This is a genomic window from Streptomyces sp. NPDC020489 (assembly GCF_044386545.1).
Taxonomy (GTDB): Bacteria; Actinomycetota; Actinomycetes; order Streptomycetales; family Streptomycetaceae; genus Streptomyces.
The window spans coordinates 772,601-887,372 of record NZ_JBIRUZ010000001.1; the positions used below are offsets into that span (position 1 = coordinate 772,601).

At 71.1% G+C, this 114,772-nt stretch carries 99 protein-coding genes, 1 tRNA gene and 1 pseudogene (2 of these 101 cut by a window edge); 52 read left to right on the forward strand and 49 right to left on the reverse strand.

Translation table 11 applies throughout. The annotated features are described in order from the left end of the window. Both ACH41F_RS03465 and ACH41F_RS03470 read left to right on the forward strand, forming a co-directional pair. On the forward strand, nt 1–1,282 hold the 3' portion of the coding sequence (locus tag ACH41F_RS03465; protein ID WP_398832583.1) for a pyridoxal phosphate-dependent decarboxylase family protein. Its footprint begins 164 nt before the window's first position; the window shows 1,282 of its 1,446 coding nt (coding positions 165–1,446); its start codon lies off the left edge, out of view; its stop codon occupies nt 1,280–1,282. Then, a complete protein-coding gene (locus tag ACH41F_RS03470) occupies nt 1,279–2,691 on the forward strand; it encodes a lysine N(6)-hydroxylase/L-ornithine N(5)-oxygenase family protein (protein WP_398832585.1) in 1,413 nt (470 codons plus the stop codon). Before ACH41F_RS03465 ends, ACH41F_RS03470 begins: the two co-directional genes overlap by 4 nt. A gap of 61 nt (nt 2,692–2,752) precedes the next feature. On the opposite strand, the gene ACH41F_RS03475 is transcribed toward ACH41F_RS03470, so the two are convergent. After that, on the reverse strand, nt 2,753–4,564 hold the full coding sequence (locus ACH41F_RS03475) for a 5'-nucleotidase C-terminal domain-containing protein (protein WP_391230164.1): 1,812 nt from the start codon (nt 4,562–4,564) through the stop codon (nt 2,753–2,755). A gap of 150 nt (nt 4,565–4,714) precedes the next feature. Between ACH41F_RS03475 and ACH41F_RS03480 the strand changes: the two genes are divergently transcribed. Beyond that, entirely contained in the window at nt 4,715–5,431 is a 717-nt protein-coding gene (locus tag ACH41F_RS03480; protein ID WP_398832589.1) for an SIMPL domain-containing protein, read from the forward strand. 180 nt (nt 5,432–5,611) lie between these two features. Beyond that, the gene (gene pyk, locus ACH41F_RS03485) at nt 5,612–7,048 is read left to right on the forward strand and encodes a pyruvate kinase (RefSeq protein ID WP_391230168.1); all 1,437 of its coding nucleotides are present in this window, start codon (nt 5,612–5,614) and stop codon (nt 7,046–7,048) included. Here pyk and ACH41F_RS03490 read toward each other — a convergent pair whose 3' ends face one another. Beyond that, nucleotides 7,049–7,807 carry a transcriptional regulator gene (locus tag ACH41F_RS03490; RefSeq protein ID WP_398832591.1) on the reverse strand — a complete coding sequence of 253 codons (759 nt, stop codon included), beginning with the start codon at nt 7,805–7,807 and terminating at the stop codon, nt 7,049–7,051. Between the two features lie 106 nt (nt 7,808–7,913). Continuing rightward, nucleotides 7,914–7,986: transfer RNA gene (locus tag ACH41F_RS03495), tRNA-Leu, on the reverse strand. 103 nt (nt 7,987–8,089) lie between these two features. Here ACH41F_RS03495 and ACH41F_RS03500 point away from each other — a divergent pair. Then, nucleotides 8,090–8,746: a response regulator gene (locus ACH41F_RS03500; protein ID WP_391230172.1), complete on the forward strand. Its 657-nt coding sequence runs from the start codon at nt 8,090–8,092 to the stop codon at nt 8,744–8,746. Nucleotides 8,747–8,828: 82 nt separating this feature from the next. Here the strand turns inward: ACH41F_RS03500 and ACH41F_RS03505 are convergent, their stop codons facing one another. From ACH41F_RS03505 to ACH41F_RS03540, 8 genes are all read right to left on the reverse strand, one after another. Then, on the reverse strand, nt 8,829–9,545 hold the full coding sequence (locus ACH41F_RS03505) for an ATP-binding cassette domain-containing protein (RefSeq protein WP_391230174.1): 717 nt from the start codon (nt 9,543–9,545) through the stop codon (nt 8,829–8,831). Beyond that, nucleotides 9,542–10,423, reverse strand: a complete 882-nt coding sequence (locus tag ACH41F_RS03510; protein ID WP_391230176.1) for an ATP-binding cassette domain-containing protein — start codon at nt 10,421–10,423, stop codon at nt 9,542–9,544. Before ACH41F_RS03510 ends, ACH41F_RS03505 begins: the two co-directional genes overlap by 4 nt. Nucleotides 10,424–10,426: 3 nt before the next feature. Next, nucleotides 10,427–12,250, reverse strand: a complete 1,824-nt coding sequence (locus ACH41F_RS03515) for a branched-chain amino acid ABC transporter permease (protein WP_391230178.1) — start codon at nt 12,248–12,250, stop codon at nt 10,427–10,429. A gap of 5 nt (nt 12,251–12,255) precedes the next feature. Continuing rightward, entirely contained in the window at nt 12,256–13,188 is a 933-nt protein-coding gene (locus ACH41F_RS03520; RefSeq protein WP_398832595.1) for a branched-chain amino acid ABC transporter permease, read from the reverse strand. Nucleotides 13,189–13,328: 140 nt separating this feature from the next. Then, the gene (locus ACH41F_RS03525) at nt 13,329–14,558 is read right to left on the reverse strand and encodes an ABC transporter substrate-binding protein (RefSeq protein WP_391230182.1); all 1,230 of its coding nucleotides are present in this window, start codon (nt 14,556–14,558) and stop codon (nt 13,329–13,331) included. A 289-nt stretch (nt 14,559–14,847) separates the two neighbouring features. Further along, on the reverse strand, nt 14,848–15,462 hold the full coding sequence (locus ACH41F_RS03530) for a Tat pathway signal sequence domain protein (RefSeq protein ID WP_398832597.1): 615 nt from the start codon (nt 15,460–15,462) through the stop codon (nt 14,848–14,850). 532 nt (nt 15,463–15,994) lie between these two features. Next, a complete protein-coding gene (locus ACH41F_RS03535; RefSeq protein ID WP_391230186.1) occupies nt 15,995–16,489 on the reverse strand; it encodes a hotdog fold thioesterase in 495 nt (164 codons plus the stop codon). A gap of 49 nt (nt 16,490–16,538) precedes the next feature. After that, nucleotides 16,539–18,815, reverse strand: coding sequence for an FdhF/YdeP family oxidoreductase (locus ACH41F_RS03540; protein WP_398832600.1), 2,277 nt, complete (start codon nt 18,813–18,815; stop codon nt 16,539–16,541). Nucleotides 18,816–18,970: 155 nt separating this feature from the next. Here ACH41F_RS03540 and polA point away from each other — a divergent pair, with 155 nt between their 5' ends. Together polA and ACH41F_RS03550 are read left to right on the forward strand one after the other, a co-directional pair. Continuing rightward, on the forward strand, nt 18,971–21,697 hold the full coding sequence (gene polA / locus ACH41F_RS03545; protein WP_391230190.1) for a DNA polymerase I: 2,727 nt from the start codon (nt 18,971–18,973) through the stop codon (nt 21,695–21,697). A 410-nt stretch (nt 21,698–22,107) separates the two neighbouring features. After that, complete coding sequence (locus ACH41F_RS03550; protein ID WP_398832603.1) at nt 22,108–22,548, forward strand: hypothetical protein; 441 nt, start codon at nt 22,108–22,110, stop codon at nt 22,546–22,548. Here ACH41F_RS03550 and ACH41F_RS03555 read toward each other — a convergent pair. Next, nucleotides 22,481–23,323, reverse strand: a complete 843-nt coding sequence (locus ACH41F_RS03555) for a DUF4184 family protein (RefSeq protein ID WP_391230194.1) — start codon at nt 23,321–23,323, stop codon at nt 22,481–22,483. The two genes, ACH41F_RS03550 and ACH41F_RS03555, sit on opposite strands and share 68 nt — an antisense overlap. Before the next feature lie 267 nt (nt 23,324–23,590). On the opposite strand from ACH41F_RS03555, the gene ACH41F_RS03560 reads away from it, so the two are divergent. From ACH41F_RS03560 to ACH41F_RS03570, 3 genes are all read left to right on the forward strand, one after another. Beyond that, a complete protein-coding gene (locus tag ACH41F_RS03560) occupies nt 23,591–25,321 on the forward strand; it encodes a lytic transglycosylase domain-containing protein (RefSeq protein WP_398832605.1) in 1,731 nt (576 codons plus the stop codon). 138 nt (nt 25,322–25,459) lie between these two features. Further along, complete coding sequence (locus tag ACH41F_RS03565) at nt 25,460–25,594, forward strand: SPW_0924 family protein (RefSeq protein ID WP_391230198.1); 135 nt, start codon at nt 25,460–25,462, stop codon at nt 25,592–25,594. Nucleotides 25,595–25,616: 22 nt separating this feature from the next. Continuing rightward, nucleotides 25,617–26,606, forward strand: coding sequence for a DUF3068 domain-containing protein (locus ACH41F_RS03570; protein ID WP_398832607.1), 990 nt, complete (start codon nt 25,617–25,619; stop codon nt 26,604–26,606). On the opposite strand, the gene hrpB is transcribed toward ACH41F_RS03570, so the two are convergent. Both hrpB and ACH41F_RS03580 read right to left on the reverse strand, forming a co-directional pair. Beyond that, nucleotides 26,596–29,088, reverse strand: coding sequence for an ATP-dependent helicase HrpB (gene hrpB, locus ACH41F_RS03575; protein ID WP_398832609.1), 2,493 nt, complete (start codon nt 29,086–29,088; stop codon nt 26,596–26,598). The two genes, ACH41F_RS03570 and hrpB, sit on opposite strands and share 11 nt — an antisense overlap. Before the next feature lie 4 nt (nt 29,089–29,092). Then, nucleotides 29,093–30,070, reverse strand: a complete 978-nt coding sequence (locus ACH41F_RS03580) for a class I SAM-dependent methyltransferase (RefSeq protein ID WP_398832611.1) — start codon at nt 30,068–30,070, stop codon at nt 29,093–29,095. Between the two features lie 228 nt (nt 30,071–30,298). On the opposite strand from ACH41F_RS03580, the gene rpsA reads away from it, so the two are divergent. The 4 genes from rpsA (at nt 30,299) to ACH41F_RS03600 (ending at nt 34,542) form a co-directional block, all read left to right on the forward strand. Further along, entirely contained in the window at nt 30,299–31,801 is a 1,503-nt protein-coding gene (gene rpsA / locus ACH41F_RS03585) for a 30S ribosomal protein S1 (protein WP_391230207.1), read from the forward strand. Nucleotides 31,802–32,222: 421 nt separating this feature from the next. Beyond that, a complete protein-coding gene (locus tag ACH41F_RS03590) occupies nt 32,223–33,161 on the forward strand; it encodes a PAC2 family protein (protein ID WP_391230209.1) in 939 nt (312 codons plus the stop codon). Nucleotides 33,162–33,481: 320 nt separating this feature from the next. After that, on the forward strand, nt 33,482–34,111 hold the full coding sequence (gene coaE / locus ACH41F_RS03595) for a dephospho-CoA kinase (protein WP_391230211.1): 630 nt from the start codon (nt 33,482–33,484) through the stop codon (nt 34,109–34,111). Nucleotides 34,112–34,161: 50 nt separating this feature from the next. Next, a complete protein-coding gene (locus ACH41F_RS03600) occupies nt 34,162–34,542 on the forward strand; it encodes a tetratricopeptide repeat protein (protein ID WP_398832614.1) in 381 nt (126 codons plus the stop codon). A 97-nt stretch (nt 34,543–34,639) separates the two neighbouring features. Here ACH41F_RS03600 and ACH41F_RS03605 read toward each other — a convergent pair whose 3' ends face one another. Further along, entirely contained in the window at nt 34,640–34,909 is a 270-nt protein-coding gene (locus ACH41F_RS03605) for a DUF6343 family protein (protein WP_391230215.1), read from the reverse strand. A gap of 300 nt (nt 34,910–35,209) precedes the next feature. On the opposite strand from ACH41F_RS03605, the gene ACH41F_RS03610 reads away from it, so the two are divergent. Beyond that, nucleotides 35,210–35,896, forward strand: coding sequence for a methyltransferase domain-containing protein (locus ACH41F_RS03610; protein ID WP_391230217.1), 687 nt, complete (start codon nt 35,210–35,212; stop codon nt 35,894–35,896). Nucleotides 35,897–35,986: 90 nt separating this feature from the next. Beyond that, complete coding sequence (locus ACH41F_RS03615; protein ID WP_398832617.1) at nt 35,987–36,457, forward strand: DoxX family protein; 471 nt, start codon at nt 35,987–35,989, stop codon at nt 36,455–36,457. Nucleotides 36,458–36,670: 213 nt separating this feature from the next. On the opposite strand, the gene ACH41F_RS03620 is transcribed toward ACH41F_RS03615, so the two are convergent. Next, the gene (locus ACH41F_RS03620; RefSeq protein ID WP_398832620.1) at nt 36,671–37,213 is read right to left on the reverse strand and encodes an RNA-binding S4 domain-containing protein; all 543 of its coding nucleotides are present in this window, start codon (nt 37,211–37,213) and stop codon (nt 36,671–36,673) included. A gap of 118 nt (nt 37,214–37,331) precedes the next feature. Between ACH41F_RS03620 and ACH41F_RS03625 the strand changes: the two genes are divergently transcribed. After that, entirely contained in the window at nt 37,332–38,018 is a 687-nt protein-coding gene (locus ACH41F_RS03625) for a uracil-DNA glycosylase (protein WP_398832623.1), read from the forward strand. A gap of 131 nt (nt 38,019–38,149) precedes the next feature. Here ACH41F_RS03625 and ACH41F_RS03630 read toward each other — a convergent pair whose 3' ends face one another. From ACH41F_RS03630 to ACH41F_RS03640, 3 genes are all read right to left on the reverse strand, one after another. Further along, a complete protein-coding gene (locus ACH41F_RS03630) occupies nt 38,150–38,608 on the reverse strand; it encodes a GNAT family N-acetyltransferase (protein ID WP_398832626.1) in 459 nt (152 codons plus the stop codon). A 105-nt stretch (nt 38,609–38,713) separates the two neighbouring features. Beyond that, a complete protein-coding gene (locus tag ACH41F_RS03635; protein ID WP_391230227.1) occupies nt 38,714–39,112 on the reverse strand; it encodes a Rid family hydrolase in 399 nt (132 codons plus the stop codon). Nucleotides 39,113–39,830: 718 nt separating this feature from the next. After that, nucleotides 39,831–40,433 (reverse strand): hypothetical protein, encoded by a 603-nt coding sequence (locus ACH41F_RS03640; protein ID WP_391230229.1) that lies wholly within the window; start codon nt 40,431–40,433, stop codon nt 39,831–39,833. A gap of 219 nt (nt 40,434–40,652) precedes the next feature. Between ACH41F_RS03640 and ACH41F_RS03645 the strand changes: the two genes are divergently transcribed. The 5 genes from ACH41F_RS03645 to ACH41F_RS03665 all read left to right on the forward strand — a co-directional run bounded on the left by ACH41F_RS03645 (nt 40,653) and on the right by ACH41F_RS03665 (nt 46,519). Continuing rightward, entirely contained in the window at nt 40,653–41,384 is a 732-nt protein-coding gene (locus tag ACH41F_RS03645) for a hypothetical protein (RefSeq protein ID WP_391230230.1), read from the forward strand. Between the two features lie 652 nt (nt 41,385–42,036). Further along, on the forward strand, nt 42,037–43,911 hold the full coding sequence (locus ACH41F_RS03650; protein ID WP_398832629.1) for an FUSC family protein: 1,875 nt from the start codon (nt 42,037–42,039) through the stop codon (nt 43,909–43,911). Nucleotides 43,912–44,001: 90 nt separating this feature from the next. Beyond that, the gene (locus ACH41F_RS03655; protein ID WP_391230233.1) at nt 44,002–45,348 is read left to right on the forward strand and encodes an amidohydrolase family protein; all 1,347 of its coding nucleotides are present in this window, start codon (nt 44,002–44,004) and stop codon (nt 45,346–45,348) included. Nucleotides 45,349–45,490: 142 nt separating this feature from the next. Then, nucleotides 45,491–46,180 carry a DUF899 family protein gene (locus ACH41F_RS03660; protein ID WP_391230235.1) on the forward strand — a complete coding sequence of 230 codons (690 nt, stop codon included), beginning with the start codon at nt 45,491–45,493 and terminating at the stop codon, nt 46,178–46,180. 153 nt (nt 46,181–46,333) lie between these two features. Next, nucleotides 46,334–46,519 (forward strand): hypothetical protein, encoded by a 186-nt coding sequence (locus ACH41F_RS03665; protein ID WP_391230236.1) that lies wholly within the window; start codon nt 46,334–46,336, stop codon nt 46,517–46,519. An 11-nt stretch (nt 46,520–46,530) separates the two neighbouring features. Here ACH41F_RS03665 and ACH41F_RS03670 read toward each other — a convergent pair whose 3' ends face one another. The 3 genes and pseudogenes from ACH41F_RS03670 to ACH41F_RS03680 form a co-directional block, all read right to left on the reverse strand. After that, nucleotides 46,531–48,462, reverse strand: a complete 1,932-nt coding sequence (locus ACH41F_RS03670) for an ABC transporter ATP-binding protein (RefSeq protein ID WP_398832634.1) — start codon at nt 48,460–48,462, stop codon at nt 46,531–46,533. Nucleotides 48,463–48,811: 349 nt separating this feature from the next. Then, nucleotides 48,812–49,252 carry a hypothetical protein gene (locus ACH41F_RS03675; protein WP_391230238.1) on the reverse strand — a complete coding sequence of 147 codons (441 nt, stop codon included), beginning with the start codon at nt 49,250–49,252 and terminating at the stop codon, nt 48,812–48,814. A 221-nt stretch (nt 49,253–49,473) separates the two neighbouring features. Next, nucleotides 49,474–50,082 (reverse strand): annotated as a pseudogene (locus ACH41F_RS03680) (ATP-binding protein); the annotation flags it as partial. Between the two features lie 239 nt (nt 50,083–50,321). Between ACH41F_RS03680 and ACH41F_RS03685 the strand changes: the two are divergent. Together ACH41F_RS03685 and ACH41F_RS03690 are read left to right on the forward strand one after the other, a co-directional pair. Continuing rightward, the gene (locus tag ACH41F_RS03685; protein WP_391230239.1) at nt 50,322–51,182 is read left to right on the forward strand and encodes a Scr1 family TA system antitoxin-like transcriptional regulator; all 861 of its coding nucleotides are present in this window, start codon (nt 50,322–50,324) and stop codon (nt 51,180–51,182) included. Next, a complete protein-coding gene (locus tag ACH41F_RS03690; protein ID WP_059197394.1) occupies nt 51,183–51,437 on the forward strand; it encodes a DUF397 domain-containing protein in 255 nt (84 codons plus the stop codon). A gap of 123 nt (nt 51,438–51,560) precedes the next feature. Here the strand turns inward: ACH41F_RS03690 and ACH41F_RS03695 are convergent, their stop codons facing one another. From ACH41F_RS03695 to ACH41F_RS03710, 4 genes are all read right to left on the reverse strand, one after another. Continuing rightward, complete coding sequence (locus ACH41F_RS03695; protein ID WP_398832638.1) at nt 51,561–52,265, reverse strand: dual specificity protein phosphatase family protein; 705 nt, start codon at nt 52,263–52,265, stop codon at nt 51,561–51,563. Nucleotides 52,266–52,413: 148 nt separating this feature from the next. Beyond that, entirely contained in the window at nt 52,414–53,358 is a 945-nt protein-coding gene (locus tag ACH41F_RS03700) for a hypothetical protein (RefSeq protein WP_398832640.1), read from the reverse strand. Beyond that, nucleotides 53,355–55,625 (reverse strand): PEP/pyruvate-binding domain-containing protein, encoded by a 2,271-nt coding sequence (locus ACH41F_RS03705; RefSeq protein ID WP_398832642.1) that lies wholly within the window; start codon nt 55,623–55,625, stop codon nt 53,355–53,357. Before ACH41F_RS03705 ends, ACH41F_RS03700 begins: the two co-directional genes overlap by 4 nt. A gap of 304 nt (nt 55,626–55,929) precedes the next feature. Further along, nucleotides 55,930–57,372 (reverse strand): PLP-dependent aminotransferase family protein, encoded by a 1,443-nt coding sequence (locus ACH41F_RS03710; protein ID WP_398832644.1) that lies wholly within the window; start codon nt 57,370–57,372, stop codon nt 55,930–55,932. A 47-nt stretch (nt 57,373–57,419) separates the two neighbouring features. Here ACH41F_RS03710 and ACH41F_RS03715 point away from each other — a divergent pair, with 47 nt between their 5' ends. Next, entirely contained in the window at nt 57,420–57,914 is a 495-nt protein-coding gene (locus ACH41F_RS03715; RefSeq protein WP_391230247.1) for a carboxymuconolactone decarboxylase family protein, read from the forward strand. A gap of 153 nt (nt 57,915–58,067) precedes the next feature. Here the strand turns inward: ACH41F_RS03715 and ACH41F_RS03720 are convergent, their stop codons facing one another. The 3 genes from ACH41F_RS03720 to ACH41F_RS03730 all read right to left on the reverse strand — a co-directional run bounded on the left by ACH41F_RS03720 (nt 58,068) and on the right by ACH41F_RS03730 (nt 61,265). Continuing rightward, nucleotides 58,068–59,555 carry a glutamate synthase subunit beta gene (locus ACH41F_RS03720; protein WP_398832646.1) on the reverse strand — a complete coding sequence of 496 codons (1,488 nt, stop codon included), beginning with the start codon at nt 59,553–59,555 and terminating at the stop codon, nt 58,068–58,070. Nucleotides 59,556–59,735: 180 nt separating this feature from the next. Then, the gene (locus tag ACH41F_RS03725) at nt 59,736–60,215 is read right to left on the reverse strand and encodes an anthrone oxygenase family protein (protein ID WP_391230249.1); all 480 of its coding nucleotides are present in this window, start codon (nt 60,213–60,215) and stop codon (nt 59,736–59,738) included. A 354-nt stretch (nt 60,216–60,569) separates the two neighbouring features. After that, the gene (locus ACH41F_RS03730) at nt 60,570–61,265 is read right to left on the reverse strand and encodes a DUF2293 domain-containing protein (RefSeq protein WP_398832649.1); all 696 of its coding nucleotides are present in this window, start codon (nt 61,263–61,265) and stop codon (nt 60,570–60,572) included. 137 nt (nt 61,266–61,402) lie between these two features. On the opposite strand from ACH41F_RS03730, the gene ACH41F_RS03735 reads away from it, so the two are divergent. The 3 genes from ACH41F_RS03735 to ACH41F_RS03745 all read left to right on the forward strand — a co-directional run bounded on the left by ACH41F_RS03735 (nt 61,403) and on the right by ACH41F_RS03745 (nt 63,149). Next, nucleotides 61,403–62,044, forward strand: a complete 642-nt coding sequence (locus tag ACH41F_RS03735) for a uridine kinase (RefSeq protein ID WP_391230253.1) — start codon at nt 61,403–61,405, stop codon at nt 62,042–62,044. Between the two features lie 148 nt (nt 62,045–62,192). After that, a complete protein-coding gene (locus tag ACH41F_RS03740) occupies nt 62,193–62,606 on the forward strand; it encodes a PPOX class F420-dependent oxidoreductase (protein ID WP_398832652.1) in 414 nt (137 codons plus the stop codon). A gap of 114 nt (nt 62,607–62,720) precedes the next feature. Next, nucleotides 62,721–63,149 (forward strand): CBS domain-containing protein, encoded by a 429-nt coding sequence (locus ACH41F_RS03745; RefSeq protein WP_391230256.1) that lies wholly within the window; start codon nt 62,721–62,723, stop codon nt 63,147–63,149. Between the two features lie 219 nt (nt 63,150–63,368). Here the strand turns inward: ACH41F_RS03745 and ACH41F_RS03750 are convergent, their stop codons facing one another. Then, nucleotides 63,369–64,496, reverse strand: coding sequence for a CorA family divalent cation transporter (locus tag ACH41F_RS03750; RefSeq protein ID WP_391230258.1), 1,128 nt, complete (start codon nt 64,494–64,496; stop codon nt 63,369–63,371). A gap of 377 nt (nt 64,497–64,873) precedes the next feature. On the opposite strand from ACH41F_RS03750, the gene ACH41F_RS03755 reads away from it, so the two are divergent. After that, nucleotides 64,874–65,668, forward strand: coding sequence for a methyltransferase (locus tag ACH41F_RS03755; protein WP_391230586.1), 795 nt, complete (start codon nt 64,874–64,876; stop codon nt 65,666–65,668). Nucleotides 65,669–65,828: 160 nt separating this feature from the next. On the opposite strand, the gene ACH41F_RS03760 is transcribed toward ACH41F_RS03755, so the two are convergent. Together ACH41F_RS03760 and ACH41F_RS03765 are read right to left on the reverse strand one after the other, a co-directional pair. Further along, complete coding sequence (locus ACH41F_RS03760; protein WP_398832655.1) at nt 65,829–66,854, reverse strand: carbohydrate kinase family protein; 1,026 nt, start codon at nt 66,852–66,854, stop codon at nt 65,829–65,831. Between the two features lie 86 nt (nt 66,855–66,940). Continuing rightward, nucleotides 66,941–67,849: a pseudouridine-5'-phosphate glycosidase gene (locus ACH41F_RS03765; protein WP_398832658.1), complete on the reverse strand. Its 909-nt coding sequence runs from the start codon at nt 67,847–67,849 to the stop codon at nt 66,941–66,943. Between the two features lie 99 nt (nt 67,850–67,948). Here ACH41F_RS03765 and ACH41F_RS03770 point away from each other — a divergent pair, with 99 nt between their 5' ends. Then, nucleotides 67,949–68,377, forward strand: coding sequence for a VOC family protein (locus tag ACH41F_RS03770; RefSeq protein ID WP_398832660.1), 429 nt, complete (start codon nt 67,949–67,951; stop codon nt 68,375–68,377). A gap of 105 nt (nt 68,378–68,482) precedes the next feature. Here the strand turns inward: ACH41F_RS03770 and ACH41F_RS03775 are convergent, their stop codons facing one another. Both ACH41F_RS03775 and ACH41F_RS03780 read right to left on the reverse strand, forming a co-directional pair. Beyond that, nucleotides 68,483–69,037: a methylated-DNA--[protein]-cysteine S-methyltransferase gene (locus ACH41F_RS03775; RefSeq protein WP_398832663.1), complete on the reverse strand. Its 555-nt coding sequence runs from the start codon at nt 69,035–69,037 to the stop codon at nt 68,483–68,485. An 81-nt stretch (nt 69,038–69,118) separates the two neighbouring features. Further along, nucleotides 69,119–69,991 (reverse strand): glycerophosphodiester phosphodiesterase, encoded by an 873-nt coding sequence (locus ACH41F_RS03780; protein WP_398832666.1) that lies wholly within the window; start codon nt 69,989–69,991, stop codon nt 69,119–69,121. Nucleotides 69,992–70,271: 280 nt separating this feature from the next. Here ACH41F_RS03780 and ACH41F_RS03785 point away from each other — a divergent pair, with 280 nt between their 5' ends. The 7 genes from ACH41F_RS03785 to ACH41F_RS03815 all read left to right on the forward strand — a co-directional run bounded on the left by ACH41F_RS03785 (nt 70,272) and on the right by ACH41F_RS03815 (nt 78,960). Next, entirely contained in the window at nt 70,272–71,141 is an 870-nt protein-coding gene (locus ACH41F_RS03785; RefSeq protein WP_391230269.1) for an MHYT domain-containing protein, read from the forward strand. A gap of 40 nt (nt 71,142–71,181) precedes the next feature. Next, complete coding sequence (gene uvrB, locus ACH41F_RS03790; RefSeq protein WP_391230271.1) at nt 71,182–73,311, forward strand: excinuclease ABC subunit UvrB; 2,130 nt, start codon at nt 71,182–71,184, stop codon at nt 73,309–73,311. Nucleotides 73,312–73,462: 151 nt separating this feature from the next. Beyond that, nucleotides 73,463–74,041 (forward strand): TerD family protein, encoded by a 579-nt coding sequence (locus tag ACH41F_RS03795; RefSeq protein ID WP_391230272.1) that lies wholly within the window; start codon nt 73,463–73,465, stop codon nt 74,039–74,041. Nucleotides 74,042–74,089: 48 nt separating this feature from the next. Then, nucleotides 74,090–76,111 (forward strand): TerD family protein, encoded by a 2,022-nt coding sequence (locus ACH41F_RS03800; RefSeq protein ID WP_391230274.1) that lies wholly within the window; start codon nt 74,090–74,092, stop codon nt 76,109–76,111. Between the two features lie 243 nt (nt 76,112–76,354). After that, nucleotides 76,355–77,356 (forward strand): TerC/Alx family metal homeostasis membrane protein, encoded by a 1,002-nt coding sequence (locus ACH41F_RS03805; RefSeq protein WP_391230276.1) that lies wholly within the window; start codon nt 76,355–76,357, stop codon nt 77,354–77,356. A gap of 128 nt (nt 77,357–77,484) precedes the next feature. Continuing rightward, nucleotides 77,485–77,799, forward strand: coding sequence for a hypothetical protein (locus ACH41F_RS03810; protein ID WP_391230278.1), 315 nt, complete (start codon nt 77,485–77,487; stop codon nt 77,797–77,799). A gap of 60 nt (nt 77,800–77,859) precedes the next feature. Next, nucleotides 77,860–78,960: a calcium:proton antiporter gene (locus ACH41F_RS03815; protein WP_391230280.1), complete on the forward strand. Its 1,101-nt coding sequence runs from the start codon at nt 77,860–77,862 to the stop codon at nt 78,958–78,960. A gap of 205 nt (nt 78,961–79,165) precedes the next feature. Here the strand turns inward: ACH41F_RS03815 and ACH41F_RS03820 are convergent, their stop codons facing one another. Further along, on the reverse strand, nt 79,166–80,479 hold the full coding sequence (locus ACH41F_RS03820) for an MFS transporter (protein ID WP_398832671.1): 1,314 nt from the start codon (nt 80,477–80,479) through the stop codon (nt 79,166–79,168). 60 nt (nt 80,480–80,539) lie between these two features. Further along, nucleotides 80,540–81,586 carry a S66 peptidase family protein gene (locus ACH41F_RS03825; protein WP_398832673.1) on the reverse strand — a complete coding sequence of 349 codons (1,047 nt, stop codon included), beginning with the start codon at nt 81,584–81,586 and terminating at the stop codon, nt 80,540–80,542. Between the two features lie 103 nt (nt 81,587–81,689). Here ACH41F_RS03825 and aroQ point away from each other — a divergent pair, with 103 nt between their 5' ends. Then, entirely contained in the window at nt 81,690–82,163 is a 474-nt protein-coding gene (gene aroQ, locus ACH41F_RS03830) for a type II 3-dehydroquinate dehydratase (RefSeq protein WP_391230284.1), read from the forward strand. A 45-nt stretch (nt 82,164–82,208) separates the two neighbouring features. On the opposite strand, the gene ACH41F_RS03835 is transcribed toward aroQ, so the two are convergent. The 5 genes from ACH41F_RS03835 to ACH41F_RS03855 form a co-directional block, all read right to left on the reverse strand. Beyond that, nucleotides 82,209–82,967, reverse strand: a complete 759-nt coding sequence (locus ACH41F_RS03835; protein WP_391230286.1) for an ATP-binding cassette domain-containing protein — start codon at nt 82,965–82,967, stop codon at nt 82,209–82,211. Then, complete coding sequence (locus ACH41F_RS03840) at nt 82,964–83,860, reverse strand: amino acid ABC transporter permease (RefSeq protein WP_398832675.1); 897 nt, start codon at nt 83,858–83,860, stop codon at nt 82,964–82,966. The genes ACH41F_RS03835 and ACH41F_RS03840 overlap by 4 nt, the downstream gene beginning before the upstream one ends. Then, on the reverse strand, nt 83,857–84,744 hold the full coding sequence (locus tag ACH41F_RS03845; protein ID WP_391230289.1) for a transporter substrate-binding domain-containing protein: 888 nt from the start codon (nt 84,742–84,744) through the stop codon (nt 83,857–83,859). Before ACH41F_RS03845 ends, ACH41F_RS03840 begins: the two co-directional genes overlap by 4 nt. Nucleotides 84,745–85,318: 574 nt before the next feature. After that, complete coding sequence (locus tag ACH41F_RS03850; RefSeq protein WP_391230291.1) at nt 85,319–85,975, reverse strand: MBL fold metallo-hydrolase; 657 nt, start codon at nt 85,973–85,975, stop codon at nt 85,319–85,321. A 76-nt stretch (nt 85,976–86,051) separates the two neighbouring features. After that, on the reverse strand, nt 86,052–86,738 hold the full coding sequence (locus ACH41F_RS03855) for a maleylpyruvate isomerase family mycothiol-dependent enzyme (protein WP_398832679.1): 687 nt from the start codon (nt 86,736–86,738) through the stop codon (nt 86,052–86,054). A 224-nt stretch (nt 86,739–86,962) separates the two neighbouring features. Between ACH41F_RS03855 and uvrA the strand changes: the two genes are divergently transcribed. Next, on the forward strand, nt 86,963–90,040 hold the full coding sequence (gene uvrA, locus ACH41F_RS03860; RefSeq protein ID WP_391230294.1) for an excinuclease ABC subunit UvrA: 3,078 nt from the start codon (nt 86,963–86,965) through the stop codon (nt 90,038–90,040). A gap of 160 nt (nt 90,041–90,200) precedes the next feature. Here uvrA and ACH41F_RS03865 read toward each other — a convergent pair whose 3' ends face one another. The 3 genes from ACH41F_RS03865 to ACH41F_RS03875 all read right to left on the reverse strand — a co-directional run bounded on the left by ACH41F_RS03865 (nt 90,201) and on the right by ACH41F_RS03875 (nt 93,481). Further along, the gene (locus ACH41F_RS03865) at nt 90,201–91,112 is read right to left on the reverse strand and encodes a carbohydrate kinase (protein ID WP_398832682.1); all 912 of its coding nucleotides are present in this window, start codon (nt 91,110–91,112) and stop codon (nt 90,201–90,203) included. After that, nucleotides 91,093–92,340 (reverse strand): LacI family DNA-binding transcriptional regulator, encoded by a 1,248-nt coding sequence (locus ACH41F_RS03870; RefSeq protein WP_398832684.1) that lies wholly within the window; start codon nt 92,338–92,340, stop codon nt 91,093–91,095. Before ACH41F_RS03870 ends, ACH41F_RS03865 begins: the two co-directional genes overlap by 20 nt. A 184-nt stretch (nt 92,341–92,524) precedes the next feature. Continuing rightward, complete coding sequence (locus tag ACH41F_RS03875) at nt 92,525–93,481, reverse strand: hypothetical protein (RefSeq protein WP_391230299.1); 957 nt, start codon at nt 93,479–93,481, stop codon at nt 92,525–92,527. A 546-nt stretch (nt 93,482–94,027) separates the two neighbouring features. On the opposite strand from ACH41F_RS03875, the gene uvrC reads away from it, so the two are divergent. The 13 genes from uvrC (at nt 94,028) to ACH41F_RS03940 (ending at nt 109,203) form a co-directional block, all read left to right on the forward strand. Continuing rightward, the gene (uvrC, locus tag ACH41F_RS03880) at nt 94,028–96,214 is read left to right on the forward strand and encodes an excinuclease ABC subunit UvrC (RefSeq protein ID WP_398832688.1); all 2,187 of its coding nucleotides are present in this window, start codon (nt 94,028–94,030) and stop codon (nt 96,212–96,214) included. After that, nucleotides 96,211–97,170, forward strand: coding sequence for an RNase adapter RapZ (gene rapZ, locus ACH41F_RS03885; protein WP_391230303.1), 960 nt, complete (start codon nt 96,211–96,213; stop codon nt 97,168–97,170). Before uvrC ends, rapZ begins: the two co-directional genes overlap by 4 nt. After that, the gene (yvcK, locus tag ACH41F_RS03890; protein ID WP_391230305.1) at nt 97,167–98,234 is read left to right on the forward strand and encodes a uridine diphosphate-N-acetylglucosamine-binding protein YvcK; all 1,068 of its coding nucleotides are present in this window, start codon (nt 97,167–97,169) and stop codon (nt 98,232–98,234) included. Before rapZ ends, yvcK begins: the two co-directional genes overlap by 4 nt. After that, nucleotides 98,225–99,214, forward strand: coding sequence for a DNA-binding protein WhiA (gene whiA / locus ACH41F_RS03895; protein ID WP_362261733.1), 990 nt, complete (start codon nt 98,225–98,227; stop codon nt 99,212–99,214). Before yvcK ends, whiA begins: the two co-directional genes overlap by 10 nt. A gap of 145 nt (nt 99,215–99,359) precedes the next feature. Continuing rightward, nucleotides 99,360–102,311, forward strand: a complete 2,952-nt coding sequence (locus tag ACH41F_RS03900; RefSeq protein ID WP_398832693.1) for a M14 family zinc carboxypeptidase — start codon at nt 99,360–99,362, stop codon at nt 102,309–102,311. A gap of 227 nt (nt 102,312–102,538) precedes the next feature. After that, on the forward strand, nt 102,539–103,549 hold the full coding sequence (gene gap, locus ACH41F_RS03905) for a type I glyceraldehyde-3-phosphate dehydrogenase (RefSeq protein WP_398832696.1): 1,011 nt from the start codon (nt 102,539–102,541) through the stop codon (nt 103,547–103,549). 140 nt (nt 103,550–103,689) lie between these two features. Continuing rightward, the gene (locus tag ACH41F_RS03910; RefSeq protein WP_391230309.1) at nt 103,690–104,901 is read left to right on the forward strand and encodes a phosphoglycerate kinase; all 1,212 of its coding nucleotides are present in this window, start codon (nt 103,690–103,692) and stop codon (nt 104,899–104,901) included. A gap of 6 nt (nt 104,902–104,907) precedes the next feature. Beyond that, nucleotides 104,908–105,684, forward strand: coding sequence for a triose-phosphate isomerase (tpiA, locus tag ACH41F_RS03915; protein ID WP_391230310.1), 777 nt, complete (start codon nt 104,908–104,910; stop codon nt 105,682–105,684). A gap of 102 nt (nt 105,685–105,786) precedes the next feature. Further along, on the forward strand, nt 105,787–106,017 hold the full coding sequence (gene secG / locus ACH41F_RS03920; RefSeq protein ID WP_194080280.1) for a preprotein translocase subunit SecG: 231 nt from the start codon (nt 105,787–105,789) through the stop codon (nt 106,015–106,017). Between the two features lie 199 nt (nt 106,018–106,216). Beyond that, nucleotides 106,217–106,552: an RNA polymerase-binding protein RbpA gene (locus ACH41F_RS03925; protein ID WP_003957010.1), complete on the forward strand. Its 336-nt coding sequence runs from the start codon at nt 106,217–106,219 to the stop codon at nt 106,550–106,552. 137 nt (nt 106,553–106,689) lie between these two features. After that, entirely contained in the window at nt 106,690–107,958 is a 1,269-nt protein-coding gene (locus ACH41F_RS03930; protein WP_398832699.1) for an MFS transporter, read from the forward strand. A gap of 60 nt (nt 107,959–108,018) precedes the next feature. Continuing rightward, nucleotides 108,019–108,141 carry a hypothetical protein gene (locus tag ACH41F_RS03935; RefSeq protein WP_398832790.1) on the forward strand — a complete coding sequence of 41 codons (123 nt, stop codon included), beginning with the start codon at nt 108,019–108,021 and terminating at the stop codon, nt 108,139–108,141. A 96-nt stretch (nt 108,142–108,237) separates the two neighbouring features. Next, nucleotides 108,238–109,203 carry a hypothetical protein gene (locus ACH41F_RS03940; protein ID WP_398832701.1) on the forward strand — a complete coding sequence of 322 codons (966 nt, stop codon included), beginning with the start codon at nt 108,238–108,240 and terminating at the stop codon, nt 109,201–109,203. 143 nt (nt 109,204–109,346) lie between these two features. Here the strand turns inward: ACH41F_RS03940 and pgl are convergent, their stop codons facing one another. The 5 genes in view from pgl to tkt are tightly spaced (at most 33 nt apart) and all read right to left on the reverse strand, a layout consistent with a single transcriptional unit that may run on beyond the window. Then, nucleotides 109,347–110,129 carry a 6-phosphogluconolactonase gene (gene pgl, locus ACH41F_RS03945; RefSeq protein WP_398832704.1) on the reverse strand — a complete coding sequence of 261 codons (783 nt, stop codon included), beginning with the start codon at nt 110,127–110,129 and terminating at the stop codon, nt 109,347–109,349. Then, nucleotides 110,126–111,193: a glucose-6-phosphate dehydrogenase assembly protein OpcA gene (gene opcA / locus ACH41F_RS03950; protein WP_398832707.1), complete on the reverse strand. Its 1,068-nt coding sequence runs from the start codon at nt 111,191–111,193 to the stop codon at nt 110,126–110,128. Before opcA ends, pgl begins: the two co-directional genes overlap by 4 nt. Continuing rightward, entirely contained in the window at nt 111,190–112,728 is a 1,539-nt protein-coding gene (gene zwf / locus ACH41F_RS03955; protein ID WP_391230316.1) for a glucose-6-phosphate dehydrogenase, read from the reverse strand. The genes opcA and zwf overlap by 4 nt, the downstream gene beginning before the upstream one ends. A 4-nt stretch (nt 112,729–112,732) precedes the next feature. Then, the gene (tal, locus tag ACH41F_RS03960) at nt 112,733–113,851 is read right to left on the reverse strand and encodes a transaldolase (protein ID WP_391230317.1); all 1,119 of its coding nucleotides are present in this window, start codon (nt 113,849–113,851) and stop codon (nt 112,733–112,735) included. A gap of 33 nt (nt 113,852–113,884) precedes the next feature. Next, nucleotides 113,885–114,772: the 3' end of a transketolase gene (gene tkt, locus ACH41F_RS03965; RefSeq protein ID WP_391230318.1), read on the reverse strand. Its footprint extends 1,200 nt past the window's final position; the window shows 888 of its 2,088 coding nt (coding positions 1,201–2,088); its start codon lies beyond the right edge, outside the window; its stop codon occupies nt 113,885–113,887.

Below are 114,772 nucleotides of genomic sequence, written 5' to 3' on the forward strand. Positions count from 1 at the left end.
CGACCTCCTCCCGGACGAAGGCGACCCGGAAGCCCTACGGCACCTGGTGCGGACCCTGGCGGAAGGCGCAGCAGACCCGGCAGACCCCCTGTGCGCCGCCCACCTGCACTGCCCACCCCTCGCCGTAGCGGCAGCGGCAGACCTCGCCGCATCCGTCCTCAACCCGTCCCTCGACTCCTGGGACCAGGCACCGGCAGCGTCAGAGCTGGAGAGACTGCTCACCCGGGTACTCGCGAACGAGGTCTACGGGCACCCACGCAGGGACGCGGGGCCGCATCGGCATGCGGCTCCTCCGCAGGGCGCGACAAGCCCCCACCGGCCCGCAGCCGACAACACGCCCGACGCCCTCGTCACCACGGGCGGCACCGAATCAAACCAACTGGCCCTGCTCCTGGCCCGAGAAGCCCTCGGCGCAGACGTCCGCCTGGTCTGCGGCACCAACGCCCACCACTCCCTGCCCCGCGCCACCTGGCTCCTCGGCACACCCCAACCGGTCCTCGTGCCCACCCCCGCAGGCACCCTCGACCCCGCCGCCCTGAACACCGCCCTCACCGACCACCCCGGCCCCCACCTCGTCGCCGCCACCGCGGGAACCACCGACGCCGGCCTCATCGACCCCCTCCCCGACATCGCCGCCGTCTGCCGCACCCACGGCGCCCGCCTCCACATCGACGCGGCCTACGGCGCAGGACTCCTCTTCAGCACCCGGCACCGGGACAAACTCACCGGCCTCGACACCGCCGACACCGTCACACTCGACCTGCACAAACTCGGCTGGCAACCCGCCGCCGCCGGAATCCTCGCCGTCCACGACGCCCGCGACCTCACCCCACTGCGGCAACGCGCCGACTACCTCAACGCCGACGACGACACCGACGCCGGCCTGCCCGACCTCCTCGGCCGCTCCCTGCGCACCACCCGCCGCCCCGACATCCTCAAGATCGCCGCCACCCTCCAGACCCTCGGACGCACAGGCCTCGGCCACCTGGTCGACCAAGTCTGCGCACGAGCCGCCGAGTTCGCCGACCTCGTCCACACCCACCCCGGCTTCGAACTCCACGACCGGCCCACCATCAGCACCGTCCTGTTCCGACCCGTCCACACCACCGACGACGACCTCGCCGCCACCCGCCGACACCTCCTCACCCACGGCCGCGCCGTCCTCGGCCGCGCCCGCCTCGACGGCCGGCTCTGGCTCAAAGCCACCCTCCTCAACCCCCACACCCGGCCCGACGACCTGGCCGCACTCCTGAAGACCGTGGAAGGAACCCCCCACCGATGACCCCCACCCCTCCCCACCACGAGCCCGACGCACCCCGCGACCTGGTCGGCATCGGCATCGGCCCCTTCAACCTCTCCCTCGCCGCCCTCGCCCACCCCCTCCCCGAACTCGACACCGTCTTCTACGAACAGCGCCCCGGCTTCGACTGGCACCCGGGCCTCCTCATCGACGGCGCCCGCATCCAAGTCCCCTTCCTCGCCGACCTGGTCACCCTCGTCGACCCCACCAGCCCCTGGACCTTCCTCAACTACCTCAAAAGCCGCGAGAGACTCTTCCCCTTCTACTTCGCCGAGCGCTTCCACATCCAACGCGCCGAATACGACGCCTACTGCCGCTGGGTCGCCGAGAACCTGCCCGGCCTCCACTTCGGACACCAGGTCGACGCCGTCCGCTGGAACCCCGAACGCGACCTGTTCGAAGTCGACTTCACCCAACTCGACCCCGACGGCGAAGCCGAGGCCCTCGGACGGACCTACACCCGCAACATCGTCCTCGGCGTAGGCACCGAGCCCCACCTCCCCGAACCCCTCAAACCCCTCGTCGAAGCCACCGGCGTACCCGTCATCCACGCCGCCGACTACCTCGCCCACCGCGACGCCTTCCAACGCGCCGAACACGTCACCGTCGTCGGCACCGGACAATCAGGCGCCGAGATCTTCCTCGACCTGCTGCGCACCCGCCCCCCGGGCCGCGAAGGCCTGCACTGGCTCGGCCGCACCGAGGCCTTCGCCCCCATGGAGTACTCCAAGCTCGGCCTCGAACACTTCACACCCGACTACGCGCACTACTTCCACGCCCTGCCCGAAGCCGAACGCGACCGGCTCGTCACCTCCCAATGGCAACTCCACAAAGGCATCGACGCCGACACCATCGCCGCCATCCACGACGAGCTCTACCAGCGCACCCTGCACGGCGGCTGGCCCGACGCCGTCCTCACCCCCGGCGTCCGCGTCCGCACCGCCGGCCGCGTCGCCACCACCAAGGTCGAACTCCACCTCGAACACATCGAGCAGAACACCCGCTCCCGCCTCACCACCGACGCCGTCATCCTCGCCACCGGCTACCGGGAACGCCCCCTCGACCGCATCCTCGCCGGCCTCGACCCCTACCTCCGCCGCGACAGCCGCGAACGCCCCCGCATCGACGAACAGTTCAGACTCGTCCTCGACCCCTCCGTCACCGGCACCCTCTACGTCCAGAACGCCGAACGCCACACCCACGGCGTCGGGACCCCCGACCTCGGCCTCGCCGCCTGGCGCAGCGCCACCATCCTCAACACCCTCACCCAGAAAGACCCGTACCCGCTGCCCCCGCGAACGGCCTTCACCACCTTCGGACTCGACCCGCGCCCCCAGATCCCCGCCGCCCGCCAAGCCCCCACGCTCACCCCCCTGACCGAAGGCCGCTGAACGCGCGCGACGCCGGCGCGAAAGTCCGCGCCGGCGCCGCATACGGAACGCTGCCGAAGCCTCAGAAGACCGGCGTCCCGTTGCGGGTGAGCCTCCAGTCCACCGACGCGAAGTCCGCCGGGTCCAGCACACCCTTCGCCGTCACCCACTCCGCGATCCGAGTACGGATCTCCGTCGACTCCGCCCACACCTCGGGCGCCGACGCCACATGCGGGAACGCGCCACCACCGTTGGCACGGTAGTTGTTCACCGCGAACACGAACTTCTGCGTCTCGTCCAACGCGGCACCGTTGTACGTCAGGTTCTTGATCCGCGAACCCGCCGCCTGCGCGATGTCGATCTCGTACGCCAGACCCGACACATAGTCGTAGTTGTAGTCCGGGCGGTTGTTCGCGTTCGTCAGCTTCTCCACGTCCACCGCGGCACCGGCCGGGGTCTGCACGAAATACTCCGCCGAATACTCCAGGTACGCCTTGAGCTGCGCACCCGTCATCACCTTCGCGACCAGCGTGTTGTCGTACACGTACAGGCTCGACAGGTCCCGGATCGTCACCTCGCCCGCCGGGATCTCCGAGGTGCGGGAGAACGGCGAAGCCTGCGCGATGACCGGCAGCGAGGCGTACTCGGTGCCCGCCAGAGCCGCCTTCACCACATCCTCCTGAACCTTCGTGATCAGGTCGATGATCGGAGCGTCCTTGTACCGCGCCTCGACCGTCGTCAGCGTCGCGGTGGCCGTACCGACGACCTGGTTCACATACTCCACGACGATGTCATGGTCGTCCCTCAGCAACTTGGTGATCTTCGGGTCGTCCGCGACCGTCCTGGAGTCACGCACCGTCGCCTTCACCGACTCCACCGTCCAACGCCCCTTGGCGAAGACCAGCTCGAAGTCGAACAACGACAACCGCTGCGCATAGCAGAGCGGCTCCGACAACACGACCGTCCTGCCCGTCTTGTCGTTGGTGACCAGCAGCTCCGCGATCTCGGTGTGCGCGTGACCGACCAGGATCGCGTCGATGCCCGGCACCTGCTGCGCGACCAGCGCCGCGGAGTTCTCGATGTATGGCAACTGGTCACCGTAGGAGGAGGTGCCAGAAGAACCCGAGTGCGCCGAGACGACCACCACGTCCGCACCCATCGACCGCAGCTTCGGCACCCACTTCGCCGCCTGCTCCTCCAGACCCGGGAACACCAGCTTGCCGTCGACATACGCCTTGTCCCAGATCGCGATACCCGGGTTGGTCAGACCAAGGACGGCGACCTTGACCGGCGGCAGACCCGGCGGACAGAACGTCTTCATGAAATAGGGCGGGAAGGCCGGCCTCAGCGTCTTGGCGTCCAACGCGTTCGCGCCCAGCAGCGGAAAGTCACACTGGTCCTCGAACTTCCGCAACGTCTCGATGCCGTAGTTGAACTCGTGATTGCCGAGCGCCACAGCGTCATAGCCGATCGCGTTCATCGCCGCCGCCATCGGGTGGACCGGGCCACCGGGAGCGGTGATCGGATCGACCTTCGCGTAGTAGTACGTCAGCGGCGTCCCCTGAATGGTGTCGCCCGCGTCGATGAGCAGCGTGTTGCGCCGGCCCTTCTCCGCACGGACCTGGTTCACCAGCGTCGAGACCCGGGCCAGCCCCTTGGCATTGCCCTTGGCGTCCGTGTACTCCGCGTCCTTGAAATAGTCCCAGTTGAAGATGTTGCCGTGCAGGTCCGTGGTCCCCATCACCGTCAGGGAGTACCGCTTCGCCGGCTTCGGCCGCTTCACACCCGACGCCTCCGCGGCCTCGGCAGCAGGAGCCCCCACGGCACCAGCCAGCGCGACACCCGCCCCGGTCACGGCGGACTTCTCCAGGAACTTCCTGCGGTTCAACGGCATGTCTTGATCTCCTCCAGGAACGGCCAATGACGCGCGTAGATTCTGACCCGGCCACCCCGAGCGGCAACACCCCCTCCAGGTTTCGATCTGGTGACCCAACCTGTGACATCCGCCGCCACCCACCGGCCAAGCAGTGACACAGTGGGTCGTATGACCACACCCACCACCGACAACCCCCACCCCCACCAGCCCTACGGCACCCCCGACGCACCCCGCATCGCCGTCCGCGGCGAAGCGCAACTCGAAGTCGACCCCGAGATCGCCCGCCTCGGCATCAGCGTCACCGCCCGCGGCAAAGACCGCCGCACCGCCCTCGACGACCTCACCCGCCGCAACGCCACCGTCCTCGACCTGATCAAGTCCTACGGCGACGCCGTCGATCGACTCGAAACCGGCACCTTCTCCCTCACCCCCCAACTCAAGGACAAAGGCCGCGGCGAACGCGTCCACGCCTACCACGGCCACGTACACATCACCGCCGAACTCACCGACTTCACCACCCTCGGCGAACTCGCCACCCGCCTCGCCGACCTCGAACTCACCCACGTCGACGGCCCCTCATGGGCCCTGCGTCCCGACTCCCCAGCCCACCGCCAAGCCCGCCAGCAGGCAGTGAAAGAAGCCGTCCAACGCGCCCGGGAGTACGCGGAAGCACTCGGCACCACCCTGGCCGCCCTCGTGGAACTCGCCGACATCGGCGCCGAGAACACCCAACCCCTCGCCCCCACCGGCAGCAGACGCATGCGCTCCATGTCCTACGCCGCCGACGAGGACACCGCCGCCGCCCCCCTCGACCTCGAACCCCAGCGCCAGCACGTCCACGCCCAGGTCAACGCCCGCTTCACCATGGCCCCGCCACAACTGTGACCGCACACAGACGCGAACCCGAGTGCACGCCCGAATTCCTGCCCGAATTCACGAACGGGAACGCTCATCGGAGCACCCCGCCGCACAATTCAACACTTGTCAAAAGCCTTTCACCCAAAGGTTGTTGAGTAGTCACCCCACGCCAAATCCCTACCCGCCGGTAAGGCCTAGGCTCGCACCATGCGCCGAGCAAAGATCGTCTGCACCCTGGGCCCCGCCACCCACTCGTACGACCAGATCAAGGCACTGGTCGAGGCCGGAATGGACGTAGCCCGCTTCAACCTCAGCCACGGCTCCTACGCCGAACACGAGGAGCGCTACCAGCGCGTCCGCAAGGCCGCCGACGAGACCGGCCACAGCGTCGGCACCCTCGCCGACCTTCAGGGCCCGAAGATCCGACTCGGCCGCTTCACCGAAGGACCCGTACTCCTTGAACGCGGCGACACCTTCACCATCACCGTGGAAGAAGACGCCGAAGGCGACCAACGCCAATGCGGCACCACCTACACCGGACTCGCCACCGACGTGACCACCGGCGAACGCATCCTCGTCGACGACGGCAAAGTCTGCCTCGAGGTCACCGCCGTCGACGGACCCCGAGTCCACACCACCGTCATCGAAGGCGGCATGGTCTCCGACAACAAAGGCCTCAACCTCCCCGGCGTAGCCGTATCCGTGCCGGCCCTGTCCGAAAAGGACGAAGCGGACCTGCGCTGGGCCCTGCGCACCGGCTTCGACGTGATCGCCCTGTCCTTCGTACGCAGCGGCCGCGACATCGAGGACGTCCACCGCATCATGGACGAGGAAGGCCGCCGCCTCCCCGTCATCGCCAAAGTGGAAAAACCCCAGGCCGTCGACGCCATCGACGACATCGTCGACGCCTTCGACGGCATCATGGTCGCCCGCGGCGACCTCGGCGTCGAAATGCCCCTCGAACAAGTCCCGATCGTCCAGAAGCGCGCGATCAAACTCGCCAAACGCAACGCCAAACCCGTCATCGTCGCGACCCAGATGCTCGACTCGATGATCGACAACTCCCGCCCGACCAGAGCCGAGGCCAGCGACGTCGCCAACGCCGTCATCGACGGCACGGACGCGGTCATGCTCTCCGGCGAGACCAGCGTCGGCAAATACGCGATCGAGACGGTACGGACCATGGCGAGGATCGTCACGGCCGCCGAGGAAGACATCCTCGCCAAGGGCCTCCCGCCCCTGACCGAACGCAACAAACCCCGCACCCAGGGCGGCGCGGTCGCCCGAGCCGCCGCGGAGATGGGCGACTTCCTCGGCGCGAAGTTCCTGGTCGCCTTCACCCAGTCCGGAGACACCGTGCGCCGCCTGTCCCGCTACCGCTCCCCGATCCCGCTGCTCGCCTTCACCCCCGAACCGGCGATTCGGTCCCAGCTCAGCCTGACGTGGGGCGTGGAGACGTTCCTGGGCCCCCAGGTCGACTCCACGGACGCGATGGTCGACCAGGTGGACGAGCTGCTGCTCAAGTACGGCCGCTGCGAGAAGGGCGACGTGGTCGTGATCACGGCCGGCTCACCCCCCGGGGTCTCCGGGACGACGAACCTCGTCCGGGTCCACCACATCGGCGAGGACGACAGTCCCAAGTAGTCAGTGTTTCGGGCCTACGTGGATGTCCATGAGGGCGACGGAGGCTTTGCGGGCGATGGAGATGTTGAGAGGGTCGCTGCCGCGAGCGAGGCTGGTCCATTCGACGCCGACCAGGTCGAGCGTGTTGGTGAAGAGCTTCCTGATGTCGTCGGACTTGTTGGTGAAGAAGTACCGGGGGTATTCATAGCGCTTGCGCTCACCGGCGACCATGCGGGTCGTCCAGTTGGTGATGCGGCAGCCGTCGGAGTGGATGAGGCCGCGGATGAACTCCCAGGGGTGGGCGTCGACGATTTCCTGTTGCCAGGGTTCGAGGGCGATGAGGCGCTCGTGCTTCTTGCCGGGGCCGTGTTGAGGGAAGAGGTGGGGCCAGTGTGGGTAGTACCCGACTACCGACACGTAGCCCTGAGCCTGCACGCGGTATGCGTTGCCTGAGGGGTTGACCGAGCGCATCGCGGCTGCGCAGGCGTCAATCAGCCCTGGCCATGAGTCTGCGCACGCGATACGCAGATAGTGGCCAGACCCCCGAGGGTGGGCACTGATACAGCCGTCGCCGAGATAGAGACCCAGTAGGTAGGAGTACGAGACCTCGTCGGTGGGTGGTCCGGGCGGTGGAACCGTCATGCGGGGCAGGGGTTCCAGCCGGACCTGCCAGGAGCGAACCGCTGCACGCGAGATGCCGGTCTCTCGGCTAACCGAGTTGAGGCTTCGGCCCTGTGCAACCAGCGCGAGTGCTCGCTTGCGTGTGCTGAGGTCGCACATGTGGACACCATGCGAGGCTGATCGCGGCAACACGCAGCAAAAAACGGATGTTCACGAGAACGTGCCCATCCGCTTCGAAATTGCGACCTTGGAATCAAAAGAAAAGTACCCCGGGTCGGATTCGAACCGACGCTGGATGGTGTTTGAGACCATTGCCTCTACCGCTGGGCTACCGGGGCGCCCTGTAAAACAAAGGTCGACGGTCACCCGCCGTGTCCCCACCTTACCGCAGCTAGGTACGCTCTTGTGAGCAGTACCCCCGCCCCTGAACGAGGAGCCCCCGTGACCGCCCCCGAGTCGCCCCAGCCCGTAGACGCGCCCGACGACGACAAGTCGCACGTGCCTCCGCTGACGACCCGTGTCGTCATCGCCGAGGACGAGGCGCTGATCCGCCTCGACCTCAAGGAGATGCTGGAGGAGGAGGGCTACAGCGTCGTCGGTGAGGCCGGTGACGGTGAGCAGGCCATCGAGCTGGCCCGTGAGCACAAGCCGGACCTGGTCATCCTCGATGTGAAGATGCCCAAGATGGACGGCATCTCCGCGGCCGAGAAGATCGCCGAGGAGCGCATCGCCCCGGTCCTGATGCTCACCGCTTTCTCGCAGCGCGACCTGGTCGAGCGGGCCCGGGACGCCGGTGCCATGGCGTATCTCGTCAAGCCCTTCAGCAAGAGCGACGTCGTTCCGGCGATCGAGATGGCCGTGTCCCGGTTCACCGAGCTGAAGGAGTTGGAGGCGGAGGTCGCTGACCTGACTCTGCGTCTGGAGACTCGCAAGCTGGTCGACCGGGCGAAGTCGATTCTGCAGACCGAGTACGGGCTGACGGAGCCGGCCGCGTTCCGTTGGATCCAGAAGACGTCGATGGACCGGCGTATGTCGATGCAGCAGGTCGCTGAGGCCGTGATTCAGGATGCCGAGGAGAAGAAGGCGTCCAAGGGCTGACCCGGAGCGGGACAGAGCGAGACGGAGCGAGGCCCGCGTCCCCGGCAGGGGGACGCGGGCCTCGTCGTGTCGCCGTGAGGTGCTAGTCCTCGCCGAGGTAGGCCTTGCGGACCGACTCGTCGTGCAGCAGGTGCTGCCCGGTGCCGGACAGCACGATCTTGCCGATCTCCATGACGTGGCCGTGGTCGGCCAGGGAGAGGGCCGCCTGGGCGTTCTGCTCGACGAGCAGGATCGTGGTGCCCTGGGACTTCAGTTCGGCGATCGTCGCCATGATCTTCTGCATCATGATCGGGGACAGACCCATGGACGGCTCGTCCAGCATCAGCAGCTTCGGCTGTGACATGAGCGCGCGGCCCATGGCCAGCATCTGCTGTTCACCGCCCGAGAGGGTGCCGGCGGCCTGCTTGCGGCGCTCTCCCAGGATCGGGAAGAGGTCGTAGGCGCGCTGGATGTCCTTCTCGATGCCCTGCCTGTCGTTGCGGAGGAACGCTCCGAGTCGCAGGTTGTCCTCGATCGTCATGCGGGGGAAGATGTGCCGGCCCTCGGGGGAGTGGGCGAGGCCGAGCGAGACGATCTGGTGGGCGGGGGTCTTCTTCAGTGACTTGCCGTCGAACTTGATCTGGCCGCCGACGGGCTTGAGCAGGCCCGACAGGGTGCGCAGGGTCGTGGTCTTGCCGGCGCCGTTGGTGCCGATGAGGGTGACGACTTCGCCGGCCTCGACCTTGAACGAGATGCCCTTGACGGCCTCGATCTTGCCGTAGGCGACTCGGAGGTCCTCGACTTCGAGCAGTGCGGTCATCGGTCGTTCTCCTTGCCGGGCGCGGCGTCCGAGGAGGCGTTGGCCTCCGCCGTCTCGACTTCTGCGGCTTCTTCGTCGCCGGGGGCGTTCTCGAAGGGCTCGCCGAGGTAGGCCGCGACGACGCGTTCGTCGCCCTGGACGGTGGCGCTGTCGCCTTCGACGAGTTTTTCGCCCTGGACCAGGACGGCGACGCGGTCGCAGAGGTTGAAGATGAACCGCATGTCGTGCTCGATGACGAGGACGGCGATGCCCTTGTCGCGGATGGCGAAGACGAGTTCCTCGGTTGCCCGTGTCTCTTGCGGGTTCATGCCGGCTGTGGGCTCGTCGAGCAGCAGCAGGCCCGGCTCGCTGGCGAGGGCGCGTGCGATTTCGAGCTTGCGCTGTTCGCCGTAGGGGAGGTTGCGGGAGAGGTGTTCGGCTTTGTGGGCGAGGCCCACGAAGTCGAGGAGTTCCATGGCGCGTTCGCGTGAGGCGCGTTCGGCTTTGTGGAAGCCGGGGCCGCGTAGGAGTGCGGACCAGAGGCCTTCTTTGGTGCGGGTGTGGCGGCCGACGAGGACGTTTTCCAGGACCGTCATGTTGGCGAACAGGCGGATGTTCTGGAAGGTGCGGGCGATGCCGGCGGCGGTGACCTTGAAGGACTTCGGCGGCAGGACGGTGCCCTTGTAGCGGACTTCGCCCTCGGTGGGGATGTAGAGGCCGGTGAGGCAGTTGAAGAAGGTGGTCTTGCCGGCGCCGTTGGGTCCGATGAGTCCGACGATCTCGCCGCTGTTGACGGTGAGGTCGACGTTGCGGACGGCGGTGAGGCCGCCGAAGCGCATGGTGACGCCGCGGGCGTCGAGGACGGTCGTCCCGGTGAGGGTGGTGGTGTCGGTGGTCATGTGTCAGGCCCCTGTCTTGCCGAGGACTGCGGGCGCTGCGGCCTCTTCGTGGAATTCGAGCTGGCGGCGCCGGTTGGGGATGAGGCCCTCGGGGCGGAATCGCATCAGCAGGACGAGCGCGAGTCCGAAGGCGAAGAGTTGGTAGTCGCCGAGGAACTGGAGCTTGGCCGGGATCAGGTAGAGCAGGGCGGCGCCGACGAGGGGGCCGGCGATGGTGCCCATGCCGCCGAGGACGACTGCGGCGAGGAGGAAGGCCGAGTTGGGTGGTACGACGTGGGCGAACTGGTATTGCTCGGGTGTCACGGTGTAGGTGACGTGGGCCTGTACGGCGCCGGCGAGGCCGGCGAGGGAGGCGCCGAGGGCGAAGGCGATGAGTTTGACGCGGAAGCCGTTGATGCCCATGGCGAGTGCGGCGGTCTCGTCTTCGCGGATGGCGATCCAGGCGCGGCCGATGCGGGAGTCGCTGCTGCGCTGGAAGACGACCACGACGACGAGCGTGATGAGCAGCATCAGCAGGAAGTAGTTGGCGAAGCGCGCGATGGTGAACCCGAGGATGGTGTGTTCGGCGCCGAAGTCGAAGCCGAGGATGTTGAGGTTCGGGATGGAGGAGATGCCGTTGGAGCCGTTGGTGATGTCGGGTCCGGAGGTGCCGTCCATGTTGAGGACGGTGATGCGGAAGATCTCTCCGAAGCCGAGGGTGACGATGGCGAGGTAGTCGCCGCGCAGTCGGAGGGTGGGGGCGCCGATGAGGACGCCGAAGACCATGGCGACTGCGGCGCCGAGGATGGCGGAGAGCCAGAACGGCAGGTGGACGTCGAAGGGTGAGGAGGGGGAGCCGGAGACCATGGCCGCGGTGTAGGCGCCGACGCCGAGGAAGGCGACGTATCCGAGGTCGAGGAGGCCGGCGAGGCCGACGACGATGTTGAGGCCGAGGGCGACGGTGGCGAAGATCAGGATGTAGACGCCGATGGTCGCGTACTGGTCGTCGGACTGGGTGAAGGGGAAGAGTGCGGCGGCGATGAAGGCGCCGAACATGGTGATGGTGCGGTGTTTGCCGGTGATGGCCGAGACCCGGGCCACGAGCCCGGCCTTGGCGAGGGCGGCGAAGCCGAAGCCGACGGTGATGAGGAAGCCGACGAAGAGTTCGTCGTATTCGGTGCCGATGCCGTAGGTGAAGACGGTCAGGCCGACGGCCATGGCGGCGACGATGACGAGGATCTCGGCGTAGGCGGGGAGTTCGCGTGCCTTGGTGGGGGTTCCGGAGGCGACGGCGGACTTGAAGATGGTCCAGTTGTGGCGTGCCTTGTGCCGGAACTGCTCCCATCCGGTGTCGTCGGGGTCGGTGGGTTCGGGCTCGGGGCGTTCGAAGGGCAGTGCGTAGGCGCCGAGGACGGCGGCGAGGGTGACGATCGCGGCGATCCAGCCGCCGGGTTCGAGGTTGACGACGCCGCCGAGCTGGACGCTGATCGCGATGACGGTGTACCAGGCGGTGGCGAAGGTGCCGAGCGCGGCGAGTTTGATGGCGCTGTCGGCTCCTGCGGGGGTGAGCCAGCGCAGGCCCTTGACGCGGTAGGAGGCGAGGCCGAGGAGGGTGGTGAGGGCGCCGCCGATGAGGACGAGGACCTGGAGGCCGCCGGGGTAGCCGGTGACGGTGAGGTCGCCGGGGAATTCGCTGGTCCAGGTCCAGGCGAGGAAGGTGGAGATGATGGCGAGGATGCCGCCGCCGGTGGCGAGGGCGCGGCCGATGTTCTCCGGGATGCCGATGAGGCCGGTGGGCTCGCTCTTCTTGATCGGCGTGCCGGGGGTTTCGGTGGTCTGTGTGGTCATCGGTGTCACGCCCTGTCAGCGACGCGCTCGCCGAGCAGGCCTTGTGGCCTGACGAGGAGTACGAGGATGAGGAGTACGAAGGCCCAGACGTTGGCCCAGGACTGGCCGCCGAGGAGGTCGAAGCCGGGCACGTCGGCGATGTAGGCGGTGGCCATGGTTTCGGCGAGGCCGAGGACGAGGCCGCCGAGCATGGCGCCGTAGATGTTGCCGATGCCGCCGAGGACGGCTGCGGTGAAGGCCTTGAGGCCGAGGATGAAGCCCATGCGGAACTGGACCTGGCCGTATTTGAGGCCGTAGGCGACGGCTCCGACGGCGGCGAAGAGGGCGCCGAGGGCGAAGGCGACCACGATGATGCGGTCGGTGTTGATGCCCATGAGCTTGGCGGTGTCGGGGTCCTGGGCGGTGGCCTGCATGCCTCGGCCGGTGCGGGTCTTCATGACGAAGTAGGCGAGGATCGCCATGCTGATGGGGGCGGCGATGAGCAGGAAGACGTCGCCGGTCTGGATGGTGACGCTGCCGATCTCGAAGGGGCCGCCGTCGATCTCGGGGAAGTTGATGGATTCCTTGGCCCCGGGGTACCAGGCCCACACCGCCTGCTGGAGGGCGAGGGAGAGGCCGATGGCGGTGATGAGGGGTGCGAGGCGTGGGGCGGTGCGCAGGGGTCGGTAGGCGAACCGTTCCGCCCCTACGGCGACGACGACTGCGGCCATGATGGCTCCGAGGAGCATCAGGGGCAGTGCGATCCACATGGTGGTGCCGTCGGGCAGTACGTAGAGGTAGACCGTGAGGGCGCCGAACCCTCCGATCATGAAGATCTCGCCGTGGGCGAAGTTGATGAGCTGGACGATGCCGTAGACCATTGTGTAGCCGATGGCGACGAGCCCGTACATGGCTCCTAGTAGCAGGCCGTTGACCAGCTGCTGCGGCAGTTCGTTCACCGCATGTCCTCCGAGACTTCGGATGTTCGACGGATGTGTGGCCGGGTGTGTGGCCGAGTTGAGGCCGGATGCGAGTCCGCGCGGGGCGCCAGTGGAACAGCGCCCCGCGCGGCTCGTTCAGGTGGTGCTGCGGGTCTCTATCAGCCGGTGTAGGTGCCGGACTTCACGGCCTTCCAGGCACCGTTCTCGACCGCGTACACGGTGAGCTGCTTGTTGGTGGCGTCACCGTACTCGTCGAAGGAGACCTTGCCGGTCACACCGTCGAACGACACGTTCTGGACGGCGGCGGTGATCTTCGCGCGGGCGTCCGAGGGGAGCTTGCCGTCGTTGTCCTCGACGACCTTCTTCACGGCGAGGATGATCGCCCAGGCGGCGTCGTAGGAGTAACCGCCGTAGGCCGCGTACTCCTGCTTGTAGCCGGCCGCCTTGTAGTCGGCGACGAACTGCTTGGCGGAGTCGAGCTCCTCGACCGGGGCACCGACGGAGGTGGCGAGGTCACCGGTGCTGCCCGCGCCGCCCAGCTCGATGAAGGTCGGGTCGTAGATGCCGTCGCCGCCGACGAGCGGGATCTTGGCGCCGGAGGCCTTGATCTGCTTGCTCAGCGGGCCGGCCTGCGGGTATTCGCCGCCGTAGTAGACGACGTCGGCGCCGGAGTTCTTGACCTTGGTGGCGACCGCGGAGAAGTCCTTGGTGTCCGGGTCGATGTGGTCGGTGCCGACGACCTTGCCGCCGAGCTTCTTGAACTCCGCGGTGAAGGTGGCGGCCAGGCCGGCGCCGTAGGTCTTCTTGTCGTCGATGACGAAGACCTTCTTCTTCTTGGCGTCGTTGAAGACGTACTGCGCGGCGAACGGACCCTGGATGGCGTCCGTGGTCGCGGTGCGGAAGTACGACTTGTACGTCCGGACCTTCTCCTTCTGCCAGTTGACGCCCTGGGTGAGCGCCGGACCGGTGTTGGCCGGGGAGATCTGGACGAGCTTGGCGTCGTCGAAGACCTTCTGCATCGACTCGGCGACGGAGGAGTTCAGGGGGCCGACGGCGCCCAGAACGGCCTTGTCGCTGACGAGCTGGACGGCGTTGGACTGGCCCGAGGAGGGCTGCGCCTGGTCGTCGAGGGCCTTGATCTCGAAGGTGACGCCGTCCACGAGCTTCTGCTTGTTGGCGTTCTTCGCGGCGAGGTCGACGGAGTTCTTGATGCCCTGACCGAGGGCGGAGAGGTCACCCGTCAGAGGGGCGTCGACGCCGATGACGACCTTGGTGCCCCCACCGGAGTCCGAGTCACCGCTGTCGCCGTCGCGCGAACCGCAGGCGGTGAGGGTGAGTGCTCCCGCCGCCAGCGCGGCGGTGATGGTGATGAGCGAACGTTGACGCACGATTCGTCCTTTCACTGGCGCGGCGCTCCCGCCTGGAAGCGGCCGAGTCGCTGCGCGGGTCCTGACGTGACAATCCGGTGGCGCGGTGACTGGCCGTGACTCTAAGCGTGTGCGGGGATCGTGGAGGAGGGTCTGGCCGAGGCTGTGACGCTCTTGTTATGACACGTCGTAATGCAGAGCGGTACTGAGTGGGTGGAACCGCGGAATTCAGGCGGATTCGCCCGGTCCACATTGTGAGAATCCGCAGGACCCGACCAGGGTCGTTCAGGTGTCTCGGCTGTTTTGGTAATTACCGGAAATCGTTGCTACAGGCGACTTGTAGGGCCTGGGAAAGCTGCTGCGCATAGCGCTGCCCGAGGATGAAACTATGAACTTCTATTGCGCGCGTATTACGTAGAGTTACGTCGAGGAAGGGGAGTCCGGCGTTCCATGGCACTTTCCGGCATTGCGTCACCCGCATCGTGACGATGATCTTGCGGCTCGATCCGGCACCGGTCCGGAAGGGTGCCGCCGGGCTCGATCGCACGGACAGGCCGGCGTACGGCTGGGAGATCCGGGTCACGCCGACCGGGGGTCCGGCCAGGACGCTCAGCTCCACCCCGAAGCGGAAACTCCGCTCCGGCGCACCCTCGGGCCCGGGCTCCCAGCCCAGATAGCGCAGGTCGGTGACCTGGGAGGGGTACGGCGGCGGAAGCGGCGCCGGCGGCCGGGGGCGCGTGGCGTACAGAGTGCCGCCGCCCCCGAGGAGGACGGCGCCCGCGAGGGCGGCCGCGACGGCACGCCGGTGCCGCTCGTAGAACGCGCCCACGCGCCCTCGGCGGCGGCGCGTGACGGGCGGGGCGGCGTCGAGGACGTCCCACGCGTGCGTGCCCTCCCCGGGCTCTACGGGGCCCACGCCGCTCATGCCGGGGTCCGGACGTCGCGGGCCTGGTGGGCGGCGCGTGGAGGGTGCCAGGAGGGCTCGGAGGCGGCCCGTGGAGGGCGTGGGGCGGAGGACTGGCCGGTCGGGCGCGGAAGGGGGCTGGAGGGCTCGCAGGCGGCGCGTGGAGGGCGGCTGGGGGGCTCGGCGGCGGCGCGTGGCGGCGGGCCTGTGCGGGCGGTCGGGCAGGCAGCCTGTGTGGGGCGGGTGCGGGTGGCCGTGCAGGCTCGTGCGGGTCGGGCGTCGGTGGTCGCGCGGGCCCGAGTGGGGAGTGTGCCGGCGGTCGCGCAGGCCCGTGCGGGTCGTATGCCGGTGGCCGTGCAGGGCCGTGTGGACCGTGTGCCGGTGGCCGTGCAGGCTGCCCGTGCGGGTCGTGTGGCGATGGCCGTGCGGGCCCGCGCGGGTCGTGTGCCGGTGGGCGGACGGACCGCCCCGCCCCGGAGTGCCGGGGCTCCTCCCGTTCCCATGCCTCGACGCTAGGCCGTGGGGGAGGGGGCGGGCCAGGGGGGCGTCCGCGTCAGCCGGTCGTCGTCGCCGTGACGTGGGCGGCGTCGCCGGGGTTCACGTCCCGCAGCAGGCAGGTCAGCCGGGCGGTGCACACCCGCCGCCCCTCCTCGTCGCTGATCACGATCTCGTACGTCGCCGTGGAGCGCCCCCGGTGCACGGGCGTGGCCACGCCGGTCACCAGCCCGGAGCGCGCCCCGCGGTGGTGCGTGCAGTTGAGGTCCACGCCGACGGCGATCTTGGAGGAGCCGCCGTGCAGCATCGAGCCGACCGAGCCGAGCGTCTCGGCCAGGACGGCGGAGGCGCCGCCGTGCAGCAGCCCGTACGGCTGGGTGTTGCCCTCCACCGGCATCGTCCCGACGACACGGTCCGCCGACGCCTCCACGATCTCCACGCCCATGCGGGTGCCGAGGTGTCCCGCGGAGAACAGCGCCGGCAGGTCGACACCGAGGGCGGCGTACTCGTCGATGACCTCTTGCGGGAACTTCGCGTGCTTCTGCTCGCCCATGGGGCCCGGCTCCGTTTCGTCGACATCGCTCACTCGGCTGAGCAAACGCTCAGTCGGTCGCCGATTGTTCCAGACGCACCACGACGGACTTGCTGGCCGGGGTGTTGCTGGTGTCGGCGGTGGCGTCCAGCGGCACCAGCACGTTGGTCTCCGGGTAGTACGCGGCCGCGCAGCCCCGCGCGGTCGGGTAGTGCACGACCCGGAAGCCGGGCGCCCGGCGCTCCACGCCGTCCTTCCACTCGCCGACGAGGTCCACGTAACAGCCGTCGGCGAGGCTCAGCTCACGGGCGTCGTCGGGGTTGACCAGGACCACCCGGCGGCCGCCCCGGATGCCGCGGTAACGGTCGTCCAGGCCGTAGATCGTGGTGTTGTACTGGTCGTGCGAGCGCAGCGTCTGGAGCAGGAGGCGGCCCTCGGGCAGTCGCGGGTACTCCACGGGCGCCGCGGTGAAGTTGGCCTTGCCGGTGGCCGTCGGGAAGCGGCGTTCGTCGCGCGGGGCGTGCGGGAGGGTGAAGCCGCCGGGGCGGGCCACGCGCGCGTTGAAGTCCTCGAAGCCGGGGACCACGCGCGCGATGCGGTCGCGGATCGTGGCGTAGTCCTTCTCGAACTCCTCCCACGGCGGGCGGGAGCCGGGGCCCAGCACGCGCCGCGCGAGCCGGGCCACGATCGCCGGCTCGGACAGCAGCTGCGGGCTCGCGGGCTCCAGACGCCCCCGGGAGGCGTGCACCATGCCCATCGAGTCCTCGACGGTCACGAACTGCTCGCCGCCGCCCTGTACATCGCGCTCGGTGCGGCCGAGGGTCGGCAGGATCAGGGCGCGCGCGCCCGTGACAACGTGGGAGCGGTTGAGTTTCGTCGACACGTGCACGGTGAGCCGGGCCCGCCGCATGGCCGCCTCGGTGACCTCGGTGTCGGGTGAGGCGGAGACGAAGTTGCCGCCCATGGCGAAGAACACCTTCGCCTCGCCGTCGCGCAGCGCCTCGATGGCCCGTACGACGTCGTAGCCGTGCCGCCGGGGCGGTGCGAAGCCGAACTCCTTCTCCAGCGCGTCCAGGAAGGCCGGCGCGGGGCGCTCGAAGATGCCCATCGTGCGGTCGCCCTGCACGTTGGAGTGGCCGCGGACCGGGCACACGCCCGCGCCCGGGCGGCCGATGTTGCCGCGCAGCAGAAGGAAGTTGACCACCTCGCGGATGGTCGGCACGGAGTGCTTGTGCTGGGTCAGGCCCATCGCCCAGCACACGATGGTGCGTTCGGAGGCGAGGACCATGGCGAGCGCCTGCTCGATCTCCGCGCGGGTCAGTCCCGTCGCGGCGAGCGTCTCGTCCCAGTCGGCCGCGCGGGCAGCCTCGGCGAACTCCTCGAAGCCGTGGGTGTGTTCGTCGACGAAGGCCTGGTCGACGGCGCCCTTGTCGAGGATCAGCTTGTTCAGGAGGCGGAAGAGCGCCTGGTCGCCGCCGATCCGGATCTGCAGGAACAGGTCGTTCAGGGCTGTGCCCTTGAGCATGCCCTGGGCGGTCTGCGGGTCCTTGAAGCGCTCCAGGCCCGCCTCGGGCAGCGGGTTGACGCTGATGATCTTCGCGCCGTTCGCCTTGGCCCGGTCCAGGGCGGAGAGCATCCGCGGGTGGTTGGTGCCGGGGTTCTGGCCGGCGACGATGATCAGGTCGGCCCGGTGGAGGTCCTCCAGCAGCACGCTGCCCTTGCCGATGCCGATGGTCTCCGACAGGGCCGAGCCGGAGGACTCGTGGCACATGTTGGAGCAGTCCGGCAGGTTGTTGGTGCCCAGCTCCCGCGCGAACAGCTGGTAGAGGAAGGCGGCTTCGTTGCTGGTGCGGCCGGAGGTGTAGAAGACGGCCTCGTCGGGGGAGCCGAGGGCGGCGATCTCCTCGGCGACGATGTCGAAGGCGCGCTCCCAGGTCACCGGCTCGTAGTGCGTGCCCCCCTCGGGGAGGTACACGGGATGGGTGAGCCGCCCCTGCTGCCCCAGCCAGTAGCCGCTCCGCCCCGCGAGGTCCGCGACCGGGTGCGCGGCGAAGAACTCGGGGGTGACCCGGCGCAGGGTGGCCTCCTCGGCGACCGCCTTCGCGCCGTTCTCGCAGAACTCCGCCGTGTGCCGGTGCTCCGGCTCCGGCCAGGCACAGCCCGGGCAGTCGAAGCCGTCCTTCTGGTTGACCCGCAGCAGGGTCAGGGCGCTGCGCCTGACCCCCATCTGCCGCTGGGTGACCCGCAGCGTGTGCCCGATCGCGGGCAGCCCCGCCGCCGCGTGCTTCGGCTCGGCGACCTGCGGAGCGTCCTGAACCGGATCACCCTTGGGCGGCTTCGTGGCCATCGGACCGTCTCCTTCGCACACGCATGTGAGGTACCTCTCCGATCCTCGCACGGGGGAGTGACAGTGCGGTTCGCCGGGCGTGCGGGGGCCGCCGCGCGGGCGCCGTCGGTGGCGGGCGGGCCGGAGTGTCAGTGGCTCGTGGCAGGATCGGGGGCGTGGCAGAGACAGCAGCGAAGCAGACCGACACCAGCCCCGGCGGCACCCGCCCGCGCCTGATGCTCATGGACGGGCACTCGCTGGCCTACCGCGCGTTCTTCGCGCTGCCCGCGGAGAACTTCACGACCGCGACGGGCCAGCCGACGAACGCGATCTACGGCTTCGCCTCGATGCTGGCCAACACCCTGCGCGACGAGGCGCCCACCCACTTCGCGGTGGCCTTCGACGTGTCCCGCAAGACCTGGCGCTCCGAGGAGTTCACGGAGTACAAGGCCAACCGCTCCAAGACCCCGGACGAGTTCAAGGGCCAGGTCGAGCTGATCGGCGAGCTGCTGGACGCGATGCACGTGTCGCGGTTCGCGGTCGACGGCTTCGAGGCCGACGACGTCATCGCCACTCTCGCCACCCAGGCCGAGGCCGCGGGGTTCGACGTGCTGATCGTCACCGGCGACCGTGACTCCTTCCAGCTGGTCAGCGAGCACACCACCGTGCTCTACCCCACCAAGGGCGTCTCCGAGCTGACCCGGTTCACCCCGGAGAAGGTGTTCGAGAAGTACGGCCTGACGCCCGCCCAGTACCCCGACTTCGCGGCCCTGCGCGGCGACCCGTCCGACAACCTGCCCGGCATCCCGGGCGTCGGTGAGAAGACCGCCGCGAAGTGGATCAACCAGTTCGGTTCGTTCGCGGAGCTCGTCGAGCGCGTCGAGGAGGTCAAGGGCAAGGCCGGCCAGAACCTCCGCGACCACCTGGAGTCGGTCAAGCTCAACCGCCGCCTCACCGAGATGGTCCGCACCGTCGAGCTGCCCCGGACGGTCGCCGACCTGGAGCGCGCGCCGTACGACCGCAAGACCCTCGCGATGCTCCTCGACACCCTCGAGATCAGGAACCCCTCGCTGCGCGAGCGGCTGCTGGCCGTCGATCCGGGCGCCGAGGAGGCCGAACCGGCCCCGGCCGCCACCGCCGGCGTGGAGATCGACGGCACCGTCCTCGGCACCGGCGAGCTGGCCGGCTGGCTCGCCGAGCACGGCACCGGCACCCTCGGCGTGGCCACGGTCGACGCCTGGGCGCTGGGCGCCGGCTCGGTCGCCGAGATCGCCCTCGCGGCGCCCGGGGGAGTGGCCGCCTGGGTGGACCCCACCCAGCTCGACGAGGCCGACGAGACGGCGTTCGCCGCCTGGCTGGCCGACGCCGACCGGCCCAAGGTCTTCCACAACGCCAAGGCCGCGATGCGGGTCTTCGCCGAGCACGGCTGGAGCATCGACGGCGTCCGTATGGACACCGCGCTCGCCGCGTACCTGGTCAAGCCGGGGCGCCGCTCCTTCGACCTGGACGCGCTGTCGCTGGAGTACCTGCACCGGGAGCTGGCGCCCGCCGCGGCGGCTGACGGCCAGCTCGCCTTCGGCGCGGACGACGGCGCCGAGGCCGAGGCGCTCATGGTGCAGGCCCAGGCCATCCTGGACCTGGGCGAGGCCTTCGAGACCCGCCTTCAGGAGGTCGGCGCCGCGGACCTCCTGCGCGACATGGAGCTGCCCACCTCCGCCCTGCTGGCCCGCCTGGAGCGGCACGGCATCGCCGCCGACCGGGCCCACCTGGAGGCCATGGAGCAGATGTTCGCCGGGGCCGTCCAGCAGGCCGTGAAGGAGGCCCACGCGGCCGCCGGGCACGAGTTCAACCTGGGCTCGCCCAAGCAGCTCCAGGAGGTCCTCTTCGGCGAGCTGGGTCTGCCGAGGACGAAGAAGACGAAGACCGGCTACACCACCGACGCCGACGCTCTCGCCTGGCTGGCCACCCAGACGGACAACGAACTGCCGGTGATCATGCTCCGGCACCGCGAGCAGGCCAAGCTCCGCGTGACGGTCGAGGGCCTGATCAAGACCATCGCCGCGGACGGCCGTATCCACACCACCTTCAACCAGACGGTGGCGGCGACCGGCCGGCTGTCCTCGACGGACCCGAACCTCCAGAACATCCCGGTCCGCACCGACGAGGGCCGGGCGATCCGCCGCGGGTTCGTGGTCGGCGAGGGCTTCGAGTCCCTGATGACCGCGGACTACAGCCAGATCGAGCTGCGGGTGATGGCCCACCTGTCCGAGGACGAGGGCCTCATCGAGGCGTTCACCTCCGGCGAGGACCTGCACACCACGGTCGCCTCGCAGGTGTTCGCCGTCGAGCGCGACGCCGTCGACGCGGAGATGCGCCGCAAGATCAAGGCGATGTCGTACGGCCTGGCGTACGGGCTGTCCGCCTTCGGCCTCTCCCAGCAGCTGAACATCGAGGCGGGCGAGGCGCGTGCCCTGATGGACACGTACTTCGAGCGCTTCGGCGGGGTGCAGGACTATCTGCGCCGGGCCGTCGACGAGGCTCGGGCGACCGGCTACACGGCGACCCTCTTCGGCCGCCGCCGCTACCTGCCCGACCTCAACAGCGACAACCGCCAGCGCCGTGAGGCCGCCGAGCGGATGGCCCTCAACGCGCCCATCCAGGGCACCGCCGCCGACATCGTCAAGATCGCCATGCTCAACGTCGACAAGGCGCTGCGCGCGGCGGACCTGACCTCCCGCATGCTCCTCCAGGTCCACGACGAAATCGTCCTCGAGATCGCCCCAGGCGAGCGCACGGCGGTCGAGAAACTGGTCCGCCACGAAATGGCGAACGCGGTCCAACTGCGGGCCCCCCTCGACGTCTCGGTAGGCGTAGGCCCGGACTGGGAATCAGCGGCGCACTAGCGGGCCCTGGGGGCGCGGGGAACTGCGCGCCCAGCCCCCACGCACCCCCCGCCTGTCCCCGGCGGGGGGGCGAAGGGCGACGGCGCACCCCCCAGGGGCGCGGGGAACTGCGCGACCAGCCCCCACACACCCGCACCCACCCACGACGCCACGCACCCCCCACCCCCCGGCGGCGGGCGAAGGGCGACGGCGCACCCCCCAGGGGCGCGGGGAACTGCGCGACCAGCCCCCACACACCCGCACCCACCCACGACCCCACGCACCCCCCACCCCCCGGCGGGGGGCGGAGCCCCCTGGGGATGGGACGGGTAAGGGCGGCGGGGGCGAGAACAAGCCCCCCGCCCACCCCCCGTCACCCACGTGGTCCCCGACAACACGCTCCCCACCCCCCGGCCCGTAAAGATGCCGACATGGGTATACGCACGCTCCACCGCCAGACGGCTCCGGCGCAGGCGACCACCGATGCGACCGCGTCCACCCCACCGCCCTCGGTCCCACCCTTCGCGGCAGCGGCCAGCACCGCCCGCGTCCCGACCGACCTGGCCACCACCCTGCGCGGCGCCGCGACCGACCTGCGTCAGCGACTCACCCGGCTGGACTGGCGCCGCCGCGCCGAACAAGCCACCCGCCTGGGCTGGCGCCGCCGCGCCGAACAAGCCACCCGGCTGGACTGGCGCCGCCGCGCAGAGCAGGCCCGCGGCTGTCTCGCACTCCTCCTCACGACACTGCCCCGCTCCCGCCCGGTCCGGACCGTCACCGTGTTCGTCGCGACCACCGCCACGGTCACCGACCGCCCCGACGGCTCAGCTCCCGCCCAGGACCGGGCACCGGGACCGGACGCCACACCCTGACGCCGACGGCGTAGACCAGCACCCCGAGGACCAGCCCCGCGCCCACCCCGAAGCACAGGGTCGGGATGAGCTCCCAGGGCTTCGCGGTGGACCCCCAGTAGTCCCACCACCGCGAGGCCCGCTGGACCGCCCCGACGAGCGCGCAGCCACCGATGACGACGGCGGCCCAGCAGCGGTCCGGCCCGGACAGCGCGGGCACCCCGACCGGCTCGGACGCCGGCGCCCGCCGCAGCGCGTACCCGAGGAACACCGCGATCACCACGGCGGCCGCCGCCGAACTGCCGTACTGGAGATACCAGTACAGCGGCGAGCCCGCGATCGTGTCGCCCAGGACCGGGAACAGGCGCATCCCCCACCGGTCGTGATGGGTGAACGCGTCCCACACGACATGCGTCAGCGCCCCGAGCGCCGCCGAGACGTAACCCCGCACGCCGAGCGAGAGCCGTGCACGCGCGCGGGGCGCGCCGCAGCGCAGCAGGCCGGCCACCCGCCCCTGGCGCCGCGCCGGAAGCAGCGCCACCAGTGGTTCGCGGATCAGCAGCCACAACCCCACCAGGGTCCACGCGACCAGCACGTCGACGGTGAAGACGCCAGGGAACGAGTGGGTGAACGCCCCGAACTCCATCGCCCCCGACAGCGCGCTCGCCGCGAAGTAGGTCATGTCGGGTGCGAAGGACCCCGCCACCAACATCGACGGGACCAGCCCTGCCCGGCCGGTCCCGTCGGTGCGCAGGGCGGGCAGGACAGCGGCCGCGTGGCTCAGAGTGAACGGCAAGAAAGCTCCCCGGTCTGGTCGGTCGGACCGGCTCAGTATGGCCAACTGGTGAAAACCGGGCGCGAACGGGTGCCCGCACAAAGCAAGTTGTCGTAGGGTCGCCTGGGTCACCGCGCCGGGGAGCGAGGTCGGCCGCGGAACCGAACTGAAGAACACGGCAAGGAAACGCTCCACGAGGGCAACCCGCACCACGGGTCGATCGTCACACCATGGCGAGCACGTCGAACGGAGACGGGCGCTCGGGCGTCCACGGGAGGGGTTCACTTTATGTCGGCGCAATTCGGCAGGAGGCTGCGCAAGGGGGCGGTGGCCACCACCGTCGCCGCAGCGGCGGTCGCGGCACTGTCCGCGTCCCAGGCACCCGGGGTGACCGTCGACGGCGACGGCAGATCGACCGCCGCGGACGCCCAGCCCACGCCCGATGTGGCGGCCACCGACTCCGCGACCGGCAACTCCCGCTACTACACGGACCTGCCGCCGCTCACCAGTCCGAACCCCTCGCCGACCGTGGGCACTCCCGTGGTCGGCGGAGCGAGCGAGGCCGGGATCCCCGCGACCGTGCTCGCCGCCTACAAACAGGCCGCCTCCTCCCTCCAGGCCTCCAAGCCCGGCTGCAACCTGCCCTGGCAACTCCTCGCCGCCATCGGCAAGGTGGAGTCCGGCCAGGCGCGCGGCGGCCGCGTCGACGCGGACGGCAACACCATCGGCAGGATCCTCGGCCCGAAGCTGAACGGCCTCGGCTTCGCGCACATCAGCGACACCGACGACGGCGCGTACGACGGCGACAGCGTCTACGACCGGGCCGTCGGGCCGATGCAGTTCATCCCGTCCACCTGGGAGTGGGCCGGTCGCGACGGCAACGGCGACGGCAAGAAGGACCCCAACAACATCTACGACGCGGCGCTCGCGGCCGGTCACTACCTGTGCCGCTTCGGCTGGGATTTGTCCACCCAGTCCGACCTCAACCGCGCGATCCTGAGCTACAACAACTCGCAGGAGTACCTGAACACGGTCCTGTCGTGGCTGGAGTACTACCGCAAGGGCACCCACGAGATCCCCGACGGCACGGGCACCCTGCCCAGCACGCCGAGCGACAGCGGCGCCGACCCCACGCCCCTGCCCCAGGTCCCGTCCACGCCCGGCACGCCCAGTACGCCCGGCAGCCACACCCCGAGCCCGAGCCCCACCCCGCCGTCGCCGAGCCCGACCCCGCCGGCCGATCCGAGCCCGACCCCGCCGCCGAGCCCGAGCCCGACGCCGACCCCGACGGACACCGTGCACCACCTGGAGGACGCGGGCACCGCGAAGCTCACCGCGCAGGCCGGGGACGCCTTCGCCAAGCGGATCAGCACCCGCGCCGAGACCTCGGCCGGAAAGGCGGTCGGCAAGGTGCGGATCCGCTTCACGATCGTCGGGGACACCGACACCACCTTCACCGGTGGGGAGAGCGTCGCCACGGTGGTCACCAACAGCTCCGGCGTGGCCGTCGCGCCCGTGCTGAAGGCGGGCGAGAAGACGGGCACGTTCACCGTCCGTGCCACCGTCGTGGGCCGCGCGGTCAGCGCTCTCGCCTACACCGCGACGGTCACCGAGCGCGTCGCCGACACCCTGGTGCGTACCAGCGACACCGCGCTGACCTGCACCCCGGGCGGCGAGTTCGCCGACCAGGTCGAGGTGAGGGCCACCAGCGACGGCGCCGTCGCGGACGGCGTCGCCGCCACCGCCACCCTCGTCACCTCGGCGGACGACGCGACCGCCAACACCAAGGGCCCCTACTTCAAGGACGCGGCCGGCAAGCCCGTACGCGCCCTCACGGGCCTGGAGACGGACGCGAAGGGTCTGCTCAAGCTCCCGAAGCTCTACGCGGACGACACCACCGGCAGCTTCCTGCTCCGCATCGAGACCGCCGGCGGCGCGTCCCTGACGGTCGAACTGACCGTGGCCGCCGCGGCCGACACCTCGGCCTCCCCGAGCCCGTCGGCGAGCCCGAGCGCGTAGCACGTCCTCGTACGACCAAGGCGGCGCCCCTCCACGCGGGGGGCGCCGTCGTCGTGCGCGACGTGTTCTCATCTCGCCGACCCGTTGCTACGGTGCGGGATCTGACGACCTATCAGTTCCAGTCCGTCGGGAGGCCGCATGCGTGCCCTGATCGCCGCCGCGATCGGCCTGGCCCTCGCACTCGCCCTGGTCCTCACGATCACCGCGATGGGGTCGCCGACCGGTGAGACGTCCCCGAAGCCGCTGCTGACGACGGTGCCGTCACACCCGTGACCGCCCCCGGAGGGAGGCCGAGATGCGCCGCACGGCCAGCCTGATCCTGCTCGCCCTCGCCGTGTTCTTCGCGGCCCTGTCCCCGGGCCTGCGCTGGTACGCCTTCCCGCGCCTGGCCAAGATCCCGGCGAACCACTACCAGGACATGGTCCTGGAGGCCAGGGACGCGACCCTCATGGACACCTCCATGCGGGTCAAGAAGGTCTCCAAGATCACCGTCGTGCAGACCCTCCGGGGCAACGTCGAGGAGTCGGAGAAGATCGAGAGGACCCTCGGCCGGGACGTCGTCGTCTGGGACGGCCTGTCCTACGCCCAGGGTCCCGACGGCGAACAGGTCGCCCACATCCCCGAGCGGTACATCTTCGACGCCCACACCCAGGAACCGATCCACGCCACCGGCGAGATGGTCGACGGCGACCCGGTCACACGCGAGGGCCTCGAGTTCAAGTGGCCCTTCCTGACCGAGAAACGGGACTACGAGTACTTCGACGCCCAGACCCGCACCTCCAGCCCCATCCACTACCGGGGCACCCAGGACTTCCGCGGCCTGGAGGTCTACTACTTCGAGCAGACCATTCCCTGGACCCAGGTGAAGTGGCCCAAGAAGCTGCCCATCGCGGGCATCACCGCCGAGCAGCTCGCCAAGACGGGTACGACCCGCTGGTACACCACGGTCCGCAAGTTCTGGGTCGAACCCGTCACCGGCGCCCCCGTCTACGGCGAGGAGATCCACCGGGAGGAACTGCGCGGCGGCACCCTCCTCGGCGACCGCGACAAGGTGACGGCCTTCGCCGGGCACGTGAAGATGCGCGAGGACTACATCGAGCACACCGTCGACATGGTCCGCTCCCAGCGCACCCTGCTCCTCCTCATGACCTCCTACCTCCCCTGGGGCTTCGCGGCCCTCGGAGTGCTCCTGGTCGCCCTGTCGCTCTACCTGGAGGCGCGCAGCCGCCGCCCGGACGAACCGGAACCCGCCGACGACTCCGCACCCGAACCGGTCACCGCCTGAGCCGCGCGTTGGTGTGCCGCGTCGGCTCGGCGCCCGCCGGGTCCTCGGGCCACGGATGCTTCGGATACCGGCCGCGCAGCTCCGCCCGGACCCCCTTGTAGCCGTCCTTCCAGAAGGACGCCAGATCGGCGGTGACGGCGACGGGGCGCCCGGCGGGGGAGAGCAGATGGACGAGCAGCGGCACCCCGGCGACCACGGGGGACTCCTGAAGCCCGAACATCTCCTGCAACTTGACCGCGAGTACGGGTTGCTCGGGATCCGTGTAGTCGATCCGGATCCTGGACCCACTGGGCACGGTGATCCGCTCGGGGGCGAGCTCGTCGAGCCGCGCGGCCTCTCCCGAGGTCCACGGCAGCAGCCGGCCCAGCGCCGCCCCGGCATCGATCCGCGCCAGGTCGGCCCGCCGCCGGGCCCGGCTCAGCTCCGGCTCCAGCCACTCGTCCACGCGCGCGTGGAGAGCGGCGTCACCGACGTCCGGCCACGGCTCACCGACATGCAGCCGCACAAAGGCCAGCCGCCGCCGCAGTACGTCGGCCTCGGGCGACCAGCGCAACAGCCGCAGCCCTTCCCTCCGCAGCCCCTCGACCAGCGCGTCGCGTACGAGAGCGGCGTCCGGGTTCCTGAGCGGGCGCACCGTCAGCTCGATCGCCCCCAGCCGCTCCACCCGGCGCGCGACGACGTCACCGTCGGCCCAGTGCACCTCGTCCCGTTCGTCGAGCAGTGCCTGGGCGGCGTGCCGCGCGGTGTCCTCGTCCACGGCCGCACCGAGCTGCACGCGCGCGTGCCCCTTCCCCACGGGACGGTCGGCGACCGCGACGGCGATCCACGGGGTGCCGCGCAGCGCACCGCCGTCACGGACCTCCGCGCGGGTGCCGGAGACCATGAGATGGGAGCCGCCGTCGGCTCTGGCGACCCGCTCGGGGAAGGCGAGGGCGGCGACGAGTCCGGCGAGGGCGTCATCGGTGCGAGAAGGCGAGGGGGCCGGGTCGGGCGCGAGGGCCTGAAGCCGCCGTACCTCCGCCCGCCAGCGCCCCGCGTAGGCGTCACCCCCGCGCCGGGCCGTCCGTACCGCGGCCGCCAGGTCGTCCCCGTACTCCCGCGGCGGCTCCTCACTCAGCAGCGCGACCACCTCGGCCACCTCACGCGAGGCCCCCGCGTCCAGCAGGGCCCGTCCCAGCCGGGGGTGCACCCCCAGCCGCGCGAGTCGCACCCCTCGCTCCGTGGCCCGCCCGCCGGGATCCACCGCCCCGATCGCCGACAGCACGCTCCGCGCGGCGGCCATCGCACCGGCCGGCGGCGGGTCCAGCAGCGCCAGCCCGCCGGCGTCGGGGTCGCCCCAGCAGGCCGCCTGGAGGGCGAACGCCGTCAGGTCGGCCACCTTGATCTCCGGCGCCGGGAACAGCGGCAGACGGGCGTCCTCGGCCTCCGCCCAGCAGCGGTACACCGTTCCGGGCGCCTCCCGCCCGGCCCGCCCCGCGCGCTGTCGCCCCGCCGCCCGGGAGGCCCGCACCGTGGCCAGCGCGCTCAGCCCGCGCGCGTGGTCGACCCGCGGCTCGCGCGCGAGTCCCGCGTCCACGACCACCCGCACCCCGGGCACCGTCAGCGAGGACTCGGCCACGGAGGTCGCCAGCACCACCCGGCGCCGCTCACCGGGCGCCAGCACCGCTTCCTGCGTGGCCGCGGGGGCCCGGCCGTGGACCTGGAGCACCTCCACGTCACCCAGGCCGCCCAGCTGCCCGGCGACCCGCGCGATCTCGCCCACGCCCGGCAGGAAGCACAGCACGTCCCCCTCCCGCTCGGCCAGCGCCCGCCGCACCACGGACGCCACATGCGTCAGCAGCGCCGGATCCACCCGCATCCCGTGCGGCGGCCGCACCGGCCGTACCGGCGGCGCCCAGACCACCTCCACCGGATGCGCCACGCCCGCCGCCTCGACCACCGGCGCCCCGCCCAGCAGCCGCGACCAGCCCTCCGCGTCGGTCGTCGCCGATGCCGCCACCAGCCGCAGCTCCGGCCGCAGCGCCTGCCGTACGTCCCACAGGAAGGCCGCCGACGTGTCCGCGTCCAGATGCCGCTCGTGACACTCGTCCAGGACCACCGCGTCGACGCCCGCGAGCTCCTGGTCCCGCTGGAGCCGCTGGAGCAGCACACCGGTCGTGACGACCTCCACGCGCGTGTGCCGCCCCACGACCCGCTCCCCGCGCACGGTGTAGCCGACGTGTCCGCCGACCTTCTCGCCCAGCAGCCACGCCATCCGCCGCGCAGCGGCACGGGCGGCGATCCGGCGCGGCTCGGCCACGACGACCCGCCGCGCGGGAGCGCCGGGCTCCAGCAGGCCCGCCAGGGCGAGCGGCACGAGGGTCGTCTTGCCGGTCCCGGGCGGGGCGACGAGGACCGCCGTGCCGTGTCCCTCCAGGGCGTCGGTCAGCTCGGGCAGGGCGTCGCGTACCGGGAGGGCGTCGAGGGCGTCGTAACGGATCACACGGTCAGTCTCGTACGCACACGAAGATCGCCGAGCCCGGGATCAGATTCCCGCGCAGCGGCGACCAGCCACCCCACTCGGAGGTGTTCCAGGCCGGCCACTCCGGCTCGACCAGGTCGACGAGACGGAACCCGGCGGCCACCACGTCCCGCACCCGGTCGCCGATCGTGCGGTGGTGCTCCACGTACACGGCCCGGCCGCTGTCGTCCTGCTCGACATAAGGCGTGCGGTCGAAGTACGAGGCGGAGACGGTCAGCCCCTCGGGGCCGGGCTCGTCGGGGAAGGCCCAGCGGATGGGGTGGGTCACCGAGAACACGAAACGGCCGCCCGGCCGCAGCACCCGGCGCACCTCCTTCAGGACCAGCACCGGCTCCGCCACGAACGGCAGCGCCCCATAGGCCGAGCACGCCAGGTCGAAGGAGGCGTCCGCGAAGGGCAGGGCGCCGGCGTCGGCGCAGACCAGGGGGAACGTGCCGCCGATGCGCAGGGCGTGCTGGAGCTGCCGGTGGGAGATGTCGAGCGCGACCGGGCGGGCACCTTGGGCGGCCAGCCAGCGCGAGCACTGGGCCGCCCCGGCGCCGATCTCCAGGACCTCCCTGCCCTTCAGCTCCTCCGGCGGGCCGAGCAGCTCGGCCTCCACCTCGTCCAGACCCTCGGGACCCCACACGAAACGGTCGTCGCCGAGGAAGGTGCCGTGCTCGACCTGGTAGTCGTCGGCGTTGCGGTCCCACCAGCCCCGGTTGGCCCGGGAGCTCTCCGTGACGTCCGCCGTGCGCCGGACGGCGTCCGGCTCGTCGTCGTGGGGTGACTGCGGCTCGGGCGATACGCGCTCTTGGATGATCGGCTCCCTCGTCGTACTCTTCCGTCCAACCCGTCGACGGAGGCCGTCACGAAAGGGGCACCATCGGGCCCGCGTGGCCTCGTGAGACAGGTTTTGTGCCGGGTATGCGGCGATCCGCCCCGGGTGTGCGCCTTCGCGCATTGACCCTGCCCGGCTGCCCCCGTATGCTACAAGTTGCGCTGCGGGCCTGCGCACCTCAGACGTAGCAGGCTGCGCTCGCATCTGTTGTATGTCCCCTCGGTTGTCGAGGCGCCGCCAGAGCTTTCTCGGTGTGGCGCTTCCTTGGCTGTCCGGCTTCTTCAGAGCGAAACGGGCTCCCGGCGTAAGCAGTACCTACGACTCTCTGTCCGTACCGGAGCCCTTTCCCACATGACGAGCAGCACCGAGACCACCTCTACCACCCCGCAGGTAGCGGTCAACGACATCGGTAACGAGGAAGCCTTCCTCGCCGCGATCGACGAGACGATCAAGTACTTCAACGACGGCGACATCGTCGACGGCGTCATCGTGAAGGTCGACCGGGACGAGGTCCTGCTCGACATCGGTTACAAGACCGAAGGTGTCATCCCGAGCCGCGAGCTCTCGATCAAGCACGACGTCGACCCCAACGAGGTCGTCGCCGTCGGTGACGAGATCGAAGCCCTTGTTCTCCAGAAGGAGGACAAGGAAGGCCGCCTGATCCTCTCGAAGAAGCGCGCCCAGTACGAGCGTGCCTGGGGCACCATCGAGAAGATCAAGGAAGAGGACGGCATCGTCACCGGTACCGTCATCGAGGTCGTCAAGGGTGGTCTCATCCTCGACATCGGCCTCCGTGGCTTCCTGCCGGCCTCCCTCGTCGAGATGCGCCGCGTTCGCGACCTCCAGCCCTACGTGGGCAAGGAGCTCGAGGCGAAGATCATCGAGCTGGACAAGAACCGCAACAACGTGGTCCTGTCCCGCCGCGCCTGGCTGGAGCAGACCCAGTCCGAGGTCCGCCAGACGTTCCTCACGACCCTCCAGAAGGGTCAGGTCCGCTCCGGCGTGGTCTCCTCGATCGTCAACTTCGGTGCCTTCGTGGACCTGGGTGGCGTCGACGGTCTGGTCCACGTCTCCGAGCTCTCCTGGAAGCACATCGACCACCCCTCCGAGGTTGTCGAGGTCGGCCAGGAAGTCACCGTCGAGGTCCTCGACGTCGACATGGACCGCGAGCGTGTCTCCCTGTCGCTGAAGGCGACCCAGGAAGACCCGTGGCAGCAGTTCGCCCGGACCCACCAGATCGGTCAGGTCGTGCCCGGCAAGGTCACGAAGCTGGTTCCGTTCGGTGCGTTCGTCCGCGTGGACGAGGGCATCGAGGGTCTGGTCCACATCTCCGAGCTGGCCGAGCGCCACGTGGAGATCCCGGAGCAGGTCGTCCAGGTCAACGACGAGATCTTCGTCAAGGTCATCGACATCGACCTCGAGCGCCGTCGCATCAGCCTCTCGCTGAAGCAGGCCAACGAGGCGTTCGGTTCCGACCCGGCCTCGGTCGAGTTCGACCCGACCCTGTACGGCATGGCCGCGTCGTACGACGACCAGGGCAACTACATCTACCCCGAGGGCTTCGACCCCGAGACCAACGACTGGCTCGAGGGCTACGAGACCCAGCGCGAGGCGTGGGAGCACCAGTACGCCGAGGCGCAGACCCGCTTCGAGCAGCACCAGCAGCAGGTCATCAAGAGCCGCGAGGCCGACGCTGCCGCCGCTGCCGAGGGTGGCGACACCGCCGGTGCGGCTCCGGTCGCGGGTGGCGGTGGCGGTTCGTACTCCTCCGAGGGTGCGGACACCTCCGGTGCCCTGGCTTCCGACGAGGCGCTCGCCGCGCTTCGCGAGAAGCTCGCGGGTGGCCAGAGCTGAACGCTCACTGAGCACTAGCTCCTGACTGAGGGGCCGTACCTTTCGAGGTGCGGCCCCTCAGCCGTGCCCGGAACAGAGCGCTCCCGCGCGTGCGAGCGGCGCCGACCGGGTACGTACTCGGCACGGCCGTCACGAAGGCCGCCGACGCGGGACCGACACCGCGTGCCCACGTACCCGCGTATCGGCGTCATGGCGCCCCCGGTCCGACACCGTCGTCGACATCCCGCACACCGGTGACAGCCCGGCTCCCCGCACCCTCCCCCCAAGGTCGCGACGGCCTCCACGCGCGCGTGCCCGGCCTCGTGACGCAGTGGAGCGGGGCAGGAGCGGGCGGCAAGAGGTGCCTGATCAGGGCCACGAGCGGGAATGCCCACGTCCCAGGGCGCGTTGTGCAGTACGAACACGAGGAGGAGCGGTCACTGTGCTTGATCCGCAGGGTTTGTACGCATGGGAGCCGAAGGGCCTGGCCGTCGTCGACATGGCACTCGCCCAGGAGTCGGCCGGCCTTGTCATGCTCTACCACTTCGACGGATACATCGACGCGGGCGAGACCGGCGACCAGATCGTCGACCGGGTCCTCGACTCGCTGCCCCACCAGGTCGTCGCCCGGTTCGACCACGACCGGCTCGTGGACTACCGCGCCCGCCGCCCGCTGCTGACCTTCAAGCGCGACAGCTGGACGGACTACGAGGAGCCCACCATCGACGTGCGGCTCGTCCAGGACGCCACCGGGGCGCCCTTCCTGCTGCTGTCCGGACCCGAGCCGGACGTGGAGTGGGAGCGCTTCGCGGCGGCCGTCCAGCAGATCGTGGAGCGGCTCGGCGTCCGACTGTCGGTGAACTTCCACGGCATCCCCATGGGCGTCCCGCACACCCGCCCCGTCGGCCTGACCCCGCACGGAAACCGCAACGACCTCGTGCCGGGCCACCGCAGCCCCTTCGACGAGGCGCAGGTCCCCGGCAGCGCCGAGGCGCTCGTCGAGTACCGCCTCATGGAGGCCGGGCACGACGTCCTCGGCGTCGCCGCGCACGTGCCGCACTACATCGCCCGCTCCCCGTACCCGGACGCGGCACTGACCGTCGTGGAGGCCATCACGGCCGCCACCGGCCTGGTCCTGCCCGGCATCGCGCACTCCCTGCGCACGGACGCGCACCGCACCCAGACCGAGATCGACCGCCAGATCCAGGAGGGCGACGAGGACCTGGTCGCCCTCGTCCAGGGCCTCGAGCACCAGTACGACGCCGCGGCGGGCGCCGAGACCCGGGGCAACATGCTCGCGGAGCCGGCGGACATCCCGTCGGCGGACGAGATCGGGCGCGAGTTCGAGAAGTTCCTGGCGGAGCGGGAGGGCGACGGCTGAATCCGGGCGGCGGCTGAGCCCGGGCGGCGGCTGAGCCTGGGCGACGGCGGCCTGTCGGGTTCGGTGCCGGGTGATCCGGTGGCGCGACGGCCGATCGGGTTTGGTGCCCGGTGATCGGATGGCGCGGGGGCCTGTCGGGTTTGGCGCCGGGTGATCGGATGGCGCGAGGGCTGATTCGATAGGGTGCCGGTGACCGCGGCCCGCCCTTCTCCGCTGACGTGGAGATGATCCGGTGGGCGTCACCGGTGGTATGACCGGCGGTATCGGAGTCGGCAAGTTCTCCCCGCGTCGGCGGGGGTCGTGAGGGTGGAGGCGCGGCCATGCTGTCCGTGGGGCTGACCGGCGGTATCGGCGCCGGCAAGAGCGAGGTGTCGCGGCTGCTCGTCGAGTGCGGTGCCGTGCTGATCGACGCGGACCGCATCGCGCGTGAGGTCGTCGAGCCCGGTACGCCCGGGCTGGACGCCATCGTCGAGGCCTTCGGACCCGAGGTGCTCGCCGCCGACGGTGCTCTGGACCGGCCGAAGCTGGGCTCCATCGTCTTCGCCGACCCCGACCGGCTCGCCGTACTGAACGCGATCGTGCACCCGCTGGTCGGCGCCCGCTCGCGCGAGCTGGAGTCGGCCGCCGCCGCGGACGCGGTCGTCGTCCACGACGTCCCGCTCCTCACCGAGAACGGCCTCGCGCCCCTGTACGACGTCGTGGTCGTGGTCGACGCCAGCCCCGAGACGCAACTGGACCGCCTGGTCACCCTGCGCGGCATGACCGAGGAGGACGCCCGCGCGCGGATGGCCGCCCAGGCGACCCGCGAGAAGCGCCTGGAGATCGCCGACATCGTCATCGACAACGACGTCCCCCTGGACGACCTGCGGCGCCGGGTGAAGGACGTATGGGTCGATCTCGCACGACGGGCGCGCGCGTCCCACGACCCGTCCCTACCGCCCCAGGAATAGCGGCCCCCGGTCCGGGCGTTGAACCCCCTGAGTGAGGGAAGGACTCTGCCGTGCCCGAGACCAGCGGTTCGACCGGACGTACCCCGGAGACGCATGTCATCGACTTCCGTGCCGCCGAGCAGCTGCTCGCCGCGCGGGACCCGCAGGGTGCGGTGAAACTGCTCGACCAGGTCATCGCCGCGCACCCCGAGAACACCGCCGCCCGCCTGCTGCGCGCGCGTGCCTTCTTCGCGGCGGCGCAACTGCGGCCCGCCGAGTTGGAGTTCACCATCGTCCTGGAGCGCGAGCCGGACAACGCGTTCGCCCACTTCGCGCTCGCCCGGACCTACGAGCGGCAGGCACGCCCCGAGCAGGCCAAGCGCCACTTCCGGCTGGCCGCCGCGCTGGACCCGAACCCGGAGTACCTGAAGGCGGCGCGGTTCGAGTCGTGACGGCTCGCCGGGCCTGGGGTTCTGCCGGGCCTGGGGTTCCGCCGAGGGCAATCGCAAGGTGCCGTCACGGCTGCCGGATCTCCGGCTCTCCGTTCCGTCACCGGTTCCCCGGCGGTCGGTAGGGCGGGATGCCGGGGCCTGGCTGGTAGTGCGGGCCCTGGCGGATGTGCCGGACGATCAGGGTGAGATCCACGGTGATCACCAGCCACAGCACCCCGCAGGCGACGGCCCACCCGGTGCGGCCCGCCAGCGCGAACGCCGCCGTGCCGAAGGTGGCCCAGGCAAGCCCCCACACGCTCAGCCAGAAGCGCGCCCGCAGCGCACTGCGCGCGGTCGTCGGCTCACTGCCGGTACGCATCGGGATCATCACTCCTTCTTGAAACATACTCTTCGGTGCGAAGTACGCCAAAAGCCCCGACTGCGGGGTAGGGCCCTGCGATACCGGACGCCTATGACCCGCCCGAGGTGCTGCTGGACCTCGCGGTACCCCATCCGGACATCGACGAACTGATCGCGTCGCGCCGGACACGCATGGCGGACGCCGGGGCGACGCGGCCGCGGCTCTGCGGCATGTGGTGTCGTTCCGTGCGTAACTCGTACGGGTGAAGGCGTTCGGGTGGGGAACGGCCGTGCGGTTGTGGTCCGTTGGACGGGCATGGAAATGAAAATGCGTGAGGGGTACGAGGGGACCGGACCGGGCGCGATCACTCCCGACGGCTGTGCGGTGGAGTTGTACGCACGGCTGCCGGTGGGGGAGGAACCCGACATCATCGCTGCGGCGGTGCCGGCGGGGGCGCACATCCTGGAGCTCGGCTGCGGTGTGGGGCGGATGACCCATCCACTGCTGGAGCGGGGCTTCACGGTGACCGCGGTGGACGAGTCCCCACAGATGCTGGAGCGCGTCCGCGGGGCCCGCACGATATGCGCCCCGGTCGAAGGCCTCGACCTGGGTGAGACGTTCGACGTGGTGATGCTCGCGTCGTTCCTGGTGCACGCCGGTGACGCCGAGGTGCGGCGGGGACTGCTGCGCGCCTGTACCCGGCATGTCGCGGACGGCGGGTGCGTGCTGATCCAGCGGGAGGGCGCGGACTACCACACCAATCTGCCGCGCGAGCGGGTCGACCCCGCCGGCTTCACCGTGCGGATGGTGTCGGCGGAGCCGGTCGGCGACGGGGTGAACTCGGTGCGCGCGGAGTACGAGTTCCCGGACGCGGTGTGGACCCAGACGTTCCTGGCCCGGCCGTTGACCAAGGAGCAGTTCGAGGAGGCGTTGGGGGAGGCGGGGCTGCGAGTGGACAAGTACCTGACGGACGACGGGACATGGGTGCGGGCGGTGCCGGTGGACAGGGCCTGATTCAGCGGTTGGCTCGGCGATGAGTTTTCGCGTGGGAGGCGGTCTACCTCTCTGACAGCACAACGGACCGCTTCACCACAGGAGACCCCGATGTCCGAGACCACCCTCCCCGTCGCCGCCGCCACCTCCGCCTCCGGTGGGGCCGGGGCCGTCGTCGCTGAGTCCGCGACCCCCCGTGGCCGTCGGGCCCGCATCGCCCTGCGCACTCTTCAGGTGGTGCTCGCCCTGTTCTACGCCGTCGCGAGCGCCCTGCCCAAGCTCATCGCGCACCCTTCGGCCTCCGAGGGCTTCGCCGAGATGGGCTGGGGAGACGCCGGCATGTACACCATCGGCGTGCTCGAACTGGCCGGTGCCGTCGCGCTGTTGGTCCCGCTGCTCCAGTCGGTGGCCGCGGTGGCGCTGAGCGCGCTGATGGTGGGCGCGTTCGTCGTCCAGGTCTCCGTCTTCGACGGTGAGAACGCCGCGACGCCTCTCATCCTGATCGTGCCGCTGGCCCTCATCGCCTGGGCCCGGCGGGAGCAGAACGCGCGGCTGCTGCGAGTGGTGCGGGGACGCGCCTGAGCGCGAGGCCGACGCCGCCGGCGACGTCGGCGCACGAGGCGATGACGTCCGGTGGGCCTGAGGGCCTGGTCCGGACGTCATCGCCGTGGGCGTGGGGCGTGGGTAGCCAGCCTTGGGGGCGCGGGGGCAGGGCGGGTGGGGGGTGGGGGGGGGAGGGCGGGGTGCCTCCCCCCGGCTCCTGTCATTGGCACCGGCACCGCGCGGGAGCCGTGGTCAGTGGCCCCCGGGGGCGCCGCCGAGGCCGCCGAGTCCGCGGAGGCGTTCCAGCTCGCGGCGGTCGCGCTTGGTGGGTCGGCCGGTGCCTCGGTCGCGGATGCCGGCGGGGGCGATGGCTTCGCGGGGCGGGGGCGGAGGGCTGTTGTCGATGTAGCACTGGGCGGCCACGGGCGCACCGACGCGCTTGCGGATGAGGCGCTTGACGAAGACGATCCGCTCACGGCCCTCGTGCACCAGCCGCACCTCGTCGCCGACCCGGAGGGAGTGGGCCGGCTTGACGCGGTCGCCGTTCACCCGGACATGGCCCCCCTTGCAGGCGGCGGAGCCGACGGAGCGGGTCTTGACCAGGCGTACGGACCAGATCCAGCTGTCGACGCGGACGGTCTCCCCGTGCTGGGGCCCCGCGGCCTCGGCGGCGGCCACAGCGGCGGCGACCGCCGGGTCCTCGGCCCTGGTCGAGGGCGCCGCCTCGCTCCCCGCCCCCGTCACGGGGGTGCCGGGCGGGTTGGTTGCGTCGGTGTCCGCGTGTTCAGCAGCCATGTCACGACCTTAGCCCTTCCCTCACACCCGCCCCGGCGGAATTACGCCCGGGACCGTGGGGACCGTGGGGACAGCGGGGGCCGCCAGGATCGCTGGGACACCGTCGTACGGTGGTCCCATGGACGCACTCGCCCGCCTCGACCGGCGCATCGCGGACTGCCGGGCCTGCCCCCGGCTGGTCGAGTGGCGCGAGGAGGTCGCGCGGACCAAACGGGCCGCCTTCGCCGACGAGACGTACTGGGGCAGGCCCGTACCCGGGTTCGGCCCGTCCGACGCGCGCGTGCTGATCGTGGGGCTCGCCCCGGCGGCGCACGGCGGCAACCGCACCGGCCGCATGTTCACCGGCGACCGCTCCGGGGACGTGCTGTACCAGGCGCTGTACGACGTCGGCCTCGCCTCGCAGCCGACCGCCACCGGTCCGGACGACGGCCTGGAACTGTACGGCGTCCGTGTCACCTCGCCCGTGCACTGCGCCCCGCCGGCCAACAAGCCCACACCGGGGGAGCGCGACACCTGCCGCCCCTGGCTGCTCCAGGAGTTGAGGCTGCTGCGGCCGACGCTGCGGTCCGTGGTGGTGCTCGGTGCCTTCGGCTGGCAGGCCACGTTGCCCGCGCTGGCGGAGGCGGGCTGGGCCGTGCCCCGGCCCCGGCCGGCGTTCGGGCACGGGGTGCGGGTGCCGCTCGACGGGATCGAACTCTTCGGGTGCTTCCACGTCAGCCAGCGCAACACCTTCACCGGACGGTTGACCCCGGAGATGCTGAGGGACGTGCTGAGCGCGGCCGCCGGCCGGTCGGCGGAGCCGTGATGCATGCACGTGATCAAGGGGGCGGTCCGTCGTAGGAGACCCGGGTTCGGGCGAGGACGGCCCCTTTGCCCGGGCATCGGACCGCGTCCGGGAGCCGGCCCCCGGACGCCCGCGGCTGTAGCGTCCTCGCCCTACGGCTGCCAGACGTACCGCACGTCCGGCTCGCCCTCCTCGTTCCCGTTGCCGTCCGTGTGCTCGACGGCGACGAAGCCGTGCCGTTCGTAGAAGCGGTGGGCCGGCTTGTTGACCTGGAAGGTCCACAGGTGCAGACCTCGCGGACTGCGCTCCTTGGCCAGCTCCACGAACCGGTCGCCGACGCCGCGTCCGCGCCAGTCCGGGGCGAGGTAGAGCTGGGACAGGAGGTCGCCGTCGAGGACCATCACCCCCACGATCCCGTCCGCCTCCGCCACCCATGTCTCCCGGAGCGGAACCACCACGTGCCGGAAGTAGTCCCGGACCTCGTCGTCGGACCGGGGTCTGACGACGGTGGGGAGCGCCGCCGCGAAGGAACGCAGCCACACGTCGGCCGCCGCCGTCGCGTCAGGGGCGGCAGCTCGCCGCAGGGTGATGGTCGGGTCGTATGAGGTCACGCGACGGGATCCTGTCAGGGAGCCACCCGCTCCCGCACCGCATTTCTCGCCGGGCCGAGCGGCACAGGGCGCTGACGGCTCGCGAGCGGCACAGGGCGCTGACGCCTAGGGAACGACGGCCGTCGCCGTGATCTCCACCAGCTGTCCCGTGTACCCGAGGCAGGCCACGCCGAGCAGCGTCGACGAGTGCGGCCCGGTGCTGAGCCCGGAGGCCTCCACGACCTCCCAGACGGCGGAGAGCACCGAGGTCTCGCTGCTCACGACGTACACCTCGGTGTGGAGGACGTGCGCCAAGTCGCTGCCGACCGACCGCAGTTGCTCCTCGAGATTGGCGACCACCTGCTGCGCCTGCCGCACCGGGTCCCCCTCGCCGACGATCCGGCCCTCGGCGTCGAGCGGTACGGAACCGGCGAGGAACGCCAGCCTCGTGCCGGCCTCCACGACGGAGGCATGGGAGTAGGTGGGCGGCGGAAACAGGGCGGGGGAGGTGACGCGACGGATCACGGGAACTCCAGGGGTGCGCGGAGGGCATGAGGGGCGACCTCGCGATCATCCAGGCCACCCTCTCCGGCCGCACCCGAATTTCCCGCCGACTGTCCCGTCCAGGCCGCGGCAACTCTTCGGCGCTGCCCTCCGCTTCAGGCCCCCTGCCGCCGGCCTGCCGCCCGTCGCCGTGCCGCACCCTTTCCCAAGCCGGATCTGAACTCGAGGCTCCGCTCCGCGGCCTCCACCCGTTCGAGCCGGTACAGCCGCACCGGAGGCGCGGCCAGGGCGCGCGGATCGACGCTCAGCCGGTCCGGGGGGCCGAGAAGGCGGTGCACCAAGCCGCCGTTGGTCCATCCCCGCAGTCGCAGGCCGGCCAGTGAGACGTACCGCCGACCGTCCTCCTCGTGCTCCCCACGACCCACCATCACTGCCTCCCCCGTTGACTCACCACAGGCCGGTACCCGCGGCCCGTCGTGACATTCCATGACGCTCCATCACACAGGGCACCCGGGGCACCGACGGCCCCTCTTGACACCCAGGGCGCCCAGGACGCTCCAAGCCCCGCGCGCCCGAAAACGCCCTGCGACTGAACGCAACTGCCGTGACTCACTGTGACGACACATCCCATTGAAGCGCCTGCCACTGACAATCGCCCACGGCGGACGCCGCCTGTGGACAACCGCCCAGCAGTGCGGATCCGCAGATGCAGCCTCCCGTGACGAACGGCGGCCCGGTTTCAGTCCCGTGCCCTGTGTCCCGCAGTGTCGTCGGCGGCCATCGGGGAGCGTGGGGACGGCAGGTTGATGAGGTCGCTGACGTCCGCCACCTCCTGGAGGGTGTGCGCCAGCGAGACGAGGGTCCGGCGGACCTCCCCGATGCGCTCACGCAGGGCGTCCGCGTGTTCCCAACGCCGTTCCCACGCCACCGGATCCACTCCGTCCGGGCGCTGGGACTCGTACGCCGACAGCCGCGGATGCCAGGTCGCGAGCAGGGGGCGCAGAACGCGGTTGAGGACGGTGACGGCGAGGATGCCGAAGCTGACATGGCCGGGGGCCAGGGGCGGGGCGATCTCCGGGCCGTAGCGGCGGAGGATCTCGCGGGTGGTGTCGAAGAAGGTGTAGAGGGAGGTCAGCGCCTCGCGCAGGAAGCCTTCCTCCTGGTCGAGTTCCTCGACGGACACGCGGGTGACGAGTTCCAGGTACAGCTCCCAGGCCGCGCTGCGCTCCGCGTCGGCGGGTTCCCAGGTGCCGGTGATGTCGCCGACGAACGGGATCGCCAGCCTGGCCGTGACCTGTGTCGGACCGCTCGGCCGACGCCGCTTGCGCTGTCTGTACGTCATGATCACTCTCCCCCTGGTCAGGGTAGGGCACCTCGCCCTCGGGGACGACTGGTTCGGGCGGCCGCGCTGAAGGGTGCCGTGGAGTGGGCCCTGATCCTCTTCGGAAAGGCCGAACAGGGCCAGGGTGGGGGTCTTTGGGCGCGGTGCCGCGGTACCGCCCGCCCCGGGCCGCGAATAATCTTTCGATATGCGGCCGTTGTCACTGCTACCGTCCCCGATGTGGCGAAACTCAATCAGATCATCGCAGTCGAGAAAGGCGTCAAGTCCAAGGCGCACCAGGACCTGACGGCAGCTCACCACGGGTTGCAGAAGCCCGCGTTGCTGGCCGGGATCTCGCGTACGTACCAGCCGAAGGACGAGGAGGGCGAGCAGTTGCCGCCCGAGTCGACCCGGGTGCAGGTGAAGGCCGAGGACGTGCTGCGGGAGACCGCGGCGACGTTGACGCGTCTCTTCGACGTGACCGCCACCAAGGACTGGGCCAACTGTGCCGCGCGCGCGGACGTGACGGTGGACGGGCGGGTGCTCGTCGCCGACGTGCCGGTGTCGTATCTGCTCTTCCTGGAGAAGCAGCTCGTCGATCTCAACACGTTCGTACGGAAGTTGCCGGTGCTCGACGCCTCCGAGGCGTGGGTGCAGGACCCGTCCACGGACTCCTGGAAGACCGAGCCGGTGCGGACCCTTCGTACCAAGAAGGTGCCCCGCAACCACGTGAAGGCCGAGGCGACCGAGAAGCACCCGGCGCAGGTCGAGGTCTACTACGAGGACGTGCCCATCGGTTACTGGACCACCGTGAAGTTCTCCGGTGCCCTTCCGGCGCGGCGCGTCAACGAACTCCTCGACCGCGTCGAGAAGTTGCAGCAGGCCGTGAAGTTCGCCCGCGAGGAGGCGAACGGCGTCGACGTCGTGGACCAGCGGGTCGGGGACGCCGTGTTCGGTTACCTCTTCGGATAACCCCGATTCAGGCAACCCCTTCGGGCAACCCGATTCAGGCAACCCCGATTCAGGCAACCTAGATTCGGACAGCCCCGAATTCGGGTAGCCTCGAAAACTCCCCGGCCCTGTGAGGCCGGGGTGCGCGAGGAGCGCAAGCTGAAGCTGAAGCTTGTCGTGACTGCGCGGTTCCAGTGGAGGTTCGAGTCCTCCCCGCGGCACCTTCACGCGCCGCGGTAGCCCAATCGGCAGAGGCAGACCGCGATCAATCTCAGACTATTGCTCCAGACTCAGTATTCGCCGTCGATCGCCGGATCGACCGGGCCCAGGCCCAGGGCGTCGAGATGCTGGTTCAAGTCCAGTCCGCACAGCTCGATGTGCGGTGGTCCAAAGGCAGGACGCGACGACATTACGACTGATCTGGGTCCTCAAGTGTGCCGGCGTGCCACATGGACGGCACCGACAGGGCCCGGGGGCAGGCTACGCCCTCGGGCCCGCTCCCGTTTTCCGCGCGTTTTGCGTTCATAAAGAACACGCCCTTTCCCGGCATCGTCACATTCCCGAAATACGACAGCCCCATCTCCTCCAGAAACTCCCTCTACCGTGGACACCGATCGCCCGGCCACCGTCGCCCGAAGGCAGCCCCCGCCCTCGATCAGTCGACAGGAGCCCTGTGTCCCGCACGCGCACGCCCGCCCGTACCCGCGCTCTCGCCCTTCCGCCCTGGCTCGCCCATGCCCTGCGTGCGCAGCGCGGGCCGGTGCCCTGGAGCGCGGTGACGCGGGGCGCGTTGGCCGCCGGGCCGCTGCTGCTGGGTGCGGTGCTGGTGGACCGGGTGTCGTTCGGGGTGGTCGCGGCCATCGCGGCGATGCTGGCCGGGATCAACGACCGTCCCGGCGGCCGGCGGGCCTCCGTCGTACGGCTCGGCGTGCCGGCGCTGGCGGGCGCGGTCGGGCTGTTCGTCGGGACGTACGCCGGTGATCATGCCGGAGCCGTGGCGCTGACCCTGCTGCTCACCGGTGTCGGGCTCGTCGCGGGCGGGATCAGTGCCGTCGGGCCCGTCGCCTCGGCGGCCGGTACCCAGCTGCTCGTCGCGTGCGCCATCGGGGCGGGCATGCCCCTGCCGGAGGAGGGGTGGCAGCGGGCCCTCGCCTATCTCGCCGGGGCCGGATGGCTGCTCGCGCTGCGGCTCGCCCTGCCGACGCCCGGCGCGCTCGCCGGGGACTTCCGGTTCGACGGGGAACGGGACGCCGTGGCCGCGGTCTACGACGCCGTGGCTGACCTGCTCGACGCCGCGGGCGGCCCGCACGCCACCGCCCGGCGTGCCGCGCTCACCGCCGCCCTCGACCACGCCCAGGACGCGCTCGCCGGACCACGGCTGCGCCGGTACGCCAGCTCCTCCGCGGAACGGCGGCTGCACGCGCAGTACGCCGCCGCGCTGCCCCTCGCCGAGGCCGCGACCGCGCTCGCCTGGGCGGGGGAGACCGGGGCCGGACGGGCCTCCGCGGGCCCCCGGCGGCTCGCCGTCGCCGTACGGGAGAACGCGCACACCGGGCCGCTGCCCGCGCCCTCCCGGTCGGCCCCCGCGCTGCGGGCGCTCGATGACGCCCTGCTGCGGGCAGCCGAGACCTTCGACCGGGCCGAGGGGAGCGATCTGCACACCCGCCGGCGTACCGGGAAGGGCCTGCTGCGGGCCGTCTTCGGGGCGGGCGGACGGGAGTACGGGCTGCGGGTCGCGCTCTGCTTCGGCGCCAGCGTGGCCGTCGCGCAGGCGCTGCACCACGCCCGCTGGTACGGCGAGCACGAGCACTGGTACTGGCTGCCCGCCACCACCGTCTTCCTCGTCAAGCCCGATCTCGGGCCGCTCGTCTCCCGGGTGCTGTGCCGGGCGGCGGGGACCGTGCTCGGGGCGTTGGTGTTCGCCGGGTTCGCCGCCGTGCTGCCGCGCCCCGAGGGGCTCATCGCGCTCGTCGCCCTCAGCGGGGCCCTCCTTCCCGTCGCCACCCGGCACTTCGCCGTCCAGACCGCCGTCGTCACCGTCCTCGTGCTGGCCCTCGTCATGGTCGGCGGTGAACCCCAGGCGTCCGCCGGACGGATCGGCGAGACCCTGCTGGCCTGCGCGATCGTGCTCCTGGTCGGCCATCTGCCGATGCCGGGACAACGCGGCGGCACCGTACGGTCCCGGCTCGCCGTGGCGGCCGCCGCCGCTCAGGCGTACCTCGACCACGTCCTGAGCGGGTCCGAGGACCGTGCCGCACGCTGGACCCTGCGCCGCGAGGCCTACCGCACCCTCGCCGAGGCACGCGCCGCGATCGCCCTGGCCGCCGCCGAACTCCCCCCGCTCGCCCGCCACTCGGAGGGCACGGGCGACATCGTCGTCACCCTCGAACGGCTCGTCGACACCACCACCGCGTGCGCCGTCCACCTCGACGACTCGGGCCGCGTCGACCCCGAACACACTCGGCGGCTCGCGGAGTTGGCGGACGAACTCGCCAAGGAGCGCACGCGCGCGAGGATACGGCTGCCCGAACTGCCCCTGGCCGGGTGAGCCCGGACGCGGGGCGCCCCCTCGGGCCCCGTCGTCAGATGTGCGCGGTTCGGCTCACGCGGGGCTAGGGCGCCGTCGTACGTTGGCGGGATGACCGACACTCCCGCCGACCTCGTCATCACCGGGTGCACGGCCCTTGTCCACGACGACCAGGAGCGCATCGGGTTCGAGGAGGACGTCACGATCGTCGTACGAGACGGAGTCATCGCGTCCGTCACGGCCTCCCCGGACCTGCCCCCCGGCGTCGAACACATCGACGCCCGTGGACAGGTCGCGTTGCCCGGACTCGTCAACTGCCACACCCACGCCCCGATGGTGGCGCTGCGCGGGGTCGCCGAGGATCTGCCCACGCAGGAGTGGTTCAACGACGTCGTCTGGCCCGTCGAGTCCAACCTCACCGCGCGGGACGTGGAGTTGGGGGCGTGGCTCGCGTGCGCCGAGATGATCCGTGCCGGGGTCACCTGCTTCGCGGACCACTACTTCTCCATGGAGGCCGTCGCCTCCGTCGTCGAGGCGTGCGGGATGCGCGCCCACCTCGGCGAGGCGTTCTTCTCCTCCCAGGGGCCCCAAGGGCGGGAGAGGTCGCTGGAGTTCGCGCTGCGGCACCGAGGCGCCGCCGGCGGCCGCATCACCACCGCCCTCGCGCCGCACGCCCCGTACACCGTGGACGACGCCGACCTCGCCGCCACCGCCCGACTCGCCCGCGAGCACGGTCTGCCCGTCCATCTCCACGCCGCCGAGAACCGCGACCAGACCGAGGTCAGCCTCGACCGGCACGGCGTCACCCCCATCGAGGTGCTCCGGCGCACCGGTCTGCTGGACACCGACGTCCTGATCGCCCACGGCACCGGCATCCTCGACCGTGACCTCCCCGTCCTCCAGGCCGCCACCGGCCGGGTGGCCGTCGCCACCGCGCCCCGCGGCTACCTCAAGTTCGCCTGGCCCACCACCACCCCGGTACGCGCCCTGCGTGAGATCGGGGTCCCCGTCGGACTGGCCACGGACGGCGCCGCCTCCAACAACTCCCTCGACGTATGGGAGTCCATGGCCCTCACCGCGCTGATCCAGAAGTCCACGACCGGCGACCCCCGTTGGCTGACGGCCCGCCAGGCCTTGCACCACGCCACGCTCCAGAGCGCCCGCGCGGTCGGGCTCGGCGACAGCGTCGGCTCCCTCGCGCCCGGCCGCCGCGCCGACATCGTCCTGGTGGACCTCACCGGACCGCACACCCAGCCGGTGCACGACCTCGCCGCCACCCTCGTGCACAGCGCCCGCTCCGGCGACGTCCGCACCACGATCGTCGACGGCCGGGTCCTGATGCGTGACCGCGAGCTGCTGACCATCGATGTCGCCGACGTGGTCCGCGAGTTGGGGCAGCGGCTCCCGGGCCTCCTGGAGCGGGGTCACGGCCGGCGCATCCAGGACTACGACACCTGACCACGGGCGCCCGCGCCGGGTCGGTCAGGGCAGCCGGGTCGGTCGGATCGGTCTGGCCGAGCAGAAAGTTTCCCGTGCGCCGATGAGTTCCGCTCCTCCCCACGGTCACCACCCCGAACGGACCGTCGCAGCAGGAGGGGTCATGTCGCTTCCGGAGGTCGTCTCGCGTGAGCAGTGGCGCGCGGCGCGCAAGGAATTGCTGGTCAAGGAGAAGGCGGTCACGCGGGCGCGGGACGCGCTCAACGCGGAGCGGCGCTCGCTGCCCATGGTGGAGGTCGACACCGCGTACTTCTTCGAGGGCGGCGACGGGAAGGCCACGCTGCTCGACCTGTTCGAGGGGCGGTCCCAGCTCGTCGTCTACCACTTCATGTTCGCGCCCGAGTGGGACGCGGGCTGCCGCAGCTGCTCGGCGTTCCTGGACCAGATCGGGCATCTCGCGCATCTGAAGGCGCGCGGGACGACGTTCGCGGCCGTCTCCAGAGCGCCGTACACGAAGATCCTGCCGTTCAAGGCGCGGATGGGCTGGACCGTGCCCTGGTACTCCTCGTACGGCGGCGACTTCAACCGCGACTTCGAGGTGACCCTGGAGCAGGAGGGGGAGTCCTTCGAGCGGCCGGGTCTCAGCTGCTTCCTGCGGGAGCGCGACCGGGTCTTCCACACCTACTCGACGTACGACCGCGGTCTCGACGGACTCGGCTCCACCACCAGCCTGCTCGACCTCACGGCGCTGGGGCGGCAGGAGGAGTGGGAGCAGCCCAAGGGGCGCGCGTCCGCTCTGGGGGCACCCGCGGGGAGCGATCGCGTCCGGTATCACGATGAGTACGAGGACTGACACAAAAAGTAGCGAAAGTGACCGGTAAGTAACCGGACTCTCACGCTTCGCGCCAAAGCCGTGTCGGCTAGGTCTCAGTCCCGCAACTGAGCGAGGCGATCGGTCCCCGGAAGGCGTTAACTCCTACAAGTACGACGCTTTCTGGAGGTCAGGATGGTGAACGGGCGAACCGTGCTCGAATGCTTCCCCGCGGGCGGTCCCCGTGGATCGTGGCCGGCGGAGGAGTTCGCGCACGCGCGGCGCATGGAGGGCATGCCCGCCGAGGTCGTGATGGACCTCGCCACGGACACGTTCCTGGTCATCGTGCGGGGCGAGGGGGCCGTCGACGCGCTCGCCTGAGACCCCGGGCGTCAGCTCGCCTTCGGCGCGGTGAACTGTTCCGCTTGGAGCGAGTACAGCTCCGCGTAGACGCCGCCGCTGGCCAGCAGTTCCTCCGGGGTGCCGGACTCCACCAGGCGGCCCTGCTCCAGGACGTGCACCAGGTCCGTGTGGCGCACGGACGCCAGTCGGTGGGTGATCAGGACCACCGTCTGACCGGTGCCCGCCAGGGCCCGGATCTTCTCGAAGACCTCCAGCTCGGCCCGCGCGTCCAGGGCCGCCGTCGGCTCGTCCACGATGAGGATGCGGCCACGGCGGTACGCGGCCCGGGCGATGCCGAGGCGCTGCCACTGCCCGCCCGACAGCTCGTGGCCGCCGCTGAAGTGGCGGGCCAGCAGGGTGTCCAGGCCGCGCGGCAGATCGGCCACCACCTCCTGGGCGCCCGCCTCCGAGATCGCCTCGGCGAGCCGTTCCTCGGTCAGGGGCGCGGCCGAGCGGCCGACCGCCACATTGACCTTCGCGGTGAACGGCCAGCGTTTGAAGTCCTGCGCCACCATCGCGATCCGCTCGGCGAGCAGCCGCCGGTCCGCGCCGGCCGCGTCCACACCGTCCCACAGGATCCGGCCCCGGTCGGGGGTGTACAGCCCGGAGAGCAGCTTCACGAGGGTCGTCTTGCCGGAGCCGTTCTCGCCGACGAGCGCGACGATCCGGCCGAGGGGGAGCGTCAGCGTGAGGTCGTCGAGGGCGGGCCGGGTGGACTCGCCCGGATAGTTGAACGTGACGTTCTCGAAGCGGATCTCCCGCGGCTCCTCGGGCAGCTCCCGCCCGCCGACCGGGATCGCCCATTTCTCCGCCTCGACGTACAGCCGCTGCAGATCGCCCACGAACAGGGCCTCCTGATGAAGCTGGTTCACTTCCAGGACGAGGCTGTCCAGGCTGGCGGAGCCGGACCGGATCGCGATCACGGCCGTGCCCGCGACGGAGAGCGCCATGGCCCCGGCGAGCAGCAGACCGCCGAGTGTCGCGTACGTCGCCACCGTCGCGATCCCGGTCCAGGCCGCGGCGATGAGTCCGGTACGGGCGGCCAGCCGGGCCAGCCGCGCCTGTTCCGCCTCCGCCGTCTCCGACATCACGCGGTAGTGGCGCAGCAGGAAGGGGCCCACCCCGTGCAGACGGATCTCCGGCGCGGACTCCGGCTCGGTGAGCAGACCGCTGAGGAGATGACCGGCCCGGGCGTGCTGCACCCAGGTGTGGAAGGACTCGTACCGGCGGCGGGCGACGGTCAGGGCGCTCCAGGCGCTGGGCAGCGTCATGGTCACCAGCAGCGGGAGCAGGGCGGGGTGCAGCACGGTCAGGACACCGGCGGCCGCGATCAGTGAGATGGCCGCGTTCATGACCCGGGTGGCGTAGGTGATCATGCGGCGTGCCGAGCTGGCACCGTACTGGGCGCTGTCCAGCAGTTTGTGGAAGGCGTGGTCCTCGATCGCGGCGAGTTCCACGGCGGCGGCGCGCTCCAGGTACCGCTCGGTGGCGACCCGCTCGACCTTGGGTTCCAGCCGGCCGGCGGCGTACGTCGACGCGGCCCGCAGCAGCGCGGAGACCAGCATCACCGCGGCCATGATGGCGAGGGCGGGTACGGCACCGCGCAGCCGTTCCTCGATCGGCCCGCCGCCGATCAGTCGGCCCAGCACGCTGTTCACGGCGAGCAGGCTCACGGCCTGTGCCACACCCCGTCCCGCCTCGGCCCCGAGCACCACCCGTGCGGCCTTGCGGTCCGCCTGCCAGGCCAGCCGGAAGCTGAGCGCGAGGAGCGCGGGGAGCTGGCGCAGCATCGCCCCGAAGCTCAGCTGGAGCCCGGCGCCGGCGTGGCTGTTCCAGCCCGTGTCGTAGCGCAGCGGGCCGCCGAAGAGCAGCCGCTCCGACTCGGACGGTTCAGGTGCTGGCGTGTCCCGCTTCTTGCGCACCGTCGGCCTCCCCCGATCCTGGACGGAGAGCCACTATCGCGGGAGGCAGGTGCCGGGGGCAGGGCGCAGACGGACATGCCGGGGTACGCGGGCGTGCGCCGGACGGTCCTACCGGGCGAGGGGCATGTGGCGTACGGCCGTACCGGACGGGGGCGTGTGGCGTACGGCCGTGCGGGCGCGGCGCATGGGACGTGCGGCCCTACCGGACGCGGGGCGTGCGCCGGGGCGGCCCCGTGCCGGACGACGACCATGGGTAGGGGCACCCCGGTGCAGGGCGAGGGGGCATGCGGCGAGGCTGCCGTACAGGGCGAGCGGCGGGCGCCAGGGCGGGTGGCGCTACCGGACGGCCCTATGCGCTGACCGGCCGGGACCAGGTGGGCGTCGTCCCCGTCACCCGGCAGAGGGCCAGGTACAGCGGGATCGGCGGCGTGTACGGGAGCTCGCCCTCGGGTCGGTGTATCAGGTCGGGGGCCACCGGCGCGTCCGGAACGATCGCGCCGGTGGCGTACTGGGCGGGGGCGGGCCACTCCAGGGCGTAGTCCGAGTCCGACGGGAGCAGCCACCACCAGTGCGTCTCATCGGCGTAGACGCACCCGGCTCGGGGCAGGCGGGGCATGATCAGCGGACCGAGGCGGGCGGGTACCGCCACCGCGTCGCAGCCCAGCGGGGCCGTCATGCCCTCGGGGAGGGGGAGGCGGCGGGGTGCGGCCGGGGCGTGCAGACCGCGTCGGAGGCGGACCAGCGTGTCCAGGGTCAGTGCCGTGCCGCCGGCCAGGTGCCTTACAGCCATGCGCCCCCCGTCCCGTGCTGACGGGCCGGTCCGTGGAGCCGGTCCACGGCGTGCTGGTGCGTGGTGTCCTGGTGGTGAGCGGGGTCGAGATGACGCGCGGTGTCGTGCGGGCGCTCCGCGCCTTGAGGTCGCTCCGTGCCGTGGTGGTGCTCCGTGCCGTGGTGGTGCGGAGCGGCCTCGTCGATGTGGTGCGGAGCGGCCTCGTCGATGTGGTGCGGGGCGGTCTCGTCGTGGCGGGCGTCGGGGTCGTCGTCCTGGTCGCCGGGACCGTCGGGGCGGCCGGGCTTGGGGCGGGCTCCCCAGCCCAGGTCGTTGCAGGGCCCGCAGTCGTGGCGCGGGGTGTCTGCCTTGCGGGGCAGCTCCGCCCAGACGAGCAGACCGAAGCCCTGTTCGTGGGCGCCCCAGGCGTGACAGAGGGCGTCGACGAGAAGCAGTCCCCTCCCGTGCTCCTCCTCGCCGCGCTGCGACGACGGACGCGTCTGACCCGGTGCGCAACCCTCGTCACGGACGGCTATTCGCACCAGCTCGTCGCCGTCGTGGAGCTCGCACACTATGTGGCTGCTCGCCGTGTGCACGATCGCGTTGGTGACCAGCTCGGTGACCACCAGAGCCGCCGAGTCGCAGATGTCCTCGCAGACCGACCAGCCGTTCAGCCGAGCCCGCGTCAGCCGTCTGGCCTGCGCCGGGGAACCCGGATGTGCGGCCAGCTCGAACCGGAACCGGCGCTCGGCAACGGCCCCACCAGGGGAAACTCCCTCGGCGGCACCGAGGCTGTGGGGGCCTGCGGCGGCGTCTGTTCCTAAGGGCGCGGACGGAATCACGCTTGCCACTATCGCCCCGCCGTGAACACTTGGCAAGTGTCACTCTGAAAAATGCAGAGTGCTGTGTGACGGTCTGGAAGGCCGTGGCACACTGCTCGCAACAGCATGTCGAGCGGCGCCAGTTGAGATCACCGGAGATCCGACCAGGTCTTCGAATAGGTCTTCGAATGGCGCCGTCCGCCTGCCAGGATTCTTTTGCGCCATTTTTAACGGGTCCCAGGACCCCCGGGACGTCCAGGAGGTGGAGGGTGAGCGAGCCGCGGTCCGCGCCGACGGTCGGCCAGGTCGTCCTCGGACGGCGCCTGCTGGATCTGCGCGAGCGCGCCGGTCTCAAGCGCGAGGAGGCCGCCAAGATCCTCCGCGTCGCCCCCGCCACGGTCCGCCGCATGGAGATGGCCGAGGTCAGCCTCAAGATCCCGTATCTGCAACTGCTCCTGAAGTCCTACGGCGTCTCCGAGGAGGAGGCCGACGCCTTCGTGGAGCTGGCCGAGGAGGCCAACAGGCCCGGCTGGTGGCAGCGGTTCCACGACATCCTGCCCGGCTGGTTCTCGATGTACGTCAGCCTCGAGGGCGCCGCCAGCCTCATCCGGTCCTACGACCCGCACTTCCTGCCCGGACTGCTCCAGACCGAGGACTACGCCCGCGGAGTGCTGAAGTCGGGAGCCATCGGCCAGACCAGCCCGGACGACATCGAACGGCACGTCGCACTGCGAGTACAACGCCAGGAACTGCTCACCCGTCCCGACGCGCCGCGGTTCTGGGCCGTGGTGGACGAGACCGCGCTGCGCCGCCCTGTCGGCGGCCCGGAGGTGATGCGTGCCCAGATCGACAAGCTGCTCCAGGCCACGAAGCTGCCCAACGTGACGTTGCAGATCGCCCCGTTCGCACACGGGCCGCACCCCGGCACGTACGGGCCCTTCGTGCTGTTCCGATTCGCCGTGCCGGAGCTTCCGGACATGGTCTACAGCGAGTACCTGACCGGCGCCGTCTATCTCGACGCGCGCCCCGAGGTGGCGACCCATCTCGAGGTCATGGACCGCATGGCGGCGCAGGCCGCTACGGCACATCGCACGAAGGAGATCCTCCGGGATCTCCGCAAGGAGCTGTGAATGGATCGCATCAAGCCGCGCATACCCGTCTACAACGGCATGCCCGCGCGGGAGTTGGGCAGTGAGGGCTGGCACAAGCCCTGGAGCGGCGGCAACGGCGGCAACTGCCTGGAGGCGATGAAGCTCGCCGACGGACGCATCGCCGTCCGTCAGTCGACCGATCCCGACGGCCCGGCGCTGATCTACACCACCGACGAGATGACCGCCTTCATCGAGGGCGCGAAGGCGGGGGAGGCGGACTTCCTGCTGTCGTGACGTGTTGGTCCGACGCTGACCTGAACTTCCTTGCCGTGATGGTTAATTGATGCACGCAGGTCCCCTGCCCGCGAACGGCGCGAGCAGGTCCCGCCCGACGGCGCCTCGGCCCCGCCCCGGCGCTCAGAACCAGGAGGCGATGCGGCGCGGCGCGTCCACGAGGCGGCTGACGGCCACGACGGGGAGCGGCGGTTGCTCGGCCTCGGCGGGGCTCAGGTTCAGCCCGTAGTAGATCTGCTCGATCGACGGCGGCCCGACCGCGAGATTGCGCCGCACCGCCGCCGCGGACGACTCCTCGCCGGTCCGCACGAGATACGCCGCCGCCATCGCCCCCGTACGACCGACCCCCGCGCCGCAGTGCACGAACACCTGCCCGGACGACCCGGCGACGACGTCCAGGAACCGCCGCACCTGCGCGGGCGTCGGGGTCTGCCCGTCCCGGACGGGCATGCGTACGACGTCCAGGCCGGCCTTCTTCGGCCCGGCGAGCTGGGAGGCGCTCAGGTCCTCGGCGCGCAGGTCGACGACGGTGGTGATGCCCATGGCCGCCAGCGACCGGTAACCGGCGGGGGAGGGGGCGGAGCCGCGCCAGAGTCGGCCCTGGGTGTCGACCGGCTGGAAGTGATGGACCCCCTGTACCGTGCGCGTCCCGGCCGGTGCGGGGGTGTCCTCGCGTACCAGCCAGGAGGCGGCGAGGATGCCGCCGGCACCGACCGCCCAGAGGGCGAGATAGCCGACGACGACACCGACGAGGATGCGGCGGACGCGCCGCAGGGGCGAACGGTCGGGGAAGGTGGGGCGGGGGAGGGTGGTGGCGATGACAGCCATGGGCGACCCGGGGGATGAGGGGACGTGTGGGCGCCTTCGCAAAGTAACACGTCACCCGATTGGTCGTCTTGTCCGTGTACGTCCCTAAATCTGTCCTTTATGTCCGCATGATCTTGTGATCCGGGCCCGCGGGCCGGTCCGTGACCCCTCAGTCGTCGTCCGCGTCCGCGTCACCGATGCCGACCACTGTGAGGTGAGCGCGCTCCAGGGTCGCGTCCTCCAGGCAGCCGCGCAGCCGCACCCGGTCGTGGTCGGTGAGGGCGGGCCGGACGACCCCGGCGTACAGACCGTCACCCAGGTCGCCGAGGGTCGCGTGCCGCAGCGGGACCGACGTGGAGTCCCGGCAGCGCTCCCAGACCTGCGCCGCGGCCAGTGACCGCCGCTGGTCCGTGGTGTCCGGGCCGCGCATCTCCACCTTGACGACCACCGAGGTCGCCGCGCTGTCGTCGGCGTTCTCCTCCCGGGTCTGGGTGAGGTCCGCGAGCCCCAGCACGAGCCCGCCGAGCAGGGCGACACCGACCACACCGACCGCGGTCACCCGCACGGCCCGGGCCCTCGGCAGCGCGGCCACCGGCGAGGGCAGGTCGTCCAGGTCGTCCAGGCCGCCTGGTGAGGCCGGGTCGTCCGGTGCGGCCGGGTCCGGTGCGGTGAGGACGGCCAGCCGGCCCGCGAGCCGCCGCTCGGCCGGGCGCGCGGTGGCCGACGCGACCCGCTGCACCACCCAGGCCAGCCCGGACAACAGCACACCCGTGACCATCAGCACCGGCACGAAGACGTACGTCCGGTCCGCCGGGTTCTCCAGCCACCGGAACCGGGTCTCCACGCGCTCCACGGCCGGCTGCCGGAGCCGGGCGAGCGCGTCCTCCTGCCGAGCCGCCAGCTCCCGCTGCCGACGGTCGGACGCGCGCAGCCGCTCCTCGATGCGGGTCAGCCGCCCCAGCGTCGCGATGCCGAGCAGCATGACCTCCACGACCAGCAGCAGCACTCCGCACAGCAGGGCCCGCTGCCACTGCCACCGGTACAGATAGACGACGAGATACGTCCCGGTCCCGGCCGCTGCCAGCCCGCCGAAGACGTACGCCACCCTCCTCATGGCGCGTCTCCCGGGCTCACGTCCCCGGCGGTCCCGTCGACGGTGAGGCGGGAGCCGACCGGGAAGCGGTGCACGGCCTCCGCCGCGCCGACGACGGCAGGGAGCCCGAACTCCCGTGCCAGCACCGCGAGATGGGACAAAGGGCTGCCGGTCTGCGCGACCAGTGCGGTGAGCCCGGGCAGCAGCGGGGCGAGCGCGGGATCAAGAGTCCGTACGACGAGCACGGGGTCCTTCGGCGGGGGGCCCACCCCGTCCCACACGGTCCCGACGGCCCGCCCGCCGGAGACGCCCCGCATCCCGTCACGGCCGCCACCGGTCCGCTCGGCGACGACGGCCCCGCCCTCCGTCAGCCGGAACGCGTCCGGCAGCGGCGGGGACCCGTCCGGCGGGACCCGCGTCCCGAGGTCGCCGGGCAGCGCCGCGCCGTGCAGCACCGCGGCCAGCTCCCGCCAGCGCAACAGCCCGAGTTGCTCCACGTCCAGCCCGACCCGCTGCCCCGCCTCCCGCACGAGCCGCACCTGGAGCTCCTGGACCCACCGGATACGGAGGCGGAGGGCTTCGCGGGGTGGGAGGGGGGTGGTCTCGGGGAGGTGTGGGGGGTCGGTTGGTGGGGTGGTGCCCGTCGGGCGTGAGGGGTCGGTCGTGGTGGCGGTCTCGGTGGGGTTCGGTTCGTGGGGTCCGGGCGGAGCCAGCTCCGTGCCGGTGCCGGTGCCGGTGCCGGTGCCGGCGCCCGGGCTCGTCGACTCCGGCAGCCGTGCCCGGCCGCGCAGGCTCGGTGCGGTGAGGGCCAGGATCACCGGGTTCTCGGCGATCGCCCGGTCGTCGGGGACGCCACGCGCGCGTGCCGTCCCCAGCGCGGCCAGCGCCGTACCGGCCCCCGTACGACTCTTCGCGGGCTCGGCCAGGAGGGCTCCCGCGAGGGCCTCCTGAGCGTGCAGCGAGACCAGGGCCCTACGGGACCAACGGACCTCGGCGACCAGCGCGGACGCCGGGAGCGTGGACAGGCGCGGGATCTCGGCCAGGCGGCGGTCGACGTCCGCCACGAGATCCGTCGCCAGCCCCGGCAGCGCGGCCGAGAGCCGGCCCACCCGCCATGCCGCGGCCAGCTTGCGCGCCCCCGGTGCCGGGTTCAGCAACGCCAGCCAGCGGTGCCGCGGGGGAGCGGCGCCCAGCAGCCGCAGATCGGCGGCGGCCCGCCCAGCGACGGTCGTGACCACCGGCACGGTCCGCAGCAGCCGTCGGGGCGCGCTCCCGCCGATGTCGAGCGCGGCGGCGAGCCCGCGTGCCATGGGCGCCACCCACAGGTCCTCCTCCAGCGGCGCCAGCTGCTCGGGCAGTGTCTCCGCCACCGGACCCGGCCCCAGCAGTCGCGCCCCGCGCGGTGGCCGTGCCGCCATCGCCGTGATCGGGCGGCTCTGGAACAGCCACAGCCGGCCGTCCGCGTCGAACCCGAACTCGATGTCCTGCGGTCCGCCGAAGAGCCGGCGGGCCCGCCGCGCGAGCCGCGCCAGCCGGGCCAGCTCGGAGCGGGTGAGGAGCGCGCCGCCCTCCGCGCCACCCCGGGCGCCGCCCTCCGCGCCACCCCGGGCGCCGCCCTCCGCGCCACCCCCGGCCCCACCCTCCGCGGACCCCGTCCGCAGCAGCCGTCCCCGACCGCTCAGCCAGTAGTCGGTGCCCGCCTCTTCCCCGCTGACCAGGGTGTCCGGGCCGCCCCGCACCGCGCTCACCAACATCCGGTCGGCCCGTCCCGCGACGGGATCGGCGCCGAACACGACCCCGCCGACCCGCGCCGCGAGCATCGGCTGCACGAGCACCGCCATGGGCGCCGTGGACCCGTCGGGCCGTACCGCGGAGTCGAGCACGGTCCGCACCGCCGTACGGAAGGCCGGCCAGCCGCGCACGTCCAGGACGGAGGCGAACCGGCCCGCCATCGAGGACTCCTCGGTGTCCTCCTGGGGCGAGGAGGACCGGACGACCAGCGGGCGCGAGCCGCCCTCGGAGAGCTCCTCCCAGGCGCGCCGCAGGGCGGCGAGGTCCCCGCCCCCCTGGTCGGGGATCACGAAGCCGGGGAGCACGGGCAGCCCCGCACCGGCCGCGCGTGCGAGGTTCGCGGCCTTGGACCCGGCGCTGTCCGGCAGTGCGGCGTCGGGGTGGTCGAGGGGAAGGGGGGCCGGGGCAGGGGCGTCGACCAGACCGAGGGCCACCTCGCCCCGGGGCCTGTCCCCGTCTCGCGCACCTTCTCCGTGACGTTCGTCGAGTGTCGTCATCGCTCACCCTCCAGGACCGGCCGCCTACAGGGGGGACGCGCGGGGGTGGCCCTGCGCCTGACGGCGGAACGAAGGATGTGGTGAACCGCTGCCGATCCCGGCGGAGTCGACGGCGGCACACCTCCTGTTGCAATGATCCCACCGCAGCCCGGTTCCATGTCGGTCGGAATCCGGCCTTTTCGGGCGCACGGCGAAGGAGGGCGAACGCCGTACGAGAGCGCGCGGGCGCACTCCTCGGCGGGCGGTACGCCGGGTCTCTTCCGGACAAGGGAGCCCTCTCGGCCAGGCCCCTCTGCCGGCTCCCTCAGCCGAGTTCGGTCGCGGGTGGCAGCGCCCCGCACAGCGCGTCCAGGGCCGCCCCGTAGGCGTGCTCCGAGGGGGTGGCGTAGCCGACGACCAGCCCGTCGTACGGCGGTGCCGTCACCTCCTGGGCCGCCCGCGGGTGCCGGAAGTCGGCGAGGCCGTCGAGGGCGACGCCCGCCCAGGTGGCCGCCTTCACCGCGGACCGCTCGGTGCCCGGCGGCAGCCGCAGCACCGCGTGCAGCCCGGCCGCGACCCCGGTGACCTCGATGTGCGGCGCGTGCTCGGCGAGCGCGGCGACGAGCCGGTCGCGACGGCTCCGGTACCGCTGCCGCATACGCCGCACATGACGGTCGTACGACCCGGAGGAGAGGAAGTCGGCGAGGCTCAGCTGGTCGAGGATGCTCGCCCAGGCCTCCCGCTCGCCCTTGGCCGCGAGGACGCCGTCGACGTACCGCTCCGGCAGCACCATCCAGCCCAGCCGCACCGCGGGCGACAGGCTCTTGCTGACCGAGCCGACGAAGATCACCCGCTCCGGATCGAGCCCCTGTACCGCGCCGACGGGCTTGCGGTCGTAGCGGAACTCGCCGTCGTAGTCGTCCTCCAGCACCACCCCGCCCCGCGCGCGTGCCCAGTCGACGACGGCCGCCCGACGCTCGGCGTGCAACGGTCCGCCGGTCGGGAACTGGTGGGCGGGCGTGAGCAGCACGGCCCGCTCCCGCCCCAACCTGCCCACGTCGGCGCCGTGTTCGTCCAGGGGCAGCGGCACGGTCCGCACACCCGCGGCGGCGAGCAGTTCGCGGTGGAACGGCAGGCCGTACTCTTCCACGGCCAACGGGCCGCGCAGGACCGGCGGATGCGCGGCGAAGAGCAGCCGCAGCGCGTGCGCGAAGCCGGAACAGACCACGATCCGGCCGGGCTCGGTGCGCACGCCACGCGCGCGTGCCAGGTACTCCGCGAGCGCCTCCCGCAACTCGATCCGGCCGGCCGGGTCACCGGGGCCGAACACCTCGTTGGGCGCCTGCTGGAGGGCCCGCCGGTACGAGGCGAGCCAGGCCGCGCGCGGGAACGCCGACGCGTCCGGGGCGCCCTGCCGCAGGTCGTGCCGCGGGCCACGCGCGCGTGGCGGCGTTCTCACGGGTACGCGCGCGTGCCCGCGCAGGGGCTCCGCGCGCTCCGCGACCCGGGTGCCCGAGCCCTGTCGCGCGGTGAGCCAGCCCTCCGCGACGAGTTCGGCGTAGGCGTCCGCCACCGTGTTGCGGGCCACCCCGAGATCGGCGGCGAGCGAGCGGTACGGCGGCAGGCGGGTGCCGGGCGCGAGCCGGCCATCGCGCACAGCCTCGCGCAGGGCGTCGATGAGGGCGGCCCGTCTGCCACCCGGCCCGGAGAGCTCCAGGTGCAGGTCGGAGCCGATGCGCTCCGCCGAATTGACCCACGATTCCGCCATGGAAATGCACCCTACAGCGGGTCTATCCGGACCGTAGGTTGAAGGACATGACGACGAACACGAGCACGAGCATGAGCACGGATACCGCAGTCGTGGCCCGTCTGGACTTCGCGCGGAGCGCCCCGAAGGTCTTCCGCGCCCTCGTCGGCTTCGACGCCGCCGCCCGCGAGGGCCTCGACCCGGCCCTGGTGGAACTGATCCAGATCCGCGCCTCGCACCTCAACCACTGCGCCTACTGCCTCCACATGCACACCAACGACGCCCGCAAGGCCGGCGAGAGCGAGGACCGGCTCCACATGGTCGCGGTGTGGCGCGAGGCCCGGCACTTCTTCAGCGAGCGGGAGCAGGCCGCCCTGGCTCTGACGGAGGCGGTCACCCTGGTCGCCGACGGAGGTGTCCCCGACGACGTCTACGCCGAGGCCGCGGCCGTGTTCGAGGAGGAGGAACTGGCCCACGTACTGGCCCTCGCCATGACGATCAACACGTGGAACAGGGTGGCGCTGGCGACGAAGAAGGTGGCGGGGACGGACGAGCGGGTCTGAGGCGGATCGCGTCAGAGGCGGGCGTGTCCGAGGCGGATCATGTCCGAGGCGGGCGGTGTCCGAGGCGGGCGGTGTCCGAGGCCTGTCATTGGGGTGGCGGCCGGTCGTGGTGAGGCCGGCCCCACGGGCCGTGGTGGCGGCCGGGCGGGCCGGTCACACCGCCATCGGGCGGTCGAACGGTCCGATCGGGGCGGGGAGTTGTGAACTTCCCGTCAGGTGACGGTCGACGGCCGCCGCCACCGCGCGCCCCTCGGCGATCGCCCACACGATGAGCGACTGCCCGCGGGCGGCGTCCCCCGCGGCGAACACCCCGGGCACGTTCGTGGCGAAACCGGCGTCCCGCCGGATCGTGCCGCGCGGCTCCATCGCCAGCCCCAGCTGGTCGATCATCCCGTCCTCCCGGTCCGGCCCGGAGAAGCCGAGGGCGAGCAGGACGAGGTCGGCGGGGAGGGCCCGCGCGGTGCCCGGCAGCGGCCGCCGTCGCGCGTCGACCTCGACCAGGTGCAGCGACCGCACATGCCCGTCGGCGTCGCCGGTGAAGCGGAGCGTGGACGCCGCGAACAGCCGCGCGTCCGCGTCCGCCGCCGGGGCGGTGCGCAGGACGCCGGCCTCCTCGTGGGCGGCCGACAGCCGGTAGATCTTAGGGTACGTCGGCCAGGGCTCGGCGTCCTCGTCGCGGTCGGCGCCCGGCTGGGCGTAGATGTCCAACTGGGTCACGGACGCGGCGCCTTCACGCACCGCGGTGCCCAGACAGTCGGCTCCCGTGTCCCCGCCACCGACGATGACGACATGCTTCCCGGTGGCGGACATCGGGGAGTTCCGCACGTCCCCCTCGCACACCCGGTTGGCCAGCGGCAGGTACTCCATCGCCTGCTGGACGCCGGACAACCCCCGTCCCGGTACCGGCAGTTCACGCCAGGCCGTCGCCCCCGTCGCGATCACCACCGCGTCGTACCGCGACCGCAGCTCCGCCGCACCGACGTCCCGCCCGACAGCCGTCGACGTACGGAACTTCGTGCCCTCGGCCCGCATCTGCTCGATCCGCCGCTCCAGATGGTGCTTCTCCATCTTGAACTCGGGGATGCCGTACCGCATCAGCCCGCCGAGCCGGTCGTCCTTCTCGTACACCACGACCGTGTGCCCGGCCCGCGTCAACTGCTGTGCCGCGGCCAGCCCGGTCGGCCCCGAGCCGATCACCGCGACCGTCCGCCCCGACAGCCGGTCCGGCGGCCGCGGGGGCGTGAACCCCAGCTCCCAGGCTCGGTCGGCGATGGCGGCCTCGACGTTCTTGATGGTGACCGCGGGCTGGTTGATGGCCAGCACACACCCGGCCTCGCACGGCGCCGGACACAACCGCCCGGTGAACTCCGGGAAGTTGTTCGTCGCGTGCAGCCGGTCGGCCGCCTGCCGCCAGTCGTCCCTGCTGACCAGGTCGTTCCACTCCGGGATCAGATTCCCCAGCGGGCAGGCGTCGTGGCAGAACGGGATGCCGCAGTCCATGCACCGGTCGGCCTGCTTGGTGACGATGGGCAGCAGCGCCCCGGGGACGTACACCTCGTCCCAGTCCCGGACCCGCTCCTCGACCGGCCGACGAGGCCAGTCCTGACGAGGGGTGGTCATGAATCCCTTGGGATCGGCCATGGCCGTCTTCCTTGCGTGGGCAGCGACGGGCCGTGCGTCATCGGCGGCACCCTTCCGGCCACGATACGTCCCGCCGACGCCCGGCGCAGGGCGGAGACAGCGGTGTCCCGGCGGGGCGTTTGTGTCCCCGGGGGTTTTGGGCTGCGGCCGGCGGTGGGTCGCGGCGGCGGTGGGCCGAGGCTAGGTGAGGGCGAGGACGTAGGCCAGCGCCGCGGCGGCCGAGGCGATCGTGCGGACGTGGTTCCACATCGTCCATTCGCGCACATACGTCGGCCAGTAGGCGGCCGCCTCCGACGTCCCGGCGTCCAGGCGCATCAGCGTGTCGTTGCGCGGTACGTTCGCCACGATCGTCACCCCGAACGAGCCGACCAGATACAGCGTGCTGCCCAGCAGCAGCTCCACCGTCCCCTCGTCCGGCCACAGCACGAACGTCACCACCGCGATCACCGCGCACAGCACCGCCGACCCGGCGAACAGGAGCATGAACGCGGGCCGCAACGCGGTCACGTTGATCGCCTTCATCGCGGCGACACCCTGCGCCGGTGGCAGCTCGGCGAGCCCCTTCATCACGAAGGTCGAGAAGCCGCAGAACACCCCGGCCACCAGGCAGGTCCCCAGCACACCCAGCACCGTCAGTACGAAGTACGGTCCCTCGATCATGTCGTCAACTCCCGCATCGAGCCGAGATCCTGCCCGGCACCCACCGTCACCACAAGTGAATTCCCGCACGGAGACCGCCACCATGGCCGAGGACCGCGGGCGCATGCGTGAACGTCCAGCGGAGACGTGAACGACCATCGGCGGGTTGCCGCGCCCGACACCGCGGGCCGGCCGACGCCGACGCCGGTGCGCGACGAGTGACGGCTCGGGGCCTCGCCACGATCGTGTGCCTCGGGGCCCGTCAGGGTCGCGAGCCTCGGCGTCCCGTCCCGGTCATATGGCTCGGCATCCCGCTACGGGCATACGGCTCAGCGTCCCGCCACGGTCGTGCGGCCAGGTCGTGCCGTACGGCCGTCACCCGGCCTCCGCCCCCGTCGTCCGCCAACCGCCCAGCACCGCCTCCACCGCGGCCGCGATCCGCCTCCGTGCCTCGGGTCGCGGCACCCCGTTCATCAGCAACTGGTCGTACGGCGTCTCCAGATGCCGTACGGACGCCACCACCGCCGAGACCACCGCACCCTCGGACAACGCCCGCCCCGCCGCACTGCGCCCCACCCGCCCGCTGCCCCGCACCGACGCGTGCGCCGCGATCCCCTGAGCCCGCTCGACCGGGCATCCGGGGAACAGCCGCCGTATCTCCGCCGCGAACGCCTCCGTGAAACGCACGTCCTCCGCCGCCCGTCGCCGCGCGTCCCGCATCCGGCGCCGCCGCCGCGCCTCGGCATCCGCGAGACACCGCACCTCGGCCCGGGCCAACGCCGCCTCCTCCACGAGGATGCCCTGCCGCTCGTAGCGCGCCTTGCGCCGGTTGAACCGTACGACCACCGCCGACAGCGCACTCTCCTCCCGTGCCCTACGCGTCAGCGCCGTGTCACCGCGTGGCAGGAACACCAGGTGCCCGAGGTCGGCGCAGTCCAGGCACCGTGGCGCTCCCTCCTCCAGGATCAGCAGCCGCAGAGGTCCGCCACGGCACTCGGCGCACTGCTTCCGCCTGAGGGGCTGGACGACGAGCGGCCCGGTGCGGTGCGCGGGGGTTGGGAGGCGAGCCATACCGGGTTCATTCCTCCCCCGAGCGGGCCATGAACCACGACCTCGTCGCCCGACCCGCGTACCGACCGCCCTGCGCACCGTGCCGCCGGCCGCCGGGTTCGAGGACGGCACGCATCCCGGCCGTCGGCTGACGCATCATGGGCCGTGTGCGACTCGAAGCGATCACCTGGGAGCGGCTCGGCGACGCGCTGGCCGACCGGCTGCTCGACCTGAAACCGGCCGACGGCAGCCCCTGGCCCCGCATCGCCTTCGACGGCGCCCCCGCGGCCCGCCCGGAGGACCTCGCCGAACGCGTCTCGGAAGCACTGCGCGTACGCGGCCGCCCCTCGCTCGTCGTCGGCACCCACGGCTTCCTGCGTCCCGCCTCGCTCCGGCTGGAGTACGGCCGCGAGGACGTGGAGGCGTACTACAACGGCTGGTTCGACACCGGCGCCCTCTGGCGGGAGGTTTTCGGCCCCCTGGAACCGGGCGGTGACGGTCGTGTGCTGCCCGACCTGTGGGACCCCGAGACCGACCGCGCCACCCGCAGCCCTTACGTCCAACTCCCGCCCGGTGGCTTCCTGTTGCTCCACGGCCCCCTCCTGCTGCGGCACTGGTTTCCCTTCGACCTGTCGGTTCACGTCCTCCTCTCCCCGGGCGCCCTGCACCGCCGTACCCCCGAGGCCGACCAGTGGACCCTCGAGGCCTTCGAGCGCTACGCCGACGAGACCGACCCCGCCAGCACCGCCGACGTCCTGGTACGGGCCGACGACCCCCGGCATCCCGCGTGGAACGGTTGAACAGCTCGGGCAGCCGGGCAGCCGGGCAGCCGGGCAGGTGGGGGACAGGGGGAGGCAGCGGCCGACGAGCGGCCGTGTCGGCAGTCCTGGGGGAGGAGATCCACCGAACCGCTTTTATATGCGCATGCATCTAAGTAGGGTGAGTCGCATGACGACCTCCACGAGTGATCACGTGTCCTTCGACGACTCCGTCCGTACCCTCATCGACGGCAAGAACTTCGCCAGCGTCGCCACCCTCGGACCTGACGGCGCCCCGCAGAACTCGGTGGTCTGGGTCAAACGCGAGGGCGACGCCCTCCTCTTCTCCTCCCTCGACAACCGCCAGAAGGTGCGCAACCTCCGTCGCGACCCCCGGATCAGCGTCTCCGTCTACGACCTGGCCAACCCCTACACCTCGGTCGAGATCCGCGGCACCGCCGAGATCCTCCCGGACCCGGCCAAGCGCCTCCCGCGCGACCTCTCGCAGAAGTACCTCGGCATCGACCCGCCCGCCGAGAAGGAGGACGAGGTTCGAGTGATCATCCGTGTCGTGCCGCGGAAGATCGTCGGGTTCTCGGCCTGATCGGCGCCCCTGCCTCGGGGTGCGGGTCCCCCTCGCCCCGGCGAGAATGAAGGGCGCCGGGACCAGCGGTGCGCCCCCGCGCCGCGCCGGCCGTCCGGCACCGGGAGGTACTTCATGACCACCGCCGGAGACATCATGCACCGCGGCGCCCAGTGGATCCCCGCCCACGAGACCCTGGACCGCGCCGCCCAGCTGATGCGCGAGCTCAACGTCGGGGCCCTGCCCATCAGCGACGAGAACGAACGGCTCTGCGGCATCCTCACCGACCGCGACATCGTCGTCGGCTGCGTGGCCATGGGCCACGACCCCGCCAGGGTCACGGCCGGTGAGATGGCCCGGGGCACCCCGCGCTGGATCGACGCGGGCGCCGACGTCGGCGAGGTGCTCCGCGAGATGCAGGACCACCAGATCCGCCGACTCCCCGTCATCGAGAACAAGCGCCTCGTCGGCATGATCAGCGAGGCCGACCTGGCCCAGCACCTGACGGAGGACCAGATCGCCGCGTGGGCGGAGAGCGTCTACGCGAAGAGCCCGACGCACTGATCCCCGGGGAACCTTCCAGGGGTGAGCCCCCGTCGGAAGGCGAGCCCCCGTCCGGAGCTGAGGACCCCTCCGGAGGCCACGACCCCTCCAGAGGCCACGACCCCTCCGGAGGTCCGGACCCCACCGGAGGTCAGGACACCACCGGAGGTCAGGACCCCTCCGGAGGTGAGGACCCGGGGGCGGGTGTCCGCCCGCCCCGGTCCTCGCCTCGCCCCGTCGTCACAGCCAGCCGTTGCGCCGGAAGCCGCGGTGCAGGAACAGGCAGGCCACGGCTATCACGCCGAGGACGAGGGGATAGCCGAACGTCCAGCGCAGCTCCGGCATGTGCTCGAAGTTCATGCCGTACACCCCGCACACCATCGTCGGCACGGCCACGATCGCGGCCCAGGCGGTGATCTTCCGCATGTCCTCGTTCTGCGCCACCGAGACCTGGGCGAGGTGCGCCTGGAGGATCGAGTTGAGCAGTTCGTCGAAGGCGGCGATCTGCTCCCTGGCACGCAGCAGATGATCGGAGACGTCGCGGAAGTAGGCCTGTATCTCCGGGGCGACCGCGCGTATCGGCCGGGTGGAGAGCTCGTCGATCGGCCGGGTGAGCGGGACCACGGCCCTTTTCAGCTCCAGGAGTTCACGCTTGAGCTGGTAGATGCGCCCCGGGTCGAGGCGGGCGCCGTTCTGGGAGAAGACGTCCGACTCGACCTGGTCGATGTCGGCCTGCACCAGGTCGGTGACGTGCAGATAGTCGTCGACCACATGGTCCGCGACCGCGTGCAGCACCGCGGCCGGCCCCTTGGTGAGCTGCTGCGGGTCGGCCTCCAGCTCCTCGCGCAGCGGGCCCAGTGAGCCGTGCATGCCGTGCCGGACCGTGATCACGAAGTCCTGGCCGACGAACACCATGATCTCGCCGGTGTTCACGACCTCGCTGGTCGCCGTCAGTTCCTCGTGCTCGACATAGCAGACGGTCTTGAACACCGCGAACAGCACGTCGTCGTACCGCTCCAGCTTCGGCCGCTGATGCGCCTCGACGGCGTCCTCCACGGCCAGCGGGTGCAGTTCGAAGAGTTCCGCGATGCCCGCGAACTCCTGGTCCGTCGGTTCGTGGAGGCCGAGCCACACGAAACCGTCGCCGTGCTTGCGGACCCGCTCCACGGCGTCGACCAGATCGCTGCCGCCCGGGACCCGGGTGCCGTCCCGGTACGTCACGCAGTTCACCACGGAGGAACCCAGGGGGGACCGGGCCGGGTGGCTCAGGTCGACGCGTCGGCCTCGCCGCGCCAGCCGTGCGACCTTGCGGAGGCCGCCGACGGAGCCGAGGCTCGTGACCTTCCGCAGATTCCCTGCCATGGACATCTGGTTCTCCTTGTGTGGCTCCCCGCTCGCCGCATCTCTGCGCCCTGGCCGGCCAGTCTGCCAGTTCGGGGTGAGAGGCGTGCAAGCCTGTGGGAACAGGGCCTTCCGCTTTGTTCCCGCCTGTGGACGACGGTTTGTACCCGCCTGTGGACGACGGTCATCGGCGCCCCCACGGTGCCTTGCTCCCGTCGCTGCGGCACGTCCACCGGGCCGCCGCCCGCCTGTCGTTGTGACGCCGCCGTACCCTGGTGCTCTCCTTGCCGCGGCACCCCCCGTCACACCTTGCCGCCTCCTGCCGCGCCGCCGCCGTACCGTGGCGTCCTGGCACCGGAGCGTCAACTATGACGGACAAGACGGGCAACTGGGATGATCACGACATGATGCGAACCGATGGGTATCTCCTCGACAACCAGCAGACAGAGGCCGCAGAGCGCTTCAACGCCTTCGCGGCCCTCTTCGACCCCACGACGTTCCGGCACCTCGAGGCGTTCGGCATCGGCCCCGGCTGGCGCTGCTGGGAAGTCGGGGCGGGCGGCACGTCCGTCGTGTCCTGGCTGGCCAAGAAGGTGGGGCCGACCGGACGCGTCGTCGCTACCGACATCGACACCTCGTTGCTGGGCCCGGCCGCCCGCCCGCCGGTCGAGGTCCGCGTCCATGACGTGGGCGCGCAGGAGCCGCCGGGGGAGGGCTTCGACCTCGTCCACGCCCGACTCGTCCTCGTCCATGTCCCGGACCGGGAACGGGCGTTGCGGTCCATGGTCGCGTCCCTGCGTCCCGGCGGCCGGCTCCTGGTGGAGGACGCCGACCCTGCCCTCCAGCCCCTGACCTGCCCCGACGACCACGGCCCCGCCGAGCAGTTGGCGAACCGCCTGCGCCAGGGCTTCCGTCGGCTGCTCGCCGATCGCGGCGCCGACCTCTCCTACGGCCGCCGGCTCCCCCGTCTGCTCCGCGAGGCCGGGCTGCACCGTGTGGAGGCCGACGCGTACTTCCCCCTCACCTCGCCCGCCTGCGCGGCCCTGGAGTCCGCCACGATCCGCCAGATCCGCGACCAACTGGTCACCGCGGGCCTCGCCACGGACGCCGACATCGACCAGCACCTGGCGAACGTGGCGGCGGGCGGCATGGACCTCGCCACGGCGCCGATGATCTCGGCGTGGGGGCGCAAGGCGTAGGAGGGACGGGGGAGTTGACGACCGTGTGCGTCCATGTCGGTCCATGCCCGTCCAGGGGCGCGTGGGCGTGGTCCGGTGGCAGGAGCCGCGGCCAGGGTGACCGGGAGCCGCGGCCCGGTGGACAGCGGTACCCGACGTCACCTCCCGACGACCCCGGATGTCAACCGGGAACCGCCGCGGGTCTCCCGCCCACCCGCTCCACCGCCGACGCCCCCGCCCGGCACCCCAGCCGTGCCGCCTCCTCGGGGGCGGCGCCCGTGAGGAGCGCGGCGAGGAACGCCCCCGTGAACGCGTCACCGGCGCCCGTGGTGTCCCTCGGTGTCGCCGGTACGGCGGGGACGCGGGCGAGCACGGTGCCCGAGCGGGCCACCAGCGCACCCTCGGCGCCTAGCTTGGCGACGACCAGCGGGACGTGGCGGCTCAGCTTGGCCGCCGCGTCCACCGCGTCGGGCAACCCCGTCAGCAGACACGCCTCGTCCCGGCTGGGCAGCAGGACCTCGACCCCGTCCACCAACGCCAGGAACCGGTCCACACCCAGCTCCACGAGGAATCCGGCCGACGCCGGGTCCAGGCTCACCGGCACCCCACGCGCGCGTGCCGACGCCAGGGCGACCTCCACCAGTGCTTGGCTGGACTCGGAGAACAGCAGATAGCCCGACAGGTGCAGCCGGTCCACCCCGTCGAGCAGCTCGTCGGACCAGTCGCCCGGCTCCAGCCTCAGGGCCGCGCCGCTGTCGGTGAGGAACGACCGCTCGGCCGCGGCTCCCGTGTCCACGAGGCAGATCACCGTCCCGGTAGGCGCCTCCGGGTCGACGACGAGCCGCGGCCGTACCCCGCATGCGGCCAACTCCCGCTCGTGCCACGCCGCCGCGTCCGCGCCCACCCGCCCCAGCATCCGCACCTCGACGCCGCCCTGACGAGCTGCCCAGCAGGCCACGTTGGCCCCCGCCCCGCCCGGCAGCGTCCGGATCGTGGAAGCCGTGTCGGTACCCGCGGCGAGCGGTCCCCGATGCCGGGCCACCACATCGGTGACGACGTCCCCGACGACCAGCAGCGCACGACCGGCCGCCGCTCCATCCCCGGGCTTTCCAGCCGCGGTTCCGTCACCCCCGGGCTCCTCGGCCGCCGTTCCGCCCCCGGGCCTTCTGCTCGCGCTTCCACCGCCCCCGGCCTCCCCGGCCGCCATCCCACGCGTACCGCCCGCGGACCCCGCGCCCGCAGTCGCACCCCCCGCCCCCGCGCCCGCCCCCGCCCCCGCCCCCGCCGTCCCGCTCATGTCCCGGCCCAGGCCGCCGCGATCCGCCCCGCCAGGCGTACGTTGCCCCGGACCGCCGCGAGATTGGCGCTCAGGGAGGCGCCGTCGGTGTGCCGGACCAGGTAGTCGAGAAGGAACGGAGTGACCCCCTGGCCGGAGACGCCCGCGTCCTCGGCCGCCCGCAACGCGTCCCCGAGCACGCGCGCGTGCAGCTCGGGATCCAGTTGCTCGTCCTCGGGGACCGGGTTGGCGACGATGAGCGCCGACTCGGGCCCGTCGAGCGCGTCCTGAGCCCGCATCACCTCCGCCACCCGCGCGGGGGAGTCCAGCGTCCAGTCCACCGGATGCCCCGAGTCGGACAGGTAGAAGCCGGGGAAGCGGTCCGTGCCGTACCCGGCGACCGCCACTCCCAGCGTCTCCAGCCGTTGCAGGGTCGCCGGCACGTCGAGGATCGACTTCACGCCCGCGCAGACCACCGTGATCCGCGTCCGGGCCAGCAGCCCCAGGTCCGCCGACTCGTCCTGTGTCACCGTCCACTCCCGGTGCACCCCGCCGAGCCCACCCGTCGCGAACACCCGCACGCCCGCGAGGGCTGCCAGCTGTGCCGTCGCCGACACGGTGGTCGCCCCGCTCGCACCCGCGGCCACCGCGAGCGGCAGGTCGCGATGGCCCAGCTTGCGGATGCCGTCCTCGTTCGCGACCCGCTCCAACTGGTCCTTGTCCAGGCCGACATGGGGCCGCCCGTCCAGCACCGCGATGGTCGCGGGTACGGCACCCTCCCGCCGTACGACGTCCTCCAGCTCCAGCGCCACCTGTAGGTTCCGCGGTCGCGGCAACCCGTGGGCGATGATCGTGGACTCCAGGGCCACCACGGGTCGACGCGCGTGGACCGCTTCGCGCACTTCCTCCGACAACACCAGCACCACGCGCCTGCCTCCTGTCGATCGGGTTCACCTGATCTCTGGCGGGCGACGCACCCGGCCAAACCCTTGCGGGCTGTCGGGGACGACATCAGCCTGGGGACCATGACGGACAACAGCACACGTCTCGACCATGTCGTCCTCTGGGTACGGGACCCGGTGGCGTCTGCCGCCTTCTACGAGAAGGCGGTCGGCCTGGCACCTGTGCGACTCACCGACTACGCGGCGGGCGCGGTGTCCTTCCCCTCCGTGCGGCTCAACGACGAGACCATCTTCGACCTCATGCCGCACACCATGGCGGACCGGATGACGATGCTCCCCGGTGCCGTCGAGAGCTCCGGCCATCCCGTCAACCACGTCTGCCTGGCCCTGCCCGGCGACGCCTTCCAGGCACTCCGCCTCCGCCTGGAGGAGCAGGCGGTCCCCGTCTCCGACTTCTCCCACGACTCCTTCGGCGCCCGCGGCATGGCCCGTCGCAGCTTCTACTTCCGCGACCCCGACGGCAACGTGTTCGAGGTCCGGCACTACGACTAGCGGGGCGACGGCGCGCCGAGGAGAAACCGCGCGCGTGCCCCCGCCCAAGGCACCCCGCCGTTCCCCTCAGCCCTGCCGGCCCTGCCAGGCGACCCGCTCCGCCCCTCAGAAGAGCGGCTCGGGCAGCACCCCCTCCAGGGCGAGCAGCTTCCGCTTGGTCTCCAGACCGCCTCCGAACCCGCCGATGCCACCGTCGCTCTCGACGACCCGGTGACACGGCACGACCACCGGCAGCGGATTGGCGCCCATGGCCGCACCCACCGCCTGGGCCGCGCCCGGCTGACCGACCCGCCCGGCCAGGTCGCCGTAGCCCACCACACTGCCGTAGGGCACCCCGGAGGCCAGCTCGCGCAGCACCTCACGGTTGAAGCCGGAGATCAGTGACCAGTCCAGGGGCAGCTCGAAATCGCGCCGCGAGCCGTCGAGGTAGGTCTCGATCTGGCGTATCGCCTCGGTCAGCAGCGGAGAGTCGGGCGCCTCGACGGGCGCGGTGCCCAGCCGGGACGCCAGACGGCCAAGCGCGCGCTCGCAAACCGCGTCGGTGGCGTGGAACACGACGGTGACCAGGCCGTCGCGGGTCGCGGCCAGCAGCAGCGGACCGATGGCGGTGTCCACGACGGTCCACACGACCTGCTGCTCGTCCTGCCCATGGCTGTTCATGCGACCCACCGTACGACCCGCCACTGACAACACCCGGGGAACGGGATCTGCCCCGCCCTCTTCGCCGGGGCGGGGCAGCGTTCAGAACCCTTCCACCGCGTCCCGCACCACGTCGGGCCTGTTGGTGATGATGCCGTCGACGCCGTACCTGGCGACCCGCCGAGCGACCTCCGCGTCGTTCACGGTCCAGGTGAAGACCTCCAGCGGCCTGCCGTGCGGCCCCGTGAACGCCTGTACGGCGGAGACGTACGCGGTGGAGATCGTGCTGTACGAGGGGTTGATCTGGTCGGTGAACGCGGCGTAGTCGTTCAGGTTCGTCACCTTCGGCGTACCGAGCAGGCCCGTCTTGACGCCGGGCTTCAGCTCGTGGACGGTCCTGATGCTGTCGGCGCTGAAGCTCTGCACGATCAGCTTCGACCGGTGGCTCCGGTCCAGCCAGTTCTCGTTGGCGAGGACCTTGAGCGTCTGCCGCTCGATGCCCGGGTAGAGCTCGGGGTTCTTGATCTCCAGCAGCAGCTTCTGGTGGTTGCGGTCGACCCGGCGCACGTACTGCTCCAGGGTCGGCACGCGCGCGCCCGCGTACGCGTGGCTGAACCAGCTGCCCGCGTCGAGCCGCGCGATCTCGGCGGCGGTGAAGTCCTTCACCTTCCAGGGAGCCCGGTCGGGAAAGCGCTCCTCGACGTCCGTGGTGCGCCGCAGGGTGTCGTCGTGGACGACGACGAGCTTTCCGTCCCTGGTGCGCTGGACATCGTTCTCGACCCAGCGGACACCCAGCTCGGCGGCCTTGTCGACGGCGGCCAGGGTGTTCTCGGGGGCGTAGGCGGAGGCGCCCCGGTGGGCGATGACCGTCGGTTGTTCCCCGATCTCGGCGGCCCGCACGTGGGAGGTGGGGATCACAAGGGCGGCGGTCCCCAGGAGCGCGGTGGTCGTGGCGGCAACGGCGCGCGCGTGCATGCTGACTCCTTGCGTCGAGCTATCACGGACAGCTCAACTGTGACAGCAGAGGGTCAACAGCAGGGGGGTGCAGAATGGCCACAGACTGAATGGAGTTGCCCAACTCCGCTCACTGGTGCCGCACAACTGCGGCAAGGGCGTGTTTCTTTGCCGGAAAAGCGTTCGACCATTCCGGTGGGGGTCATACTCTCTGCCTCGACCCTGACCGCCCCGGCGGTCCTGGGAAGGGGCGCATTTCAGCACATTCCGGGACGCAAAAGGGCGGGAAGGACAGCCGCGCATGCAAGGCACGGTCGACGGTTTCAGCTACGGGCTCGTCACACCGCTGGTGGCCTACCTGATGGCCTGCCTGGGAGGTGCCCTCGGCCTGCGCTGCACCACCCGTTCCATGCTGGTCTCGAACTCCTGGCGGCCCGGCTGGCTCGCCCTCGGCTCCGCGGCGATCGCCTCCGGTATATGGACCATGCACTTCGTCGCCATGATGGGCTTCACGGTCAAGGACGCCCCGATCCACTACGACAAGCCGATGACGTTCGCGAGTCTCGGCGTCGCGATCCTCATGGTCGGCATCGGGATCTTCATCGTCGGCTACCGGGGTGCCAGCGGTACCGCGCTGTTCACCGGGGGCACCATCACCGGCCTGGGCGTGGCCTCCATGCACTACCTGGGCATGGCCGGCATGCGGTTCAACGGAGAACTGGAGTACAACACCTTCACCGTGGCGGCCTCCGTCGTCATAGCCATGGTCGCCGCCACCGCCGCCCTGTGGGCGGCCGGCCAGGTCAGGGGCTTCCTGTGGAGCGTCGGAGCTAGCCTCGTCATGGGGCTCGCCGTCAGCGGCATGCACTACACCGGCATGGCCGCCCTCAGCGTCCATCTGCACGGCGCCACCGGTGACCCCTCCTCTGGGGACTCGCCCGCCGAACTGCTGGCGCCCATGATGATCGGCCCCCTGGCCTTCCTGCTGCTCGCCGGGGTCGTCGTGATGTTCGACCCGCTGATGGTCATGGGCAAGCCCGACTGGAGTCCCGCCGAGCACAAGCCAGGCATACCGGCGCACGCCGACGTCGCGCACACCCCCCGCGGCCCCTCGATCCGCACCCGTCGAGGCGTGGGCCACCGCGGCTCCCGGACCCCGCAGAACCGCTGATCGGACCGCGTTGTCAGTGGGGAGTCGTACGGTTGACTCCATGCGGCCCGTTTCTCACATCGAACGCACGGTGGCGCCTTTCGAGGTCGTCAGCTCCTACCAGCCCAGCGGCGACCAGCCGGCGGCCATCGCCGACCTGGCCCGGCGCATCAGCGCCGGCGAGAAGGACGTCGTCCTCCTCGGCGCGACCGGCACCGGCAAATCGGCCACCACCGCGTGGATGATCGAGAAGCTCCAGCGCCCCACCCTGGTCATGGCGCCGAACAAGACCCTGGCCGCCCAGCTGGCGAACGAGTTCCGGGAGCTGCTGCCGAACAACGCGGTCGAATACTTCGTCTCGTACTACGACTACTACCAGCCCGAGGCCTACGTCCCGCAGTCGGACACCTACATCGAGAAGGACTCCTCGATCAACGAGGAGGTCGAGCGCCTGCGCCACTCCGCGACCAACTCGCTGCTCACCCGCCGTGACGTCGTCGTGGTCGCCTCGGTCTCCTGCATCTACGGCCTCGGCACGCCCCAGGAGTACGTGGACCGCATGGTCCCCCTGAGGGTCGGCGACGAGATCGACCGCGACCAGCTGCTGCGCCGCTTCGTGGACATCCAGTACACGCGCAACGACCTGGCCTTCACCCGCGGCACCTTCCGCGTCCGCGGCGACACCATCGAGATCTTCCCGGTCTACGAGGAGCTCGCCGTCCGCATCGAGATGTTCGGCGACGAGATCGAGGCGCTCTCCACCCTCCACCCGCTCACCGGCGAGATCATCAGCGACGACCGTCAGCTGTACATCTTCCCGGCCTCCCACTACGTCGCCGGCCCCGAGCGCATGGAGCGGGCGGTCAACGACATCGAGAAGGAGCTCGGCGAGCGCCTGGCCGAACTGGAGAAGCAGGGCAAGCTCCTGGAGGCCCAGCGTCTGCGCATGCGAACGACGTACGACCTGGAGATGCTCCGCCAGATCGGCTCCTGCTCGGGCGTCGAGAACTACTCGATGCACTTCGACGGCCGCGAGCCCGGCTCCCCGCCGAACACCCTGCTGGACTACTTCCCGGACGACTTCCTGCTCGTCATCGACGAGTCCCATGTCACGGTCCCGCAGATCGGCGCCATGTACGAGGGGGACGCCTCCCGCAAGCGCACCCTCGTCGACCACGGCTTCCGGCTGCCCTCCGCGCTCGACAACCGTCCCCTGAAGTGGGAGGAGTTCCAGGAGCGCATCGGTCAGACGGTCTACCTGTCAGCCACGCCCGGCAACTACGAGCTCTCCCGCGGGGACGGTGTCGTCGAGCAGATCATCCGCCCGACGGGCCTCATCGACCCCGAGGTCGTCGTCAAGCCCACCGAGGGCCAGATCGACGACCTGGTGCACGAGATTCGCAAGCGCACCGAGAAGGACGAGCGCGTCCTGGTCACCACGCTCACCAAGAAGATGGCCGAGGACCTCACGGACTACTTCCTGGAACTCGGCATCCAGGTCCGCTACCTGCACAGCGACGTCGACACCCTGCGCCGCGTCGAGCTGCTGCGGGAGCTGCGCTCCGGCGAGTACGACGTCCTGGTCGGCATCAACCTGCTGCGCGAGGGCCTGGACCTGCCCGAGGTGTCCCTGGTGGCGATCCTCGACGCCGACAAGGAGGGCTTCCTGCGCTCCGGCACCTCCCTGATCCAGACCATCGGCCGCGCGGCGCGCAATGTCTCCGGCCAGGTCCACATGTACGCCGACAAGATCACCCCGGCGATGGCGAAAGCGATCGACGAGACCAACCGGCGCCGGGAGAAGCAGGTCGCGTACAACAAGGCCCACGGCATCGACCCCCAGCCGCTGCGCAAGAAGATCAACGACATCGTGGCCCAGATCGCCCGCGAGGACGTCGACACCGAACAGCTGCTCGGCTCCGGCTACCGCAAGCAGAAGGACGGCAAGGCCGCCAAGGCCCCCGTGCCCGCCCTCGGCGGCAAGGCGGCCAAGAGCGCCAAGGGCAAGGCCAAGCAGACGGCGCCCACCGACCGCCCCGCGGCGGAACTCGCCGAGCAGATCGAGGAGATGACCGAGCGCATGCGCGCCGCCGCGGCGGACCTGCAGTTCGAGATCGCGGCCCGACTGCGCGACGAGGTCTCCGAGATGAAGAAGGAGTTGCGCCAGATGCGGGAGGGCGGCCTGGCCTGACCGGCGCTCGACCCCGATTCGAACGCGGTGTGTTGCAAGACCGACACAAAGTGCGGACCTGGGTAGCGGCACTGTCAGTGCCCCTGCGTAGGGTTCTGGTCAACCGCGCACTGCGCGGCAACAGGGGACAGTCCGAGAGGGGAATCAGCGCGTGACCGTCAACATGACCAAGGGTCAGGCCATCAGTCTGCAGAAGAACGATGGCGCCAGCCTGACTTCGGTGCGCATGGGTCTCGGCTGGCAGGCGGCTCCCCGTCGCGGCCTGTTCGGCTCGCGCACCCGGGAGATCGACCTGGACGCCTCCGCCGTGCTCTTCGCGGACAAGCAGCCGGTCGACGTCGTCTTCTTCCGCCACCTGGTGAGCGACGACGGCTCGGTGCGCCACACCGGCGACAACCTCGTCGGCGGTGTCGGTCAGGGCGGCGACGACGAGGCGATCCTCGTCGACCTGGCGCGCGTCCCGGTCCACATCGACCAGATCGTCTTCACCGTGAACTCCTTCACGGGCCAGACCTTCCAGGAGGTGCAGAACGCGTTCTGCCGCCTGGTCGACGAGACCAACGGCCAGGAACTGTCCCGCTACACGCTCGCGGGCGGCGGCGCCTACACGGCCCAGATCATGGCCAAGGTGCACCGCACGGGCGCCGGCTGGACGATGACGGCCCTCGGCACGCCCGCCAACGGCCGCACCTTCCAGGACCTGATGCCGGCGATCCTGCCGCACCTGTAGGCCGCGAGCGGCACCCGACACCGAACAGCGACACAGGGGGACGAAGGCATGACGGCCGAGCTGGTGCGGGGGCAGAACCACCCGCTCTCCCAGGCCCGTCTGGAGCTCCGGGTCTCGGCCGGCAAGCCGGTCGTGGCCGGGGCGACGCTGAGCGACGAGCACGGCAAGGTGCACGGCGTGGAGTGGGTGGCCCACCCGGGCGCACCCACCCTGCCCGGCCTGGAGGTGTCCCGGCAGGCCGCCGCCGACCACCGCCTCGCGGTGGACCTCGACGCCATGCCGGAGGCCGTGCACCGGATCAGCGTGCTGCTCGCCCTGCCCACCGGGGTGGCGGGACCCGTCCGCTTCGGCGGTCTGGCCGCCCCCTTCGTCGCCGTCACCGGTCTCGACGGCACGGAGGTCGCCAGCTACACCATCACCGGCCTGGAGGCCGAGTCGGCCGTCGTCGCCCTGGAGCTCTACCGCCGCCAGGGTGCCTGGAAGGTGCGCGCGGTCGGCCAGGGGTACGCCGGCGGCCTCGCCGACCTCCTCGCCGACCAGGGCCTCGCGGAGGCACACACCCTCGCCGGCGGCATCAACGAGGCCGTGGCCCAGGGCCTGGCCCGTTCCGTGCAGGCCCCGCAGCGCAGCACCGACGGCGACCGCACCCGGCAGACGGCCGCCCCGGCGCTCGGCGCCGACCAGAGCGGAACGTCCCCGCAGAGCCCCGTACCGCCGCAGCCGCCGATGCCGTCCTACGGCGCGCCGTCACCCGGCCAGCAGACGTACGGCGCCCAGGGCGGCCCGCAGGGTCCCACCGACCCCTCGGCGGCCACCCAGCCGTCGACGCCCACGACACCCGCCGCCGGCGGCCCCGTCGACTACAGCCACCCGCGCCGGCAGACCACCGCGCCGCCCCCGCCCCCGCCGACCGCGCCCCCGGCCCAGCCCGGACAGCCGCAGCAGCCCGTCGCGGGGGACGCGACCGGCTGGTCCATGGACGAGCGGCTCTACAACCAGGTGTGGGGCATGTTCGAGGACCTGGCCCGCAGCACGGCCGCGTACCGCAGCGCGGTGGACTTCGCCGACTCGCGCATGGAGAAGGAGCTCGACCAGGTCCTGTCCGACCCGCGCAGCCGGATCGGCGGCCAGGGCGACGCCGCGCGTGAGGCGGCCCGCGCCAAGCACGCCCAACTGGTCGAGCAGGCCCAGGCCGCCCTCGACCGGGACCTCGCCCAGCTCGCCGCCGAGGCCGACGTCGTGGAGCCCGCGCTCCCGCCCGCCTACGCGCGCTGGGACAACCCCGTCTGGCACGGCTACCGGGTGCCGATGGAGATCCCCATGGCCCTGCGCCTGGGCGACCTCCATCTGCCCGAGGCCCCGGCCGTCACCATCCCGATGCTGGTCAGGCTGCCGCTGGAGCGCGGACTGTGGATCGACAGCGGGCGGAGCGGCACGCTCGACGGCTCGTTCGCCGACGCCCACGAGGTGAAGCGGCTGGCCATGGACACCGCCGTGGCGATCGCGGCGCGGCTGCTGGCCGTGTACCCGGCGGGCGAGTTCACCGTGCACGCCATCGACCCGGCAGGCTCCGGCGGACAGGCGCTGGTGCCGCTGGTGCAGCCCGGCGTGCTCGCGGGCCCCCCGGCCATCGGCGCCGCCGGTGTGACGGACGTCCTCGCCCGGCTCACCCAGCGGGTAGACCTGGTGCAGATGGCGGTGCGCGGCGGCGCGCCCGACGCCCTCCCACCGGGCTTCGACACCTCCGAGCAACTGCTGATCGTCAACGACTTCCCGCACGGCTTCGACGACCGCGCGGTGACCCAGCTGCGCTACCTGGCGGACGAGGGGCCGGCGGTCGGCGTCCACCTGATGATGGTCGCGGACCGCGAGGAGGCCTCCGCGTACGGCCCGTTGCTCGACCCCCTGTGGCGTTCGCTGCTGCGACTGACACCGGTGCCGGACGACCATCTCGCCGACCCGTGGGTCGGGCATGCCTGGACGTACGAGCCCTCGCTGGTGCCCTCGGGCAGCCAGGTGCTCCACCAGGTGCTCCAGCAGGTGGCAATGGCTCGCACCAAGTACACGTAAAGGCGCCTGACCAGGCACTTTGACCTTCCTTTTGCCAACCGCTTTACCGTTCCTTGGTAATTGGGGTACGGTTGTCTTCACGGAGGGGAGTACTCCCTGTCGATGCGGCGTTCCCGTCAATACGGATCAGGTCATGCGGTTCAGGCCTGAATCCCGGGGCGTCGGCCCACCCTGGGTGGAAGAGACCTCCGGCAGCGCGACGACGCTGGTTATTTGCCGTTACGTAATGCCGGAGGCGCAGCTATGGATGTTTCCGCGACCCTGTGGGTCCTGACGATCGTGGGCCTCGCCGCCCTGATCGCGGTCGACTTCTTCATCGGCCGCAAGCCGCACGACGTGTCCATCAAGGAAGCCGGGATCTGGACGGCCGTCTGGATCGCCCTGGCCGGTCTGTTCGGCCTCGGCCTGCTCCTCTTCGCCGGCGGGCAGCCCGCCGGTGAGTTCTTCGCCGGCTTCATCACCGAGAAGTCGCTGAGCGTCGACAACCTCTTCGTCTTCGTCCTGATCATGGCGAAGTTCGCGGTCCCCTCGCAGTACCAGCAGCGCGTGCTCCTCATCGGTGTCCTGATAGCCCTGGTCCTGCGGGCGATCTTCATCGCCGCGGGCGCCGCCATCCTCGCCAGCTTCGCGTGGGTCTTCTACCTCTTCGGCGCGTTCCTGATCTGGACGGCCTGGAAGCTCATCCAGGAGGCCCGGGCCGACGAGGAGGACGAGGAGTTCGAGGAGAACAAGCTGCTCAAGGCGGCCGAGCGCCGCTTCGGTGTCGCCGACCGCTACCACGGCACCAAGCTGTGGATCGAGGAGAACGGCAAGCGGATCATGACCCCGATGCTGGTCGTGATGCTCGCGATCGGCACCACCGACGTCCTCTTCGCCCTCGACTCGATCCCCGCGATCTTCGGCCTCACGCAGGACCCGTACATCGTGTTCACGGCCAACGCCTTCGCCCTGATGGGTCTGCGCCAGCTGTACTTCCTCATCGGCGGCCTGCTGAGGAAGCTGGTCCACCTCAGCTACGGCCTGTCGATCATCCTGGGCTTCATCGGCGTCAAGCTGGTGCTGCACGCGCTGCACGAGTCCGGTGTCCACGTCCCCGAGATCTCCATCCCGGTCTCCCTCGGCGTGATCTGCTCGGTCCTGATCGTCACCACGATCACCAGTCTGCGAGCCTCCAAGAAGCAGGCGGCGGCCGAGGCGGCGCAGAAGCGCAGCGATGGCGCTCCGAAGGACAGCATCGACGCCTGACCACGTCGGACGTAGGAACAACGAGCACCGGGAGCACCCCGCGGCCGATTGCCGCGCACCGCTCCCGGTGCTTCCGTTATGTCCGAAGCGTCTCCAATCCGGGGACGCCGTAGCCGGGTGGAGGCGCCATGGACGCACCCATGAAGTTCGTGCAGATCATCGAGTACGAGACCGATCGCGCCGACGAGATGCGTGAGATGGGCGAGCAGGCGGAGCAGCGGTTCGGCAGTCGCAGTGGTGGCCCCACCCACCGTCTCGTCCTGCGGGACCGCGACCATCCCAACCGCTACCTCGCCGTGATCGAGTTCGACTCCTACGAGGAGGCCATGAGCAACAGCAACGACCCGGAGACGGGCAAGTTCGCGCAGGAGATGGCCGCGCTCTGCACCAAGCAGCCGACGTTCACCAACTGTGACGTCGTGGACAGCGCCGACCTCAGGTAGGTCCACGGGGCCCCGTCCCACCCGGGTGCGGGGCCCCCGTGCCTCTGCGATCATCGCTGTATGATCAATCGGCTCAGGGCGCTCACCACCCAGTGGACCGCGCTCGTGCCGGTGCTCGCGGTCGTGCTCCTGGCCTTCACCTGGGGCCGCGACCTGCCGGGCGCGATGGTCGCCCTGGTGACGCTGGTCCTGGCGGGCGCCGTTCTGGCCGCCGTGCATCACGCCGAAGTGGTCGCCCACCGGGTCGGCGAACCCTTCGGCTCCCTCGTCCTTGCCGTGGCCGTCACCATCATCGAGGTCGCCCTCATCGTCACCCTGATGGCGGATGGCGGCGACAAAGGATCGACCCTCGCCCGGGACACCGTCTTCGCGGCTGTGATGATCACCTGCAACGGCATCGTCGGCATCTGCCTCCTGGTCGCCTCCCTGCGCCACGGCCTCGCCGTCTTCAACCCCGAGGGCACCGGCGCCGCCCTCGCCACCGTCGCCACTCTGGCCACCCTGAGCCTGGTCCTGCCGACCTTCACCACGAGCAAGCCCGGCCCGGAGTTCTCCGGCGTGCAGCTCACCTTCGCCGCCCTCTCCTCGCTGGTCCTGTACGGCCTGTTCGTGGCGACGCAGACCGTGCGGCACCGCGACTACTTCCTCCCGATCACCCGCCAGGGCGAGGTCATCACCGCCGACGACCACGCCGACGCGCCGAGCGCCCGAACCGCTCTGACCAGCCTCGGGCTGCTGGGCCTGGCCCTGGTCGGGGTCGTCGGCCTCGCCAAGGGCGTGTCGCCCACCATCGAGTCCGGGGTCGAGGCCGCAGGCCTGCCGCACGCCGTCGTCGGTGTGATCATCGCCCTGCTGGTGCTGCTCCCGGAGACCATCGCCGCGCTGCGTTCCGCCCGCCGCGACCGCGTGCAGACCAGCCTCAACCTCGCCCTCGGCTCGGCGATGGCCAGCATCGGCCTCACCATCCCCGCGGTCGCCCTGGCGTCCATCTGGCTGGACGGGCCGCTCGTCCTCGGCCTCGGCGCCACCCACATGGTGCTGCTCGCCCTCACCGTGGTGGTCAGCTCCCTGACCGTGGTCCCGGGCCGGGCCACCCCACTCCAGGGCGGCGTGCACCTGGTGCTGTTCGCGGCGTATCTGGAGCTGGCGATCAACCCTTAGGCCGACGATCACCCCCTGGGCTGACCATCGATCCCTGGGCCGACGATGATCCCCAGGCGCCGACCTGGCACCGAAGGCGGCGGCCCCGGGTCACCGAGCACCTCGGCCTCCCTCAGACGGCGGCGGCTCTCGGTCAACCCCTCCGGCGACGGCGGCGACTCTCGGCCAACCCCTACGACGGCAGCGATCAACCTCTGGGCAGACATCAATCCATGACAGGTTCCGACGCGGTCGCGGCGACCACCGGCACCGGGCGCGTCTCCGGCAACAGCGCGAAGCAGCCCAGGCTCACCAGTGCGATCCCCGTCAGATACGCCCCCACACCCCACGGCACCCGGCCGCCCCGCTCGGCAAGAGCCGTCGCCACGATCGGCGTGAGCGCGCCGCCGAGGACCCCGCCGAGGTTGTAGCCGACCGCGGCGCCCGTGCAGCGCACCCGCGGCTCGTAGAGCTCGGGCAGATACGCGGCGATCACCGCGAACATCGTGACGAACGCGAGCAGGGCGCCCAGGAACCCCACGAACATCAGCAGCGGTTCGCCCGTCGACAGCAGCGCCACCATCGGGAACATCCACACGGCCGCCGCCGCACACCCGGCCAGACACAGCGGCTGGCGCCCGTAACGGTCGCCGAGCAGCGCGGCCACCGGCGTGAGAGAGCCCTTCACCAGGACCGCGGCCATGATGCAGGCCAGCATCACGGTACGGCCCACCCCCAGCCGTTCCGTCGCATAGGCGAGGGACCAGGTCGTGACGGCGTAGAAGATCGCGTAGCCGACCGCGAGCGCGCCGGCGGTGAGCAGGACGAGCCGCCAGTGGTGGCGCACCACCTCGACGAGCGGCACGCGCGCGTGGTCGTCGAGTTCGAGGAAGCTCGGGCTCTCGGTGAGCGAGGAGCGCAGCCACAGCCCCGCCAGGGCCAGCGCCCCCGCCGCCCAGAACGGCACCCGCCACCCCCAGGCGGCGAACTGGGCCTCGGTCAGCGCCGCCGACAGCACCAGCATGACGCCGTTGGCTAGCAGGAAGCCCACCGCGGGGCCGATCTGCGGGAAGCTCGACCACAGGGCGCGCCGCTCGGGTGGCGCGTGCTCGGCCGCCAGCAGGACGGCTCCGCCCCACTCCCCGCCCAGGCCGAGGCCCTGAAGGAACCGCAGCACGAGAAGCAGCAGGGGAGCGGCCACCCCGATCGAGTGGTACGTCGGTACGCAGCCCATCGCGACCGTGGCGCCGCCGGTCAGCAGCAGCGAGGCGACGAGGACCGGCCGCCGCCCGTGCCGGTCCCCGATGTGCCCGAACAGCACCGAACCCAACGGCCGGGCGACGAACCCGACCCCGAACGTGCCGAACGCGGCCAGTGTCCCCGCGAGCGTCGAGAACGTCGGGAAGAACAGCGGCCCCAGCACCAGTGCCGCCGCGGTCCCGTAGACGAAGAAGTCGTAGAACTCGATGGCCGTGCCGGCGAGCGAGGCGGCCGCGAGCCGCAGCATGGAAGGCGCCCTTACGGTGCGTACGTCGTGCATGCCGCGTCAACCACCCACGGTCACCACGGGTTACGGGGGGCGTGCGGTGGCGCTCCAGGCTCAGTACGTGACGGTGATGCGCCGGGCGGGGCCGTCGACGCGGACGAGACCGCCGTAGGGGATGACCAGTTGCGGGTCGGTGTGGCCGAGGTCGACGTCGAGGACGATCGGGGTCTCGGGGGCGTACGCCCGCATGGCGCGCAGCACGGCCTCGCGCTGGTCGGAGGCGTAACGAGCCGCCTCCTCGGGACCGTTGGGCCGCTCGAAGGACCATGTCCTCGCGCGGCCCAGCAGCAGCGCGGAGAACCGCTGGAGGAGCCCGCGCTCACCCATGTTCCTGAGCGTCCAGAAGACCTCGTCGGCGCTCGGCATACCCTCCGACGTCTCCAGGATCAGCACATCACCGTCGTACTCGCCGAGATCGTGAGAGATCTCGCGGTCGGCCATCAGTAGCCAGCCCACGATCTCCAGGCAGCCGCCCCAGGTCCGGCCCTCGACCACGCGGTCGGCGTTGACCCAGGTCCAGCCGGTGCCCGGCTTGCTCTGCGGTTCCGCGTCGAAGGTCGCGGGGTCCGCCCAGTCGCCGTTGACGTCGTTCCAGCGGTCGGCGGGCCGCAACTCGTACTCACCGGAGGTGAACAGAGCGGCCCGCAGGCTCGCGGCGGTCTGCGGGTGCATGGCGCCGGGGCGGCCCAGCTCGCACATCACCGTCGAGCCGTGGTAGCCGACGATCCCCGTGTTGCGCAGGTACATCAGCAGGTTGGTGTTGTCGCTCATCCCGAAGAACGGTTTCGGGTTCGCCCGGATCACCTCCCGGTCCAGGAAGGGCAGCACGGTGATCTGGTCGTCGCCGCCGATGGAGGCCATGACCACCTTGACGTCCGGGTCGGCGAAGGCGGCGTTGACGTCTGCGGCCCGGTCCTGCGGGCTCGCGCCCATCCTGCGGGTCGTCGGGTACTCGACGGGCTCGAGACCGTACTCCTCGCGCAGCCGCCCCAGGCCCAGTTCGTACGGGCGTGGGAAGAGGCCGGGCAGGCCGGCGCCCGCGGAGACGACCGCGACACGGTCGCCGGGCACGGGCTTGGGCGGGTACGAGATCGTCGTCATTGCAGGAGGGTAGGGGTGATCACCGGCTCGGCGCACCGTGATAAACCGGGTCCGAGCAGCGGTCCTCACGCGATCGCGCACCCTTCACCGGACCGGAGGAACCGTGCCCCGCACCCTGGCCAACGCCCCGATCATGATCCTCAACGGCCCCAACCTGAACCTGCTCGGTCAGCGCCAGCCGGAGATCTACGGTTCCGACACGCTCGCCGACGTGGAGGCCCTGTGCGCCAAGACGGCGGCCGCGCACGGCGGCACCGTCGACTTCCGGCAGTCCAACCACGAGGGCGAGCTGGTCGACTGGATCCAGGAGGCGCGTCTCCACCACTGCGGGATCGTCATCAACCCCGGCGCCTACTCGCACACGTCGGTCGCGATCCTGGACGCACTCAACACCTGTGACGGACTGCCGGTGCTGGAGGTCCACATCTCCAACATCCACCAGCGGGAGTCCTTCCGGCACCACTCGTACGTCTCCCTGCGCGCCGACGGCGTCATCGCGGGTTGTGGCGTCCAGGGGTACGCGTTCGGCGTGGAGCGGGTGGCGGCGCTGGCGGGGGCGGGACAGGCCGAGGCGTAAGTCCCGTCCTCCTGGAGGGCGCCTGTTACCGGCGCTCGGCCCCCTCTACAGGCGCCCCGCCTCCACGATCCGTCGGAGGAAGCGCTGCGTGCGCTCCTGCTGGGGGTCGCCGAAGATCTGCTCGGCCGTCCCGTGTTCCAGCACCACGCCTCCGTCCAGAAAACAAACCTGGTCGGCGACGTCACGCGCGAAGCCCATCTCGTGCGTGGCCAGCACCATCGTCATGCCGTCGTCCTTGAGGTCGCGGACGACCGTGAGCACCTCGCCCACGAGTTCCGGGTCGAGGGCGGCGGTGATCTCGTCGAGCAGCAGCAGCCGGGGGCGTACGGCGAGCGCGCGCACGATCGCGACCCGCTGCTGCTGACCGCCGCTGAGCCGGTCCGGGTACTCGCCCGCCTTGCCGCCGAGCCCGAGCCGCTCCAGCAGCTCCCTGCCGCGCTCCTCGGCCTCCGCGCGGGACACCCCGTGCACCCGCCGCGGGGCGAGCGTGATGTTCTCCAGCACGGTCATGTGCGGGAAGAGGTTGTACGCCTGGAAAACCACGCCGATACGGCGGCGTACCGCGTCCTGGTCGACCCGCGGATCGGTGATCTCCTCGCCGTCCAGCCAGATCGCCCCGTCGTCGATCTCCTCCAGGAGGTTGGCGCAGCGCAACAAAGTGGACTTGCCGGAACCCGAGGCGCCGATCAGCGCGGTCACCGTGTGCGGGGCGACCTCCAGGTCCACGTCCCGCAGGACGACCGAGCCGCCGAACGTCTTGCGGACGGACTCCATCCGCAACACCGGCGCGTCTGCGTCGCTCATGTGGTCCCTCCCTGGGCCCGCTGCCGGTCCATCCGGGCCGTCACCCAGTCGGTGAACCGGGTCATCGGGATGGTCAGCGCGACGAAGACCAGGCCCGCGACGATGTACGGCGTGTAGTTGAGGCTGCGGCCGACGATGATGTCGGCGGCGCGCACGGCGTCCACCGCGCCGCCGATCGACACCAGGCCGGTGTCCTTCTGGAGCGACACCAGGTCGTTCAGAAGGGGCGGCACCTGCCGTCGCACCGCCTGCGGCAGCACCACGTGCCGCAGCGTCTGCCGGTTGGAGAGGCCCAACGAGCGGGCCGCCGCGCGCTGCGAGGGGTGGATGGACTCGATGCCGGCGCGGAACACCTCGGCCACGTACGCCGAGTACGTCAGCGTCAGCGCCGTTCCGCCCAGCAGCACCGGGTCGACGGTCACGCCCTGGAGCCGGAGCGCCGGCACGCCGAGGACGACGATCATCAAGTTGATGATGAGCGGAAGCCCGCGGAAGAAGTCCGTGTAGGCGGCGGCGAGCACGCGCAGCGGGAAGAACACCGGACCGCGCAGGGTGCGAGCGATGGCGATGAGCATGCCCAGGACGAGCACGGCCACGCCGCAGACCAGCAGCAGCCGGAGGTTCAGCCACAGCCCTTCCAGGACCTTGGGGAGCGCCTCGCGCGCGTACTCCGCGTCGAAGAACGTCCCCTTGGTGCGCGGCCAGCCGGGCGCGTTGACGACGACCAGGTAGAGCACGACAGCCGTGACGAGCGTCGAGAGGGCGCCGAGCGCCGTGGCGCGGCGGGAGCGGGCGCGCTGGTGGCGCTCCCGCGCGAGCCGTCGCTCGGAGGGCGTGTACGAATCGCCCGGGTCCGCCGACGGCGCGCCCGACTCGTCCTTCGTGAGCGTCACTTGAGCACCGGGGCGTCGACGGCGTCGGACAGCCACTGCTGCTCGATCTTCGCCAGGGTGCCGTTCTCGCGCAGGGTGTCGACGGCCTCGGTCACGCAGGAGGTCAGCGGGCTGCCCTTGTCGAGGACCAGGCCGAACTGCTCCGGCGTACCGCCCTGGTTCTCGAACTGGCCGACGATCTCGGCGTCCGTCACTTCGGCCGCGGTGATGTAGAACGCGGTCGGCAGGTCGACGACGATGGCGTCCACCTGGCCGTTCTTCAGGGCGGACTTGGCCTGGTCGTTCTTGGCGTAGGCGGCGGCCTCCTGGGTCGGCTTCACCACGTCCGCGATGTAGTTGAGACTCGTCGTGCCGACCTGCGCGCCCAGCTTGAGGCCCTTGAGGTCCGCGATGCTCTTCGCCTTCGCCGCCTTGGTGCCCTTGAGGGCGATGACGGCCTGGCGCACGTCGTAGTAGCCGGACGAGAAGTCCACGGCCTTCTTGCGCTCGGCGCTGATCGACACCTGGTTGATGTCGAAGTCGAATGTCTTCTCCCCGGGCGCGAACGCCTTGTTGAACGGCACGCTCTGCCAGACGACGGCACTCCTGTCGTAACCGAGCTGCTCCGCCACGGCATACGCGACCGCGGACTCGAACCCCTTGCCGTTGGCGGGCTTGTCGTCCTTGAACCAGGGCTCGTAGGCCGGTTCGTCGGTGGCGATCGTCAGCTTGCCGGAGGTCTCGGTGGCCAGCTTGCCCTTGGCGCACGTGGTGCCGGCCGACGACCCCGAGGGTGTGGCGGCCGCGTCCTCCTCGGGCTGCGGGGCGCAGCCGACGGCGGTGGCGAGCAGGGCTATGGTCGCGGCGGCGACAGCGCGGCGCAGTGTGCGAGGGGCGAGGTGCATGGCGGGAGATTGACAGCCGGTCGCCCCGTTTGTCGAGGTCACGACGGGATTTGTCCGCATACTGGGAACCGGTGTTGCGTTCTTGTGAACGCCGCCTGTCAACGCCCCCTGTGAACGCCCGTGGGGCGCGTCGCCGGGGCCGCCGGCCGAGGGCAGGGATCGGAAGACCGGCGGCCCGTGCCGCGCAGGAGCCGTCATCCTGTGCGGGGCTGCCACCAGTTGACCGCGCAACGATGTGCGCCGGGAGCGTGCGCGGGGCGCCGACGCGAGCGATCGCTTCACACGGGGCGCGTGTGAGCGGTCTGCGCGGGGCGCGCGCGAGGAGGTGCGCGCCGGGGGCGCAAAGGGGTGGGGTGTGTGGGCGCGCGTTGCAAACGGGGCGGGCGAGGGGGACACGTGCCGGGTGGGCGGGGCAGGGGGGCGGGCGACAGGGGGGTTCCACGCTGGCCGTGTGCCGTGTGCCGTGTGCCGTGTGCCGTGTGCCCGGCGGCTGGCAGCGGCTACGCACCGAACCCGCGGTCGGTCGTCCCGCGCCTGGCGTACGGGCGCGCGTGTGCGCCGCGTATCCCGCGGATCACCACCCGCGCGCGTGCCACTCCGGCAGGTGGGGGCGTTCGGCGCCGAGCGTGGTGTCGTTGCCGTGGCCCGGGTAGACCCACGTCTCGTCCGGCAGCGCGTCGAAGATCTTCGTCTCCACGTCGTGGATGAGACGCGCGAACGCCTCAGGATCCTGGCGGGTGTTGCCCACGCCGCCGGGGAAGAGGCAGTCACCGGTGAACACGTGGGGATGGCCGTGCGGGTCGTCGTAGACGAGCGCGATCGAGCCGGGTGTGTGGCCGACGAGATGACGCGCGGTCAGCTCCACCTGCCCCACCCGGATCGTGTCACCGTCGTCGACGAGGACATCGGTCGGTACGGGGATGCCGCCGGCGTCCTCGCGGCCCGCGTACGTACGGGCGCCGGTGGCCTCGACGACCCGGGCGAGGGCCTGCCAGTGGTCGCCGTGCTGGTGCGTGGTGACGACGGACGCGATGCCGTCGGCGCCGATCGTGCCGAGCAGCGCCTCCGCGTCGTCGGCCGCGTCGATCAGCAGTTGCTCGTCCGTGGCCCGGCAGCGCAGCAGATAGGCGTTGTTGTTCATCGGGCCGACCGCGATCTTGGTGATCATCAGGTCCTTCAGCTCGTGCACGTCCGCCGGGCCGCCGACCGTCACCTGTCCGCTGTACGTCATGGCGGCAGCCTATAGCGGGCGGGGCGGGGGAGGGCTGTCGAGGTGTCCCGTCGGCCCTCCCCGGCGAGGGCCGGGCCTACAGCGGCGGGAGGTCCGGCAGGCGGCCGCCCTCGACACCGAGGACCGAGCCGTCCCGGCGCCCGGCGAGCCAGCCGAGCAGGTCGGCGGGGGAGCCCGTCACCGTGACCACGACGGCCTCCGCGACCCGTCCCGTGGTCCACGCGTGCGTGCCGTCCGTGAGGCGGGTCGGCGGTACGTCGGGGTGGCCGGTGAAGCGGTCGGCGAGGAACTCGATCTCCCGCTGGGTGAACTCCGCCGGAAGATCCTCCAGCTCGTACCCGATGCCGAGGTCCACGTGGTGCAGCTCCACCTCCACCCAGCGCCGGAACGGCACCCGGGCCGCGGCGTCGGTGACCCCGTTGCGCAGCTGCACGACGCGCGACCAGTCGGCGGGGACGGCTCCCACCTCCTGGAAGCGGGCGGCGCTGTCGCGGACGTCCGCGAGCTGCACGTCGAGGGGGCGCGGGGCGTCCCGCCCGATGTCGGCGTCCCGGGCGTCGCCACTGACGTACATGGGGCGGCCCTCCAGGACGTTCACGAGGGCGTCCGCGTTGCGGGCGAGATGGGCGAGAACGTGGCCGCGGGTCCACCCGGGCAGTCGTGACGGCTTCGTCACAGACGCGTTGTCCAGTTTGGCGGCTGCGGTGAGCAGCCGTTCCGTCGCGTCACGTACAGACGCCAGGTCATGCGCGTGATCAATCATGCTGCTGACATTAGTCCCGCCACACCTTTGGGTGAAGGTGGTGAAGCAGTGCCATTAATCGAAAGCACGTGCTATATGGTCGGGAGCGGCGTCGGGCATGCTGGATGGTCCGGGATTGTTGTCCCATTCGGGAATCCGACCGGCGTTGTCAGTGGCTCCCCCTAGTGTGAGAAGACACGGGGGCCTCGCCCCTGTCACCACTCTCAAGAAAGGTGCGGACCGGCGTGGCCGACCGTCTCATCGTCCGTGGCGCGCGCGAGCACAACCTCAAGAACGTCTCGCTCGACCTGCCGCGTGACTCGCTCATCGTCTTCACGGGCCTGTCCGGGTCGGGCAAGTCCTCCCTGGCCTTCGACACGATCTTCGCCGAGGGCCAGCGGCGCTATGTGGAGTCGCTCTCCTCGTACGCCCGCCAGTTCCTCGGCCAGATGGACAAGCCGGACGTCGACTTCATCGAGGGCCTGTCGCCCGCGGTCTCCATCGACCAGAAGTCGACCTCCCGCAACCCGCGCTCGACGGTCGGCACGATCACCGAGGTCTACGACTACCTGCGCCTGCTCTTCGCGCGCATCGGCAAGCCGCACTGCCCCGAGTGCGGCCGGCCCATCTCGCGCCAGTCCCCGCAGGCCATCGTCGACAAGGTCCTGGAGCTGCCGGAGGGGAGCCGCTTCCAGGTGCTGTCCCCGCTGGTGCGGGAGCGCAAGGGCGAGTTCGTCGACCTCTTCGCCGACCTCCAGACCAAGGGGTACAGCCGCGCGCGCGTGGACGGCGAGACCATCCAGCTCTCCGACCCGCCCACGCTGAAGAAGCAGGAGAAGCACACCATCGAGGTGGTCATCGACCGCCTCACCGTGAAGGACACCGCCAAGCGCCGCCTCACCGACTCGGTGGAGACGGCCCTCGGCCTGTCCGGCGGCATGGTCGTGCTCGACTTCGTCGACCTGCCCGCGGACGACCCCGAGCGCGAGCGCATGTACTCCGAGCACCTGTACTGCGCCTACGACGACCTGTCCTTCGAGGAGCTGGAGCCCCGCTCCTTCTCCTTCAACTCGCCCTTCGGCGCCTGCCCCGAGTGCACCGGCATCGGCACGCGCATGGAGGTCGACCCGGAGCTGATCGTCCCGGACGAGGACAAGTCCCTCGACGAGGGCGCCATCCACCCCTGGTCGCACGGGCACACCAAGGACTACTTCGGCCGCCTGGTCGGCGCCCTCGCGGACGCACTGGGCTTCCGGACCGACATCCCCTTCGCGGGCCTGCCGCAGCGCGCCAAGAAGGCCCTGCTCCACGGGCACAAGACCCAGATCGAGGTCCGCTACCGCAACCGGTACGGCCGCGAGCGGGTCTACACCACGCCCTTCGAAGGCGCCGTCCCCTTCATCAAGCGCCGGCACAGCGAGTCCGAGAGCGACGCCAGCCGGGAGCGCTTCGAGGGCTACATGCGCGAGGTGCCCTGCCCCACCTGTGAGGGCACCCGACTGAAGCCGATCGTCCTCGCCGTCACCATCATGGGGAAGTCGATCGCCGAGGTCTCCGGCATGTCCATCAGCGACTGCGCGGACTTCCTGGGCGAGCTGAAGCTGAACGCCCGCGACAAGAAGATCGCCGAGCGCGTGCTGAAGGAGGTCAACGAGCGGCTGCGGTTCCTGGTCGACGTGGGCCTGGACTATCTGTCGCTCAACCGCGCGTCCGGCACCCTCTCCGGCGGTGAGGCCCAGCGCATCCGCCTCGCCACCCAGATCGGCTCCGGGCTCGTCGGCGTGCTGTACGTCCTCGACGAGCCGTCCATCGGTCTGCACCAGCGCGACAACCACCGGCTGATCGAGACCCTGGTCCGACTGCGGGACATGGGCAACACGCTCATCGTCGTCGAGCACGACGAGGACACCATCAAGGTCGCCGACTGGGTCGTCGACATCGGCCCCGGCGCCGGTGAGCACGGCGGCAAGGTCGTGCACAGCGGCTCCCTGAAGGAGCTGCTCGCCAACGAGGAGTCGCAGACCGGGCAGTACCTGTCCGGCAAGAAGGCGATCCCGCTGCCGGACGTCCGCCGCCCGCAGGACCCCTCCCGTCGCCTCACGGTGCACGGGGCCCGGGAGAACAACCTCCAGGACATCGACGTCTCGTTCCCGCTCGGTGTGTTCACCGCGGTCACCGGCGTCTCCGGCTCCGGCAAGTCCACGCTGGTCAACGACATCCTGTACACGCACCTGGCGCGCGAGCTGAACGGCGCGAGGAGCGTCCCGGGACGCCACACGCGCGTGGAGGGCGACGACCTCGTCGACAAGGTCGTGCACGTCGACCAGTCGCCCATCGGCCGCACCCCGCGGTCCAACCCGGCGACGTACACCGGCGTCTTCGACCACGTCCGCAAGCTGTTCGCCGAGACCACCGAGGCGAAGGTCCGCGGCTACATGCCGGGCCGCTTCTCCTTCAACGTCAAGGGCGGCCGCTGCGAGAACTGCGCGGGCGACGGCACGATCAAGATCGAGATGAACTTCCTCCCGGACGTCTACGTCCCGTGCGAGGTCTGCCACGGCGCCCGGTACAACCGGGAGACCCTGGAGGTCCACTACAAGGGCAAGTCCATCGCCGAGGTCCTGAACATGCCCATCGAGGAAGCCATGCACTTCTTCGAGGCCGTCCCGGCGATCAACCGCCACCTGAAGACGCTCAACGACGTCGGCCTCGGCTACGTCCGTCTCGGCCAGTCCGCGACCACGCTGTCCGGCGGTGAGGCCCAGCGCGTGAAGCTCGCCAGCGAGCTCCAGAAGCGCTCGACCGGCCGCACGGTCTACGTCCTGGACGAGCCGACCACCGGTCTGCACTTCGAGGACATCAGCAAGCTGCTGAAGGTCCTCTCCGGACTGGTGGACAAGGGCAACACGGTCATCGTCATCGAGCACAACCTCGACGTGATCAAGACGGCGGACTGGATCGTCGACATGGGCCCCGAGGGCGGCGCCGGCGGCGGCCTCGTCGTGGCCGAGGGCACGCCCGAGGAGGTCGCCGGGGTCCCCGCCAGCCACACCGGCAAGTTCCTGCGGGAGATCCTGAGTGCCGATCGGATCAGCGACGCCTCCTCGGTGAAGGCCCCGCGCAAGACGGCGGCCAAGAAGACGGTCGCGGCCAGGTCGACGGCGAAGAAGACGGCCACGGCCAAGACGGCGGCGAGCAAGACGGCCGCCGCCAAGTCGACCGCGAGCAAGGGTGCCACCGGCGCGGCGGCGGCCAAGAAGGCGGCCGGCGCCACGAAGAAGGCGGCTCCCGCCAAGAAGGCGACGCGGGCTCGCAAGGCCTGAGGCCTGTCGGGAACGGATCCCGAGAAATCCGGAAAAGTTCGGCGCCCCGTGGGAACTTCCCGCGGGGCGCCGGTCGTTGCAAGATCAGCCGCCCGTTCCCTGCGGCTGCACCGCACCTTGACTCCTCAACAGTGGAATCGGCGGAAGTGCCGAACGCCCCCTACCAGGTCCCGAGTTCGGAGGCGTACGGCGGCTCCGCCCCTGCCCGGGAGCAGGTGATCGCGGCTGCCCGCGCCGCGTATCGCAACAGCCTTGTCCAGCCGTCGGCGCCCAGTCCCAGGAGCGCCTCGGCGGACAGGGCGTCCTGGGCGGACAGACCGTGCAGGAGCGCCGCGTTCACCGTGTCGCCGGCCCCGATCGTGTCGACGACGTCGACCTTCTCGCCCGGCACGGAGTGCACCGAGCCGTCCCGCGTGTACGCGGTCAGACCGTCACCGCCCCGGGTGATCACGACGGCCGAGGGCCCCTCCTCGAGCCACTCGCGCGGTGTGCCCCCCAGCCACAGCGCGTCCTCCTCGGAGAGCTTGAGCAGTGACACCGAGGGCAGCCAGCTCTTGAACCGGGCCCGGTAGGCGTCCGGATCGGGGATGAGCCCGGCCCGGATGTTCGGGTCGAGGGCGGTGAAGACGCCCTGCGCGGCCGCCTTCCGCAGCAGCTCCTCGTAGGCGCCGGCCCCCGGCTCCAGGACGAGCGAGCAGGTACCGAAGGACACCCCGCGCGTGCCGGCGGGAAGCTCCGAGGGGGCCGTGAACAGACGGTCGGCGGTGCCCTCGACATAGAAGGAGTAGGCGGCCGACCCGCTCGCGTCGATCGTGGCGACCGCCAGGGTGGTCGGCTCCGGACCGCGCTGCACTCCCGACACGTCCACCGAGGCCTGCCGCAGCCCGTCGAGCAGCGCCTCGCCGAACGCGTCGGACGACGTACGGGAGCAGAAGGCGGTGGGGGAGCCGAGCCGGCCGAGCGCGACGGCCGTGTTGTACGGCCCACCGCCGAGCGCCGGCTTCAGCCCCGCCAGCGCTCCCGTGCCCTGCGGTACCAGGTCGATGAGGGCCTCACCGGCGACGACGATCACGAGCGGATTCCTTTCTCGCACTTGCGGGACCGCGCGGCGGCACGGCCACGGATGGGGGTGACGACAACTCCCCCTCGGGCGGGCGAAGTTCGGAGCCCACGGCGCCCCCGCGCAACGGGTCTCCGCACACCGCGGTTCCTTCGGGCACCCCGGCTCCTTCGGACGCCGAAGCCCCCTCTTCCACTCCGCCCCCTTCGGACGGCCGCCGTTCGGACGCCCCGGCCCCCTCCGGGCACCCGCACGATGTCCGGTGCACGAACGCACAGGGCAGCCGCACCGTCCTGACGGGCCGGTCCGGATCGGCCAGGCGGTCCAGGAGCACCCGCACCGCCTGGGCCCCGATCTCCCTGCTGGGCTGGGCGATCGCGGTGAGCCGGGGGGAGAAGAGGTCGGCCCAGGCGAAGTCGTCGAAGCAGCACAGGGCCATGTCGCCGGGCACGGAGACCCCGTGGTCGCGCAGGGCGCGCAGCGCGCCGATGGTCATCGCGTTGTTGGCGGTGACGAGCGCCGTCGGCGGTTCGGCGCGGGACAGCAGGGCGGCGGTGGCCCGCTCGGCGCCGGCCGACGCGGAGTCGCCGTGGACCACGAGCCCCTCGTCGTAGGGCAGCCCGGTGGCCGCGAGCGCGGCACGGTAGCCGGCGATCCGCTCGCTGCTGGTGCTGAGCCCGGCCAGTCCCGCCACCAGCCCGATCCGCCGGTGGCCGAGCCCGGCGAGATGGGCGACCAGCTCGCTGGTGGGCGCGGTGTTCTCGGCGCAGACCTGGTCGAAGCGGGGCTCGGCGTCGACGACCCGGTCGAGGAGCACGGTGGGTACGCGATGGCGGCCGAGATACGAAAGCAGCTCGGCGGGGTTCGCGGAGGGCGCGACGATCATGCCGTCCACCCGTCGCTCGTGCAGCAGTTGGGCGACCTTGCGCTCATGGGCCGGGTCGTCGTGCGGGTCGGCGATGAGCAGGCTGTAGCCGTGTGCCAGGGCCTCGGCCTCGACGCCCTGGAGGATCTCCGTGAAGTACGGGTTGCTGATCGCCGACACCGCGAGCCCGATCGAGCGGGTTCGGGAGGTCACCAGTGAGCGGGCGAGGGTGTTGGGGGTGTAGCCGAGCTCGTCGATGGCGTCCAGCACGGCCTGGCGGGTCCGGGGCAGCACCGGCCGGGTGTCGTTGAGGACGTGCGACACGGTCGCCACGGACACGCCCGCGCGGCGGGCCACGTCGGCCATGGTCGGCATGAAGCCCCCTCCGGATCTCTCCCAGGCCCGGAACGTACCGCATCCGACGCGGGACGTAAACGCTTGCGCAAGCGTTTACGCGGCCTGGGGCAGGCCTATGCGCGGCCCCGTCGCTCTTGTTCGCAGGTGACCCCGCCCGGGCGCGCGCCGAACCCTCGCCCCCGCCCCCGCACACCCCCTCCCCTTACTCCCAGTCCCAGCCGATCCCCACGATCCCCGTCCGCACGCGCGGCTCGACGATGTGCACCGAGCGGTGGGTCCCGGTGAGGGCCAGGTCCTGGCGTCCGCTGCGGGGGGCCGCCGCGGAGTGCTGGGTGAACCGGTGGCAGCGTGCGGGCAGGGCGTTCTCGTCGAAGCGCACCTGGAGCGCGTACTGCCCGCCGGAGGGCCCGAAGCCTCGGACGTACTCGCGGGAGACGCCGGCGGTGCCGTCCTCGACGCCGTAGCGGAACAGGTAGGTGTCGCCGGCCCGCAACCGGGTGTCGAAGAGCAGCTCGGCCACGAGGACACCGGTGTCGTGGTGGAGGCGGACGCGGCCCGTGCGGCAGTTCTCCAGGGCGTGCACCTGCATCCGCTCCGGCACGCACCCCGGGTCGCCGTGGTGGACGGCCACGAAACGGTCGACGCCGTCCATGTGGGCGCGCACGATGTGGTGGGACTCGCGTCCGAGGAGCTCCCGGCGTGCGCCGATCCGTACCCGCTCGTGGTGGCCGAGGGTGTGCAGCCCGCCGTCGGGCGGGGAGTCGAGCTCGGCCAGCAGCCGCTCCAGGGCGCCGGAGGCCTCGACGAGGGACCGGTAGGAGCGGACGGCGGGGCGTTGGCCGGGGGAGTGGGCGTCGGCTTCGGCCAGCAGCCGTATCAGCGACTCCTCGGGCAGCTGGAGTATTTCCTCGAGCGCCCGCACCGCGCGCAGCGACTCCGGGCGCTGCGGGCGCCGCGCCCCCTGCTGCCAGTAGCTCAGGCTCGTGACGCCGACCTTGACCCCGTAGCGCGACAGATGGTGTTGCACGCGCTGGAGCGGCAGCCCCCGGGCGGCGATCGCGGCCCGCAGGGCGACGTGGAAGGGGCCGCCTCGCAGGGCCGTGTCCAGTTCGGTGTCCGCGACGGCGGAGACGTCCCCGTGCTGTGTGGCGTGCGGCATGCAGGGGCCTTTCTGTGTGTTCGCGACGGCTGGTCAGACCGTTCGCGCGGATTCGCACCGGGGCCGCCCTGGTTGTGTGGGGGCGTCTTCACATCCGTAAGCCGTTCTTCACGGCCCCGAGTTCCCCCGCATTGAAGCGTGTTGACCAAGTCCCGACAACACCTCACGCCCAACAGCCACGCACTCCTGGCCGGGATGTGCCGGGAGGGGCCGACTCGACGACCTCGGACGCGCCGCCGCAGCGCCGCCCGACCCACTGCCGCAGCGCACCGCCCTGCCGGCCCGCTGCCGAGCGCAGCACCCCCCGACCCGCTGCCGCAGCGCACCGCCCCGCCCGCCCCCGACAGCTGCCGTGCACGCAAGGTCGTCCCCGCCCCATGTTCCTGGAGTTCCGCTAGGGACAGAACGGCCGGCCGCGCGACGGGGCGCCCCGGCTGACCGCTGCCTCGGACGCTCCCTGACGTGGGCCCTCCTCCCACGGACCCGGTGCCCGGCGTCGTCCACAGCCTCGTCGGAGTGTCAGCGCCCGCCAGTAGGGTGTGAGACATGGCCGACCCCTCCAGCTACCGCCCCAAGCCGGGACAGATCCCGGACTCTCCGGGGGTGTACAGGTTCCGTGACGAGCACCGCCGGGTGATCTACGTCGGAAAGGCGAAGAGCCTGCGCCAACGCCTGGCGAACTACTTCCAGGACCTGGCGGGCCTGCACCCGCGCACCCGCACGATGGTGACCACCGCCGCGTCCGTGGAGTGGACGGTGGTGTCCACGGAGGTCGAGGCCCTACAGCTGGAGTACTCCTGGATCAAGGAGTACGACCCCCGCTTCAACGTCAAGTACCGCGACGACAAGAGCTACCCGTACCTCGCGGTGACGATGAACGAGGAGTTTCCGCGTGTGCAGGTGATGCGCGGTCACAAGAAGAAGGGCGTCAGGTACTTCGGGCCGTACGCGCACGCGTGGGCGATCCGCGACACCGTCGACCTCCTGCTGCGCGTCTTCCCCGTCCGCACGTGCTCGGCCGGCGTCTTCAAGAACGCCGCCCGCACCGGGCGCCCCTGCCTGCTGGGCTACATCGGCAAGTGCTCGGCGCCCTGCGTCGACCGGGTCTCGGCCGAGGAGCACCGTGAACTCGCCGAGGAGTTCAGCGACTTCATGGCCGGCCGGACCGGGACGTACCTGCGCCGCCTGGAGAAGCAGATGATGGAGGCGGCCGAGGAGATGGAGTACGAGCGGGCCGCCCGCCTGCGCGACGACATCGAGGCCCTGAAGAAGGCCATGGAGAAGAACGCGGTCGTGCTCGCCGACGCGACCGACGCCGACCTCATCGCGGTCGCCGAGGACGAGCTCGAAGCGGCCGTGCAGATCTTCCACGTCCGCGGCGGACGGGTGCGCGGTCAGCGTGGCTGGGTCACCGACAAGGTCGAGGAGATCACCACCGGCGCCCTCGTCGAGCACGCCCTCCAGCAGCTCTACGGCGAGGAGACCGGCGACTCCGTCCCCAAGGAGGTCCTCGTCCCCGCGCTGCCCGATCCGGTCGAGCCGGTCCAGGAGTGGCTCACCGGACGCCGCGGGTCCAACGTCTCGCTGCGCATTCCGCAGCGGGGCGACAAGAAGGCCCTCATGGAGACCGTGCAGCGCAACGCCCTTCAGGCTCTCGGACTGCACAAGACCAAGCGCGCCTCCGACCTGACCACCCGCTCGCGTGCCCTGGAGGAGATCGCCGAGGCCCTCGACCTCGACAGCGCCCCCCTGCGGATCGAGTGCTACGACATCTCGCACCTCCAGGGCGACGACGTCGTGGCCTCCATGGTCGTCTTCGAGGACGGTCTGCAGCGCAAGAGCGAGTACCGCCGGTTCCAGATCAAGGGCTTCGAGGGCCAGGACGACGTCCGCTCCATGCACGAGGTGATCACCCGCCGCTTCCGGCGGTACATCGCCGAGAAGGGGAGGACCGGCGAGTGGGTGGACGACGGCTCCTCCCAGATCGGCTCCCAGGTCGACTCTCAGGCCGAATCCCAGGCCGAATCCCAGGCCGAATCCCAGGCCGATTCCCAGATCGGCTCCCCGGCCGGCTTCCCGGACGGCTCCGCGCAAGCCGGCTCCCTCGGTGACACCCTGGACGCCGCCGGGAACACGCTGACCGAGGACAACGGCCGCCCCAAGAAGTTCGCGTACCCGCCCCAGCTCGTCGTCGTCGACGGCGGTCAGCCGCAGGTCGCGGCCGCCAAGAGGGCCCTGGACGAGCTCGGCATCGACGACATCGCCGTCTGCGGTCTCGCCAAGCGCCTGGAGGAGGTGTGGGTGCCGGGGGAGGACGACCCGGTCGTCCTGCCCCGCACCAGCGAGGGCCTCTATCTCCTCCAGCGGGTCCGTGACGAGGCTCACCGCTTCGCGATCAGCTATCAGCGCACCAAGCGGGGCAAGCGGTTCCGGGCCAGCCCCCTCGACGACGTCCCCGGGCTCGGGGAGACGCGCAAGCAGGCGCTTCTGAAACATTTCGGTTCGTTGAAGAAACTTCGCTCTGCCACCATCGACCAGATCTGCGAGGTACCCGGCATAGGCCGCAAAACGGCTGAGACCATCGCCGTGGCCCTCGCCCAGGCGGCACCGGCCGCACCCGCGGTGAACACAGCTACTGGAGAGATCATGGAAGAGGAACCCGGCACCATGGGTTCCACAGGGGAGCCCGTGACGGCGGGCACCCCGGACGAACGACGGGGGCAGGAGACATGAATGTGAACGAGCACGACGGACAACAGAGCCACACCGGAGACGGAGCACAGGTGAGTACGGGCGTGACCAGCGACAACGTCGGGATCCCCGACGTGGCCATCCCTGAGCTGGTGATCATCTCCGGGATGTCCGGGGCCGGCCGGTCGACCGCCGCGAAGTGTCTGGAGGACCTCGGCTGGTTCGTGGTCGACAACCTGCCGCCCGCGCTGATCCCCACCATGGTGGAGCTCGGCGCCCGCTCCCAGGGCAACGTCGCCCGGATCGCGGTCGTCGTCGACGTCCGGGGCCGCCGCTTCTTCGACAATCTGCGCGAGTCCCTCGCCGACCTGGAGGCCAAGCACGTCACCCGGCGGATCGTCTTCCTGGAGTCCTCCGACGAGGCCCTGGTGCGCCGCTTCGAGTCGGTGCGCCGCCCGCACCCCCTCCAGGGCGACGGCCGCATCGTCGACGGCATCGACGCCGAGCGCGAGCTGCTGCGCGAGCTGCGCGGCGACGCCGACCTGGTCATCGACACCTCCAGCCTCAACGTCCACGAGCTGCGCGCCAAGATGGACGCCCAGTTCGCCGGCGAGGAGGAGCCCGAGCTCAGGGCGACCGTCATGTCCTTCGGCTTCAAGTACGGCCTCCCCGTGGACGCCGACCTGGTCGTGGACATGCGCTTCCTGCCCAACCCGCACTGGGTCCCGGAGCTGCGCCCCTTCACCGGCCTCAACGAGGAGGTGTCGGCGTACGTCTTCAACCAGCCCGGGGCGAAGGAGTTCATCGACCGCTACTCCGAGCTGCTCCAGCTGATCGCGGCCGGCTACCGCCGCGAGGGCAAGCGGTACGTGACGATCGCGGTCGGCTGCACCGGCGGCAAGCACCGCTCCGTCGCCACCTCCGAGAAGCTCGCCGCCCGACTCGCCTCCCAGGGCGTGGAGACGGTGGTCGTACACCGGGACATGGGACGGGAATGACCGGACGTTCTCCGCGGCTGAGCAGGCTGCGCCGGGTCGTGCCCGAGGGACGCGCGACCCGGCCCGTGGAGGCCCGCGGCGCCAGGCCGCGCCGCCGCGGCGCCCAGCCCAAGGTCGTCGCCCTCGGCGGCGGCATGGGCCTGTCCGCCTCGCTCGCCGCACTGCGCCGGATCACCGGCGACCTCACCGCCGTCGTGACCGTGGCCGACGACGGCGGCTCCAGCGGGCGCCTGCGCGACGAACTGGGGGTGCTGCCCCCCGGCGACCTGCGCAAGGCCCTGGCGGCGCTGTGCGGCGACGACGACTGGGGCCAGACCTGGGCCCGCGTCATCCAGCACCGCTTCCAGTCCCAGGGCGACCTGCACGAACACGCGGTCGGCAATCTGCTGATCGTGGCCCTGTGGGAGCAGCTCGGCGACCATGTCCAGGCCCTCGACCTGGTCGGCAGACTGCTCGGCGCGCACGGGCGTGTGCTGCCCATGTCCGCCGTGCCCCTGGAGCTCCAGGCCCTGGTCAAGGGGCACGACCCGGACCGGCCCGAGGACGTGGACACCGTCCGGGGCCAGGCCACCGTCGCCCTCACCCCCGGCGAGGTGCAGTCCGTGCACGTCGTACCGCACGACCCGCCCGCCGTCCCCGAGGCGGTGGCCGCCGTCCTGGACGCGGACTGGGTGGTGCTCGGCCCCGGCTCCTGGTTCTCCTCGGTCATCCCGCACCTGCTGGTCCCCGAGCTGCTGGACGCGCTCACCCAGACGAAGGCGCGCCGGGTACTCTCGCTGAACCTCGCGCCGCAACCCGGAGAAACCGAAGGCTTCTCCCCGCAGCGTCATTTGGAGGTTTTGGGACGACACGCCCCTAAACTCGCCCTGGACGTGGTGCTGGCCGACCAGGCCGCCGTGCCCGACCGTGACTCGCTGACCGATGCCGCCAAGCGGCTCGGCGCCGCGGTCGAGCTGGCCCCGGTGGCCCGGCCCGACGGAACCCCGAGGCACGACCCGGAGCTGTTGGCCGCCGCGTACGACCGTATTTTTCGGATGCATGGAAGGATCGGCCCATGGCGATGACGGCAGCGGTGAAGGATGAGATCTCCCGGCTCCCCGTCACCCGTACCTGCTGCAGAAAGGCGGAGGTCTCCGCCATTCTGCGGTTCGCCGGCGGCCTCCACCTGGTGAGCGGGCGCATCGTGATCGAGGCGGAGCTGGACACCGCGATGGCGGCCCGTCGGCTCAAGCGGGACATTCTGGAGATCTTCGGGCACAGCTCGGAGCTGATCGTGATGGCGCCGGGCGGACTGCGCCGCGGCTCGCGGTACGTGGTGCGCGTGGTGGCCGGTGGTGACCAGCTGGCCCGCCAGACCGGCCTGGTCGACGGGCGGGGTCGGCCGATCCGCGGTCTGCCCCCGCAGGTCGTCTCCGGCGCCACCTGTGACGCCGAGGCCGCCTGGCGCGGGGCCTTCCTGGCGCACGGCTCGCTCACCGAGCCGGGCCGCTCCTCCTCGCTGGAGGTGACCTGCCCGGGTCCGGAGGCGGCGCTCGCCCTGGTCGGCGCGGCCCGCCGGCTCTCCATCGCCGCGAAGGCCCGCGAGGTGCGCGGTGTGGATCGGGTGGTCGTCCGCGACGGCGACGCGATCGGCGCGTTGCTCACCCGGCTCGGCGCCCATGAGTCGGTGCTGGCCTGGGAGGAGCGCCGGATGCGCCGCGAGGTGCGGGCGACGGCGAACCGGCTCGCCAACTTCGACGACGCCAACCTGCGCCGTTCGGCCCGCGCGGCCGTCGCCGCCGGGGCCCGGGTCCAGCGCGCGCTGGAGATCCTCGGCGAGGAGGTCCCCGAGCACCTCGCGGCCGCGGGGCGCCTGCGCATGGACCACAAGCAGGCCTCCCTGGAGGAGCTGGGCGCGCTCGCCGATCCGCCGCTGACCAAGGACGCCGTCGCGGGCCGTATCCGCCGACTGCTGGCGATGGCCGACAAGCGGGCCCAGGACCTCGGCATCCCGGGCACGGAATCGAGCCTCACCGAGGAGATGGCCGACAACCTCGTGGGCTGATCCGCTCTCAGAAAGCCGGTGGCGCTGCTCCCTTGGAGTGACGGCACCGGCTTTCGCGTGTGGGTGAGGACCCCTTGACTGGATCATGAACTGTCATGAGCCTGGCATCTGTTCGCTGCTGTGGCGGACCCAGCAAGGGGGGCACATGAGACGAAGAGCGAGACCGATCCTCGCTGTGGGCGCGCTTCTTCTCGGCGGCGCGGGCATCGCACCCATCGCCCAGGCCGCCGAGAGCGCCGGCTCTCCCGATCCCGACGAGGTCAAGGTCTTCCGGGCCGAGGTCACCAACAAGCAGGTACCCCTGCTGCTGGCGGCCGGTCAGGACGGCCATGAACTGACCGAGCAGGTACCCGCCAAGGGCACCGCGACGGTCGAGGTGTACCTGACCGACCAGCAGGCCGACAAGCTGGAGAAACAGGGCGTCGAGCTCACCGAGCACACCCTGACCGCCCAGGCCGAGAAGCGGGTCGAGGCCGCCGCCGAGGGCGTGTACCGCCCGTACAGCGGGGCCGGGAACATCAAGGAGGAGATCCTCCGCACCGGACAGGAGAACCCCGGCCTCACCAAGGTCGTCTCCATCGGCAAGACCGTCAACGGCCAGGACATCCTCGCGCTCAAGCTCACCAAGAACGCGAAGAGGACCAAGGACGGCGCCAAGCCCTCCGTGCTGTACATGTCCAACCAGCACGCCCGTGAGTGGATCACCCCGGAGATGACCCGGCGGCTGCTCCACCACTACATCGACCACTACAAGACCGACAAACGCATCAAGAAGATCGTCGACACGACCGAGCTGTGGTTCGTCATCTCCGCGAACCCCGACGGCTACGACCACACCTTCAAGAGCGACGACACCCGCCTGTGGCGCAAGAACCTGCGGGACAACAACGGCGACGGCGCCATCGCGGTCGGCGACGGCGTCGACCTCAACCGCAACTTCTCCTACAAGTGGGGCTACGACAACGAGGGTTCGTCGCCCACCCCCACCAGCGACACCTACCGCGGCTCCGGCCCCGGCTCCGAGCCCGAGACGAAGGCCATCGACGCCTTCCAGAAGCGGATCGGCTTCACGTACGGCATCAACTACCACTCCGCCGCCGAGCTCATCCTCTACGGCGTCGGCTGGCAGGTGGCCACCGACAGCCCCGACGACGTGCTCTACAAGGCGCTCGCCGGCACCCCCGACAACCCCGCCGTCCCCGGCTATCGGCCGCAGGTCTCCTCGGAGCTGTACACCACCAACGGCGAGGCGGACGGCCACGCGTCGAACGTCAACGGGCTGGCGATGTACACCCCCGAGATGTCGACCTGCCAGACCGCGTCGGACCTCGACCCGAACGACCGGTGGAACGCGGCGGACTGCCAGTCGGTCTTCCACTTCCCGGACGACGAGAAGCTGATCCAGCAGGAGTTCGAGAAGAACGTCCCGTTCGCGCTCTCGGTCGCCGAGTCGGCCGTCACTCCCGACCGGCCGAAGTCCTCGCTCGGTCTGACGGCCGCCGACTTCACCCCGAAGCCGTTCACCACGTCGTACTCACGCGGCGCGGACCAGGAGGTCGCCGTCGTCGTACGCAAGTCCGTGCGCGACAAGGAGCTCAGGTACCGCGTCAACGGCGGCAAGGTCGAGGACATGGCGCTCAGGGCCTGGAAGGGCGGCGAGACCTACGGCGGTGACGACAACCTCTACTTCGACGAGTACCGCGCGAAGGTCGCCGACGGCGATCCGGGCGACAAGGTCGAGGTGTGGTTCACCGGCCGGACCAGGAGCGGGAAGCGCACCTCCAGCGAGCACTTCACGTACACGGTCGCCGAACGCCCGCGCGCGGACACGCTCGTGGTCGCCGAGGAGGGCGCGACCGCGGCCCAGGCGCAGACCTACGTCGAGGCGCTGAAGGCCAACGGCCGCAAGGCGGTCGTCTGGGACGTGGCGGCCCAGGGCGCGCCGGACGCGCTCGGTGTCCTGGACCACTTCAGGACGGTCGTGCACCACACGGGCGCGAGCGTCCCCGGCAACGCCACCCAGCTCCAGCTGCGCGCCTTCCTCAACGAGGGCGGCAAGCTGATCGAGGCGGGCGAGCGGGCGGGCGGCTCCGTCGACCTCGGCGGCGGCACCCTGTCGAACGACTTCAGCCAGTACTACCTGGGCGCGTACTCCCGCACGTCCCTGCCGGGCGCGACGGCCTTCCAGGGCGTCGGCCCACTCGCCGGGACCGGCGGTCCGCTCGGGGCCGCCCCGGGCAACCCGCTGGACACCGCCGGGTCCTTCAGCGTCACCTCGGACAACCTGTCGGTCGCCGCGTTCCCGCAGTTCGCCAGCGCGGGCGCGGGCACCTACCCCGGCACGGTCAACCCGTACGGGCCCTACGAAGGCGCCTCCATGGCGGCCGTCACGCACACCGACTACGCCTGGAACCGGCTCACCCGCACCATCGACCTCACCCAGGTGACCGCCGCACAGGCGCCCACGCTCCGCACCCGCCTGCTGTGGAGCACCGAGGAGGGCTACGACCACGCCGTGCTGGAGGCGCACACGGCCGGCAACGACGACTGGACCACGCTCCCCGACAAGGACGGCAGGACCAGCAGCGCCGTACCGGCGGAGTGCGAGGCCGGGTACTTCATCGCCGCCCACCCCGCGCTCAAGCGGTATCTGACGCTCGGTGCGGACGCCTGCACGCCCACCGGCACCACCGGCCAGTGGAACAGCCTCACCGGGGCGTCGGCCGGCTGGCAGGAGGTCTCCTTCGACCTCTCCGCGTACGCCGGGAAGACCGTCGAGGTCTCCCTCAGCTACATCACCGACCCCGGTTCCGGCGGTCGCGGTGTCCTCGCCGACAACGCCTCCGTGGTCGTCGGCGGCCAGGCCGCCGAGACCGAGGGCTTCGAGACGTCGTTGGGCGCCTGGAGCGTTCCGGGGCCGCCCGCGGGCAGCCCGGCGGTCGTGAAGGACTGGGCCCGCACCGGGGAGCTGTTCAAGACGTACGGCGCCATCACCACGGACGACACCGTGCTGCTGGGCTTCGGCCTGGAGCACGTCACCGCGGCGGCCGACCGTGCGGCCCTGATCCGCAGGGCGCTCACCGCGGTCGGGGGGTGAACACGCCGGTCAACGGCTGTTGACCCTCCGTGACCGTTTCGAGTGAACGGGTCCTCCGGCCCGGGCGGTCCGTACCCCTACTGGCGGGTACGGACCGCCTGCCCATGTATGCGGCATCTCGATGTCACTCCGGAGGCATCGGAGAGGTAGGGTCGTAGGCGGTCGGGGACATCCCAAACAGAGCTCGCCGGCACCGCATGGCCGGCTACCAACGAGGAGATCGGTTCGTGACGATCCGCGTAGGCATCAACGGCTTCGGTCGTATCGGTCGCAACTACTTCCGCGCGCTGCTGGAGCAGGGTGCTGACATCGAGATCGTGGCTGTCAACGACCTGGGTGACACTGCGACCACCGCCCACCTGCTGAAGTACGACACCATCCTGGGCCGCCTCAAGGCCGAGGTCACCCACACCGCCGACACCATCACGGTCGACGGACACACCATCAAGGTGCTCTCCGAGCGCAACCCCGCGGACATCCCGTGGGGCGAGCTGGGCGTCGACATCGTCATCGAGTCGACCGGCATCTTCACCAAGAAGGCCGACGCCGAGAAGCACATCGCCGGTGGCGCCAAGAAGGTCCTCATCTCGGCTCCGGCCAAGGACGAGGACATCACCATCGTGATGGGCGTCAACCAGGACAAGTACGACGCGGCCAACCACTACGTCATCTCCAACGCGTCCTGCACCACCAACTGTGTGGCGCCGATGGCCAAGGTCCTCGACGAGAACTTCGGCATCGTCAAGGGTCTGATGACGACGGTCCACGCGTACACCAACGACCAGCGCATCCTGGACTTCCCGCACTCGGACCTGCGCCGCGCCCGCGCCGCCGCCGAGAACATCATCCCGACCACGACGGGCGCCGCCAAGGCCACCGCCCTGGTCCTCCCGCAGCTCAAGGGCAAGCTCGACGGCATCGCGATGCGCGTCCCGGTCCCGACCGGCTCGGCCACCGACCTGGTCGTGGAGCTCCAGCGCGAGGTCACCAAGGACGAGGTCAACGCGGCGTTCAAGAAGGCCGCCGACGACGGCGACCTCAAGGGCATCCTCGTCTACACCGAGGACCCGATCGTCTCCTCGGACATCGTGAGCGACCCGGCCTCCTGCACCTTCGACTCCTCCCTGACCATGGTCCAGGAGGGCAAGTCGGTGAAGATCCTCGGCTGGTACGACAACGAGTGGGGCTACTCCAACCGCCTCGTCGACCTCACGGTCTTCGTCGGCAACCAGCTCTGACCGACAGAGCAGGCAGCTTGATGTGAGTCAGGGCCCGGGCGGCGCAGGGACGCGCAGCCCGGGCCCTGACTCGCGTACAGAACGGCCCTCTTAGGATCACGAGCGATCCGAGTACCACACCCTCCTCGGGAGTCCCTTCCATGAAGACGATCGACGAACTCCTCGCCGAAGGAGTAGGCGGCAAGCGGGTCTTCGTCCGCGCCGACCTCAACGTGCCGCTGGACGGCACGACCATCACCGACGACGGCCGTATCCGTGCCGTGGTGCCCACCGTGAAGGCCCTGGCCGAGGCGGGCGCCCGCGTGGTCGTCGCCTCCCACCTGGGCCGCCCCAAGGGCGCCCCGGACCCGGCCTTCTCCCTCGCGCCCGCGGCCTCCCGCCTGGGTGAGCTGCTCGGCGCCGACGTGGCCTTCGCGACCGACACGGTCGGCGAGTCCGCCACGTCCACCGTCGCCGGCCTCGCCGACGGCCAGGTCGCGGTCATCGAGAACCTCCGCTTCAACGCCGGCGAGACGTCCAAGGACGACGCCGAGCGCGGCGCCTTCGCCGACCAGCTGGCCGCCCTCGCCGACGTCTACGTCGGTGACGGCTTCGGCGCGGTGCACCGCAAGCACGCCTCCGTGTACGACCTCCCCGCCCGGCTGCCGCACGCCGCGGGCTACCTCATCGCGAACGAGGTCGCCGTCCTGAAGAAGCTGACGGACGAGGTCCAGCGGCCCTATGTCGTCGCCCTCGGCGGCGCCAAGGTCTCCGACAAGCTCGCCGTCATCGACCAGCTCCTCGGCAAGGCCGACCGGATCCTCATCGGCGGCGGCATGGCGTACACCTTCCTCAAGGCCAAGGGCCACGAGATCGGCAAGTCGCTCGTCCAGGAGGACCAGATCCCGGCGGTCCTCGAGTACATCGAGCGCGCCGAGAAGACCGGCGTGGAGCTGGTGCTCCCCGTCGACGCGGTGGTCGCCCCCGCGTTCCCGGACCTCAAGACCAAGGCCCCGGCGGACGCCACCACCGTCGCCGCGGACGCCCTCCCGGCCGACCAGATGGGCCTCGACATCGGCCCGGGCTCCGCCGAGCTGTACGCCTCGAAGATCACCGACGCCGCCACCGTCTTCTGGAACGGCCCCATGGGCGTCTTCGAGCACCCCGACTTCGCCGAGGGCACCAAGGCGGTCGCCCAGGCCCTCCTCGACTCCCCGGGCTTCACGGTCGTCGGCGGTGGCGACTCCGCCGCGGCCGTCCGCATCCTGGGCTTCGACGAGAACGCATTCGGCCACATCTCGACCGGCGGCGGCGCCTCCCTCGAATACCTCGAGGGCAAGACGCTCCCCGGCCTCGCCGCACTGGAGGACTGACCCTTTATGAGCACGCGCACGCCGCTGATGGCGGGCAACTGGAAGATGAACCTCAACCACCTCGAGGCCATCGCGCACGTCCAGAAGCTCGCCTTCGCCCTCGCGGACAAGGACTACGAGGCCGTCGAGGTCGCCGTCCTGCCGCCCTTCACCGACCTGCGCTCCGTGCAGACCCTGGTCGACGGCGACAAGCTCAAGATCAAGTACGGCGCCCAGGACATCTCGGCGCAGGACTCCGGTGCCTACACCGGTGAGATCTCCGGCTCGATGCTGGCCAAGCTGAAGTGCACGTACGTGGCCGTCGGCCACTCCGAGCGCCGCCAGTACCACGCGGAGACCGACGAGATCGTCAACGCCAAGGTCAAGGCCGCCTACAAGCACGGCCTGACCCCGATCCTGTGCGTCGGCGAGGAGCTGGACGTCCGCGAGGCGGGCAACCACGTCTCCCACACCCTCGCCCAGGTCGAGGGCGGTCTGAAGGACCTCCCCGCCGAGCAGGCCGAGTCCGTCGTGATCGCCTACGAGCCCGTCTGGGCCATCGGCACCGGCAAGGTCTGCGGCGCCGAGGACGCCCAGGAGGTCTGCGCCGCCATCCGCGGCAAGATCGCCGAGCTGTACACCCAGGAGCTGGCCGACCTGGTCCGCATCCAGTACGGGGGCTCCGTGAAGTCGGGCAACGTCGCCGAGATCATGGCGCAGGCCGACATCGACGGGGCGCTCGTGGGCGGTGCCTCGCTCGACGCCGACGAGTTCGTCAAGATCGTGCGCTTCCGCGACCAGTAAGTATGCGGTAGCGGCGATCCGTCGTACCCTTGCGGGGGCACAGCCCGGTGGCTGTGCCCCTGTCGTCCATCCAGATCCGAGGAAGTTGGTCCAGCCGTGGTTATGGGGTTCTCGATCGCCCTGATCGTCTTCAGCGGGCTGATGATGCTGCTGGTGCTCATGCACAAGGGCAAGGGCGGCGGCCTCTCCGACATGTTCGGCGGCGGCATGCAGTCCTCCGTCGGCGGCTCCTCCGTCGCAGAGCGCAACCTCGACCGGATCACCATCGTGGTCGGTCTGCTGTGGTTCGCGTGCATCATCGTGCTCGGCCTTCTCATGAAGACGAACAACTGACCGGCGCGCACTTTCCGTACGTAAGGCCCCATGTTCGGTACGCGCACCTGAGCGCGGCCTATCATGGGGCTTGCGTCTAGGTGTGAGGGTTGTAACTCCAACCACTGGACGTGCGTTGGGCCTTACGTAGACTGAGGCGCTCGCAACGAGGCGAAACGCCGACTCGCTTCGCGGCACCATCACGCAGGGAGTTACGACCGTGGCAAGTGGCAACGCGATCCGAGGAAGCCGGGTCGGGGCGGGGCCGATGGGCGAGGCCGAGCGTGGCGAGTCCGCGCCCCGGCTGCGCATCTCCTTCTGGTGCTCCAACGGGCACGAGACGCAGCCCAGCTTCGCCAGCGACGCGCAGGTCCCCGACACCTGGGACTGCCCGCGCTGCGGCTTCCCCGCCGGACAGGACCGGGACAACCCGCCGGACCCGCCGCGCACCGAGCCGTACAAGACGCACCTGGCGTACGTACGGGAGCGGCGCAGCGACGCGGACGGCGAGGCGATCCTCGCCGAGGCGCTCGCCAAACTGCGGGGCGAGATCTAGGAATTGACAGCCGGCCAGGCACCGAGAGGTGCCTGGCCGGAGCTGTTTGCACGTTGTCCACAGGCTCACCGCGATGTCAGTGGTGACCTTTACGGTGTGGGCATGCCGCAAGGCGTGCGCATCGTGAGGGGGAAGCTGTGGTGACGGTCGAGGCTGCGGGTGTACGAGTACCCGCGTGGCGTGGGGGATTCGGGCGGTTGTGGAGCGCCGCCGTGCTCTCCAGTTTCGGTGACGCGCTGCGGACCGCGGCGCTGCCCCTGCTGGCCGCCACCCTGACCGACGAGCCCCTGGCGATAGCGACGGTCACCGCCTGCGGCTATCTGCCCTGGGTCGTCTTCGGGCTGCTCGGCGGCGCCGTCGCCGACCGCGTGGACCAGCGGCGCGCGATGTGGACGGTCGACGCCGTACGCGGCCTGCTGGTCGCCGGATTCGCGGTGGCCGTGGCGCTCGGGCAGGCCTCCATCGGTCTGCTGATCGCGCTGGCCTTCGCCCTGACCACTCTCCAGACGCTGTTCGACAACGCGTCCACCGCCCTGCTGCCCGCACTGGTGGACGGCGAGGCCCTCGGCAGCGCCAACGCCCGCCTGATGACCGGGCAGAGGATCGCCGGCGGGCTGCTGGGCGCCCCGATCGTCCCCCTGTTGCTGGTGGCCGGCGCACCCGTGCCCTTCGTCGCCGACGCCCTCACCTTCCTGGTGGCCGCGGCTCTGGTGGCCTCCCTGCGCACCGCCGGCCCCGCCCGGAAGCCGAGACCGGCCGGCAGTACCCTGCGCCGGGAGATCGCGGAGGGGCTGCGCACCCTGCGCGGGGACCGGGCCCTGCGTGGTCTGTGCGCGGCCACGGCGCTGTGCAACGTCGGGGTGGGCGCCCTCATCGCCACCATGGTGCTGCTGGCGACCGACTGGGTCGGCGCGGGCCAGGCCGGGTTCGCGGCGGCGACCACCGCCTACACCGTGGGTTCCCTGGCCGGGGGAGCGCTGAACCGCCCGCTGGTCTCCCGCGCCGGTCGGGTGCGGGCGATACTCCTCGCCGGGAGCGTGCAGATCGGCGCCCTCGTCGTGATGGGGTCGGTGCGCAGCCTGACCGCGCTGGTGGCGGCGATGGCCGTCTTCGGACTCATGGGCATGGTGTGGAACGTCAACACCACCACCCTCATGCAGCAGCGCAGCCCCGCCGAGATGCTGGGCCGGGTCAGCTCGGCCTTCCGCACCCTGGCCGTCGCCGGCGCACCGCTCGGCGCGCTGCTCGGCGGTGTCGTCGCCACCGCCTGGGGGCTCAACACCCCGGCGCTGCTTGCCGCCGGGTTCTTCGTCCTGTCCGTCGTCGCGCTGACGCCCGTGCTCAAGCCGGACGTACCTGAGGTCGCGCCGCGCGAGGGCGCCACGACAGCCCATGTCCCGCACTGATCAACACCGGTTGACGGCGAACGTGCGCCGTCTGGAACCTCGGCCCCTTCGACCAGTGGGGTGTCGAGCCCGGTCCTCGCCCAGCGCGTCGAACCGGCGCTCACCGAGGACGCCGAGGTGCCGGGGTTGGACGGGTCGACCCGGGCGCTCGTCGCCAAGTACCGGGAGCTGCGCGGCTGTTGACGATCACCGCGGGTACGGAAAGTGGGCGGCGCGTGACCGGCCGCTTCCCGTAGAATCCCCGACGATCATGGAAGCCATGGCTCGGGGGAGGGCGAAGTGGCTGGTTCGCAAGGCGGTTGGACGGGCGGCGCGACGGCGGCGGGGCCGCTGTGGAAACCGAAGTACGCGGCGCGCGCGGTGTTCCACCCGGCGTGGATCCCTCCGTCCGTCGACCCGGCGGTGGAGCAGCTGAAGAAGATCCGTCTCGTCGCCGGGACGGTCGCGGCGATCGGCGTCTACACCGTCGTCGAGGGCGGGTTCGCCGTCGAGGAGATGCTGGAGAACATGCTGACGGCGTCGGTCGTCCTGCTGTTCATCACACCGCTGACGGTCGCCGTCATGCTCTTCGTGTGGCGGCGGACCGGCTCGGTGAGCGGCCTGAAGCCGTCGCTGTTCAACTCGCTGAAGCTGCTGCTGCTCTTCGTGGGATCGATCGTGCTCACGGTGGTGATACTGCGGGCGGCGGGCGGCGCCGGGTTCTTCGTCCTGCTCCTCGGCCCGATCGTGCTGTGGCTGATCGGGTTCGTGGCACGCGGCGCCTGGCACGTCGGCGCGAACTTCTTCGGCACCGCGGGTGTGCACCGCGCTCTGCCGCCGCTGCTCGCCTCGGTCACGGCCTGGCTGATGGCCGTCCCCGACCTCGTCACGGGCGACCTGCACGGGCTGGGTCTCGGCATGGGCGTCCTGTTCATCCTGGGCGCCCCGACGACGGTCACGGCGATCGCGCTGCTGGAGATGCGGCGCCTGGACCGCCGGTACGGCATCCGGCTGGCGGCCCACCCGATCACCCTGCCCCGGCTCACCCCGCCCCCGCCGATGCCGCCGGGCAGTCCGGCGCCGCCGTACGGGCCGCCGTACGGGCCTCCGCAGGGCAATCCCTACGGGCCCTCACAGGGCGTGCCGCCACAAGGCAACCCGTACGGACCGCCCGCCGGGAGCCCGTACCAGGGCAACCCGTACCACCGGGGCGGCAACCCCTACAACCAGGGCAGTCCTTACGGGCCGGGGCCGCACGGGCGCTGAGGCGGGGTGCGTCTGCACGGTCCCACCGACGCGACGCCCGTCGGGTCTCCAGCGCACTCCTCCAGCGGACCGGGAGAGATCCCGGCCCGCTGAAGGCACTGGACCGGACGGACCGCTCGCTGGGAAGCGGACCCGGTCTCCGCTCAGGGCGACGCCGGCGGGTACAGCGAGCGCGGCAGCTGGGAGGCCGCCGCCGAGTCCAGGAGCCAGAGCGTGCGCTGCCGGCCCCGTGCGCCGGACGCCGGGGCCTGGATCTCGCCCGCGTCCGAGAGCGCGATCGCCACGGCACCGGCCTTGTCCTCGCCGGCCGCCAGGAGCCACACCTCGCGGGCGGCCCGGATGGCGGGCAGGGTCAGGGTGACCCGGGTCGGCGGGGGCTTCGGCGCGCCATGCACACCGACCACCGAGCGCTCGATCTCCCGTACCGCCGGCAGCTCCGGGAACAGCGACGCGACATGCGTGTCCGGACCGACGCCCAGCATCAACACGTCGAAGGTCGGCACCGCGCCGTGGTTCTCGGGGCCCGCGGCGCGGGCGAGCTCCTCGGCGTAGGCGGTCGCGGCGGCGTCGACATCGGCGCCGTACGGACCGTCCGAGGCGGGCATGGCGTGCACCCGCTTCGGGTCGAGCGGCACCGCGTCCAGCAGGGCCTCACGGGCCTGCGTGACATTGCGGTCCGGGTCGCCCTCGGGCAGGAACCGCTCGTCGCCCCACCAGAGGTCGAGCCGGCCCCAGTCGATCGCGTCCCGCGCGGGGGCGGCCGCCAGCGCGGCCAGCACGCCGTTGCCGTTGCGGCCACCGGTGAGGACCACGGACGCGGCGCCCCGGGAGGCCTGCGCGTCCACGATCTTCGTGATCAGCCGGGCCGCGGCGGCCTGCGCCATCAGCTCCTTGTCGCGGTGCACGACCAGTTGCGGAGTGCTCACTTGGCCGCCGCCTTCCTCGAAGAGGCCGTGGCCCGCTTGGCGGCCGCCTTCTTCGCGGGCGCCTTCGCGGCCTTCTCGACAGGCGTCCCGACCGCCTGCGCAGCGGTGTCCTCGGCCACGGGCGTCCCGGCCGCCGCAGCCGCGTTCAGCCGCTCCACGCCGAACCGCAGCGCCGAAGCGTACGTGTCGTCCGGGTCGAGCCGCCGCAGCTCCTCCGCGATCAGCTCGGCCGTCTCGCGCCGCTTGAGCGCCACCGCACGGTCCGGCTGGCCCTCGATGGACAGCGTCGCCAGCGAGCCGTCCGCGCGGTCCAGCGTGATGGGACCGTGGCTGGTGTCCATGCGGACCGCGGTGAGACCGGGGCCGCCCGACAGCGAACGCTTCACCGGGACGTCCAGCCGGTCCGCGAGCCACATCGCGAGGAGCTCGCAGCTCGGGTTGAACTCCTCGCCCTCCACCTCGACGGCGTTGACGTCGACGGTGACCTGGTCCAGGGCCGCGGCCAGCATCGAGCGCCAGGGCGTGATGCGGGTCCAGGACAGGTCGGTGTCGCCGGGCGTGTAGGTGTCCGCGCGGGCACCGAGGTCCCGCACGGGCTGCTCGGAGGCGTAGGTGTCGGTGACCCGGCGCTGGGCGAGCGCGCCCAGCGGGTCGTTCGCCGGGTCCAGCGGGGCGTCCACCGGCCACCAGACGACCACGGGGGCGTCCGGCAGCAGCAACGGCAGGACGACGGACTGGGCGTGCTCGACGACCTCGCCGTACAGGCGCAGCACCACCGTCTCGCCGGTGCCCGCGTCCGCGCCCACCCGCACCTCGGCGTCGAGGCGGGACTGGGTGCGGTCGCGGGGGGTGCGGGAGACGCGCTTGATGACCACGAGCGTGCGCGAGGGGTGCTCGCGCGACGCGTCGTTGGCGGCCTTCAGGGCGTCGTACGCGTTCTCCTCGTCCGTGACGATGACCAGCGTGAGCACCATGCCGACGGCCGGTGTGCCGATGGCCCGGCGGCCCTTGACCAGTGCCTTGTTGATCTTGCTGGCCGTGGTGTCCGTGAGGTCTATTTTCATGGCCGGCGCCAGCTCCGTCCCTCTCGCGCGAGCATTTCGTCCGCCTCGACCGGGCCCCAGGTGCCGGCCGGGTACTGGGCCGGCTTGCCGTGCTGGTCCCAGTACTCCTCGATCGGGTCGAGGATCTTCCAGGACAGCTCGACCTCCTCGGTGCGCGGGAAGAGGTTGGAGTCGCCGAGCAGGACGTCGAGGATGAGCCGCTCGTAGGCCTCGGGGGAGGACTCGGTGAACGACTCGCCGTAGGCGAAGTCCATCGACACGTCCCGGATCTCCATGGACGTGCCCGGCACCTTCGAACCGAAGCGGACCGTGATGCCCTCGTCGGGCTGGACGCGGATGACGATCGCGTTGGAGCCCAGCTCCTCGGTGGCCGTCGAGTCGAAGGGGGAGTGCGGCGCCCGCTGGAACACCACCGCGATCTCGGTGACGCGGCGGCCCAGACGCTTGCCGGTGCGCAGGTAGAAGGGGACGCCCGCCCAGCGGCGGTTGTCGACCTCCAGCTTGATCGCGGCGTAGGTGTCCGTCTTGGACTTGGCGTTGATGCCCTCCTCCTGGAGGTACCCGACCGCCTTCTCGCCGCCCTGCCAGCCCGCCGCGTACTGACCGCGCACGGTGTCCCGGCCCAGGTCCTTCGGCAGCCGGACCGCGCCGAGCACCTTGGTCTTCTCGGCGGCCAGCGCGTCCGCGTCGAAGGAGGCGGGCTCCTCCATGGCGGTGAGCGCCATCAGCTGGAGCAGGTGGTTCTGGATGACGTCACGGGCGGCGCCGATGCCGTCGTAGTAGCCGGCCCGGCCGCCGATGCCGATGTCCTCGGCCATCGTGATCTGTACGTGGTCCACGAAGGACCGGTTCCAGATCGGCTCGAACATCTGGTTGGCGAAGCGCAGCGCCAGGATGTTCTGGACCGTCTCCTTGCCCAGGTAGTGGTCGATGCGGAAGACCTGGTCCGGGGCGAAGACCTCGTGGACGACCTGGTTGAGCTCCTCGGCCGACTTCAGGTCGTGCCCGAACGGCTTCTCGATGACCGCGCGGCGCCAGGAGCCGGAGGACTGGTCGGCGAGACCGTGCTTCTTCAGCTGCTGGATGACCACGGGGAAGGAGCGCGGCGGCACCGACAGGTAGAAGGCGAAGTTGCCGCCCGTGCCCTGGGCCTTGTCGAGCTCCTCGATGGTGCCGCGCAGCCGCTCGAAGGCGTCGTCGTCGTCGAAGGTGCCCTGGACGAAGCGCATCCCCTGGATGAGCTGCTGCCAGACCTCCTCGCGGAACGGCGTACGGGCGTGTTCCTTGACGGCGTCGTGGACCTCCTGCGCGAAGTCCTCGTTCTGCCACTCCCGCCGGGCGAAACCGACCAGCGAGAAACCCGGCGGCAGCAGACCCCGGTTGGCGAGGTCGTACACGGCGGGCATGAGCTTCTTCCGGGACAGATCGCCCGTGACGCCGAAGATGACCAGGCCCGACGGCCCCGCGATACGCGGGAGCCGTCGGTCGGCGGGGTCACGAAGCGGGTTCGCCCCGGAACCGGAAAAGGCCGGCAAGGTCTCAGTCCTCCGAGGGGGCGAGGCGCTGCAGCTCCGCCTCGGTCGACTTCAGCAGGTCGTTCCAGGCCGCCTCGAACTTCTCGACGCCCTCGTCCTCGAGGAGCTGCACGACCTCGTCGTAGGAGATCCCGAGCTTCTCCACGGCGTCGAGCTCGGCACGGGCCTGCTCGTAGGTGCCGGCCACGGCGTTGCCGCGGATCTCGCCGCTCTCCTCGGTGGCCCGCAGTGTGGCCTCCGGCATGGTGTTGACCGTGTTCGGCGCCACCAGCTCGTCGACGTACAGGGTCGCCTTGTAGGCGGGGTCCTTCACGCCGGTCGAGGCCCACAGCGGGCGCTGCTTGTTGGCCTGCGCCCGGTCGAGGGCGGCCCAGCGGTCGGAGGAGAAGACCTCCTCGTACGCCTGGTAGGCGAGGCGCGCGTTGGCGAGGCCGGCCTTGCCGCGGGCGGCCTTGGCCTCGTCGGTGCCGAGCGCGTCGAGGCGCTTGTCGATCTCGGTGTCCACGCGGGACACGAAGAAGGACGCCACGGAGTGGATCTTCGACAGGTCCAGGCCGCGCTCCTTGGCCTTCTCCAGACCGGCCAGGTAGGCGTCCATGACCAGGCGGTAGCGCTCCAGCGAGAAGATCAGCGTGACGTTGACGCTGATGCCGAGGCCGATGACCTCGGTGATCGCCGGGATGCCCGCCTGCGTGGCGGGGATCTTGATGAGGGTGTTGGGGCGGTCCACCAGCCAGGCGAGCTGCTTGGCCTCGGCGACCGTCGCCTTGAGGTTGTGCGCCAGGCGCGGGTCGACCTCGATCGACACCCGGCCGTCCTGGCCGCCGGTGGCGTCGAAGACCGGGCGCAGGATGTCGGCGGCGTCCCGGACGTCCGCCGTCGTGATCATGCGGAGGGCCTCTTCGACGGACACCTTGCGGAAGGCCAGGTCGGAGAGCTGCTGGTCGTAGCCGTCGCCCTCGGAGATCGCCTTCTGGAAGATCGAGGGGTTGGTGGTGACGCCCACGACGTGCTGCTGGTCGATCAGCTCGGCGAGGTTGCCGGACGTGATCCGCTTGCGCGACAGGTCGTCCAGCCAGATCGCGACGCCTTCTTCGGAGAGGCGCTTGAGTGCGTCTGTCATGGAATTACATCTCCTACGTGTCGTGTGTGAGCGTCAGCGCTGTGCGGCGGCGAGGGATTCCCGCGCCTTCGCGGCCACGTTCTCCGCAGTGAAGCCGTACTCGCGGAAGAGGACCTTTCCGTCCGCCGAAGCACCGAAGTGCTCCAGGGAAACGATGCGACCGGCGTCCCCGACGAAACGGTGCCAGGTGAGACCGATACCGGCCTCGACCGCGACCCGAGCCCTGACGGAGGGCGGCAGAACCCTGTCCCGGTACCCCTGGTCCTGCTCCTCGAACCATTCCACGGACGGCATGGACACCACCCGGGTCGGCACACCGTCGGCCTCCAGCTGCTCGCGCGCCTCGACGGCCACGTGCACCTCGGAACCGGTGGCGATCAGGATGACCTCGGGGGCACCGTTGGACGCCTCGAAGAGGACGTAACCGCCCTTCGCGGCCTCCTCGTCGGGGGCGTAGGTCGGCACGCCCTGACGGGTCAGCGCCAGGCCGTGCGGGGCGCCCTTGCCGTAGACCTTGGTGTAGCGCCTGAGGATCTCGCGCCAGGCGATGGCGGTCTCGTTGGCGTCGGCCGGGCGGACCACGTTCAGGCCCGGGATGGCGCGCAGCGAGGCCAGGTGCTCGACCGGCTGGTGGGTGGGGCCGTCCTCGCCGAGACCGATGGAGTCGTGCGTCCACACGTACGTCACCGGCAGGTGCATCAGCGCCGAGAGCCGTACGGCGTTGCGCATGTAGTCGGAGAAGACGAGGAACGTGCCGCCGTAGATCCGGGTGTTGCCGTGCAGCGCGATGCCGTTCATCTCCGCGGCCATGGAGTGCTCGCGGATGCCGAAGTGGATCGTGCGGCCGTACGGGTTCGCCTCCGGCAGCGGGTTGTCCGCCGGCAGGAAGGAGCTGTCCTTGTCGATCGTGGTGTTGTTCGA

Excerpts from the sequence above, each read along its gene's own strand:
- secG (WP_194080280.1), top strand. The coding sequence starts at position 105,787 with ATGGGGTTCTCGATCGCCCTGATCGTCTTCAGCGGGCTGATGATGCTG.
- ACH41F_RS03705 (WP_398832642.1), bottom strand. The coding sequence starts at position 55,625 with ATGACGACACTCGACGAACGTCACGGAGAAGGTGCGCGAGACGGGGAC.
- uvrB (WP_391230271.1), top strand. The coding sequence starts at position 71,182 with ATGCGGCCCGTTTCTCACATCGAACGCACGGTGGCGCCTTTCGAGGTC.
- ACH41F_RS03480 (WP_398832589.1), top strand. The coding sequence starts at position 4,715 with ATGACCACACCCACCACCGACAACCCCCACCCCCACCAGCCCTACGGC.
- ACH41F_RS03715 (WP_391230247.1), top strand. The coding sequence starts at position 57,420 with ATGACGACGAACACGAGCACGAGCATGAGCACGGATACCGCAGTCGTG.
- ACH41F_RS03675 (WP_391230238.1), bottom strand. The coding sequence starts at position 49,252 with ATGGCTGTAAGGCACCTGGCCGGCGGCACGGCACTGACCCTGGACACG.
- ACH41F_RS03605 (WP_391230215.1), bottom strand. The coding sequence starts at position 34,909 with ATGATCCCGATGCGTACCGGCAGTGAGCCGACGACCGCGCGCAGTGCG.
- ACH41F_RS03775 (WP_398832663.1), bottom strand. The coding sequence starts at position 69,037 with ATGAACAGCCATGGGCAGGACGAGCAGCAGGTCGTGTGGACCGTCGTG.
- ACH41F_RS03815 (WP_391230280.1), top strand. The coding sequence starts at position 77,860 with ATGATCAATCGGCTCAGGGCGCTCACCACCCAGTGGACCGCGCTCGTG.
- ACH41F_RS03610 (WP_391230217.1), top strand. The coding sequence starts at position 35,210 with ATGCGTGAGGGGTACGAGGGGACCGGACCGGGCGCGATCACTCCCGAC.
- ACH41F_RS03800 (WP_391230274.1), top strand. The coding sequence starts at position 74,090 with ATGACGGCCGAGCTGGTGCGGGGGCAGAACCACCCGCTCTCCCAGGCC.
- ACH41F_RS03655 (WP_391230233.1), top strand. The coding sequence starts at position 44,002 with ATGACCGACACTCCCGCCGACCTCGTCATCACCGGGTGCACGGCCCTT.
- yvcK (WP_391230305.1), top strand. The coding sequence starts at position 97,167 with ATGACCGGACGTTCTCCGCGGCTGAGCAGGCTGCGCCGGGTCGTGCCC.
- ACH41F_RS03620 (WP_398832620.1), bottom strand. The coding sequence starts at position 37,213 with ATGGCTGCTGAACACGCGGACACCGACGCAACCAACCCGCCCGGCACC.
- whiA (WP_362261733.1), top strand. The coding sequence starts at position 98,225 with ATGGCGATGACGGCAGCGGTGAAGGATGAGATCTCCCGGCTCCCCGTC.
- ACH41F_RS03615 (WP_398832617.1), top strand. The coding sequence starts at position 35,987 with ATGTCCGAGACCACCCTCCCCGTCGCCGCCGCCACCTCCGCCTCCGGT.
- ACH41F_RS03900 (WP_398832693.1), top strand. The coding sequence starts at position 99,360 with ATGAGACGAAGAGCGAGACCGATCCTCGCTGTGGGCGCGCTTCTTCTC.
- ACH41F_RS03755 (WP_391230586.1), top strand. The coding sequence starts at position 64,874 with ATGATGCGAACCGATGGGTATCTCCTCGACAACCAGCAGACAGAGGCC.
- ACH41F_RS03710 (WP_398832644.1), bottom strand. The coding sequence starts at position 57,372 with ATGGCGGAATCGTGGGTCAATTCGGCGGAGCGCATCGGCTCCGACCTG.
- ACH41F_RS03870 (WP_398832684.1), bottom strand. The coding sequence starts at position 92,340 with ATGCCGACCATGGCCGACGTGGCCCGCCGCGCGGGCGTGTCCGTGGCG.
- coaE (WP_391230211.1), top strand. The coding sequence starts at position 33,482 with ATGCTGTCCGTGGGGCTGACCGGCGGTATCGGCGCCGGCAAGAGCGAG.
- ACH41F_RS03470 (WP_398832585.1), top strand. The coding sequence starts at position 1,279 with ATGACCCCCACCCCTCCCCACCACGAGCCCGACGCACCCCGCGACCTG.
- ACH41F_RS03750 (WP_391230258.1), bottom strand. The coding sequence starts at position 64,496 with ATGTCCATGGCAGGGAATCTGCGGAAGGTCACGAGCCTCGGCTCCGTC.
- opcA (WP_398832707.1), bottom strand. The coding sequence starts at position 111,193 with ATGAAAATAGACCTCACGGACACCACGGCCAGCAAGATCAACAAGGCA.
- rpsA (WP_391230207.1), top strand. The coding sequence starts at position 30,299 with ATGACGAGCAGCACCGAGACCACCTCTACCACCCCGCAGGTAGCGGTC.
- ACH41F_RS03570 (WP_398832607.1), top strand. The coding sequence starts at position 25,617 with ATGCGCCGCACGGCCAGCCTGATCCTGCTCGCCCTCGCCGTGTTCTTC.
- tal (WP_391230317.1), bottom strand. The coding sequence starts at position 113,851 with ATGACAGACGCACTCAAGCGCCTCTCCGAAGAAGGCGTCGCGATCTGG.
- ACH41F_RS03565 (WP_391230198.1), top strand. The coding sequence starts at position 25,460 with ATGCGTGCCCTGATCGCCGCCGCGATCGGCCTGGCCCTCGCACTCGCC.
- tpiA (WP_391230310.1), top strand. The coding sequence starts at position 104,908 with ATGAGCACGCGCACGCCGCTGATGGCGGGCAACTGGAAGATGAACCTC.
- ACH41F_RS03805 (WP_391230276.1), top strand. The coding sequence starts at position 76,355 with ATGGATGTTTCCGCGACCCTGTGGGTCCTGACGATCGTGGGCCTCGCC.
- ACH41F_RS03695 (WP_398832638.1), bottom strand. The coding sequence starts at position 52,265 with ATGGCTGTCATCGCCACCACCCTCCCCCGCCCCACCTTCCCCGACCGT.
- ACH41F_RS03745 (WP_391230256.1), top strand. The coding sequence starts at position 62,721 with ATGACCACCGCCGGAGACATCATGCACCGCGGCGCCCAGTGGATCCCC.
- ACH41F_RS03730 (WP_398832649.1), bottom strand. The coding sequence starts at position 61,265 with ATGGCTCGCCTCCCAACCCCCGCGCACCGCACCGGGCCGCTCGTCGTC.
- ACH41F_RS03720 (WP_398832646.1), bottom strand. The coding sequence starts at position 59,555 with ATGGCCGATCCCAAGGGATTCATGACCACCCCTCGTCAGGACTGGCCT.
- ACH41F_RS03535 (WP_391230186.1), bottom strand. The coding sequence starts at position 16,489 with ATGGGCGAGCAGAAGCACGCGAAGTTCCCGCAAGAGGTCATCGACGAG.
- ACH41F_RS03625 (WP_398832623.1), top strand. The coding sequence starts at position 37,332 with ATGGACGCACTCGCCCGCCTCGACCGGCGCATCGCGGACTGCCGGGCC.
- ACH41F_RS03550 (WP_398832603.1), top strand. The coding sequence starts at position 22,108 with ATGGGTATACGCACGCTCCACCGCCAGACGGCTCCGGCGCAGGCGACC.
- ACH41F_RS03560 (WP_398832605.1), top strand. The coding sequence starts at position 23,591 with ATGTCGGCGCAATTCGGCAGGAGGCTGCGCAAGGGGGCGGTGGCCACC.
- ACH41F_RS03530 (WP_398832597.1), bottom strand. The coding sequence starts at position 15,462 with ATGAGCGGCGTGGGCCCCGTAGAGCCCGGGGAGGGCACGCACGCGTGG.
- ACH41F_RS03660 (WP_391230235.1), top strand. The coding sequence starts at position 45,491 with ATGTCGCTTCCGGAGGTCGTCTCGCGTGAGCAGTGGCGCGCGGCGCGC.
- rapZ (WP_391230303.1), top strand. The coding sequence starts at position 96,211 with ATGAATGTGAACGAGCACGACGGACAACAGAGCCACACCGGAGACGGA.
- ACH41F_RS03770 (WP_398832660.1), top strand. The coding sequence starts at position 67,949 with ATGACGGACAACAGCACACGTCTCGACCATGTCGTCCTCTGGGTACGG.
- ACH41F_RS03850 (WP_391230291.1), bottom strand. The coding sequence starts at position 85,975 with ATGACGTACAGCGGACAGGTGACGGTCGGCGGCCCGGCGGACGTGCAC.
- ACH41F_RS03725 (WP_391230249.1), bottom strand. The coding sequence starts at position 60,215 with ATGATCGAGGGACCGTACTTCGTACTGACGGTGCTGGGTGTGCTGGGG.
- ACH41F_RS03810 (WP_391230278.1), top strand. The coding sequence starts at position 77,485 with ATGGACGCACCCATGAAGTTCGTGCAGATCATCGAGTACGAGACCGAT.
- ACH41F_RS03845 (WP_391230289.1), bottom strand. The coding sequence starts at position 84,744 with ATGCACCTCGCCCCTCGCACACTGCGCCGCGCTGTCGCCGCCGCGACC.
- ACH41F_RS03875 (WP_391230299.1), bottom strand. The coding sequence starts at position 93,481 with ATGCCGCACGCCACACAGCACGGGGACGTCTCCGCCGTCGCGGACACC.
- ACH41F_RS03640 (WP_391230229.1), bottom strand. The coding sequence starts at position 40,433 with ATGACGTACAGACAGCGCAAGCGGCGTCGGCCGAGCGGTCCGACACAG.
- ACH41F_RS03515 (WP_391230178.1), bottom strand. The coding sequence starts at position 12,250 with ATGACCACACAGACCACCGAAACCCCCGGCACGCCGATCAAGAAGAGC.
- ACH41F_RS03825 (WP_398832673.1), bottom strand. The coding sequence starts at position 81,586 with ATGACGACGATCTCGTACCCGCCCAAGCCCGTGCCCGGCGACCGTGTC.
- ACH41F_RS03490 (WP_398832591.1), bottom strand. The coding sequence starts at position 7,807 with ATGTGCGACCTCAGCACACGCAAGCGAGCACTCGCGCTGGTTGCACAG.
- ACH41F_RS03835 (WP_391230286.1), bottom strand. The coding sequence starts at position 82,967 with ATGAGCGACGCAGACGCGCCGGTGTTGCGGATGGAGTCCGTCCGCAAG.
- ACH41F_RS03820 (WP_398832671.1), bottom strand. The coding sequence starts at position 80,479 with ATGCACGACGTACGCACCGTAAGGGCGCCTTCCATGCTGCGGCTCGCG.
- ACH41F_RS03780 (WP_398832666.1), bottom strand. The coding sequence starts at position 69,991 with ATGCACGCGCGCGCCGTTGCCGCCACGACCACCGCGCTCCTGGGGACC.
- ACH41F_RS03740 (WP_398832652.1), top strand. The coding sequence starts at position 62,193 with ATGACGACCTCCACGAGTGATCACGTGTCCTTCGACGACTCCGTCCGT.
- ACH41F_RS03910 (WP_391230309.1), top strand. The coding sequence starts at position 103,690 with ATGAAGACGATCGACGAACTCCTCGCCGAAGGAGTAGGCGGCAAGCGG.
- ACH41F_RS03760 (WP_398832655.1), bottom strand. The coding sequence starts at position 66,854 with ATGGCGGCCGGGGAGGCCGGGGGCGGTGGAAGCGCGAGCAGAAGGCCC.
- ACH41F_RS03690 (WP_059197394.1), top strand. The coding sequence starts at position 51,183 with ATGGATCGCATCAAGCCGCGCATACCCGTCTACAACGGCATGCCCGCG.
- ACH41F_RS03540 (WP_398832600.1), bottom strand. The coding sequence starts at position 18,815 with ATGGCCACGAAGCCGCCCAAGGGTGATCCGGTTCAGGACGCTCCGCAG.
- ACH41F_RS03665 (WP_391230236.1), top strand. The coding sequence starts at position 46,334 with ATGGTGAACGGGCGAACCGTGCTCGAATGCTTCCCCGCGGGCGGTCCC.
- ACH41F_RS03785 (WP_391230269.1), top strand. The coding sequence starts at position 70,272 with ATGCAAGGCACGGTCGACGGTTTCAGCTACGGGCTCGTCACACCGCTG.
- uvrC (WP_398832688.1), top strand. The coding sequence starts at position 94,028 with ATGGCCGACCCCTCCAGCTACCGCCCCAAGCCGGGACAGATCCCGGAC.
- pyk (WP_391230168.1), top strand. The coding sequence starts at position 5,612 with ATGCGCCGAGCAAAGATCGTCTGCACCCTGGGCCCCGCCACCCACTCG.
- ACH41F_RS03855 (WP_398832679.1), bottom strand. The coding sequence starts at position 86,738 with ATGATTGATCACGCGCATGACCTGGCGTCTGTACGTGACGCGACGGAA.
- ACH41F_RS03505 (WP_391230174.1), bottom strand. The coding sequence starts at position 9,545 with ATGACCGCACTGCTCGAAGTCGAGGACCTCCGAGTCGCCTACGGCAAG.
- ACH41F_RS03510 (WP_391230176.1), bottom strand. The coding sequence starts at position 10,423 with ATGACCACCGACACCACCACCCTCACCGGGACGACCGTCCTCGACGCC.
- ACH41F_RS03735 (WP_391230253.1), top strand. The coding sequence starts at position 61,403 with ATGGGCCGTGTGCGACTCGAAGCGATCACCTGGGAGCGGCTCGGCGAC.
- ACH41F_RS03700 (WP_398832640.1), bottom strand. The coding sequence starts at position 53,358 with ATGAGGAGGGTGGCGTACGTCTTCGGCGGGCTGGCAGCGGCCGGGACC.
- ACH41F_RS03580 (WP_398832611.1), bottom strand. The coding sequence starts at position 30,070 with ATGCGCGAAGGCGCACACCCGGGGCGGATCGCCGCATACCCGGCACAA.
- ACH41F_RS03475 (WP_391230164.1), bottom strand. The coding sequence starts at position 4,564 with ATGCCGTTGAACCGCAGGAAGTTCCTGGAGAAGTCCGCCGTGACCGGG.